Origin of the sequence: Streptomyces sp. NPDC001744 (assembly GCF_042892575.1) — a bacterium.
GTDB lineage: Bacteria > Actinomycetota > Actinomycetes > Streptomycetales > Streptomycetaceae > Streptomyces.
In genome coordinates, this window is sequence record NZ_JBIAUG010000004.1 from 152498 (window position 1) to 266771 (window position 114274).

Here is a 114274-nt window from a genome sequence, read left to right on the forward strand (position 1 = left end):
TGCAGGTCACGGGCGATGCGGTCGCGGTCCTCGTACACGGCGAGGCGTTCCCGGTCCCGCTGCGCCTCGGCCATCATCAGGGCGAGCGCCGCCTGCGAGGCGAACTGCTCGGCGAGCGTCCGTTCCCCCTCGGTGAACGGGCGGCCGCCCAGCAGCCGGGGCGTGGCGAGCGCGCCGAGCACCCGGCCCCCGCTCTGCAGCGGGAGGATCATGCTCGGTCCGTACTCGGAGGTCAGCGGGCCGATCACGCGCGGGTCCGTCGAGGCGTCCGTCAGGAAGACCGCCTCGCCCTTCAGGAGCCGCGCCACGGCGCTGCTCTCGGGCGGGATCACCACGCCCAGTGCCTTCGTGGGCCGCGTCGAGGAGACGGCGACGATCTCCAGGCCGCCCTCCTCCGCGGGGAGCAGCACGATGCCGACGTCCGCGCCGGCGAGACGGCGGGCCTGTTCGGCGACGACCGTGAGGGAGTCGTCGGCGTCGCCGCCGGAGAGCAGGGCTGTGGTGACGGCGACCGAACCGTCGATCCACCGTTCGCGCTGCCGCGCGGCCTCGTACAGACGGGCGTTGCCGATGGCGATGCCGGCCTCGGTGGCGAGCACCCGGACCATGTGCACGTCGTAGTCGTTGAACTCGCCCCCGTCGCGCTTCTCCGCGAGGTAGAGGTTGCCGAAGATCTCGCCCTGGACCCGGATGGGGACGCCGAGGAAGCTCCGCATCGGCGGGTGCCCGGGCGGGAAGCCCGCCGCGCGCGGATCCTTCGAGAGGTCGGCGAGCCGGATGGTGCCCGGGTCGCGGATCAGCGCTCCGAGCAGTCCCGCGTGCCCGTCGGGAAGATGTCCGATCCGGCGGGCCACGTCCTCGTCGACGCCGAAGGTGACGAAGTCGGAGAGGCCGTCGCCCGCGTCGTCGACGACGCCGATCGCCGCGTACCGGGCGTCGGCGAGTTCGGCGGCGGTCTCGCAGATGCGGTCGAGGGTGGTGTGGAGTTCGAGTCCGGCACCGACCGAGCGCATGGCCTCCAAGAGTTGCGGCACACGGGCGGTGAGCTCCGTGGACAGCCCCTGGAGGCCGCGGGCGGCAGCCTCCAGGGGGCCCGTGGACTCGTCGGCGGCTTCCGGGGGGTCCGGGGCGCCGGACTCGGTGGCGGTCATGTGCTTGAGCCTAATAAGCCCTATTTGCAGAGAAAAGTCGGCTGTCCCGCGCCGACCGCCCGGTCACCGTCGCGGTGACGGGCTCCGGCCGCCCCGTTCACCACGGCTGCGGCGAGCGAATCGGCCTCCCGTTCCCGCTCCAGCATCCGGCGCAGCGGGCCCTCCTCCGCCGCCAGCTCGGCGTACGGTCCGCGCTGGACGGCCCGCCCCCCGTCCAGGACGATCACCTCGTCGACGGCGTCGAGGCCGTACAGCCGGTGGGTGATGAGGACGGTGGTACGGCCCTCGGTGGCCCGCAGCAGGTCGTCGGTGAGCGCGTCGGCGGTGGTGAGGTCCAGGTGTTCGGCCGGCTCGTCCAGGAGGAGGACCGGGAAGTCCGCCAGGAGGGCCCGCGCGAGCGCGAGCCGCTGGCGCTGGCCGCCGGAGAGCCGGGCGCCGTGTTCGCCCACGAGGGTGTCCATCCCCCGCGGCAGTGCCTCCACCCAGTCGAGCAGCCGGGCCCGCCGCAGCGCCTCGCGCAACTCCCCGTCGTCCGCGCCGACCCCGGCGAGCCGCAGGTTCTCGCGGACGGAGCTGTCGAAGAGGTGCGCGTCCTGGGCACAGAGGCCGACGAGGCGCCGTACCGCGTCCCCCTCCAGCTCCCGGGCGGGCACACCGCCGATCCGGTACGTGCCCTCCTCCACGTCCAGGAACCGCAGCAGCACCTGGGCGAGCGTGGTCTTCCCGGAGCCGGATGCGCCGACGACGGCGACCCGGCGCCCGGCCTCCAGGGTGAGGCCGAAACCGGCGAGCGCCGGACGCTCCTGACCGGCGTACCGGGCGGAGACCCCGGTCAGCTCCAGCGGGAACGGCCCCTCGGGAGGCGCGACGGGCGTCCTCGGCTCGTGTACGGGCACGGGGGCGTCGAGCACGTCGAGGACCCGCTCGGCGCTGTGCTTGACGCGCTGCCGGTACTGAACGGCGAGCGGCAGCCCGGTCACGGCCTCGAAGGCGGCGAGGGGCGTCAGGACGACCACGGCGAGGGACACCCCGTCGAGCCGTCCGTCCCGTACGGCCTGGACGCCGACGACCGCGGCGGCCACGACCGTGAGGCCGCAGACCAGGGCGGAGAGCCCGGCGCCGAGCGCGGTGGCCGCGGCCTGCCGGGCGGCGATGCCGGTGAGCGTCCGGTCGACCGCCCGGGTCCGCTCGACACGGCTCCGCAGGGCGCCGGCCACCGTCAGCTCGGCGCAACCGCGGAGCAGGTCGGCCACGGCGGACGCCAGGGCGCCGCGCGCGGGGGCGAGCCGCCGTCCGGTCCGGCGGGCGAGGGCCCCGCCGACCGCGGGTACGGCGGTCCCCGCGACCAGCAGGCCCACGGCGAGGACGGCACCGGCCTCGGGCAGCAGCCAGGTGGTGAACCCGGTGGACACGACGCCCACGACGAGCGCGGTGCCCGCCGGGAGCAGCCACCGCAGCCAGTAGTCCTGGAGCGCGTCGACGTCCTGGACGAGCCGGGCGAGCAGGTCGCCGCGGCCGGTGCGCCGCAGTCCGGCGGGGGTGATCCGTTCCAGCCGCCGGTAGACGGAGACCCGCAGGTCGGCGAGCATCCGCAGGACGGCGTCGTGCGAGACGAGCCGTTCGGCGTACCGGAAGACGGCCCGGCCGATGCCGAAGGCGCGCGTGGCGGTGACCGCCATCATCAGGTGGAGCACGGGCGGCTGTTCGGAGGCCCGGGAGATGAGCCAGCCGGACACGGCCATGAGTCCGACGGCGGAACCGAGGGCGAGGCTTCCGAGCGACAGGGCGAGCGTCATGCGTCCCTTGAGCGCCCCCGCCATGTCCCGGACCCGCCGCAGCACACCGCGCGGGGCCGTGGCGCCGACCGGGCCGCGCGGTTCACCGTCGACGGTTCCGTCCACGCCGGTCCGGGCACCCGTACCGGCCGGGTCCGGCCCGGTCCCCTCGGCCGTGCCGTCCCCGTCGGCGGCCGTCGCCGCGCCGACGTCACCGGCCGCGTCCGGCGTCCCGTCCGGACCGGCACCGCCGGCGGTGACCGACCCGTCGGCCGCGGCCGTTGCGGCGGCAGCCGGGCCCGCCAGGCTCACCACCCGGTCCGCCACCGCGAGGAGCGCCGGACGGTGGACCACCAGCAGAACCGTCCGGCCGGCCGCGAGGCGCCGGACCGCGTCGACCACGCCCGCCTCCGTCTCGCCGTCCAGCGCGGCCGTGGGCTCGTCGAGCAGCAACAGGGGCCGGTCGGCCAGGAAGGCACGGGCGAGCGCGAGCCGCTGCCGCTGTCCCGCCGAGAGCCCGGCACCGTCCTCGCCGAGCAGGGTCTCGGTCCCGTCCGGGAGACCCGCGACGAACCCGTCCGCCCCCGCGTCGCGCAGGGCCTCCCGGACCGCTTCGTCGGTGGCGTCCGGGCGGGCAAGGCGTACGTTCTCGGCGATCGTCCCCGCGAAGAGGTACGGACGCTGCGGCACCCAGGCGATCCGCGAACGCCACTCCTCCGCGTCGAGCGCCGCGAGGTCCCGGCCGCCGACCCGCACGGAACCGCCCGGTTCCGGGGCTGTGAAGCCGAGGACCACGTCGAGCAGCGTCGACTTCCCGGCGCCGCTCGGTCCGACCAGGGCCACCGTCTCGCCCGGCTCGACGGTCAGCGTCACCGCGTCGAGCGACGGTTCGGTCCGTCCGGCGTGGCGCACCGTCACGGTGTCCAGTTCCAGGCGCACGGAGTCCGGCACCGCCCCCGTGCCGCCCTCCCGGACCGGCCGCTCCAGGACGGCGAAGATCTCCTCCGCGGCGGCGAGCCCCTCCGCGGCCGCGTGGTACTGCGCCCCCACCTGCCGCAGTGGGAGGTACGCCTCGGGGGCCAGGATCAGGATGACGAGTCCGGTGGAGAGGTCGAGACCGCCGTGGACCAGTCGCATGCCGATGGTCACGGCGACCAGGGCGACGGACAGCGTGGCGAGCAGTTCGAGGGCGAAGGAGGAGAGGAAGGCGATCCGCAGCGTGCGCATCGTCGCCTGCCGGTACGCGGAGGTGATCGCGCGGATCGACTCGGCCTGGGCCTTCGCCCGGCCGAAGATCTTGAGGGTGGGCAGACCTGCCACCACGTCCAGGAAGTGACCGGAGAGCCGCGAGAGCAGCTTCCACTGCCGGTCCGTCCGGGCCTGGGTGTACCAGCCGATGAGGACCATGAAGAGCGGGATGAGCGGCAGCGTGACGACGATGATCGCCGCCGACACCCAGTCCTCGGTGACGATCCGGGCCAGGACCGCCACCGGCACGACCACCGCGAGTCCCAGCTGGGGCAGGTAGCGGGCGAAGTAGTCGTCGAGCGCGTCCACGCCCCGCGTCGCGAGGGCGATCAGCGAACCGGTCCGCTGACCGCCGAGCCACCCGGGACCGAGGGCGGCGGCGCGGACGAGGAGCCGGCCGCGTAGTTCGGACTTGACCGCCGCGCTCGCCCGGTGGGCGGCGAGTTCGGTCAGCCAGGAGACCACCCCCCGCGCCACCGCCACTCCGGCGAGCAGCAGCAGGGGGGTGGCCAGGGCGGACACCGGCCGGCCCTCCTGGAAGGCCCCCACCACGATCTCGGCGATGAGCATCGCCTGGGCGACGACCAGCGCCGCTCCGAGGAGGCCGAGCACGACCACCGCGATCAGGAAGAGACGGGTGGCCCTGGCGTACCGGAGCAGACGCGGATCGATCGGTTTCACGTGAAACATGCCCCTCTGGTGAGCGTCGGCCTGGTTTCCACGGCGGTCCTCAGTGGGCGTCGGCGATGTGCTGCGTGCCGATCCGCTTGCGGAACACCCAGTAGGTCCAGCTCTGGTAGAGCAGCACCAGCGGGGTCGCGATCGCGGCGCACCACGTCATGATCTTGAGCGTGTACGGGCTCGACGAGGCGTTCGTCACGGTCAGGCTCCACGCCGAGTCGAGCGAGGACGGCATGACGTCCGGGAAGAGCGCGAGGAAGAGCATCGCCACCGAGGCGGCGATCGTGATCCCCGAGAGCGCGAACGACCAGCCCTCGCGCCCCGCTCCGATGGCGACGATCGCGCCGACGAGCGCCACCGCCGCGACCGCCGTCGCCATCAGGCTCCAGCCGTTCCCCGTGTGGACCTGGGTCCAGATCAGGAAGGCGAGCGCGAGCACCGCCGTGACCGGCCCCAGCCTGAGCGCGAGCGCGCGTGCCCGGACCCGGATGTCCCCGACCGTCTTGAGCGAGGCGAAGACCGCGCCGTGGAAGGTGAACAGGGTGAGCGTGACCAGGCCGCCGAGGAGCGCGTACGGGTTGAGCAGGTCCCCGAGGGTGCCGACGTATTCCATGTCCCCGTCGATCCGCACGCCCCGGACGATGTTGCCGAAGGCCACGCCCCAGAGGAACGCGGGCAGCAGTGAGGTCCAGAAGATGGCCTGCTCCCAGTTGCGCTGCCACTTCTCCCCGGACCGCTTGGCCCGGTACTCGAAGGCGACGCCCCGGATGATCAGGCAGACCAGAATGAGCAGCAACGGCAGGTAGAAGCCCGAGAACAGCGTCGCGTACCACTCGGGGAACGCGGCGAAGGTCGCGCCGCCGGCGGTGAGCAGCCACACCTCGTTGCCGTCCCAGACGGGGCCGATGGTGTTGATGAGGACCCGCTTCTCGACCCGGTCGCGGGCGAGCAGCTTGGTCAGGACACCGATCCCGAAGTCGAACCCTTCGAGGAAGAAGTAGCCGGTCCAGAGGACGGCGATGAGTACGAACCAGACGTCGTGGAGTTCCATGCCTCGATCTCCTGAGCCTCAGTACGAGAAGGCCATGGGCCGGTCGGGGTCACGGGTGTCCCCGCCGATCCTGGTGGGCGGGTTGAGGTCGTCGTCGGTCAGCTCGGGCGGCCCCGCCTTGACGTACTTGACGAGGAGCCTGACCTCGACGACCGCGAGGACGGCGTAGAGCAGGGTGAAGACGAGCATGGAGGTGAGGACCTCGCCCTGGGAGACACCGGGGGAGACGGCGTCACGGGTGCGCAGCACGCCGTAGACCACCCACGGCTGGCGGCCCATCTCGGTGAAGATCCAGCCCCAGGAGTTGGCGATCAGCGGGAAGAGCATCGTCCAGAGGGCGACGATCCAGTACCAGCGGCCGATCCGGTGGCTGAGGGCCTTGTTCTTGAAGAGGACCAGGTTCGGCACCTCGTCCTCGCCCGTCCGCAGCCCCGGCGCCAGCATGAACTTCTTCCGGGTCAGCCAGAGGCCGATCATGCCCAGGGTCAGGGAGGCCATGCCGAAGCCGATCATCCAGCGGAAGCCCCAGTAGGCGACGGGGATGTTGGGCCGGTAGTCGCCGGGGCCGTACTTCTCCTGCTCGGCCTTGTTGACGTCGTTGATGCCGGGCACGTACGAGCTGAAGTCGTCGTTCGCGAGGAAGGAGAGCAGCCCGGGGACCTCGACGGCGACCTTGTTGTGGCCCTTGTCGACGTCTCCGTAGGCGAAGATCGAGAAGGGCGCGGGGGCCTCCCCGTCCCAGAGCGCCTCGGCGGCGGCCATCTTCATCGGCTGCTGCTTGAACATGACCTTGCCGAGCAGGTCGCCGCTGACGGCGGTGCCGAGACCGGCGATGATCAGGGTGATCAGACCGAGCCGCAGGGAGGTCCGCATCACCGGGATGTGCTTCTTGCGCGCCAGGTGGAAGGCGGATATGCCGACCATGAACGCGCCGCCGACCAGGAAGGCCGCCGTGATGGTGTGGCAGAACTGGGCGACGGCGGTGTTCTGGGTGAGCACGTGCCAGAAGTCGGTGAGTTCCGCCCGGCCGCGCTCCTTGTTGATCCGGTAGCCCACGGGGTGCTGCATCCAGGAGTTGGCCGCCAGGATGAAGTACGCGGAGAGGACCGTGCCGATCGACACCATCCACATGCAGCCGAGGTGGATCTTCTTCGGCAGCTTGTCCCAGCCGAAGATCCACAGGCCGATGAAGGTCGACTCGAAGAAGAAGGCGATGAGCGCCTCGAAGGCGAGCGGGGCACCGAAGATGTCACCGACGAAACGCGAGTAGTCGGACCAGTTCATGCCGAACTGGAACTCCTGCACGATGCCGGTGACCACGCCCATGGCGATGTTGATCAGGAAGAGCTTGCCCCAGAACTTCGTCGCCCTGAGGTACTTCTCGTTCTCCGTCCGCACCCAGGCCGTCTGGAGCCCTGCGGTGAGGGCGGCCAGGGAGATCGTCAGGGGGACGAAGAGGAAGTGGTAGACGGTGGTGATGCCGAACTGCCAACGCGCCAGAGTCTCTGGCGCAAGAGCGAGGTCCACGTCGGTCTCTCCTTACATCGCCGTGGTCATATCGGCGGTTCGCCCTCCCATACCGGCCGTACCGGCATGAACAGGACATGCTTGTGAACGCGTTCACATTCACAAGCATTATGGCTCACATGAAATCCGTACTTGTCTTCGGGGTCCCCGCCGGGGACGTCTCTTTCCTCACATCCGGCCCCGCACGGAAGAGCCCCCGCGAGCGGGATCGCTCGCGGGGGCCGGGGCTCGGGGCCCGTACCGGGTCCCGGAAACCTGACGCGTCGGGTCGCCGGGGGGCCGGCCGGGCCGTTCCTCAGAGCTCCTTGCGGAAGCCCTCGGCCGCCTGGAGGAAGAGGTCGTTCGCCTCTCCCTCGCCGATCGTGACGCGCACGCCCTCGCCCGCGAAGGGCCGCACCACCACTCCGTGCCGCTCGCACGTCGCCGCGAAGTCCGCCGTCCGCTCGCCGAGCCGCAGCCAGACGAAGTTCGCCTGGGTGTCCGGCACGGTCCAGCCCTGGGCCACCAGCGCCGCGTGGACCCGCTCGCGCTCGGTCACCAGCGATCCGACCCGGCCCAGCAGCTCGTCCTCGGCCCGCAGCGAGGCCACCGCCGCGTCCTGCGCCAGCTGGCTCACGCCGAACGGCACGGCCGTTTTACGCAGCGCCGCCGCCACCGGCTCGTGGGCGATCGCGAAGCCGACCCGCAGTCCGGCCAGGCCGTACGCCTTGGAGAAGGTCCGCAGCACGGCGACGTTGGGGCGGTCTCGGTACAGCTCGACGCCGTCCGGGACCTCGGCGTCGCGCACGAACTCCCGGTACGCCTCGTCGAGCACGACCAGGACGTCGGAGGGCACCCGGTCGAGGAACCGCTCCAGCTCGGCCCGGCGCACGGCGGTTCCCGTGGGATTGTTCGGATTGCAGACGAAGATCAACCGGGTCCGGTCGGTGATCGCCTCCGCCATCGCGTCGAGGTCGTGCACCTCGCCGTCGGTCAGCGGCACCCGCACCGAGGTGGCCCCGCTGATCTGCGTGATGATCGGGTACGCCTCAAAAGAGCGCCAGGCGTAGATCACCTCGTCGCCCGGTCCCGAGGTGGCCTGGATCAGCGACTGCGCGATCCCGACCGAGCCGGTGCCCGTGGCCAGGTGGGAGACGGGCACGCCGAAGCGCTCGGCCAGCTCCGCCATCAGACCGGTGCAGGCCATGTCGGGGTACCTGTGGAAGGTGTCGGCGGCGGCCACCACGCTCTCCAGGACCCCCGGCAGCGGCGGATAGGGGTTCTCGTTGGAGGACAGCTTGAAGGCCACGGGGCCGCCCTGGGCGGCCGGCTTGCCCGGCTTGTAGGTGGGGATACCGTCCAGCTCGGCGCGCAGCCTGGGGCTGCCGGTGCTCGTCCCGCTGGTCTCGCTCACAGTGTGGCCTCCTCGACCGTACGTACCACCAATACTCCTCACCTTAAGAGGATTCGCCTCCGGTGCGAATGGGCTGTGGACAACGGGAAGGACACGCCGTGCGGTCGCGCCCGGAGCTTCCCCGACAGGGGGGAGCGCGCGCCCGGGTGGCGCGCGCCGGTGGCGAACGCCGTGGCGCGCGTCCCCCGTAGAGGTGAGTTGAGACCACTTCCCGACCGCGCCCCCTCACCAGGTCCATGCCGCTCGACGCCCGGGAAACATAGGGGCTTACCCGCAACTGCCTTTGCTTTTATGCATGTTGGATGCTTCGGATCATGCAGAAACGTGCCTGTCAACGCCCGCATATGCGGCCGTCCCGACCGTCCTCCCTCGCCCTACTATCAGCTCGCCATGACAGCAGCAGGGAAGCATCAGGTGAGCCGGGCACAGACCCGGGGAAACCGGCAGGGCCGGGCAGGCATCCGGGACGTGGCCGCCGCCGCCGGGGTCTCCATCACGACGGTCTCCGACGCGCTCAACGGGAAGGGCCGGCTCCCCGACGCCACCCGCCGCCACGTCCGCGAGGTCGCCGACCGGTTGGGTTACCGCCCGTCGGCGGCGGCCCGCACGCTCCGTACCGGCAAGTCGGGACTCATCGGCCTGACCGTGACCACGTACGGGGATGAACCTTTCACCTTCACCGAATTCGCGTACTTCGCGGAGATGGCCAGGGCGGCCACGTCGGCCGCGCTCGCGCGGGGCTACGCCCTGGTCATCCTCCCCGCCACCTCCCGCCACGACGTCTGGTCGAACGTCGCCCTCGACGGCACCGTCGTCATCGACCCCTCCGACCACGACCCGGTCGTCACCGAACTGGTCCGCCAGGGCCTCCCCGTCGTCTCCGACGGGCGCCCCGCCGGCACCCTTCCGGTCACCGCCTGGGTCGACAACGACCACGAAGCCGCCGTCCTCGACCTGCTCGACCACCTCGCCGACGCCGGTGCCCGCCGCATCGGCCTCCTGACCGGCACCACCACCGACACGTACACCCGCCTCTCCACCACCGCGTACCTCAACTGGTGCGCGCGCGTGGGGCAGGACCCCGTCTACGAGTCGTATCCGGCGCACGATCCGTGCGCGGGCGCCGTCGCGGCCGACCGGCTGCTCGCCCGCCCGGACCGTCCCGACGCCGTGTACGGCCTCTTCGACCCCAACGGAACCGACCTCCTCGCGGCCGCGCGCCGCTACGGGCTCCGCGTCCCGGACGACCTCCTGCTGGTCTGCTGCAGCGAGTCGGCCGGCTATGCCACGACCGAACCGCCCATCACCACGCTCTCGCTCAAGCCGCGCCGGATCGGCACGGCCGTCGTCCAGCTCCTCATCGACGCCATCGAAGGGGCCGAGAGCGACGGCCCGGTCGAACAGGTGATACCCACCGAGCTCATCGTCCGCACCTCCTCGCAGCGCCGTCCGCCCCGCACGACGGTCAGCCCGCCGCGCTCGCCCGCGAAGGACTGACCTCCCGCGAACGGCCCTTCGAACACGCCGTTCCCGCCCCTGCCCCGGGGCGGGAACGGCGAAACCGAACACCACACCGGTCACGACCCTGGATCACATCTCCCCAATCCGGGCGAAACGACCGGTGAACCCGGAGTGGACCCGGATTCACCACCCTGGTGCGTCCCACAGGAGGACCCTCATTCCTATGATGGGCGGACGACACCGCGGACCACCCCGACCAGGCCGGTCCGCGATGTGCAGGGCATCGCGACGGTGGTGGAGGGGTCGATGACTCAGGGGGCCGGTCAGGAGCCCGTGGTACGCACGGCGACACTGCGTGACTTCCGCGTACCGCCGTACGCGCGCGTACCCGTACAGGGCCATGCCGCCGAACCGTCGGCCCCGCGGCCTCCGTCGGCGGCCGGGCCGGTGGAACACCCGTACGCGGAGCATGCGCGCCCGGAGCCGTCGCACACGTCCCCTCACGCGGAGTCGTCACCGCCGGGCCCCTCGTACGCGGAGCCCCCGCACGGCGCGCACCCGGCACCGGGCCAGGCACCGCCCCCGCCCACCGTGCCCGCCGGGCACCCCGCCGCGGCGATCCGCCAGGACCCCGCCGGAACCCTTCCCCCCGTCGCGTCCTCCCCCGTCGAGGCCGTGCCGCTCCCGGCGCGCGAAGCCGCGCGGCAGCCGGCCGCGCCCCCGGCCACAACGCCGCGGGCCGTCGCGCCCCTGCCCGCCGATCCGACCCTGCGCCTGGGCCACCGCACCGCGCCCGCGCGCACCGACTCGGACGGCACGGACGCCGGCTCCTCCGCCGTTCCCACCGCCTCCGTGCCCGCCGAGCACTCCGGCCACCCCGGCAACGCCTTCCCCGAGGGCGAGGTCCCCGAGGGCTACACGCCGACCGAACGCGACCTGCCCGTCATCAACCGGGGCGACACCGTCCAGGTCCACGTCACCCCCGCGCCCGCCCCCGCCGGCGAGCCCGCGTCCGGCGAAGGCCCCGGCCCCCTCTTCGTCGTCGGCGACGTCCACGGCTACCTCGACGAACTCCTCGTGGCGCTCCGCGCCCAGGGCCTCGTCGACGAGAACGGCGGCTGGGCCGCGGGCAACGCCCGTCTCTGGTTCCTCGGCGACTTCACCGACCGCGGCCCCGACGGCATCGGCGTCATCGACCTGGTCATGCGTCTCTCCGCCGAGGCCGCCGCCGCCGGCGGCTACTGCAAGGCCCTCATGGGCAACCACGAGCTGCTGCTCCTCGGCGCCAAGCGTTTCGGCGACACCCCGGTCAACTCCGGAGCGGGCACCGCCACCTTCCAGGCCGCCTGGCTGCTCAACGGCGGCCAGAAGCAGGACATGGACCGGCTCCAGGACGTCCACCTCCAGTGGATGTCGCGGCTCGACGCCGTGGTGCTGGAGGACAACCACCTCCTCGTGCACTCGGACACCACCGCGTACCTCGAATACGGCGAGACCATCGAGGACGTCAACGAAACCGTCCACGAGATCCTCAACCGGAACGACGCCGACGAGGTCTGGGACGTCTTCCGGAAGTTCACCAAGCGCTTCGCGTTCCGTGACGACGGCGGCCCCCAGGCCGTCCAGGAGCTGCTCTCCACCTACGGCGGCCACCGGATCGTGCACGGCCACAGCCCGATCCCCTACCTCCTCGGCCAGGTCGGTACCGAGGACGGCGAGGAGAACGCGCGCCCGGCCGTCGTCGGACCGCACGTCTACGCCGACGGACTCGCGATCGCGATGGACGGCGGAGTGACCATGGCCGGAAAACTACTGGTGGTCCAACTCCCCCTGACCGACTGACCTATCACCCTGCGCATCCGAGAAGGGCGATTTCCGGAAACACCCTGTCAGCCCGTGGCACCGTCGCCCTACCATCGGGTCCATCCGTAGCAGGCTCTCCTCCGTTTCCGCCCGACCCACCGTATTCCCACGGCTGAACCGGGCCTACGGAGCATCGGGGGATGCACATGAACGTGGCTCCGCACCTGCTGACCGAGGACCGCGCCGAGTACGAGCGGGTCCTCGACGACGCACTGAGCACCGCCCACGCACGTCCGGAACTCGCCGGGGTGGGCACCCGGCTCACGACCGCGCAACTGCGGGCGATGACGCTGAACGCGACAGCTCTGGTCACCTCCGCCGCCGCGAACGAGTACGACCACTTCGTCAGGGTCCGAGAGCGGAGCCGCGCGTCCGCCGGGACCCGTACCCCGCCCCCGTACGACCTCCCCGGGCCCGGCGCGGGCGTCGTCGCGATCGTCACCGTCATGGTCCCCGTCCTCGCGGGCACCGCCGCCGCCGTCCTCCTCCTGGTCGGAGCGGTGCTGCGCGCCCTCGCCCCCACCGTGGCGTTCGGCGCGACGCTGCTGACGGCCGGGCTGGTCTTCGGCTCCCTCGCCGCCGCCGGCCTGCTCTGCGCCGGCGCCGGGCTCCTCGTGACGGCCCTGCGCAACAGTCCGGTCGCGGTGAACGCGGGCGGCCCGCCCACCGCTCCGGACGACGAGCTCTCCCGTGCCCGCGAGACCTGGCGCCTCGCACTGCTCGAACGCGGCATCCTCCCCTTCCTCCGGGACGCCCTCGCCGCCACCGATCCCGCCGAACCCTGAGGAGACGGCGGGCCGGCCGACGCACCCGAGGCCGCCGACCGGCCCGCCGGATCAGTCCGCCAGCGGCAGGTAGACGCGGCCGCCGCCCGCCGCGAACTCCCGGGACTTCTGCGCCATGCCGGCCTCGATCTCCTGTTCCGTACCGCCGTGCTCACGGCGGATGTCCTGGGAGATCTTCATCGAGCAGAACTTCGGGCCGCACATCGAGCAGAAGTGCGCGGTCTTCGCGGGCTCCGCCGGCAGCGTCTCGTCGTGGAACTCGCGTGCGGTGTCCGGGTCGAGCGCCAGGTTGAACTGGTCCTCCCAGCGGAACTCGAAGCGCGCGTCCGAGAGCGCGTCGTCCCACTCCTGCGCGCCCGGATGCCCCTTGGCGAGGTCCGCCGCGTGGGCCGCGATCTTGTACGTGATGACACCGGTCTTGACGTCGTCGCGGTTGGGCAGGCCCAGGTGTTCCTTGGGCGTCACGTAGCAGAGCATCGCCGTGCCCCACCAGGCGATCATCGCCGCGCCGATGCCGGAGGTGATGTGGTCGTACGCGGGCGCCACGTCCGTCGTCAGCGGGCCGAGGGTGTAGAACGGCGCCTCCTCGCAGATCTCCTGCTGGAGGTCGATGTTCTCCTTGATCTTGTGCATCGGGACGTGTCCCGGACCCTCGATCATCGTCTGCACGTGGTGCCGCTTGGCGATGGTGTTCAGCTCGCCGAGCGTGCGCAGCTCCGCGAACTGCGCCTCGTCGTTGGCGTCCGCGATCGAACCGGGGCGCAGGCCGTCGCCGAGCGAGTACGTGACGTCGTACGCCGCCAGGATCTCGCAGAGCTCCTCGAAGTGCGTGTAGAGGAAGTTCTCCTTGTGGTGCGCGAGGCACCAGGCGGCCATGATCGAGCCGCCGCGCGAGACGATGCCGGTCTTGCGGCGCGCGGTGAGCGGCACGTACGGCAGGAGTACGCCGGCGTGCACCGTCATGTAGTCCACGCCCTGCTCGGCCTGTTCGATCACCGTGTCCTTGTAGATCTCCCAGCTCAGCTCCTCGGCCCTGCCGTCCACCTTCTCCAGGGCCTGGTAGAGCGGCACGGTGCCGATCGGCACGGGAGAGTTGCGCAGCACCCACTCGCGGGTGGTGTGGATGTTGCGGCCGGTGGACAGGTCCATGACCGTGTCGGCGCCCCACTTGGTCGCCCAGGTCATCTTCTCCACCTCCTCCTCGATGGAGGAGGTGACGGCGGAGTTGCCGATGTTGGCGTTGACCTTCACCAGGAATCGCTTGCCGATGATCATCGGCTCGATCTCCGGGTGGTTGACGTTCGCCGGGAGCACGGCCCGGCCCGCGGCGATCTCCTCCCACACGACCTCGGGGGAGACGTTCTCCCGGATCGCGACGTACTCCATCTCTGGCGTGATCTCGCCACGGCGGGCGTACGCGAGCTGCGTCACCGCCCGGCCCTCGCGGCCCCGGCGGGGCAGGCGTGGGCGGCCGGGGAAGACGGCGTCGAGGTTCTTGAGGCCGCCGCCGCGCGGCGAGGTGTGCTTGATGCCGTCGTCCTCGGGGCGGGCCGGGCGGCCCGCGTACTCCTCGGTGTCACCGCGCGCGACGATCCAGTTCTCGCGCAGCGGCGGAAGGCCCCGCCGCACGTCGGTGTCGACGGCCGGGTCGGTGTACGGGCCGGACGTGTCGTACAGCGTGACGTCCCTGCCGTTGGTGAGGTGCACCTGACGGACCGGCACCCGCAGATCGGGGCGCGAGCCCTGGACGTACCCCTTGTGCCAGCCCGGCGTGCGCTGCTGTCCGTCGGCCCGGTTCTGGTCGGAGGCAGGCGTGCGTGCGTCCTGAATGGTCATGAGACCGAATCTCCCTACGCCGGCATTACCCGGTAACAGGTTCGGCGGTCGGCGCAGCCCTTCCCGTACGTACGTCGGTACGCGCGTACGGTGATCAGCGCCCTCTCAGCCCGGTGCTCCGAGCTCCCGCGTGTGCAAAGGTGCCACCACGCTAACGCCCTTCCGGGCGTGCTGAACAGTGGGCCTCCGGCGTTCTTGCGATGATCGGTCGGTGACTTTCCCCCAGCAGAGCCCCGAGCCGCACGACCACACCCACGGCCCGGCTCCCTCCCACGGCCCCGGGCACGGGAGCGGAACCGGGCACGACCGGGGATCCGGACACGGACACAGCCACAGTCACGGCCCCGCCGCTCCGGTCTCCCGGCACCTGCGCAAGGTCATCGCCGCCGTCCTGATCCCCTTCGCCACCGCCGTCGTGGTCGGGCTCGCGGTCCTGTGGCCCGGCGGCGCCCCCGCGCACGAACGCACGGGCGTCGGTTTCGACCGGCGGACCGAGCAGGGCCGGGTCGTCTCCGTCGAGTCCGTCGACTGCAAGGTCGTGAACGTCGGCCAGGTCCCGCCGACCGGGGACACCTCCACCCCGGAGGGGCGCGAGGCGGTCGACGCCCAGCGGGGGCAGTGCGGGAAGGCGACGATCGAGGTCACCACCGGTCCGGACAAGGGGCGCGAGTTCACCGAGATCGTCCAGCCCGGTGCGCCGCGCCAACTGCGCGAGGGCCAGGGCGTGGTGGTGGCGTACGCCCCCGACGCCCCGCACGACCTCCAGTACTCGGTGACGGACGTGAACCGCAAGCTGCCGATGGCGCTGCTCGCCGGCGTCTTCGCCCTCGCGGTCGTGGTGGTCGGCCGGCTGCGGGGGCTCATGGCCCTGATCGCGCTGGTCGTGAGTTTCCTGGTGCTGACGTTCTTCATCCTGCCGGCGATCCTGCAGGGGTCGAACCCGCTGGTCGTGGCGGTGGTCGGATCGAGCGCGATCATGCTGATCGCGCTCTACATGTGCCACGGGCTCTCGGCTCGCACCTCGGTCGCGGTGCTCGGCACGCTGATCTCACTGCTGCTGATCGGTCTGCTCGGCTCCCTCTTCATCGGCTGGGCGTCGCTCAGCGGCAACACAGACGACAACACCGGGCTGATCCACGGGCTCTACCCGGAGATCGACATGTCCGGCCTGCTCCTGGCCGGAGTCATCATCGGGTCGCTCGGCGTGCTCGACGACGTGACGGTCACGCAGACGTCGGCCGTCTGGGAACTCCACCAGGCCGACCCGACCATGGGGCCGCGCGGGCTCTACCGGGCGGGCATCCGGATCGGCCGCGACCACATCGCCTCGGTCGTGAACACGCTGGTGCTCGCCTACGCGGGCGCCGCCCTCCCGCTGCTGCTCCTCTTCTCCATCGCGCAGAGCAGCATGGGAACGGTGGCCAACAGCGAGCTGGTCGCCGAGGAGATCGTCCGGACGCTGATCGGTTCGATCGGCCTGGTGGCGTCCGTTCCGGTCACCACGGCGCTCGCGGCCCTGGTGGTCTCCGCCGACCGTACGGAGGGCTCCCGGCAGCCGGGGACGGGCAGCCGGAACTCCGCTCCGACACGGGGCGGACGCCGCCGCCGCGCCAAGTGAGGCACCCGGCCCGGCGGCCCGACGACGGGGCTGCCCGGCACCGGGATGTCCTGGTGTCAGGGCAGCGCGTCGGCACAACGGCTAGGTGACACGACCGCCCGATGACGCGACGACGTGACGACACGACGGCTCGGTACCGAGACAGACCGACACCACCACGGGCCGACGGCGTGACGGTCCGGTGGTTCGACGGCGCGCCGGCTCGGGGGGACGGCAACGCAGAAGGTCCGGATGTCGGTACGGGTCGGATCACGCGGTGACGGAAGGGGTACGGCTCAGGCGGGCCCTGCGTTCTCCTCGGCCAGAATCCTGCCCAGCGCGGCCTCCAGGTTCCCTTCGAAGTCACCCAGTGTCCGTTCCTGACCGAGCGGAACCAGCTTGTCCGTACGGTCGAGGAACGCGACGAGAGGAGGTGCGCTGGCCCGGAAGAGGGCGCGGTCGCTGCCGACCTGGAGCCGGATGGTGACGTCCGAGAGCCGCTCGGGCTCCGTCGGGGCGATGTGCACATCGCCGTCGCCGCTCGGCCGGTTGATTCCGTCGAGCAGCAACTCCCGGCCGAAGGCCCAGGTGACGGGCGCGTCCCCGGGAAGGTGGAACGTCATGCGCACCGCGTAGGGGTCCCGGGCCTCATACCGCAGTTCGACCGGGATCTTGAAAGAGAGCTCCTCGGAGACGAGGAAGCTCATCAGGACCTCGGCCTGAACCGACTCTCGCATCATGTACCCCGCAGTAGATGGAGCAGTTGTGTAAACACAGCTGCTGAAAGCTGTGACCGAAACGGCCAGGAATGATCCCCCGTGGCCCTCTTGACGCAATCGTGCTGTAAGCACTACCAGATCACAAGGAGTGATTTTTCAGATACTGATAGAGAGGACGACCGAACTGAAGAGCGCACCGATCTCTGTACGTAGTCGCTCGATCGCCGGGAGCAACCGATCTTCCTGGTGGAGGGGTACGGAAATCGCCATCGCGGCCACCGTGGAGCCCGCGGTGAGGGGGATCGCGGCACAGACCGTGCCAAGTGCATATTCCTGACGCTCCACCAGGGGTTCCATTCTCCCCAAAGCGCCCAAACGATCCAAAAGGGCCTGGCGGTTACGCACCGTGTACGGGGTGATGGATTCCACCGGGTACCGGTCAAGGTGGTCTTGACGAGTTTTCGAATCGAGTTGTCCCAGCAGACACTGCCCGATCGCATGGGCGTGCGCGGTCTCGCGGAAGTCGGCCCATTCCTCCACGGCGGGGGCGGAGGGGGTGTCGGCGACGGCGACGAGCTCCACCTCTCCCTCGCGGTAGAGGGCGAAGTAGATCGGGACCCCGATCTCGTCCCGCCAGCGGGCGAGAGAATTCTCGATCTTGATGCGACGATTCTGCACGGCTCCGCTGCCGGCCAGTCGGACGGCGGCGTCTCCCAGGAAGAACGCGCCCTTCTCGCGGAGCAGATAGCCCTCGTGCGTCAGAGTGCGGAGCAGGTGGTACGTGGTGGGCAGCGGAAGGCCCGTCTCGCGGGCGAGTTGCTTGGCCGGGGCGCCCTCCCGGTGGGAGGCCACCGCCTCCAGAAGTCTCAGCGCTCTCTGCACCGAGCCGATCAGAGTAGGCGCGGTCGTCTGCGTAGCTGTGGCCAAAGGTCACCCCCAGGCGTGACGACGGATGCACCGCACCCGCCCGCGGGGGCCGCCCCCGCGCCCGCCGGGCCTGGGAAACCGCTGGTCAGTAAGGATGCCTACGCCTGTAGTCCCCATCGCGGCGGAGAGATTCCACTGTAGTGGCAGCCCTTGGGCCCCCACCCCGTACAGCCCGGCCCGTTCCCCCGCCCGGGCTAACACTCCCCACCGCCGTCATACCGACGGGTAATCGTTGCTACCAGTCCTGACGCGACCGCTCCGAAGAGCTGAACTTCCGTACGACGTACATCAGTCCGGCAACGAGGGCCACGAAGAGCAGCACCTTGAAGAGGAGGCCGATCACGACGGTCAGGATGCTGGTGATCAGCCCGCCGAAGACGAGCAGCACAAGGGCGGGTATGGCCACCCACCTCACCCACCAGGGCATCCCCGCGAGAATCTCCCGTACGGCCATCGTCCTACCTCGCTTCCGCAGATCCGCTCCGCACACTCCGTGCCGAACACCTCAAGGCTAGGCGCCGGGAGGAACCCACGGGGGCCCCGCAGCCCCCGCTCTCCCCTGATCCACCCCCTAGGGGCCCGGCCTCCGCAGGCTCGGGAATCTCAGGGGTTCAGCCCTCCGGGGGCGAGAAGACCACCATGACCCGCAGGTCCTCGCTGATGTGGTGGAACTTGTGCTCCACCCCGGCCGGCACGTAGACCACGCTGCCGCGCGCCACCTGGGTCGTCTCGGTGCCGACCGTGATCGCCGCCCGGCCGCTCACCACGAAGTACACCTCGTCCTGACGGTGCGGCTGCTGCGGGTCGAGCTCCCCGGCGTCGAGCGCGTACAGGCCGACCGACATGTTCCGCTCCCGCAGGAACTGGAGGTACGCCCCCTTGTTCGCGGCACGCTCCGCTTCCAGCTCGTCCAGTCGGAATGCCTTCATCGTCCGTTCGCCCCTGCCCTCGGCCCGACCGTGTCTGCCACGATCGGGCTCATGATGAATTTCGTGGTCAAGACGCTCGCCAACGCGGGCGCCCTGGGAGTCGCCATCTGGCTGCTCCAGGACATCACCCTGACCGGTGAGAGCACCGGCAAGAAGGCCCTGACGCTCATTCTCGTCGCCCTGGTCTTCGGCGTGGTGAACTTCTTGGTGAAGCCTGTCGTCCAGTTGTTCACCCTTCCCCTCTTCATCCTGACACTCGGCCTGTTCACCCTGGTCGTCAACGCCCTGATGCTCCTCCTCACCTCCTGGTTGGCCGACAAGCTCGACCTCAGCTTCCACGTGGAGGGCTTCTGGACCGCCGTCCTGGGCGGCCTGATCATCTCCGTCGTCTCGTGGGCACTGAACGTCGTGCTCCCCGACAACGACTGAGCGCCCGCCGTGACGCACGAGGAACACCCTTCCGGCACGGACCGGGCGGGCGCCACGCTCGGAGACGGGACACGCGCGGTGCGCGCCGGGCTCCCCGACCCCGTGAAGTACGAGCCGACCCTTCCGGGCCCGGTCTTCGCCGCGCATTTCCACCTGCCGGGCGAACCGACCGGCCCGTACACCTACGGCCGTGACGAGAACCCCACCTGGACCCATCTGGAACGGGCGATCGGCGACCTGGAGGCGCCGGGGGAGGAAGGCGTCGAGACGCTGGTCTTCGCTTCCGGCATGGCCGCGATCTCCGCCGTCCTGCTCTCCCAGCTGAGGTCCGGCGACGTGGTGGTCATGCCCACCGACGGCTATCAGGCGCTGCCCCTTCTCCACGAGCAGCTGCGGGCGTACGGAGTCGAGGTCCGCACCGCGCCGACGGGTGACGACGGGCAGCTCGCCGTGCTCGAAGGGGCCCGGTTGCTGTGGATCGAGACCCCCTCCAACCCGGGTCTCGACGTCTGCGACATCCGCCGCCTGGTGCGCGAGGCGCATGCCGTGGGCGCGCTCGTCGCCGTCGACAACACCCTCGCCACCCCGCTCGGCCAGCGCCCCCTCGAACTGGGCGCGGACTTCTCCGTCGCCAGCGACACCAAGGGCATGACCGGGCACGGCGACGTCCTGCTCGGCCATGTGAGCTGCCGCGACCCCCGGCGGGCGGCGGAGGTACGGCGCTGGCGCAAGATCGTCGGTGCCATTCCCGGCCCCATGGAAGCCTGGCTCGCCCACCGCTCGCTCGCCACGCTCCAGCTGCGGCTCGACCGGCAGTGCTCCACCGCGCTGGAACTGGCGCGGACGCTCACCGGCCGGCCGGACGTCACCGGGCTGCGCTACCCGGGGCTGCCCGGCGACCCCTCGCACACGGTGGCCGCCCGGCAGATGCGGCGCTTCGGGCCGGTGGTCTCCTTCGAACTGGCGGACCGGAAGCGGGCCGAGCGGTTCCTGGAGGAGCTGCGGCTCGTGGACGACGCCACCAGCTTCGGCGGGGTGCGCTCCACGGCGGAACGGCGCGGGCGCTGGGGCGGGGACGCGGTCGCGGAGGGTTTCGTCCGCTTCTCGGTCGGCGCCGAGGACCCCGAAGACCTGATCGCCGACGTGCTGCGGGCCCTCGACGCGGCGGGGTCCGCCGGCTGAGCCCCGGCCCGGGTGCCCGTACGGAGCAGGGCGTTCCGGCCTCTCGTGGCTCGGAACGCCCCGACACCCCGAGCGGAAACCGCTCGTCCGGGGCCGGTCGGCCGGGCGCCCCCTGTCGCCGGGGCCCGGGGCCCCCGCGTTACGCGCGTCGCATGCCTTCACTCCGCTGCCCGGCGGTTCCTTTCCGAGCGGCCCGAAGCGTTTCAGTCAGCCCCGCCCGGGCCATTTTCTCCCCATGACCGAACGGCCTGTGATCAAGCGAACCGCGCGTGCCGTCCTGCTCGACGGAAACGACCTCATCCTCATCAAGCGGACGAAGCCGGGGATGGATCCCTACTGGGTCACGCCCGGGGGTGGTGTGGAGCCTTCCGACGCCACCGTCGTCGAGGCCCTGCACCGCGAAGTGTTCGAAGAACTGGGCGCCAAGATTACCGACGTGGTCCCCTGTTTCGTCGACACCGTCGAGCACATCGTCGACGGCGGGGTCTCCGGGGTGAAGGTGCAGCACTTCTTCGTGTGCCGGCTCGGTTCCATGGACCCCTCCCTGCGTCACGGTCCCGAGGTGGAGGAGCCCGTCGGCGAGTACGAGATCGTCCGGGTGCCCTTCACGCGGGTCGGGATCGCCGCCGTGCACCTTGTCCCGCTCTCCTTGCGCCACTACCTCGACGGCAACATCGAGGGAGTCCGTGCGATGCACGCACCGGATCTCGGCTGAGGCAGCGGCCCCGGGCACTGGGCGGCACTGAGGAGCTACAGCCGTTCCCGCTCGTACGCGGCGATGCCGGCGAGGTCGAAAAGGGGAAACCCTGATCTACAGGGTTTCACGTGAAACAACGCCCCCGCCCGCACCCCGGGCGGAAGCGGCGGAACCGGGATCCGCCCAATCCGGTAAAGCGGTGGACGGAAGATCGTCGCATCGGAGAGCCTGAAGTACATGCCGACTCCCCCCTCCGCCCTCGCACGGCTTCCCATCCGGCCGCTCACCCCTGCGGACCTGCTCGCCTGCTCCGACCTCTCCGAGGACAGGAGCTGGCCCCGCGAGGAGCACAAATGGGGACTCCTGCTCGCCGCCGGTACGGGATACGGCATCGACGCCCCCGACGGCAAGGGCCTGCTGGCCTGCTGTGTGGTCACCTCGTACGGTCCCGGGCTCGCCGCGATCGGCATGGTGCTCGTCGCCGAACGGTACGAGCGCCAAGGAGTGGGGCGCCGACTCATGCGCCACGTCCTGGAGGAGGCCGGTGACACGCCGCTCGCCCTGTACGCCACGGCGAACGGGCAGCCCCTCTACGAGCAGCTGGGCTTCACCCAGACGGCTCGTTCGGAGATGGTGCGCGGGCGTTTCACCTCCACCGTGCCGTCCCCGGACGTACCCGTCCGCCCGGCGACGGCGGAGGACCTCCAGGCGATCATCCGTCTGGACCTGGAAGTCTTCGGCCTCGACCGCACCCATGTGATCACCCGTCTTCCCGCCTTCGCGGACCACCTCAGGGTCGCGGAGCAGGACGGCGTGATCACGGGTTTCGCGGCGGCCTGGCCCAACATGGACACTCATGTCGTCGGGCCGCTGATCGCCCGGGACCCGGCCACGGCCCAGGCCCTGATCGCCTCCCTGGCCGCCGTCACCGACCGGCCCCTGCGTACGGACATCGACACACGCCACACGAGTCTTCTGCGCTGGTTGAAGGAGAACGGCGTCGACTCGCTCACCACGACGTCCGTGATGGTTCGCTCCCTCCCCGACCTGCCGGGTGACTGGCGTCGCCGTTTCGCTCCCCTGACGGTCGCGGCCGGATAGCTTCGTCGGTGCTCAGGACCGGGCGCCCCCGTCATGGGAGGCCCGGTGCCCTCGGCCCCGGGGGAAGAATTTACTTGCAAACGCCCATTATTGCGTCGCCTCCTCTACTCTGGTGTTCAAGCCGCTCCGGCGCCGAGGAGAGACCGAGGAGAGACCATGACCGCGACGGACCCCGCCCTCACCGCGCTCTCCCAGCGCTGGTGCGCCCTCTCCCTGCTCCACGGCAGGATCGAGTCCCACATCGAGCGCGCCCTGGAGTCCCGTCACGGCCTGAGCGTGCGGGAGTACTCGCTCCTCGATGTCCTCAGCCGCCAGCACAGCGGCCCCGGCGGGCACCTCCAGATGAAGCAGGTCGCCGACGCGGTCGTGCTCAGCCAGAGCGCCACCACCCGGCTCGTCACCCGGCTCGAAGACCGCGGGCTGCTCACCCGGTACCTCTGCGCCACCGACCGGCGCGGCATCTACACCGACGTGACCGAGTCGGGCCTGAAACTCCTCGAGGAGGCCCGCCCCACCAACGACGGCGCCCTGCGCGAAGCCCTTGACGAAGCCGCGAAGAACCCCGAGCTGGCCCCGCTGGTCCAGGTACTGGAAGGCGTGGGCGCTCCCGCGTGAGCACCGCGCGGAGCCGACCGGACGTACGCTGCGCCCCATGAACGATCTCGAGATACGTCCGGCCACCGTGGACGACCTCCCGGCCGTCGTCGCCATGCTCGCCGACGACCCCCTGGGCGCGCAGCGTGAATCCCCCGACGACCTCACCCCGTACCTGGCCGCGTTCGACCGCCTCGCGAACGACCCTCACCAGTACCTCATGGTGGCCGTCCGCGGCGGCAAGGTCGTGGGCACCCTCCAGCTGACGATCGTCCCGGGACTCTCCCGCAGGGGCAGCACCCGTTCGATCATCGAGGCCGTCCGTGTCCACGCCGACGAACGCGGCAGCGGCCTGGGGACGCGGTTCGTCGAGTGGGCCGTCGAGGAGTCCCGCCGCCAGGGTTGCCGACTTGTCCAGCTGACGTCCGACGCCACCCGCTCCGATGCCCACCGCTTCTACGAGCGCCTCGGTTTCGTGGGCTCCCACGTGGGCTTCAAGAAGGACCTCTGACCCGTCCCGACGCGTTCCCGGTGCGCCGGACGTCGGGTCCGGCGCACCGTTTCACGTGAAACGCCGGGGCGGCTCAGAGACCGCGCCAACCCGCCTCGTCCACGCCGCCCGGTACCGCGTCCCCCGGGTCGTACGGCTCCCGGGTGAAGACGAAGGAGCCGAGGTCGAGGTGGCTCACGCTGCCGTCGGCACGTCGTACGACACGGAGCCTCTCCCCTTCGTAGTAGCCGTTCAGCCCGACCCAGCCGCCTTCGGGAAGCTCCCGGAAACGGGCTCGCCGCCCGGTGCCTCGCAGGGGTTCGAGCAGCACACCGCGCCCGGGGCCGAGCCGCAGCACGTACGCGTACGTGCCCCAGTACCAGGGTCCGGTCAACGACAGCAGTTCCTTGTCGACCTCGGCCTCGGGAAGCGGGCGCCACGGCTCGGGGAACCTCGGCTCGGCATCCGCCACGATCCGTACGAGATCGGCGGCCACGGCCCCCACCGGCAACCCCGACGTGGTGTTGGAGAGGACGATGCCCGCGAGGTCGTCCTCCACGTCCACCCACAGGCAGGCGACGAAGCCGGGGAGGGAACCGGTGTGGCCGACCAGGGTCCGGCCGTCCCTGCGGAGGAGCTGGAGGCCGAGTCCGTAGCCTCCCTCCCAGTCGCCTTCCCCGGGGGCGGAGGCCGGAGCACGCATCTCCGCCACGGAGTCCGCGTCGAGCACCCGCTCGTCCCCCACCGAGAGGAACGCGGCGAACCGCGCGAGGTCGGCCGCCGTGGACCAGAGCTGCCCCGCAGGCGCCATCAGACCGAGGTGCTCGGACGGTTCGGGCAGCATCACGTCGGCCCAGGGGTGCACCGCCCAGCCGCCCGCGTGCGGGGCCACGGACTCGACCGTCGTACGGTCCATCCCCAGCGGCTCCAGGACCTCGTGCCGCAGCGACTCCTCCCAGGAGCGTTCCCGGAGCTCCTCGACCAGCGAACCGAGCAGGGTGTAGCCGGGGTTGGAGTAGTGGTGGCGGCGTCCCGGAGCCTGGAGGAAGGGGTGCTCCCCCAGGACGTCGGCCAGCTCCGGCCGCAGGCCGGCGGACGAACGCTCCCACCACTGGCCGGGGGTCTCGGCCGCGAGACCGCCGCTGTGGCCGAGCAGTTGGCCGATCGTCACCTCTCCGACGCGCGTCCCCTTGAGGTGCCGTTCCAGCGGATCGTCCAGCCGGAGCAGACCCTCGTCCCGCAACCGCATCACCAGGACGGCGGTGAACACCTTGGTGATCGAGCCGATCCTGAACTGGGTTTCGGCGTCGGGCGCGTGGCCGTCCACGCAACTGCGCGCCCCGTTCCACACCATCGTTCCGTCACGGACGACCGCCCCCACGAGGGAGGGCGCCCGTCCTTCGGCCTGGGCCACGGCGACCCGGTGCAACAGGGCCCGCTCGGTACCGGGCAGCAAAGCTTCGAAAGATGTCGTCATGGACCCCATCCAACGCGATACGCCGCACCCGTGGCCCGACGGTTCCCCGCGCCCCCGTGGGTCGCCGCTCTGCGTCCGCCCCCGATCCGTACGCACGTCCTCACCGCTCGCCGCCCTCGGCGTTCGTCACCGGCACAACGCCGTGGGAGGAAACGAGGACGCGTTCGCGTCCCTCAGTCGAGACAGAACTCGTTGCCCTCGACGTCCTGCATCAGGAGGCACGACTCGTTGACCCCATCGGCGAGCAGGAGCTTCCCGCGTACCGCGCCGAGCGCGACCAACCGCGCGCATTCGGCCTCGATCACGGCCAGGCGCTCCTCACCCACGAGCCCGGTGGCGACCCGTACATCGAGGTGAAGACGGTTCTTGGCGATCTTCCCTTCGGGAACGCGCTGGAAGTACAGCCGGGGCCCCACACCTGACGGATCGGCGCAGGCGAACCAGGCATCACGCTGCTCGGGCGGCAGGGAATCGTTGTAGTCGGCCCACGTGGCGAACCCCTCCGGCGGGGACGGAGCGACGTACCCCAGCACCTCGCACCAGAAACGAGCGACGCGCTCGGGCTCCGCGCAGTCGAAGGTGACCTGGAACTTCTTGATCGACGTCATCGGGCCACCCTAGTGGCGCCCCGCGCGACGGCAATCCGAATTTTTTCTCGTAAGCAGGAGAAGCGCAGGGACCTCCGGAAACCCGTGACGCGTACAGGAACTCGCGCTCGTCCTTCTACGACGCCCCTGTGATCTGCCGCTCCTTCCGCTGCCCCCTCCGACCGTGGACCGTCTCGGCGCCACCGCATTCCCCCGGTGCCTCCGCGCCCGAGTACCCCTCACAGTGGCCGGACCGGCACCCCGGCAGGGAGGAGACCGGTCTTCATGGACGCCCACCGCCGCCACGGCTCGGGAACGGGCCTTTTCCCACGGCCCGGTGGTGCACGGCGAGGAGCTCTCGAAGTCGGCCGACCGGAAGACGCTGGCTGGAACTGTGCATGAGGACTCCCGGGCCAGGCCCAGGAGCTGAGCGTTGTCGACGCCCGAACGGTGCGGGGAAGAGGAGAGGTCATGCCGCGAGGAAGCCAGGAAGTCTCCGAAGGACCCAGAGATCAACTGGACCGGGATGCGATCCGGCGGCGGGCAGCTCCCCAGACTTCTTCGAACTCCTCGAAGGTGAGCTGTTCGGGGCCGTGCCCTTCCCATTCCGGAACGGGCAGCTCGGCTGTGCTCCCGAACCTGCTGTCGTACTCGTCGAGGCGGTCTGCTTCACGGGCCTCCTGCCACTCGGCGAGGGAGGCAGCTGCGATCGGAACAAGCTCAGGCCCTTCGAGTTCGACCTGGCGGACCACCCAGCCTTCGGCGTCGACCTCGAAGTAGAACCAGACGTCTTCCTCGTCCCAGTAGCAGCGCATCCATGTGGTCACCAGACCATGATGCAGGGTCAGGTGCGCCGCGCTGCTCCGTCTTTTCTCACGGTCGAGCGATGAATCCTGCGGAACGGTCGGGCTGGAAAGGAGAACGGCCCCGGGTCGGCTCCCCGCCTTGGTCCCGTGCCTCTCGAATGCTGTCGGCAACGCGAACGGGACGAAGGGGCTTCACCCCGACGCCCACCCGGTTACCGGGATGGACCTGGCCGCTGGTGACGATCAGAGTCGTGTCCGTCCCGCCGGCACCGACCGCTTCGACCGCGTAGGTCATGGGAGTCCAGCAGAGTCCCTGGCTGAAGGAGGGCTTCCTGCGGGTCCGCCGGCGACACTCGCTCCCGCCAACGGTTACGCGCCGAGAACCCTCCTTGGTCAGCGCCCTCTTTCCTCCTGCGCCTGTAGGATCTCGCCGCTCGTGTCATAGAGCACGTCCCTGACCAGGGGGTTTCTAGGCTGTCTCAGCCCATGTCCAAGTGCTCGTGTCTCAGCCCCGTGGCATTTCCTCAGGGTCTGCGTCAGCAACTATCCGCTCCGCCCATTCGCGCACGGTCACTGCTCGCCCGATGCGGCTGACGATGTCCTTCTTGGACGCGGCGTCCAAGGTCTCCGGAAGTTTGTCGAAGGTGCCGGGGAGAACATCGAGCAGGCCCCAGATCTGCTCACCGGTCCTGACTGTCAGCAGTTGCTGGCACCTCCACTGGAACGGCATCTCGGGTCGGTGCGTGAGCCGCTGCACGAGCGTAGGGAACAGGTAGTGCGTCGCCTCTGCGGCGAGGTGCTCTTGGAGCCAGTCGACCGAGAGCCGCTGACTGAAGCCATGCGTGGCAGCCTCTTGGGTCAGGTCCAGGAGCTGAGCGGTGTCGACGGCTCGGACGGTGTGGGGAAGGGTCGGGGTCATGTCGCGATGATGCCAAGAAGTCCCCGCAGGTCCGAGAGGTCAGCGGGGCCGGGATGCGATCTGCCGACGGGCAGGGCCCCAGACTTCCTCGAACTGCTCGGAGGTCAGGGTCTCGGGGTCGTGGCCTTCCCACTCAGAGACGGGCAGTTCAGCGGTGATCCCGAACCTGTGGTCGTACTCATCGAGGCGGCCCGCATCCTGGGCCTGCTGCCATTCGTCGAGGGAGGCTGCTGCGATGGGGGCCAGTTCAGGGCCCTGAAGCTCGACCTGCCGGGTCACCCAGCCCTCCACGTCGACCTCGAAGTAGAACCAGACGTCTTCCTCGTCCCAGTGGCAGCGCATCCATGTCGTCACCGGACCATGATGGCGGGGATTCCATCCCGGGCAGATCTCAGTTGTGACAGGTCCGACCTGCTGGGATGCTCCCGAAGTGGCAGAAAGAGAAGGCAACGCCCCGCTCAGTGCCGGTTGCGACGGCGCCTATTACCGAGTTCGCGCCGGAGCCCTGGAGATGCTCTTCCTTCCAGATCCGAACGAGGCACTGGACGAAGTGTGCAATGTCGATGCGGAGGTCCGTCTGCCGGACGGTTCACGCTGGAGCACAACGATCTTCACGGTCGCTGAGGTAGAACGGCTGATGGCCCGATGGGCCGACACCGGTGAGGCACTGAGCGGCCGGTATTTCTGGTGTTCGGACGGCTTGATCGTCAAAGAGCCCGGGGTCCTGCCGATGGCCAAAGTCATCATGGGCTTGCTCGACAACGGCGAGTTTCACCAGGTCCTTCAGCGGCTCGACGACTCCGTGTGACCCGTTCTTCAGTAAGCGGTGAACTTTCAGTTGCGCGGCCTCGAAGGCTTCTCGCGGCCTGTCTCAGGCTCATGGCATGGGGGTGAATCCCGCTGATTGGTCAAGCATGAAGGGTGCCCCAGAGTTCGTCGGGTTCCAGCCCTGCGCTCGTGCCTCGCGGATGCTCGCGGTGACGTCAGCCGGCCGGATGGGCTCTGCCTTGATGTCGAACCAGTTGCTGGGATGCGGCTGACCACTGGTAACGACCAAAGTCGTGCCGGGCTGGTCGGCATCGGCGATCTCCACCGCGAAAGTCAGCGGTGTCCAGCACAGTCCTTGCATGTAGGAAGGCTTCCTGCGGATTCGCCATCGGTACTCGGTCTCGTCGACGGTGATCCGTCGGGACCCCTTCTTGTTCAACGCCATCACGCCCCCTCTCCCGTCACGGACTGTAGTGCCCCGTCCTTGACCCGTCCCCTGATATTCCTGGCGGCAGCTGCGACCTCTTCCCCGAAGGCGGTCAGTCTCATGGCCCGGCCGCGCTCGGCTCGCTCGAAGAGGGGCTGTCCGAGGTCCGCTTCGAGGCGGTTGATCTGGGTCACCAAAGCCGACGGATGGATGCCGAGGTCTCGGGATGCTTCGGTGAAGGTGGGATAGGACCGAGCTGCCAGGAAGCGCGAGAGCCGCTGCCGCGCGGACGGGCTGGTGAGAGCTTTGCGGAGGATGGCGGGGAGAGCCTCGGCTTCATCAGCGGCGCGGAGGGCGGAGTGGTGACTGGCTCCGCCGCGTGGCCGGAGAGGGATGTTGTGGATGTGGGCCCAGCGGGCCATGTTCGCGGTGCTCATGCCGGTCTCGCGGGCGAGATCGGGAAGGGTCCGCCGGCGTTTGACGTATTGCTCGATGAGCCATGCCCGTTCGATGGTTCCTCGGCGCTTGTAGTCCTGGGACCCGTCGCGGATCGGGATGTCGTACTCGCGGGCGAGAGCTGCCAGCAGTTGTCTGGAGAAGCCGGTGTGTTCGGCGATCTGCTGAAGCGAGCGGTGTTCGTCCAGGTAGAGGCGGGCGAAGGTCTCTTTCGGCACTTCCTGACGAGCTTTGAGGCGGAAGAGGCCGGTCGCCTTGGCGGTGGTCTCGGTCGGTGGGAGAGCAGGGGCGGGCTGTTCATCCAGAACGAAGCGGATGACCTCAATGCTGGTGCCGAAGGTCTCGGCCGCGTGCTGGACCGGGCTCTTGCGCTGCTGGACGAGCTGGTGCAACTGGGCAACATCGATGCGGTCCGGATCAGGTCCGGGCAGGTCGAGTCCGGTCAGCAGGGTGACGGGCGGTTGCCAGGTCACCGGCTCGTCGTGAATGCGTTGGGCGGCGAGGAAGGTGCGGGACTCCTCGGCCAATGCGTGGGCCAGCTCCGGGGTTTGGATGGTGGCGAAGCGGGCGGCCTCGGCCCGGAACCGTGCTTCGTTGATGCTGGAGTGGTCGGGGGCGGCTTCGGCGGGAAGGCCGCTGATGCGTTGGAACAGCTGGCAGCGGACGACGCGCTCGCGGAGTCCGCTGCCAGGCGGTGCGCCGGTGCGGCGGCAGATGTCCCGCCAGTGCTCGTGCGGCAGCAGCTGGGTGTAGTCCATGCGGCGCCGCCGCTGGTAGTCGATGGGCACCTCGGTCGCATCGAGGTGATCGGAGAGTCGGACCAGTGCGGTGACCGTGTCCGGCCAGTGCGGCTGGTCGTCCAGCTTCTGCAGGATGCGGGAGATGTTGATGCCGTCGGTGACCGATCCGAGGTGTTCAGCGGCGTCCTCAAGGCGGACTTTGCTGTCGATGACCAGCAGGGACGCGGCCAGGGCCGGAGCGAGGGTGCGGGGATAGAAGCCGTCGGGAGGGGTGAGCCGGATCGTCCAGGACAGCCAGAGCATGCTGGGGATCTTCCGCGCCCGTCGGGCGATCTCCCGGACCGTTCTTTTCGGGAGCCGGGGCATGGCGGTGGGAGTGCGGTAGCGGAGGTGTTCGCTGGGCCGGAGAGATGGGGCAAGCGCGGCCAGATTCACCGCGCTCAGCACGGGACTCTGGCCGCGTCCCCAGCTGTCGATGCTGGTGGCGCTGATCTGCCAGAGCTCCTCACGCATCGCCTCCAGCAGGCCACGCAACTCGGTCCCTGCCCGGTCAACGTCGGGCTGTCCGAGAACGTGCAGGGCGATACTCACCGCGACGGCCGTACTCACCGCTCGCGGTGGGGCCATAAAGCCGGGCCGTTCCACTGCTTTCAGGGCGAGTTGGGAGCCGGGATCGACGGTGAAGTGGTCCTCGGCGATGTCCGCCGGCACCAGGTTCCTGATGTCGTGTTCGGGCAGGTCTGCCAGCACCCGTCCACCGATCGCCCGGATGTCGGCCAGTACTGTCCGGGCCGGCTGCGGGCTGAGCGCGTAGGGGCCGAAGTCTGCGATGTCCGTCTCGATGACGTTCATCAACCGCTCCTGGGCCCTGAGCGCGCGATGCGCCGCGGGCAGCCGGAGCGTACGGGTCTGTGAAAGATCGAAGCCGCAGCCGCCGGAAAGCGGTCCGCCTTGGTAGGCGGCAGGATTGCCGCAGTGTCCCGGTCGGGGAACGACTCGCCCGGAGCGGGGCCGCTGGCGGGGAATGCGCCCGCATTCCGGGCAACAGTCCGCCAGCAGCCGTCCATGACGAGAGCAGACGAAAGCCCAGCCCAGACGCCAGAACAACTGCCAGCGGCCGCCGGTTTCCCGCAGGCAGTCCGGGCAGAACCGTGAGCCCCGGCCGCGTCCCCAGAGGACCCGCCGGTTCACATAGCGTCGCTCGAAATCGATACTCACGGCCCGTGCATCGAAATGGGCGAGCGTCATGCCCGTCACGGCCTGCTCCTCCAGGCCGCTCGCGTGCGTGATGGCCGCGATCTGCTGCTTGTTCAGCAGGATCGTCCAGTCCGAGGGAATGCCCTGAAGTTGGTTCCCGGACCGGCCTCTGACCGGGAGTCCCAGATGCCGCAGCACCTCGCCGAGTTGGGCATCCAGCCTCCCGGCCAGTGCCTCCAGCCAAGAATCCAGTGCTTCACCCGCGAGGGGCGGCATCCGGATCGGCAAGGTTCTGATGGCGTTGTTCATGCTGCCGGTCGGCGCCGACGCGGACGGCTGGTCAGCCGCCGCTTCTCCAGGGCCGCTTCGAGCTCTTTGCGGGCCGCCTCGGAAGCCTCATCATTCTTGACCCGGTCGAGCAGGTCGCGGCTGAGGCACTCTGCGCCGCTGCGGACCGCCCGCTGGCAGCCCCGGTTGATCAGTGTCATCAGGGATCCGATGTGGCCGGTGCTGCGGGCGAAGAGGTAGTCGGAGAGGTCATCCGCGAGCATCCCGGGATGCTTGTCGGCCAGGACGACGCGCTGTTCGAGGGCCAGCAGCATCTGCCGCCATTCCCGCCGGCCGGCCTCAGACTCGATCGTGAAGGGCCGCATGCCCAGCCGGGTGGTGCGGCGCCCGGTCTGAGCCAATGCCGTATTCCGTCTGCTGTCGCCCTCGCTGAACAGGCCCTTGCCGGCGAGGCCCACGCCGATCATCACTAGCGTCACGGGGAACTCGTTGGCGATCCACTTGAGGTGGTTGCTGACCTCGATGCCGTTCTTCTGGTTCCACTTCAGGAAGTGCAGATCATCAAGTGCGAGCAGGCGGACCTCGCAGGACACCACGCAGTCCAGGGCCCGCTGACCGAACTGGGCGGTGGTCCCGCGGTTGCGCCCTGGGTGGCCGAAGAACTCCAGCAGGGACCGGTTGAGATCCTTCATCCCGGTATTGCCAGTCAGCCCGACCCGGCAAACCGGGAGGCGCTCATTCCCGTCCCTGGTGAACGCGCCCCGCTCTGCGATCTCCCTGCGATGGAACTCACCGAGGAAGGCCAGCACCGAGGTGGTCTTCCCGAGACCGGGGAACGCATCGACGGCCACGGCGCCCTTCGCCTTGTCGCCGTCCTGCACGTTGCTGTCGACGATGTCCCACAAGTCCTCGTGCAGTTCCGCCAGCTGCGGCGTCTTGATCGGCCCCAGATTGGCATGCCACTCTCGCAACAGTCGATCACGCTCGCCCCTCGCCTCCTCGCCCAGAGCCTTCACCTGGCGGCCGGTCAACTGTTCGGGCTGAATCCGGCGCGGGGTCTCGGCGAACGCCTTCCAGTCCTCCTTCCGCGACAGAGCCAGATTCCCCAGCCCCTGCGGGGCGACCGTACTCACACGTCCTCCAGAGCGTCCGCGTAGAAGTCGTCCGCGGCGGCGAGATCTTCCAGATCGGCCTCGTCGTCATCGCCCATCTCGACGCTCTCCGGCAGCGGTTCTTCCGCAGGACCCTCCGGTTCCGCGGCCTCCCCCAGGGCTGTGCGTACGGAGGGAAGGGAGACGACCGTCTCCTCCTCGGTCGAGGGCAATTCGATGGCGGCCTGCTCGCGCGAGAGCCGCAGGACCATGCGCCGTTCCGCCAAGGTGGTGCCCAGCCCGAGGTTCCAGCGCTCCAGCAGATCGGCGACGGCCAGCCGATCGTCGGGGTAGCGGTACTTCTCCGCAGCCAACTGGCGGGCGAAAACCAGCGCGTCCTCGCTCAGCGGCATCCGCGCCGACGGCGCGTGTTCCCAGGTCAGGGTGTGCCACTCGCGGGTCGTGGGGTTGCGGAAGTAGATCCGGGTGATGTCGTCGGGGTCCATCTGGAACGGCCAGCCGTTCTTGACCGGGCCGTTGTAGGGGCTCCGGATTCCCACCTCGGGCAGGCCCTCCCCGCAGTAGCGGCGGCGGTCGATCTCGACCCCGTAGTGCTGGACCGTGCGCCACTTCGTCCGCAGGAACTCAAAACCAAGATCCCGATCCCGGGGCACCTCGATGTAACCGGCCCTCGCCATGCCGTGCTCGAACATCTTCGCCGGGGACATCCGCAGCCCCGGCAGCCCCGGATCGACCAGACTCGCGTGCGGCCGGCAGTGGTAGACCGTCGCGGTCCACTCCCTGACGATCGCCTCCAACTCATCGAGGAAGAAGAACGCATCATCCTCCGGGCTCTCGCCCCGGGAATGGGCATCGGGGCCCTTGTAGCCAGGCAGTACCTGCAACAGCCCCTCACGCAGGGTGCGGAAATAGCGCTCAACAGGACCTTTGTCCCGGCCCGTTCGCAGCCGGGCAGGCTGGATCGAGATGCCCATCCGGCGGCAGACGCTGGTCAGATGTTCCGAGACGTAGACCTTGCCATGATCGACGACCAGCGTCTCGGGAACCAGCGGAGGAGACGCGAGCCCCGGGCCTTCGGCCCCCTCGACGTCGACCAGGACGGTGCGGGGAATACCGTGCTCGGGCCAGACCGCGTGCCGCGGCCAGTCCCGCACCGCCGGTCGCGGGCGGAACGACTGGAAGAGCACCGCACTGACGTCCACCGCCTTCGTGGAGACCGGCGTGACCCGGATCCCGGTGATGCAGCGGGTGTACCAGTCCATCGCGACCGTCAGCTCGGCCTGGACCCACTTGAGTGTGAACGGGTCGAACGCGAACACATCCAGCCGAGTGGAGTCCATCAGCAGATACTCACCTGGCCGCGTCGGCCGCAGCTTCCCGTAGACGCCCTCCGGCCGACCAGCGATGTCCCGGTTGCGTTTCGTACTCAGCCGGAACAGTGGATGTCGCCGTTCCAGCTCCTCCAGCAGTCGAAACGCCGTCGCCCGGCTCGGCATCTTCACCGCATCTGGTCCGAACCGCGCGATCACCCGTGCCCGGGTCCGCTCGATCACCAACGTGCGCGACGGCTTCGACTGATCTGTGTGCTCGACCATCACTTCCAACGCAGTCTCCACCCACCGCTCATCGGCCGCGATCTCCGACCTCCGAGCTGGTCCCTTCTTGGGGGCAAGCCCAGCCTCTCCGTGCTCCCGGAATTCGGCGATCCAGCGCTTCAAGGTGCGTAGGCCCATTCCGAGTTCGGCGATCTTCGACGCGTATCTGGCCTCCAACGGCCTCTCCGGCGAGTACTCGGGGCGAGGTTCGTCAGCACGCGCGAGTTCTGGGCTGCCGGACCGGTAACCCGTCAGCACCTCGCGGACATGCTCAGCCCGATCAAGGACCTTCCTCTTCTCCGCCTCGTCAAGCTGCCCGAGGACTACGGAGGCGATCTCACCCTCGTCGTCTGCCGACGGTCCCGGACCGTCGGGACTGATGGCGGCGCGGTCTGAGAACAGCAGCTCCTTGAGCGATAGCCGCAGAAGTCGCCCGCGGGCGTCCTTCAGGACCACTTCGTTGCCCGCAGTGGTCGCGGCCATCTCCACCACCTCGACGGTCTCTCCGTCGTAGCAGAAGCGCGTACCGACCCCGACCCGAGCCCCCGCCCTGCTCATGCCACCCACCTCAGAACATGGGAAGGGCTGAGCGGTCGATCGAGATCGGTAGCGAGAGACTGTGTCCAGAGCAAATGATGGACGGCAGAACGCACTTGAGGCTCCGGGCGATCCGGCAGACAGCACGTAGCCTGCCCCAAAAAGACACCATCGAGGTCAGCTCCCCGCAGCTCATCCAGAACCTTGGGGCTGAACAACCAGTCCCTTCGATAGCCCGCCAGGAACCGGATGTTTTCCAGCTCCACGGTCGGACGCTCGCTCCAGACTTCGTACTTCCATCCCCGCGATTCCACCGCCCGCCGAGTCCAGCCAAAGGTGAACTCCACCTCCGGCTTGGACAACCGGTGCAGCGGCTTGACGTCGACGACCACCGGGACCTGCCCGGTGAGCAGGAGATAGTCCGGGATGTGCTTCCGGACCTTCCCCTCCAGCACCGTCTTCAGCAAGAAGGGCTGGGCCACGATGCCGCGTACGGACCGATCGAAATCAGCGAAGAGCAACCGCGACAGCTCCAGTCGCGACTCGTAGATCACGTGATCGCGCATAGTCGCCGACCAGTACGTGCCCAAGTAGTGCTTCTGGCCCTTGTACCAGCGGAACGTCCGCCAGGGCTGAGCCGACTGCAGGAGGCCGATGGGCGCCAAGTCCCACTCTTCGTCCTCTGCGGGAGGGCCATCTAACCGACGAACGCTCACCGTCACAGCCGCACTGTCCACCCCACACCCCCAGCCCACGGGCAATAGCCCATGTAGCCAAGGGTGTCAGCGCCGCATCGTCGGGCGGAATGCTCCAGAGCCTCCGTCACTCGAAAAGGTGACGGCCTCGACCAGCAAGTCTCACGGAGACGGCATAAGTGCCGCCGATATGCCATCGGAGCTGAGATTGTGCCGCGAAATTTGAGACCCTACAGCCGATCCTCAGGTCTGCGCCATGTCCACGAAGCGGGAGTAGTGGCCCTGGAAGGCGACGGTGATCGTGGCCGTCGGGCCGTTTCGGTGCTTGCCCACGATGATGTCCGCCTCGCCCGCGCGCGGGGACTCCTTCTCGTAGGCGTCCTCGCGGTGCAGCAGGATCACCATGTCGGCGTCCTGCTCGATCGAGCCGGACTCGCGGAGGTCGGAGACCATGGGCTTCTTGTCGGTGCGCTGTTCGGGGCCACGGTTCAGCTGGGAGAGTGCGATCACCGGCAGCTCCAGCTCCTTGGCGAGGAGCTTCAGGTTTCGCGACATGTCGGAGACCTCCTGCTGACGGCTCTCCTGGCGCTTCGAGCCGCCCGACTGCATGAGCTGGAGGTAGTCGATGATGACGAGCTTGAGGCCGTTGCGCTGCTTGAGCCGCCGGCACTTCGCCCGGATCTCCATCATCGACAGGTTCGGGGAGTCGTCGATGTAGAGCGGGGCCTGGGAGACGTCCGGCATCCGGCGGGCCAGCCGCGTCCAGTCCTCGTCGGTCATCGTGCCGGAGCGCATGTGGTGGAGCGCGACCCGTGCCTCGGCCGAGAGCAGGCGCATCGCGATCTCGTTGCGGCCCATTTCGAGGGAGAAGATGACGCTGGGCAGGTTGTGCTTGATGGAGGCCGCGCGGGCGAAGTCCAGGGCGAGGGTCGACTTACCCATGGCGGGACGGGCCGCGATGATGATCATCTGACCGGGGTGCAGGCCGTTGGTCAGCGAGTCGAGGTCCGTGAAGCCGGTCGGCACACCGGTCATCTCGCCGCTGCGGGAGCCGATCGCCTCGATCTCGTCGAGCGCCCCCTCCATGATGTCGCCGAGCGGCAGGTAGTCCTCGGTGGTGCGCTGTTCGGTGACCGCGTAGATCTCGGCCTGGGCCGAGTTCACGATCTCGTCGACGTCCCCGTCGGCCGCGTACCCCATCTGGGTGATCTTGGTACCCGCCTCGACCAGGCGGCGCAGGACGGCGCGCTCGTGGACGATCTCGGCGTAGTACGAGGCGTTGGCCGCGGTCGGTACCGACTGGACCAGGGTGTGGAGGTAGGAGGCTCCGCCGACCCGGGTGATCTCGCCGCGCTTGGTGAGCTCGGCACCGACCGTGATCGGGTCGGCCGGCTCACCCTTCGCGTAGAGGTCGAGGATCGCCGCGTACACGGTCTCGTGCGCGGGCTTGTAGAAGTCGTTGCCCTTGAGGATCTCCACGACGTCCGCGATGGCGTCCTTGGAGAGCAGCATGCCGCCGAGGACGGACTGCTCGGCGTCGAGATCCTGCGGGGGGACGCGCTCGAACCCGGAGAGTCCCCCGTCCCAGGGGCCGTCGCCGCCCCGTTCGTGCTGGTCGTCGCGCCCACGCCCGCGCCCGCGTTCGCCCCGGGTACGGGTGGGCAGCCGGTCGCTCGGTCCGCTGTCGGCCCAGGGGTCGTCCATGGGCTCGGAAACAACGCTCACCAAGCCACCTCCTCCGTCCGCTCCGCGGACCTCGCCGTGCCACTCTTTCACGCCACGGCCTTGGTCAGAGAGTGGCTTCGCGACCGCTTCCGGGGCGTCGGGCGCCGGTCCACGGTAGGCCCGTGGAGGGCTCCAGCCAATCCAGTTATCCACAGACCCTGTGGGTGAATGACCAGATGCTGTGGAGAACTTGCCGGTTCCTGTGCACGGACCGGGGGACAGCCATGTGGACAAACTCATAGCAGCTTCTCCATTACCGCCCTGACCTGCGGCTTCACCATCCACCGGCTGTGGGGGAGAAAAAGTTGCCCCCTCTGGCCAAGATCAGAACAAACGGCCCACGCCTCCGACTCCCCGTTCTCCACAAGTAAGGATCAGTAGCACCTTGTATCTCTTACCTGTGGAAGATTAGATTGACCGCATGAGCCAGGCCCCCGCGACCCCCAAGGCCGTCCGCCGTCAGCACGACCGCGAGATCGTCTCCCTCGCCCTCCCGGCCTTCGGCGCCCTCGTGGCCGAGCCGCTCTTCCTCATGGTCGACAGCGCCATCGTCGGCCACCTCGGCACCCCGCAGCTCGCCGGCCTCGCGATCGCCGCGGCACTTCTGTCCACCGCCGTCAGCGTCTTCGTCTTCCTCGCCTACGCCACCACGGCGGCCGTCGCCCGGCGCGTGGGCGCGGACGACCTCCCGGCCGCCATCCGGCAGGGCATGGACGGCATCTGGCTCGCGCTCCTCCTCGGGGCCGCCGTCGTCGCGCTGACCCTGCCCTCCGCTCCCTGGCTCGTCGGCCTCTTCGGAGCCTCCGACACCGCCGCTCCGTACGCCGTCACCTACCTCCGGATCTCCAGCCTCGGCATCCCCGCCATGCTGGTCGTCCTGGCCGCCACCGGCGTCCTGCGCGGCCTCCAGGACACCCGTACACCCCTCTACGTGGCCATCGGCGGCTTCGCGGCCAACGGCGCGCTCAACCTCGGACTGGTCTACGGGGCCGGGCTCGGCATCGCCGGCTCCGCCTGGGGCACCGTCGTCGCCCAGTGCGGCATGGCCGCCGCGTACCTCACCGTCGTCGTGCGGGGCGCCCGCCGCCACGGAGCGTCCCTGCGGCCCGACGCGGCCGGCATCCGGGCGTCCGCCCAGGCCGGAGTACCACTTCTCGTCCGTACGCTCTCGCTCCGCGCGGTCCTGATGATCGCCACGGCCGTCGCCGCGCGGCTGGGTGACACCGACGTAGCCGCCCACCAGATCATCCTGTCCCTGTGGAGCCTGATGGCCTTCGCCCTCGACGCGATCGCCATCGCGGGCCAGGCCATCATCGGCCGTCACCTCGGCGCGAACGACCCGGAGGGGGCCCGGCGGGTCTGCCGTCGCATGGTCCAGTGGGGCGTCGTCTCCGGTGTGGTCCTGGGCGCGCTCCTGGTCCTCGCCCGACCTCTGTTCGTCCCGTTCTTCACCGGTGACGCCGCGGTCCGGGACACCCTGCTCCCCGCCCTGCTCGTGGTCGCCGTCTCCCAACCGGTCGCCGGGGTGGTCTTCGTCCTCGACGGTGTCCTGATGGGTGCGGGAGACGGCCCCTACCTGGCCCGCGCCATGCTGCTGACCCTCGTCGTCTTCGCTCCGGCCGCTCTTCTGGTCCCGGTCCTCGGCGGCGGGCTCACCGCGCTGTGGTGGGCGATGGCACTGATGATGACGGTCCGGTTGCTGACCCTCTGGTTCCGTTCCCGCTCCGGCCGTTGGATCGTCACGGGTGCCGTCCGCTGACCCGACGGGGCTCCGCGGAAATCGCCGTTTCACGTGAAACGGAAAGAACGGCAGGAACGACGGGGCCGACGGGAACAGCAGGAACGGCGAAAGGGCCGTACCCCAGCGGGTACGGCCCTTCCTCATGCACAAGCACTGCTGGAAGCAGCGTTACGCGGCGACGACCTCGACGCCGAGCTTCGCGGCGACCTCGGGGTGCAGACGCACGGACACCTGGTGCGAGCCCAGGGTCTTGATCGGCGAACCGAGCTCGACGCGACGCTTGTCGACGTCCGGGCCACCCGCGGTCTTGATCGCCGAGGCGATGTCGGCCGGGGTCACGGAACCGAAGAGACGGCCGGCGTCGCCGGAGCGAACGGCCAGGCGCACCTTGGTGCCTTCGAGGCGGGCCTTGATCTCGTTGGCCTGCTCGATGGTCGCGATCTCGTGGATCTTGCGGGCGCGGCGGATCTGCGCCACGTCCTTCTCGCCGCCCTTGGTCCAGCGGATCGCGAAACCGCGCGGGACCAGGTAGTTGCGAGCGTAGCCGTCCTTGACGTCGACGACATCGCCGGCGGCACCGAGGCCAGAGACCTCGTGGGTGAGGATGATCTTCATTTTTCGGTCACCCTTCCCTTATCGCGCGGTGGACGTGTAGGGCAGCAGCGCCATCTCACGGCTGTTCTTGACGGCCGTGGCGACGTCACGCTGGTGCTGCGTGCAGTTGCCGGTCACGCGGCGGGCACGGATCTTGCCGCGGTCGGAAATGAACTTCCGCAGCATGTTCGTGTCCTTGTAGTCCACGTACGCGGTCTTGTCCTTGCAGAACGCGCAGACCTTCTTCTTAGGCTTGCGCACAGGCGGCTTCGCCATGGTGTTTCTCCTGTGTGATCAAGAAGTGTGGGGTACGAGCTGCTTCCGGGGCGTGCCCTAGAAGGGGGGCTCGTCCGAGTAGCCGCCGCCGGAGTTCCCACCCCAGCTGCCACCGCCGCCACCGGCCGGCTGGCCGCCGCCGGAGGGAGCGCCGGTCGCCCACGGGTCGTCGGCGGGAGCACCGCCACCGCCCTGCTGGGTACCGCCGGAGTTTCCGCCCCAGCCGCCACCGCCGCCGGCCTGCTGGCCGCCGCCGTATCCACCCTGGCCGCCGCGACCGGTGGTCTTGGTGACCTTGGCCGTGGCGTTCTTGAGACTGGGGCCGACTTCCTCGACGTCCAGCTCGTAGACCGTGCGCTTGACGCCCTCACGGTCCTCGTAGGACCGCTGCTTCAGCCGGCCCTGCACGACGACGCGCATGCCTCGCTGAAGCGACTCGGCGACGTTCTCCGCCGCCTGACGCCAGACCGAGCAGGTGAGGAAGAGGCTCTCGCCGTCCTTCCACTCGTTGGTCTGGCGGTCGAAGGTGCGGGGGGTGGACGCGATACGGAACTTCGCGACCGCCGCACCGGACGGGGTGAAGCGCAGCTCGGGGTCGTCGACAAGATTGCCGACGACCGTGATGACGGTCTCGCCTGCCATGGGGGAACCTCTCGGCGGGATTGCTTCTGGCTGCTGTGCTGCTACTCGGACCCGATGACCTCTGAGCTAGGGGCTCAGTGGGTCTCGGGGCGGAGGACCTTGGTCCGGAGGACCGACTCGTTCAGGTTGAGCTGTCGGTCGAGCTCCTTGACGACCGCAGGCTCGGCCTGCAGGTCGATGACCGAGTAGATGCCCTCGGGCTTCTTCTTGATCTCGTAGGCGAGACGACGACGGCCCCAGGTGTCGACCTTCTCGACCTTTCCGTTGCCCTCACGGACGACGGAGAGGAAGTTCTCGATCAGCGGGGAGACAGCGCGCTCCTCGAGATCGGGGTCGAGGATGACCATCACCTCGTAGTGACGCATGTGGAACCCACCTCCTTTGGACTCAGCGGCCACGGTCGTTCCGTGGCAGGAGGGTCGTGATGCGTGAGCAACGGTATCGGCCACCACTGACAGCGCTCCCGCCGAACGTGTCGGACGAGGAACACCGCAGGAATCCCGGAGGGACATGGGCAGACACCGGTGCAGACCGTACAGCGTACCTGCATCACCGCTTCCGGTTGAAATTCCCTGGTGAAAGGCCGCAATCTGGACACAGTGAACGTCGGCGGCGCTAGGATGCGCCGCCGTCCGGCAAGCACGCCAGGAGGTGCCCCATGGCACACGCAATGCGACGCGACCCCGGCCACTCCCTCTTCGCCACCGACGGCAAGCCCCACCCGCTCCAGGACACCCTGGTCGGCGTGACGCTGGTACTGGGCGTCCTCGCCTTCGTGACCGCGCAGTTCCACAGCCTGCACCTGCTCAGTTCCTGGACGGGCCTCATCGGCATCCTGACCGGCGGTTACGGCCAGTTCGTCTCGGTGACGACCCGCGAACGCTTCTTCCTGATCGTCGGCCTGGGCGCGGCGGGAGTGGGCTTCTTCCTCGGCATGGCCCACGGCGGCCTCTTCAACGGCGTGATCAACTGAGCCGACCGGACGACACGGCCTCCCCCGGCCCCGCGCCGGGCGCCTCCGGTCCTCCCGGCCCCCGTCCGCCCCTCCCGGACCGGGCCGGACGCCGTCGGTCCGCCGGGCACCGGAAGCCCGACCGGGTCCCGTCCGGAACCCGACCGGAGGAACGCGACCGGACACCGACGGCCCACCCCGGACCCTCCCGGGCGAAGCCGCCCGGAGCGGTGGCCCGTCGGCCGGACCAGGGCTCCGGCGGCGCGGCCGGGCCCGCACAGACATACGGGGTGCTCCCCGGTCACAGTAGGCTTCGGCGCGAGAGCCGGAGCCCCTGACCGATGGGGACACACCTGCCGAGGAGCGCCCCGCATGAGCCTGACCCTGAGGACCATCAGCCGTGAGCAGCATCTGGCGTACATCCAGAGCCAGCCCGCCGCGAGCCACTGCCAGGTCCCGGCGTGGGCCGATGTGAAGACCGAGTGGCGTTCGGAGAACCTCGGCTGGTTCGACAGGAACGGCGAACTCGTCGGCGCCGGTCTCGTGCTCTACCGCCAGCTCCCGAAGATCAAGCGCTACCTGGCCTACCTGCCCGAGGGCCCGGTCATCAACTGGTACGCGCCCAACCTGGACGAGTGGCTGCAGCCGATGCTGGCGCACCTCAAGCAGCAGGGTGCCTTCTCGGTCAAGATGGGCCCGCCGGTCGTCATCCGCCGCTGGGACTCGGCCGCCATCAAGGCCGGCATCCAGAACCCCGACGTCAAGCGCCTCAAGGACGTCGAGGCCACCCACATCGAGCCGCGCGCCTTCGAGGTCGCGGACCGGCTGCGGAAGATGGGCTGGCAGCAGGGCGAGGACGGCGGCGCCGGCTTCGGCGACGTGCAGCCCCGCTACGTCTTCCAGGTCCCGCTCGCGAACCGCTCGCTCGACGACGTCCTCAAGGGCTTCAACCAGCTGTGGCGCCGCAACATCAAGAAGGCCGAGAAGGCGGGCGTCGAGGTCGTCCAGGGCGGTTACGAGGACCTGGCCGAGTGGCAGCGGCTGTACGAGATCACGGCCGTCCGCGACCACTTCCGGCCGCGACCGCTCTCGTACTTCCAGCGCATGTGGACCGTCCTCAACAGCGAGGACCCCAACCGCATGCGCCTGTACTTCGCCCGGCACAACGGGGTGAACCTCTCGGCCGCGACCATGCTCGTCGTCGGTGGGCACGTCTGGTACTCCTACGGCGCCTCCGACAACATCGGCCGCGAGGTCCGGCCCTCGAACGCGATGCAGTGGCGGATGCTGCGCGACGCCTACGCGATGGGCGCGACCGTCTACGACCTGCGGGGCATCTCGGACTCCCTGGACGAGACCGACCACCTCTTCGGGCTCATCCAGTTCAAGGTGGGCACGGGCGGCGAGGCCGTCGAGTACGTCGGCGAGTGGGACTTCCCGCTGAACAAGCTGCTGCACAAGGCGCTCGACATGTACATGTCGCGCCGCTGATCCGACGTCCGCGTCACGGCCCGCGCCGTGACGCGGACGGTTCCGTACTCTCGTACATACCTTTGACTCACCGCTGCCGTCAGAAAGGTTCCGGGCCGGCCATGGCGCTCTCCCTCTACGTCGACACCGCTCGCTGGCGGGCGCACCAGAAGTCGGTCATCGACCAGTTCCCCGGGATCATCCCGGTCTGCAAGGGCAACGGCTACGGCTTCGGGCACGAGCGGCTCGCGGACGAGGCGGCCCGGTTCGGCGCCGACATGCTCGCCGTGGGCACCACCTACGAGGCCGCGAGGATCAAGGACTGGTTCAGCGGCGACCTGCTGGTCCTCACCCCCTTCCGCCGGGGCGAGGAGCCGGTTCCGCTGCCCGACCGGGTCGTGCGCTCCGTGTCCTCGGTGGACGGCGTCCACGCCCTGGTGGGCGCCCGGGTCGTGATCGAGTGCATGAGCTCGATGAAGCGGCACGGCGTGCGCGAGGAGGAGCTGCACCAGCTCCACGCCGCCATAGAGGACGTGCGCCTGGAGGGTTTCGCCCTCCACCTCCCGCTGGACCGCCCGGACGGCACCGACGCCGTCGAGGAGGTCATCTCCTGGATGGACCGGCTGCGCAACGCCCGGCTGCCGCTGCACACCATGTTCGTGAGCCACCTGCGGGCCGAGGAGCAGGCACGGCTCCAGCAGCAGTTCCCGCAGACCCGTTTCCGGGCCCGGATCGGCACCCGTCTCTGGCTGGGCGACCACGAGGCCACGGAGTACCGGGGCGCGGTCCTCGACGTGACCCGGGTGGCCAAGGGGGACCGGTTCGGCTACCGCCAGCAGAAGGCGGCGTCCGACGGCTGGCTGGTCGTCGTCGCCGGCGGCACCTCGCACGGCGTGGGCCTGGAGGCCCCCAAGGCGATGCACGGCGTCATGCCGCGGGCCAAGGGCGTCGCCCGGGCCGGCCTCGCCACCGTCAACCGGAACCTGTCGCCGTTCGTCTGGGCGGGGAAGCAGCGCTGGTTCGCCGAGCCGCCGCACATGCAGGTGTCGATCCTGTTCGTGCCCGCCGACGCCCAGGAGCCCCGGGTCGGTGACGAGCTGGTGGCGCACCTGCGCCACACCACGACGCAGTTCGACCGCCTCGTCGAGCGCTGAGCACGGTCCGGCCGGACGCGTCGCCGCTCCGGCCGGATCCGCTCACTCCTGGGAGTCCCGCTCCCGGGGGACGCCCCACTCCACCCGTGTCCCCCGTGCGGGGGCCGGGCCGGCGTGCCGGGCCGCGCCGCCCGCGACGAAGACGTCCCGGGCACCCTCCAGGACGCCGCCGGACGGATCGTCCGAGCCGTCCTGACGGACCGGGTCCTTCTCGGGTGCGAGGACGTCGCGCACCACCATCACGCACAGGTACAGGGTGCCGAGCAGGTGCAGGACGATCGCGAACTGGTAGCCGTCCTCCGGCAGCCCCTGCTTGTTGCCGCTGCCCGTGAACGCCAGGTACATCCAGGTGCCCAGGAAGTACGCGATCTCGCACGCCTGCCAGATCAGGAGGTCCCGCCAGCGCGGCCGGGCGAGGGCGGCCAACGGGACGAGCCACAGGACGTACTGCGGCGAGTAGACCTTGTTGGTCAGGACGAACGCGGCGACGACCAGGAAGGCCAGCTGGACGAAGCGGGGCCTGCGGGGCGCCGTGAACGTGAGGTGGGCGAGACCGGCCACCGCCACGCCCATCAGCAGCGTCGCGTACAGATTGGCCCGGTCCGGCGGGACGGGGTCGCCCGTGCGCTGGCCGATGAGCAGCCAGACCGAACCGAAGTCGACGTTCCGGCGCATGCTGAAGAGGTAGAACTGCTTCCAGCCCTCCGGCGCGAGCAGCATCACCGGCAGGTTCACGACCAGCCAGGCCCCCGCGAAGCCGAGCAGCGCGGTCCCGTACGCCCGCCACTTCCCGGCGCGCCAGCAGAGCAGCAGCAGCGGGCAGAGGATCAGGACCGGATAGAGCTTGGCCGCGGTGGCCAGACCCAGCAGGACCCCGAAGGCCGCCGGCCGGCTCCGCGACCACATCAGGACGGCGGCGGCGGCCAGCGCCACGGCCAGCAGGTCCCAGTTGATCGTGGCGCTGAGTGCCACCGAGGGCGAGAGCGCGACCAGGAGGCCGTCCCAGGGGCGGCGGCGGTGCGTCCGCGCCACGCAGACCGCGAGGACGGCCGCGCAGACCATCAGCAGGCCGGCGTTGGCCAGCCAGTACGCCTGTTCCCGCTGCGTCTCGTCACCGCCGCCCGGCGTCAGCCAGGCCGCGACCTCCATGAGGAGCCCGGTCAGGACCGGGTACTCCAGGAACGGTATGTCGCCGCCCAGCCGGTCGAAGTACGGCACCAGGCCGTCCGCGAAGCCCCGCCCGACGAAGAGGTGCGGGATGTCCGAGTAGCAGGCGTGGGTGTACTGGGAGGTCGCGCCCCGGAACCAGGCCCAGTTGTAGCAGGGCAGCTTCTGCACCATGCCCAGGGCGAACATGCCGATGGCCACGAGGGCGACCACCCGCACGGGCGTCGGACGGCCGGTGCCGGGCAGCGCCCGGCGGCCGTAGGGGCCGCCGATCAGTTCGCTGCCCGCGGCGGCCACCTCGTCCCGGTGGGTGGGGACGACCGTCTGCGAGCGGCCCGGCGCGCTCGTCTTCTGGAGGCTCGGCATGGGGGACATCCTGCCGTACGGCCTCCGGGAAAACGGCGAGGGCCGTGGGGGGGGGGGCGGGGCGGGGCCGGGGGGGGGGGCGGGGCGGGGCGGGGGGGGGGGGGGGGGGGGGGGGGGGGGGGGGGGGGGGGGGGGGGGGGGCGGGGCCCCCCCCCCCCCCCCCCCCCCCCCCCCCCCCCCCCCCGCCCCCGTTCGCACGGGAAGAGCCCCCGGGAAGCCCCTAAGGTGGACGCATGAACGACCGCATGGTGTGGATCGACTGCGAGATGACCGGGCTCTCGCTGACGGACGACGCACTCATCGAGGTGGCCGCGCTGGTCACCGACTCGGAACTGAACGTGCTCGGCGACGGGGTGGACATCGTGATCCGTCCGCCGGACGCGGCCCTGGAGACCATGCCGGAGATCGTGCGCCAGATGCACACGGCCTCGGGGCTGCTCGACGAGCTGCCCGGCGGCACCACGCTCGCCGACGCGGAGGCCCAGGTCCTCGCGTACGTCCGCGAGCACGTCAAGGAGCCCGGCAAGGCGCCGCTGTGCGGGAACTCGGTCTCCACGGACCGGGGCTTCCTCGCCCGCGACATGCCCGCCCTGGAAGGCCACCTGCACTACCGGATCGTCGATGTCTCCTCGGTCAAGGAGCTGGCCCGCCGCTGGTACCCGAGGGCGTACTTCAACAGTCCGGAGAAGAGCGGCAACCACCGGGCGCTCGCCGACATCCGCGAGTCCATCGCGGAGCTGCGCTACTACCGCGAGGCGGTCTTCGTGCCGCAGCCCGGCCCCGACTCGGACACCGCCAAGCGGATCGCCGCCCGTCACGTCCTGTCCGCCGAATGACCGCCCGCTCGCGCCCGCGCGGACCCCTCCGGGAAACGTGGGCGCGAGCACCCTCCGGAACCTTGTAGACTTCTTCTCGGCCGGTCGGGGAAACCTTCGGGAAAACCGCCGGGCGTGGTGGGTATAGCTCAGATGGTAGAGCACCTGGTTGTGGTCCAGGATGTCGCGGGTTCGAGTCCCGTTACTCACCCTTTCAGGGGAAGGCCCTGATCCTTGGAGACATGGATCAGGGCCTTCTTCGCGTTCCGGCGCGGACCGCCGGGCGGCGGGAGTCGCCGCACCCCCGGAACACCCTCCCCCATGATCACAAAAGGTGACACACCGTACCGCTCGCGCACCCAGTGTGACCGAGCACACGCCTTCCCGGCTGTCCCTTCACATGATGATCATGAAAAGCTCGCGCGGCCTGCACCGCAGGCGAACCACATCGAACGAACGAGTTAAGGGGGGTGGATGCGAAGAGGAACACGGATCGCGTCCGTCTCGACCGCGGTGGCCCTGACGCTGTCCCTGCAGCTGCCGGCCCTGGCGGAAGAGCGAACGGCGATACCCACGGAGACGACGGACGCCGTCCCGGACCGCACCGAGGCGCCCGACCTCGCGTCGGCGCGCCTGGCCGCCGTGCTCGGCGGCAAGCGGGTCGAGGCCCTGTCCGAGCGGACGGAGGCCTCCAGCACCTGGGTCAACCCGAACGGGACGGTCACCACGGAGACCGCGTCCGGGCCGGTCCGGATCAGGGAGGGGGGTGAGTGGAAGCAGCTCGACACCACCCTCGTCGACACCGGGACGCGGCTCGAACCCGAGGCCGCCGTCGCCGACGTGAAACTGTCCGACGGCGGGGCCGAGGACTTCGCCGCGGTGACCCGCAGCGGACGGACCTTCGGCCTGGACTGGTCCGCCACGAAGGCCCTCCCGGCCCCGGAGGTCGAGGGGGACACGGCGGTCTATCCGGAGGTCGTGCCCGACGGCGACCTGCACGTCACCGCGCTCCCCCAGGGCTTCACCGAATCGCTCATCCTGCGCGAGCGCCCCACCGAGCCGGTCGAGCTGCGGCTCCCGGTCACGCTGGAGGGCCTGAGCCTGGAGAAGGAGCGGTCGGGACACCTGCGCCTGGAGGACGCCACCGGGAAGCTGGTCGCCAGCGCCCCGGCGCCCCGGATGTGGGGCACGGGAACGGACCCGAAGTCCGGTGACCCCACCCACTCCATGGAGATCGAGACCCGCATCGAGCAGAGCGCGGGCCGGCCGGTCCTGGTCCTCAAGCCCAGCATGGCCTTCCTCACCGACCCCGACGTCACCTACCCGGTGAACATCGACCCCACGACGACCCTCGCGGCGTCCACGGACACCTGGGTCGCCACCAACTACCCGGACTCCCAGCGCGGTTCGACCGAGCTGAAGGCCGGCACCTACGACGGCGGCACCACGAAGGCCCGTTCGTACGTGAAGTTCGACGTGTCGAAGTACGCCGGCAAGCAGATCCTGGACACCGAGTTCAGGCTGCACTCCTACTGGTCGTCGAGCTGCTCCGCGACCGGTTCCGGCGTGGCCGTCCGGCGCATCACCGCGAACTGGGACCCCAGCGCGGTGACCTGGGGCGCGCAGCCCGCGACGACGGCCGACGACGCGGTCGTCTCCAAGGCCGCGTACGGGTACAGCTCGGCCTGCCCGGCGAACTTCATGCGCTGGGACGTGGACGGGATCGTCCAGGCGTGGGCCGACGGCCAGCCGAATTACGGCCTCCAGGTGCGCGCCGTGGACGAGGCGGACTCGATGAGCTGGCGGCGCTTCCGCTCGGCGAACTACGTGGACGGGGCCCAGGGACCGACCGAGCCGACGCTCGTCGTGACCTACAACACCAAGCCGAACGCCGGCAGCGCCGTGAGCCCCGCCGAGGGCACGGTCACCGCGGACACGACCCCGACCCTCACCGCCCAGGCCACCGACCCCGACGCCGACTCCGTGCGGCTCACCTTCGAGGTGTGGAACAAGGACGCCACCGCGAAGGTGACGAGCGGGACCTCCGCGTTCGTCGCCTCCGGCAAGCCCGCCGCCTGGACGTCCGGGGCGCTCGCGCCGGGAACGTACAAGTGGCGCGTCTCGGTGTACGACGGCAAGCTCTGGAACGGGGGATGGTCCGCCTGGCGCACCCTGACCGTCGACACCTCCGTGCCGGTGGCGCCCTCGGTCACCTCCTCCGTCTACCCGGCCGACGGCCTGTGGCACGGCGGTGCGGGGACCCCCGGCTCCTTCACCGTCGCCGACCCCCAGGGCAAGGCCGTCGCGGCCGAGTACTCCCTGGACGGCGGCCCGGCGGGCACGGTGGCCCTCTCGGCCGGCCGGGGAACGGTGACGCTGACCCCCTCGGCCGACGGCACCCACGTCCTCTCCGTCCGCGTGAAGAACGCGGCGGGAACGTGGTCGGACCCGGCGGAGCACGCGTTCCGCGTGGGCCGGATCACCGGCGTCCTCTCCCCCTCCTTCGTCAACGAGGTCGCCGAGACGCACTTCTCCGACCTGCTGCACCCCGAGGAGGAGCAGACGGAGCCCGAGGACCGGCCCGTCGACACCGAGTACCCGGAGATCGACGACACGCCCGTGGACTACCAGGAGCAGGAGGACCCCGAGGTCGTCGAGACCGAGGAGTCCGTCCTGGCCTCCGGCGTCGTGGAACTCCCCGGCACGGCCGGTCAGGAGATCGTCGGCACCAGCGCTGACGGCTCCGTCCAGACGTCGGTGGCCATGCCCTCGGGCGCCGCGGCGGCCGCCACGCTCAGCGAGACCGGCGTCGTCGTCTACCCGAACACGCAGACGGACGCGGACACGCTCGCCATCCGGACCGGGCAGAACGCCGTCGAGACGTTCCACCTGCTCCGGAGCGCCTCCGCGGCGACGAGCTACACGTACACCCTGCGCCTGCTGCCCGGTCAGACGGCGACGCAGGGCGCGGACAACGTCATCATCGTCTCGGACGAGCTGGGCAACCTGACCTTCATCACCGCCCCCGTCGCCCGTGACGCCAAGGGCGCCGGCATCCCCGTGAAGCTCACGCTCTCCGGGAACGAGGTCACCGCCTCGCTGGCCCCCGCCGCCGGCCAGACCCTGGCCTACCCGGTCCTGATGGACCCCGGCTTCGGTTACGGCAGCGCCACGCCCTCCGAGCGGTCGTACTGCTTCTGGAACCCGATCGACTGCACCACCGCGTACGACGCCGCGAACAAGGCGTTCAAGCAGGCGCAGGACTGGTACCCGGACAGGACCCTCTTCCAGGGCACCGGCGACTCCTTCCGGCACTGCTACTGGAACGCGCGCATGGAGATCCGTCTGTCCACCAAGGACGCCTACGAGTTCGCGACCCGGCACGAGTCGACGTCCAAGGGCGTCGACAAGCAGATGGACCTGAAGAACAACGCGATCGGCCGGGAGATCGGCCGCAAGCGGACCGGCCAGACCAGCGCCGGGATCAGGGCGCGGGACGATTGCCGCAGTGCCCAGCGGAACGGCAAGCTGTGGATCATCAAGAGCGGACGACTCGTGAGGAGCAACAGTTGAGCCCTCTCTTCGTGAAGCGGGCGGGAGCGGCGGTCCTCGTCCTGGAGGTCTGCTACGTGCTGCTCATGGAGCTGGCCTTCGCGCTCCTCGTGGTGGACACGTCCGGGATCGACCACCCGGGGTCGGAGGGCGCCGGGGGTCTCCTCCTGGTGGCCGAGGCGACGGCGGCGCTGGTCCTGCTCTGGGCCGCGGCCGTGCTCGTGCTCCCCGCCCTCGCGGAGAAGGGCCCCCGGTGGGCCCGTGCCGCCGGGCTCGTCGCCGCGGCGGTCCTCCAGGTCCTCGGCATCCGGTCGGCGACGTCCAACGCGCTGGCCCAGGACGCCGGGCCCGACGTCGTGGTCAACGCGCTGATGGTGCTGTGCGCCCTGGTCGCCGTCGCCGCGTGCGTCCTGGGGCTCCGCGACGCGTCGCGGAGAACGGCGGTCCGGGGCTGAGCCCGGCCCCCGGCGCCCGTGCGGGTGCCGGGGGCCGCGCCCGCCCCGGGGAGGCCCCGGTCCTCACGGACCGGGGCCTCCGTCGTGTCCGCGGCCGGGAAAGGCGCGCCCCGGCCGGGGGGTGGGTGGGGGAGGCCGGGGCGCGCTGCTCGGGGGTGGGTGGAGAGGAAGAGGAGGCCGGGTGCGGCCGGTGGGAACCTTCGTGCTCGGGGTGTGGCAACACGCTAGCGGCCGGGAAGGGCGAAAACCGGCCTCCGGGGGCGGGGGCGGGGTTTCTTACGGGTCGCTTAAGGAGGCCATCGGGAGGGGGAAAGGTTCGCCTCCCGGGAGAGGAAGGGGCGGGGGGAAGGCGGAGGGAGCGGGGAGACGGGACCGGGCGGGGCCCCGGGACCGTACCGGCGGGGCCGGGACCGGGACCGGCGGGGCCGGGACCGGGACCGTACCGGTGGGGCCGGGACCGTACCGCCGGAGCCGAAGCCGTACCGGCGGGGCCGGAACCGTGCCAGCGCGCCCGAGGCCGTACCGGCGGAACCGGGACCGTACCGCCGGAGCCGAGGCCGTACCGGCGAGCCCGGGCCCGGGACCGTACCGCCGGGCCCGGGACCGTACCGCCGGGCCCGGGACCGTACCGGCGGAGCCGGAAGGCGTCAGCGCTCCCCCGCCCGCCGCGTTCCCGTCCCCCCGCGCCTGCGGCGGGACGGGCGGTGGGCGCGGCGGGTGGTCGTACGGGCGGGGCCGGACGTCCCGGCGCGACCGGCCAGGCCGAGCCAGACGCGGACCTCGGTGCCGCCGAGCACCGAGCGGCCGATCCGGACGTCGCCGCCGGTGCCCTCCGCCATCCGCCGCACGATGTCGAGGCCGAGTCCCGTGGAGCCGTCCCGGTCGCCGCCGTTGCCCCGGGCCAGGGCGGCGGCGGGGTCGTCGATGCCGGGGCCCGCGTCCGAGACCAGGACGATGACGGCGTCGTCGCCGTTGTGGACGTCGACGGAGAAGGCGGTGCCCTCGGGGGTGTGGCGGAAGACGTTGCCGAGCAGGGCGTCGAGGGCCGCGACCAGTTCGGGACGGGCGACCGGGATGCGGACCGGACGCTCGACGCCCGCGACCCGCACCCGCCGCCCCTCGTCCTCCGCGAGCGCCGACCAGAAGTCCATCCGCTCGCGGACCACTTCGGCGGCGTCGCAGCCCGCGCCGGGGCCGGTCGCCCGGGTCTGCGGCTTCGCCTCCCGGGCCGTACGGATGATGATGTCGACCTCGCGTTCCAGCTGTTCCACGGCCGTACGGGTCTGTTCGGCGGCCGGACCCGCGCCGAGCGAGGCCGCGTTGAGCCGGAGGACGGTCAGCGGGGTGCGCAGCCGGTGGGAGAGGTCGGCGGCCAGCTCGCGTTCGTTGGCGAGGAGCTGGACGACCTGGTCGGCCATCGAGTTGAAGGCGACGGCGGCCGACTTGAGCTCCGGCGGCCCCTCCTCGGGGACGCGCACGCCGAGCTGCCCCTCCCCCAGCTCGTGGGCGGCGCCCGCGAGCCGCTGGGCGGGCTGGACCATGCGGACGCCGAGGCGGTCCGCGACGGCGACGGAGCCGACGACGAGGGCGATGCCGACCCCCGCGAGGATCAGCCAGGCGGTGGCGACGCCGTTGGACACCTCGCCCTCGGGGACGAAGAGTTCGACGATCGCGACCTCGCCGCTGCTGATCGCGGTGGGCTGGAGCAGGGCGAAACCGCCCGGGACCTCCGCGATGGAGGCCCGGCCCAGTCCGCGGGTGGCCCGCAGCTCCTCCTCGCCGGCCCGCCGGGTGCCGATCTCCAGCGGCGGCGCGCCCGGGATGTCGGAGGGCACGTGGACGGCGAGCCGGCCGGCGGGCCCGTCCTCGGTGGCGGCGACGGCCCTCTCCAGCTCGTCGCGGTCGGTGGTGATCGCGAGGACGGGGGCCAGACCGGAGGCCCGCCGTTCGGCGTTGGAGAACGCCCGGTCGCGGGCCATCTCCTTGACGACGAGTCCGAGGGGGACGGCGAAGGCGACCACGACCATGACGGTGACGGCCAGGGAGACCTTGACCAGCGCCCATCTCACGGCCGCGGCTCCCGGGGAGGCTCCAGCTTCACGCCGACGCCGCGCAGGGTGTGCAGGTAGCGGGGCCGGGCGGCCGTCTCGCCCAGCTTCCGCCGCAGCCACGACAGGTGGACGTCGATGGTCTGGTCGTCGCCGTAGGACTGCTGCCACACCTCGGCGAGCAGCTCCTTGCGCGGGACGACCACGCCGGGCCGGCCGGCGAGGAAGGCCAGCAGGTCGAACTCGCGCCGGGTCAGGTCCAGGGGCGCGCCGTCCAGTTCCGCCCGGCGGCGCAGCGGATCGACGGTGAGCCCGCCGACGCGGAGGACCGCGGAGGGCGGCGCCTCGCCGGCGGCGGACCGGGCGCGGCGCAGGACGGCGGCCATCCGGGCCGAGAGGTGGTCGACCGAGAAGGGCTTCACCAGGTAGTCGTCGGCCCCGGCGTGGAGGAGCCGTACGATCTCGGCCTCGTCGTCCCGGGCGGTCGCGATGATCACCGGCACGTCGGTGATGCCGCGCAGCATCTTGAGCGCCTCGGACCCGTCCAGGTCGGGTAGTCCGAGGTCGAGGACGACCACGTCGAAACGGAAATGGGCGACCTCGCGCAACGCCTCCAGGGCAGTACCGACGCTGCGTACCGTGTGGGACGCCGCGGTGAGCTGCCGGATGAGGGCGGAGCGCACGAACGGGTCGTCCTCGACCACGAGCACACTTGCCATGGGCGGCACCGTACGCCATGTGGGCGAATCGTCGGACAACGTCCACCCGCGGAGACGGTGCACCGGACCATGGTGCACCATGGTCCGGTGCGAAGAGGACTGGTACACGCCCTGGCCTGGTCACTCGCCACCGGCGCGGCGGTCACCCTGTCCTGGTGGGGGGTGCACAGCGTGCTGACCGGCACCGTGTACGACCCGCCGCGCGCCCTCCCCCTGCCGGCCGGCGCCGTCGACGGGGTGTACGGCTCGGGCGGCGGCCCGCCGGTCTCCACGCCGTCGCCCCCCGGGACGGCCCCGTCCACCGCGCCGCCCGCGGCGAAACCGGGCGGACCCCCGTCCGCGACGGCCCCGCCGTCCCCCTCCTCCACCCCCTCCGCGCGCCCCTCGCTCCGGCCGAAGCCCACGACGGCGGCCCCCTCCACCCCTCCGGCGGACCGGGACCCCGGGTCGGGCGCGAACGTGAAGAGCTACCCCGTGGACGGCGGCCGGGCCACCTTCGACATCGGGGAGACCTCGGCCGAACTCGTCTCGGCGACGCCCGCCCCGGGCTGGCGGATGCAGGTGTGGAAGCAGACCAACTGGATCCGCGTCACCTTCACCCGGGGCGACCGCGAACTGTCGGTCTTCTGCGTGTGGCACGACACCGCGCCCCGGGTGGAGATCGAGGACCGGACGGTCTGAGGACCCGGACCGGCCCTCAGCGGAAGACCGAGGCCGGCGGCGCGGGCGAGGGTTTCGCGGTCGCGTCGGTGACCGGGGCCGCTCCCCCGGCGAAGTCGGCGAGGGCCCGGCCGTGTTCGACCCGGCCCGGGTGCGGGTCGGTGGCGACCCGGCGGGTCAGGTCGGCCACCGGCAGCTCCCGGTCCGAGGCGAGCAGCACCGCGTTGCCGAAGCGGCGCCCGCGCAGCACGGTCGGGTCGGCGGTCAGCGCCAGTTCGGGGAAGACGGCGGCGGCCGTGGCGATCTGGCCGCGCAGGTGGGCCAGCGGCGGGCCGTCGGCGAGGTTCGCCGCGTAGAGGCCGCCGGGCCGCAGCGCCCGCCGCACCTCGGCGAGGAACTCGGCGCTGGTCAGGTGGGCGGGGGTACGGGCTCCGCCGAAGACGTCCGCGACGATCAGGTCCGCCCAGCCGTCCTGGACCCTGGCGAGCCCGGCGCGCGCGTCGGCGGAGCGGACCCGTACGCGGGCGTTCGGATCGAGCGGCAGTTCCCGCCGGACGAACCGGACCAGGGGTTCGTCCAGCTCCACGACCTGCTGCGTGGAGCGGGGGCGGGTCGCGGCGACGTACCGGGCGAGGGTGAGGGCGCCGCCGCCGAGGTGGACGACCTTGAGCGGCCGGTTCGGCGGGGCGGCGAGGTCCACGACGTGGCCGAGGCGCCGCTGGTACTCGAAGGCGAGGTGGGACGGGTCGTCGAGATCGACGTGCGACTGCGGGGCGCCGTCGAGGAGCAGGGTCCAGCCGCGCGGGCGTTCCCGGTCGGGTACGAGTTCGGCGAGGCCGCCGTCGACGGTCTCGGCGACGGGTGCGGCGGCCACCGCCCGGTCACGCTGCTTGTTCCTGGCCATCGGCCCATTATCCGCCCGTCCGTACGCGTGTGCGCCCGTACGTCCGTGCGCGTGCGGTGCGCGGCCGGCCCTCCGAGTCCGGGCGCGCGGCGGGCTCAGCGGCGGCCGTCGGCGGCCTCGATGAGCCGGGCCGCCTCGCCCAGCGCCTCGCGCAGGACGGCGGGGTCGGTGACCGGGTCGGTGTCGCCGGGGGGCAGCAGCCAGCCGGCGGGCCGGGGCGCGTCACCGGCGGGCTCGGGCAGCTCCGGCAGTTCGGGGAGGCGGAGGCCGCGTCCCGACGTGCGCGTACAGGCGCTGCCCGGCATGTCCCAGGCGGCGGCGGTGCCGGGCGGCACCAGGAACCCCAGGGTGTCGCAGGTCCCGTCGTGCACCACCGGCCCGACGGCGGGGGCCCCGGCCCGGCGCAGGATGTCGACGGCCTCCAGCCCCTGGCGGACCGGCACGGTGACCAGATCCCAGGAGTCGGCGGGCGGGGGCCCGTCCGCTCCCGGGGCGGACGCGTGCCGGGTGGCCGACTGGGAACCGATCTCCGACATGGGACCCCTCCTCGCTCCATGGGGAGACACGTTCGCCTCCCTTACGGTTCAACGCCCGCGCGCGTCAACGGCTACGGCGTTTTCCCGCCGCAAAGGGTGGCGGTTCATGGCGGATCACGGGTCGGACGTCCGATTTGTTGCAAAACTCTGCGTAGGCATTCGGTCACAGCGGGTACGTTCGTGCCGCCGGACACCCGGCAGCACCAGGAGAGGGCTCGGCCATGGCGATGTCACGGGCAGTTCCCAACCTCGCCTTCCGCAGGCTCCGGGGACAGCGGTCGGCGGCGGAGTTCGCCGCCGCCGTCCGCCGGGCGGCGCGGGAGATCGGCGAACAGGTCGCGTGCGACGCCCGTTACATCGGACGCGTGGAGGCGGGCGAGATCCGCTGCCCGAACTACGCGTACGAGCGGGTGTTCCTGCACATGTTCCCCGGCCTCGGCCTCTCCGACCTGGGCTTCTCCGCGCGGGAGGCGGTGCGCGGCCGACGGCGGGCCGTCCCGGCCGACGCGGCGTCCCCCGCCGGCTTCACGACCTGGAACGATGAGGAGAGCGACGTGCTGCGTCGCGCATTCATGACGAGCGGTTCCGCCGCCCTGGCGGCCGCTTCGCTGACACTCGGCGGCCCCGCCGTCGCGATCCCGGCCCCCCGGGGCGCCCACCGGATCGGCGAGACCGAGGTGCGGGCCGTCGAGGACGTCGTACGGCGCATCAGGCTGCTCGACGACCGGCACGGCGCCGACGGGCTCCACAAGGCGGCCGTCCGGCCGCTCCGGGCCGCGTACGCGCTGCTCGACGCGGGCACGGCGGCCCGCCGCTCCACCGAGGAGCGGCTGCACGCGGGCGCGGGCGAACTCGCCCTCTCCGTCGGCTGGCTGGCCCACGACTCGGGCCGGCACGAGGACGCGCGCTCGCACTACGCCGAGGCCCTCGCCACCGCGCGCGTGACGGGCAGCGCGGGGAACGCGGCCCTGGAGGCGCACGCCTTCTGCAACACGTCGTTCCTGGCCCGGGACACCGGCCGGTACCGGGAGGCGCTCAGGGCCGCGCAGGCCGGTCTGCGGGTCGCCCGGCCGCTGGGGTCGGCCCGGCTGCTCTGTCTGCTGTCGCTGCGGGAGGCGGGCGCGTGGGCGGGACTCGGCGACCGCTCCGCCTGCGAACGGGCCCTCGGCCGCGCCCACTCCTTCTTCGACCGGGGCCCGGTCGACGACGACCCGGAGTGGATGTCCTTCTTCGGGGAGCCCGAGCGGGAGGCGCACGAGGCGCAGTGCTGGTCGCTCCTCGGCGACTGGGGCCGGGCCGTCCGGCACGCCCGCCGGGCCACGGTCCTGCAGAACCCGCACTTCGCCCGGAACCTCGCGCTCTACCGCGCCCAGCTCGCCGAGGACCTGGCGCGGGCGGGCCGCCGGGACGAGGCGGAGGCGGAGGCGGGGCTGGTGCGGGAATCGCTCGACGGCGTCGCCTCGGCCCGCGTCCGCGCCCTCCTCACGGAGACGGGCCGGGTCCTGTCCGCGACGCGCTGACACCGGGCGCCGGGGCCCGCCCGCGCGGTCGCCGCGTTCCCCCGCACGACCGACGGCGCCGCGCCCGCCGCCGGCCCGCGCGGTCGCCGCGGCGCGTCCTCCCCGGAGGTCCGCGCGCGGGCGGTCACCCCTCCAGGTGCCCCGTGTCGTTCCAGCGCTCGAGCGCCGGGGCGCCGTACGCCCATCCCAGGGCCGACAGGCTCGTCGGGTCGAGGCGGATGCGGGCGGCGAAGGAGACGTCCTCGCCGAGCCAGCGGGCGGCGATCGAGCGCAGGATGTGCCCGTGGGCGAAGACCAGCACGTCCCGGTCCTCGGAGCGGGCCCACTCCACGATCCCGTCGGCGCGGTCCGACAGCTGTGCCAGGGTCTCCCCCTCCGGGACGCCGTCGCGCCAGATGAACCAGTCCGGCCGGATCTCCTTGATCTGCGCCGGGGTCAGCCCCTCGTACGCCCCGTAGTCCCACTCCATCAGCGCGTCCCAGGGCTCGGCCCGGTCGCCGAAGCCCGCGAGGGCGCAGGTCTCGCTCGCCCGGACCAGGGGGCTGGTGCGCACCTCCACGCCGGGCAGGCCCTGCCAGGGCCCCCGGTGGAGGCGTTCGCCGAGCAGCTTCGCGCCGCGCCGGCCCTCTTCGAGCAGCGGGATGTCGGTCCTGCCGGTGTGCCGGCCGAGAAGTGACCACTCGGTCTGGCCGTGCCGGGCGAGCAGGATGCGCGGTGCCATGGGAAGGCTCTCCAGAGGTTCGCGGTGCGGACGGGCTCCTTCCATCATCGCCCACCCGGATCCGGGGCGGCACGCGGGCGGCCACCGGGTGCCGTCCGGCGCCCCGCCCCGGGCCGGCGGCGTCCGCGCGGCCCGCGCCGGGGGCCGCCCGCCCGCGCGGAACGGGCGGCCGGACGCCCGGAAAGGGGGGAAGCCGCCCCGGTTGTCGGTGGCGGATGCAAGACTTCCGCGCGTGAGCGCATCCCTGGACAGCGGCCCGACACCACCGCCGCAGACGACCCGCCGGCCCGGGGCCTCCCCCGCCCCGGCGAAGCCGAGGACCCCGGGAAGGCTCGCCGAGCTGCGCGGTCCGGGCAACCCGCCGCGCCCGCTGGACGCGCGGGCGCTCGCGGCGCTCGCGGCCAACCCCGGCTGCCGGCGCCGGGCCCTGCTCGACGGCGCCGGGATCGACAAGTCCGCGCTGGCCGCGAAGCTCGGCTCCCCGGCCCCCTTCGGCCAGTCGCAGTTCGCGATCGTGCGGGGCAACTCCTTCGAGGCGAAGGTCAAGGCGGACGGCGGCCGTGAACTGCTGCGCCTGTTCGGGGTGGAGGAGCCGGGCGAGGTGTCCGTGCCCGACCTGACGGCGGCCGGGCCCTCGGGGCGGGTGGCGCGCACCGCGCTCGCGCTGCGGGAGGCGACCGGGGCCGGGACGTGGACGCTGCTCGACCACCCGCTGCTCGCCCTGGAGGTGGCGGGCTCGCCGGTCTACCTGGAGCCGGACGCGGTGGTGGTCCGTCCGGACGGGGTCTGGACGGTGGTGGAGATCAAGTCCTTCCCGACGGTCGACGGTTCGGCCGACGCGGCGAAGGTGGGCGCGGCGGCCCGCCAGGCCGCCGTGTACGTGCTCGCGCTCGAACGGGTCGCGGCGGCGGCGGAGGGCGCGCGGGTGGCGCACTCCGTGCTGCTCGTCTGCCCGAAGGACTTCTCGAACGTGCCGACGGCCTCGGTGGTCGACGTGCGCAAGCAGCGCTCGGTGACCCGGCGTCAACTGGCCCGCCTCACCCGGATCGACGAGATCGCGGACGCCCTTCCGGAGGGCGTGGGCTTCGACGTGACGGAGCGTTCGGCGGAGGAGCTGACGGCGGCCGTGGAGTCGGTGCCCCACCAGTACGCGCCGGAGTGCCTGGCCTCCTGCGAACTGGCCTTCCACTGCCGGTCGCGGTCGCGGGAGGCGGACGCGGTGGAGACCCTGGGCCGTTCGGTACGGGGCGAGCTGGGCGGCCTGACGACGGTCGGCGCGGTCCTGGCGGCGGCGCGCGGCGAGGCCGGCGACCCGGAGGACCCGGCGGTGGCGGCGCTGCGCCGGGCGCGGGCCCTGCGCGCGGAGGCGCTGGCGTCGGCGTCCGCGCGCGCCTCCCGGGAGGACCCGGAATGCCCCCGCTGACCGGCGCCCCGGGCCGGACGGGGCCGCCCCGCCGCCCGGGAGGGCGCCGTACCCCCCGCTCGACCGCGTGCTCCCGCCGCGCGCTCCGAAAGGCCCCGGCATGTCACTGATCTCCACACTGGCCCGGATGGAGGCCGTCGAATCGGGCCGGGCGCAGCCGCTCGCCACCGTCCGGCACCGGCACCTCTCCGCACGCCCGCTGGTCCTGGTGCCGCTGACCACCGCCGGTGAGGCGGGCGCCCCGCTGGGCGCGCTCGTCGGCACCGACCCGGAGGAGCCGACGCTCCTGGTGGTGCCCCAGCCCCGCGACCGCGACCTGCGGTTCTCGTTCCTCGCGGACCTGGCCGAGGCGGTCCTGCCGTACATCGACGGGTTCACGGACGCCGTGGAGCTGGTGGAGCGCAACGAGACGGACCCCGAGACCGGGAAGAAGGTGCGGGTCGAGGTCGAGCTGTGCGCGGACGCGCCGCAGCTGATCGTGCCGAGCCGGGCGGGCGTCGAGTACGTGCGGCTGCTCGGGCGCTCCACCCGGTTCCGGCGGACGGCCGAACAGGACCCGGAGACGCCGTTCCCGGCGCCGCCCCGGGTGCCGCTGCTCGGGCGCTGGCTGACGCACTACGGCGAGCGGGCCCGGGTGCCCGGTTCGTCGCTGCTGCTCGCGGCGACCGACCTGCTCAACCGGCACTGGGCGACCGGCCAGTCCTCCCTGGAGGACCAGCACCTGGGCGCGCTGCTGGCCTGGATCGACCCGGAGGACGGGGTGCCGGGGCCGGTGGGGGCGCTGCGGGCCGAGGCGGGCCGGGACGAGCGGGGCCAGCTCCTCTGCCCGCCCGCCGGGCCCGCCACCGACCCGGCCTTCGACAACCGGCTCCTGGCGCCCGCGATCGAGCGGTACGACCGGGCCCGGCAGGCGACCGGCGCGGCCGAGGACGGCGAGGCGGCCGACCGGGCCCTCGGCGAACTGGTCGCGTCCGAGCGGGAGGTGCGGCGGCTCGTCGCCTCGCAGCTGAAGCCGACGTGGGAGGCGGTGTGGCGGGCGCTCGGGCTGCTGCGGGAGCTGCCGGAGGGGGCCGGGGCCGGGGACCGCTGGACCCGGGACCGCTGGTCGTTCACCGCCCACCGGGACCGGGTCGCGGCCGGCGAGCCGCCGCAGCCGCGCCGGGACGACGCGGTGACGGCGGCGCGGAAGCTGGCGGCCCGCGAGCAGGCGCAGGGGCAGCTGGAGGCACAGGAGGCGCTGGACGACCCGCTGGTCATGGCGGGGCGGCGGCTCGCGGGCGAGGCGTTCGCGGCGGAGGTGGTGGAGGTGACGATGGCGTGGACGGAGTCGAAGCGGCCCGCGCCCCGGCCGCTCCTGACGCTCCGCACGGAGGACCGGCCGCACCTGGCCGAGCGGGTGAGGGCGTACCGCTCGCTGGACGGCAGGCCGCAGACGGCGGAGTTCGTGCGGTACGAGGAGGACGGCTCGCCGGTGTTCCGGGTCCTGGACCGGATGGGCCGGTCCAGGGAGCCCGCCGAGGGTTCGGTGCCGGAGAAGGGCGAGCGGATCGTCTGGACGCTCTTCGAGCACGACCGGCGGACCGGGCCGCAGCTGCCGGACCCGGAGGAGACGCCCTGGACCCACGGCGGTCCGCCCCGGACCGACGCCGTGGAACCGCCCGACCCCGTGACCCCCGAGGACCTGCTGTGACCCGCGAACCCTTCGATCCTTCCGCCGAGGCCGGGCGGGCGACGGACGCCATCCTGGCGGACACCCTGCACGGGACCGCGCGGGGCGTGGTCGTCGACTCCCCGCCGGGCGCCGGCAAGTCCACGCTCGTCGTGCGGGCGGCCCTCGAACTGGCCTCCGCCGGGCGCCCCCTGATGGTGGTCGCGCAGACGAACGCGCAGGTGGACGATCTGGTGCTGCGGCTCGCGGAGAAGGAGCCGGAGCTCGTGGTGGGCCGGCTGCACTCCAGCGACAGCGACCCGTACGACAAGGCGCTCGACGACCTGGAGAACGTACGGAAGTCCGCGAAGGCGGGCGACCTGGCGGGGCTTCCGGTGGTGATCTCCACGGCCGCCAAGTGGGGGCACGTGAAGAACGCCGAGCCGTGGGCGCACGCGATCGTGGACGAGGCGTACCAGATGCGTTCGGACGCGCTGCTCGCGGTGGCCGGCCTCTTCGAGCGGGCGCTGTTCGTGGGCGACCCGGGGCAGCTGGACCCGTTCTCCGTGGTGGGCGCGGACCAGTGGGCGGGGCTGACGTACGACCCGTCCGCGAGCGCGGTCTCGACCCTGCTCGCGCACAATCCGGAGCTGCCGCAGCACCGGCTGCCGGTGTCGTGGCGGCTGCCCGCGTCGGCGGCGCCGCTGGTGTCGGACGCCTTCTACCCGTACACGCCGTTCCGCAGCGGCACCGGGCACGGGGACCGGAGGCTCTCCTTCGGGGTGCCGTCGGACGGGTCGGGCCCGGACCGGGTCCTGGACGAGGCGGCCGAGTCGGGCTGGGGACTGCTGGAACTCCCGGCCCGGCACACCCCGCGCACCGATCCCGAGGCCGTCGGGGCGGTCGCCCTGGTGGTGCGGCGCCTCCTGGACCGGGGCGGCGCGGCGGTCTCGGAGCGCTCGGAACACCCCGTGCCCCTGACCCCCGCCAGGATCGCGGTCGGCACCGCCCACCGCGACCAGGCGGCGGCGGTGCGGGCGGCCCTGGCGGAGCTGGGCGTGACGGGGGTGACGGTGGACACCGCGAACCGGCTCCAGGGGCGCGAGTACGACGTGACGGTCGTCCTCCACCCGCTGTCCGGCCGCCCGGACGCGACCGCCTTCCACCTGGAGACGGGCCGGCTGTGCGTGCTCGCCTCCCGGCACCGGCACGCGTGCGTGGTGGTGTGCCGGGCGGGCGTGGCGGAGCTCCTGGACGAGCACCCGTCGACGGAGCCGGTGCGGCTGGGGGCGGTGGTGTCGTTCCCCGACGGCTGGGAGGCGAACCACGCGGTCCTCTCCCACCTGGAGGAACACCGGGTGGCCTGGACGCCGTGAGCCCGGGGCGCGCCGCTCCGGATTCGCGCCCTTGCGGGACGCGGGACAATGGAGGACGGCCCGGGATTCCGGGCCGTACCCGTGCGAGGAGGAGAAGGACGATGGCGGAACCCGCGGAGCGGAGCGGACAGCGGCGGCTCCGGCCGGCGCCGCTGGTCTTCGAGCCTGCCGAGGCGACCGCCGATCCGGAGCACTTCTTCGACCTGGAGTCGCTGGAGGATCCCCGGGAGCTGCTGGACCGCGCGACGGAGCTGACGCTCGCGTTCCGGGCGGCGACGGACCGGGCGACCGAGTTCCAGGCGATCGCGGCGGCCCAGCTCGCGGACCCGCGCCGCTTCGACCGCCTGTCGGTGGCGGACGTCGCCGAGCGGGCCCGGTGGACCGAGGACTACGCCCGGAAGATGATCGAGTTCGGCCGCGACCTCATCCGGGCGGAGGGGCGCCCGCCGGAGGACTGAGCGGGCCCGGGCGGGACGACGGTCGCACCCGGGCGGCGCGGCGCGCGGCCCCGGGCGGCGTACGGGCCCGATCGGGGCGGGGACGCGCTGTACGGGCCGGGGCGGGGGGACGCGCGTACGGGCCGGGGCGGGGGGGAGGCGCGTACGGCTCGAAGTGGCGCCCCGTGACCAAAAACCGCCCCTGGCATATGCCGAGTGCGCACGATACCCCTCCCCCACCCCTCCTGTCCGGGATTTCGCGAACTCTCGGAAACCGCTCCGTCACTCCGGGTACATCTGGAGGCATGACGACGTGGCTGCGCGAAGAGACCCCGCACGACGTGTTCCGGTTCCTCCGGGACGACGACGAGGGGCGGCACCAGACCGCCCGGGTGACCGCCGACGGCGCCGCCTGGCTGGCCTCGGCCGCCGCCGGCCGGGAGGCCGCGCTCACTCACTGGGAGTCCCGGCCCGCCTCGCCCGCCACGCTGCCCTGCGGGACGGTCTTCGACGTCGTCAGCGTGGACCAGGTCTTCGGGCGCCGGATGCTGGACCGGCTGTGGGCGGAGGGCCCGGGTTCGGGGCCCGTCGCGGTCCACCGGGGCCGGATGATGCTCTTCACCGTGCCGGGCGCGGCCCAGCGGCTGCCCGCCCTGCTCGACTGGGAGGCGGACGCCGCCTCCGGGCGGGACGGCCGGGGAAGGGCCGGAGCGGTGCCCCGGCCGCTCTGCCACGGGCGCGGGGACGCGGTGACCGTGCCGCCGCTCGTGCCGTCCGGCACCGCCGGCCCCCGCTGGCTGGTGGCCCCCGACACGCGGCACCCGTGGCTGCCCGGCCCCGAGGTCGTCCTCTGGGCCTGCGTGCGGGCCGCGCGGGCGGCCGCCGCCGCCGACGTGCGGGTATCGATTTTTCCTCCCGCCGATCCGGGTGCTAATGTCTACGACGTCAGCAGGCGCCGCTAGCTCAGTTGGTTAGAGCAGCTGACTCTTAATCAGCGGGTCCGGGGTTCGAGTCCCTGGCGGCGCACCGACGGAAGAAGCCCCTCGCGGAAGCGGGGGGCTTCTTCGTGTTCCGGCGGGGTGCGGTCAGTCCGCCTTCCCCGGGGTGATCCTGACCGTCCAGACGTCCGACGCCGTGCGGCCCGTGACCTCGATCCGGACGCCCGTGTCGGGCACGGTGAAGGTCTCGCCCTCCTCCAGCGGGGCGTCCGCGAGCGGCGGGTAGACCGAGCGGTCCCCGCACGCCTCGGTGCCGGGGTGCGCGTCCACGACCTCGACCGGCCCGTCGCCGGAGGCCGTACCGCTGCGGACCCGGTAGACGAGCACGCCCTCCGTGCAGGTCCCGGCGTCGTTCCCGGCGTCGCTGCGGGCCTCGATCGCGAGCGCGCTGTCGCGGCCGGTGCGGACGACGGCCAGCCGGGTGCCGAGCGTGCCCCCCGGCCCCCGCGGGGCGTCGGCCGGCTCCAGGCTGACCACCTCGGGGCCGGCCCCCCGGACGCAGGTCACCTGCGCGCGGGAGAGCCAGCCGAGCTTCCACTTGTGCCAGCCGAGGAGGTCTGGGGCGAGCCCGAACTGGCTGCCCATGACGTCCCAGTCGCCCACGTGGGTGTCCCAGTCGCCCCTGCCGTCCTCGGGCCGGTGGTAGAGGTCCGGCAGGTCGAAGACGTGGCCGGTCTCGTGGGCGAGGACGTTCCGGTCGGGCGGGTGCCGCTCGAAGACCGTGACGACCCGCTTGATCTCGGTGCCGTCGGCCTCCAGCGGGCGCTCCAGGTTGACGACCTTGGTCGCGTCGGAGTCCACGCCCGGCGCGTCCGGGTCCGCGACCAGGTAGACGATGTCGTACCGGGAGAAGTCCACGCTCGCGTCGGCGGCGGCGACGGCGTCCCGGAGGTACATGGCCCGCTTCCCGGTGTCCCAGTCCCGCCGTATGCCGTACGCGCCGGATTCGCGCGGCATCGGGGTCCAGACGTCCCGCGGGTGCGGGCGCAGGGTGAAGCGCCCGTAGGAGGCGCGCTCGAAGTACTCGCTGGTGCCGGGGAAGTGGTCGGCGGCGAGTTCGGCCGGTCCGGTGAGCGGCTCGGCGTCCGGGAAGGACAGGAAGATCATGACCGCGTCGAGGGCGCCCCCCGGGCGGGGGTACGAGCCGTTCCAGGTGTCGAGGCCGAGCGAGTGGTGGGCCGAGGTGCGGGACAGGGCGCACGGGACCGCGGAGGGCACGCCGACGGCGGGGCCCGTGACGAGGGTGGTGGCGGCCAGCGCGGTGAGCGAGGTGAAGGCGGCCGCCCCGGCGCGCAGGCGAGGACGCCCCGCCCTTCCGGACGCTCCCGCACGCCCGGACGCTCCCGCGCCTCCCGGCGGCTCCGCTCCCCCGGGCGGCCCCCCTCCCCCGGGTGGCTGCTGACGCCTCACGTGGACCTCCGGATCACGAATGCGGGACACCTCACCCACCTTGTGATGATTTGCATCATTTCGCACATTTCCGCTGACCCGGTCGGGTGAGGACACGCCAGAAGGTCGACGCGACACGAACACGAACAGGTTTACGGAAAGTCACAATCGATCACCCCGTTATCGACCCGCGTCAGAGCTGGACAGAAGCGGTCGGGCGGGTGGTCCGGCGGAGCGCGTCGCGGGGCCGGGCGGACCCGGGCGGCCCCGCGCGGCTGGAAGGGCCGCCCGGCCTGGCCCTATGATCGGCTCACTCTTCCTCGGCCGACCGTCCCGTCCCCTGCGACCGGCCCGACTGCACCACGGGAGCGAGCGGTGAGCGGAACCCCCGAAGGACCGGCGCGCCAGGAGCGGCCGGTGCCGCCCGGGACCGACCCCACCCTCACGGAGCGTCACGAAGAGCGCGGCGCGGCCGAACTCCACGACTACCGGGCCGCCTTCCGGATCGCCCGGCTCGCCATGGCCGTCGTCGACCAGGACGGCGTGGTCGTCGCCGCCAACGACTCCCTCGGCGCCCTCCTCGGCACCGGGGCCGCGGCGCTCCGGGAGCGGGCCGCCGCCGACCTCGTGGACCTCGCCTCGGACGGGCGCACGTGGCACGCGTACCGCGAGGTGCTGCGCGGCCGCCGCTCCCGCCTCCGCTGCACCCGGCGCCTCGTGCGGCCCGGCGGGCGCCCGCTGTGGGCCGAGGTCACCGTCGCCCCCGTGCCCGGCAGCCGGCGGGTCCTGCTCTCGGTCGCGGACATCAGCGACCGGCGCGAGCTCCGGGCCCGGCTGCGCCACCTCCAGGCGCACGACCCGGTGACCCGGCTGCCCAACCGCGCGCTCTTCTTCGAGCGCCTCTCGGCGGCCCTGGACGCCACCGCCCGGCAGGGCGCCGGACCGCCGCGCGAACCGTACGGGTCCCACGGGTCCCACGAGCCGTACGACCCCCGCGAACCGCGCGAGTCCCACGAGCCGTACGAACCCCACGAGCCGTACGAATCCCACGAGCCTCACGGGCACGGCAGGACGGGCCGGATCGGTCTCTGCTACATCGACCTCGACGGCTTCAAGGCGGTCAACGACACCCTCGGCCACCGGGTCGGCGACCGGCTCCTGGCCGCCGTCGCCGAACGGCTGACGGAGTGCGCGGACGGCGACGGCCGCCCCCGGGGCGGCGGTCACCTCGTGGCGCGGCTCGGCGGGGACGAGTTCGCGATCGTGGTCGAGGACTCCACCGGCACGGAGCAGCTCGCGGACCTGGCGCGCTCGGTGCTCGAAGCGCTCCGGGCCCCCTTCGACCTGGCCGGACAGCGGCTCTCGGTGTCCGCCTCGATCGGCGTGGTCGAGCGCTCCGGGCAGGAGACGACGGCGACCGCCCTGATGCAGGCCGCGGAGACCACGCTGTACTGGGCGAAGGCCGACGGCAAGGCCCGCTGGACCCTCTTCGACCCCGAACGCAACGCCCACCGGATGACCCGGCAGGCGCTCTCCTCCACCCTGCGGCCGGCCGTGGAGCGCGGGGAGTTCGCCCTGGAGTACCAGCCCCTCGTGGACCTGTCCGACGGGGCGGTGCGCGGGGTGGAGGCGCTGGTGCGCTGGCACCACCCGCGCTTCGGCCCGCTCGCGCCGAACCGGTTCATCGGGATCGCCGAGGAGGACGGCTCCATCGTGGAGCTGGGGCGGTGGGTCCTGCGCACCGCCTGCCACCAGGCCCGGCAGTGGCAGAAGGACCATCCGCGCGAGCGCCCGCTCTTCGTGAGCGTCAACGTGGCGGTCCGGCAGGTCTGGGACTCCGACCTGGTCGCGGACGTGGCCGGCATCCTCGCGGAGACCGGCCTGGCCCCGCACCTGCTCCAGCTCGAACTGACCGAGTCCGCCGTGATGGGCTCGGCGGGCCGGCCGCTCCAGGCGCTCCGGGCGCTGAGCGACATGGGGGTGCGGATCGCGATCGACGACTTCGGCACCGGGTACTCCAACCTCGCCTACCTGAGCAGGCTGCCGGTCTCCGTGCTCAAGCTGGACGGTTCCTTCGTCCGCGGCTTCCAGGACGAGGAGCACTCCAATCCGGCGGACGAGCTGATCGTCGAGGCGCTCGTCCAGCTCGCGCACCGGCTCGGGCTCACGGTCACCGCCGAGTGCGTCGAGACCGCCGGGCAGGCCGGCCGGCTGCGGCGGATCGGCTGCGACACGGGGCAGGGCTGGCTGTACTCGCGGGCGGTGACCCCGGAGCGGATCGCGGAGCTGATCGGCGCGGAGCCGCTGCCGGTCTGAGCCGCCGTACGGGCGCCGGTCCGGGACGTGGAACCGCCCCCGGCCGGAGGGACAGTCCGGGCGGGGGCGGCGTTCGTGGGGGGACGCGGCGGCCGTGGGGAGCGGCCGGCCGGGGACGGCGGTCGTGGGGGCCGGGCCGTCAGCAGGCGCCGAGGTCCTGCCAGACGCCCCATGCGCCGGTGGTGCCGGGGGTCTCGTTCTGGGTCCACCACTTGGCCTTGTACCTGCGGCCGTTGTGGGAGACCTCGTTGCCCGCGTTGTAGACCGTGCCGGCCGCGTACGCCGGGACCGAGCCGCAGCCGGTGGCCGGCGGCGTCGTCGGGGGCGTGGTGGGCGGGGTGGTCGGGGGCGTCGTCGGCGGCGTCGTGGGAGGCGTCGTCGGCGGGGTGGTGGGCGGCGTGGTGGCGGTGCCGAGCGCGGTGTTGATCTGCTTCAGGAGGGTGGCGTTCTCGTCCAGGCCGAGCAGGGAGTACATCATCGCGCCGGCCAGGCCGCGCTGCTTGCCGTAGTCGACCCGGGCCTGGACGGACTTCTGGTTCAGGCCGGTGAAGAACTCGCCGTCCTTGTAGAAGTACGAGGACTTCGACCGGTCGTCCCAGAAGGTGGTCGCCGGGTTGTCGACGATGCCGCCCAGCTCCTTGTAGTGCGCGATGCCGGCCTGCTGGCTGAGCGGGCGGGGGTTGGAGCCGCCGGTCGCGGCCTGCGCGAGGCCGTTGGTGGTCCCGGCCGGGACGCCCTTCCAGCCGCGGTAGTAGAACTCGTAGCCCAGCGTCAGCTTGCCGGCCGGGAAGCCGCCCGCGATGCCGTAGGCCGGGTTGCCGTCGATCCAGGAGTCGAGGGCGGAGTCGATCGTGTACTTCTCGGTGCCCGGCGCGATGGGGTCGGTCGGGTCGTCCGGGGAGGGGTACAGCGGGGACTGGTGGTACGTCGGCCCGTCGCCGTCCCAGGCGCCGTGCATGTCGTACGTCATGATGTTCGCGTAGTCGAGGTACGCGCCGATCTTGTCCGTCTCGATGTACTTGATCTTGTCCTGGCCGGCCGGGAGGGCCGCGGTCAGCAGGTACTTCTTGCCGCCGTTGGCCTTGCCGTGCTCGTCGAGCTGCTTGCGGAACTCGGCGAGGAGGAGCGTGAGGTTCTGCTTGTCCTCGGGGCCGTAGTGGTTGCCCAGGTGGCCGCCGGAGGAGCCGGGGTACTCCCAGTCGATGTCGATGCCGTCGAAGATGCCGGCCGCCGAGCCCGGACCGCCGAAGCCGCCTTCGACCGGCAGGTTGCCCTTGATGTACTGGTCGACGCAGGAGGAGACGAGCTTCTTGCGGCTCGCGTCCGTCTTCGCGGCGTCGTGGAAGTACTTGGAGTAGGTCCAGCCGCCGAGCGAGATGTTGATCTTCAGGTGGGGGTACTTCGCCTTCAGCTCCTTGAACTGGTTGAAGACGCCCACGATCGGCTGGTTCCACGTGTCGGCGACGCCGTCGACGCTGTCCGCCGCGCCGAAGGACTTCTGGTAGTCGGCGAACGAGCCGCCCGCGCCGTCACCCGCGTTGGGGTTGTTGTCGTCCCCCGCGGCCTTGTTGGCCTCGAAACAGGTGAGGTCGGTGGGGTGGATGTTGCCGAACGAGTAGTTGATGACGTCCAGCCGGCTCGCGATGCCCCGGGTGTCGAGGTGCTTGGGATAGAACGCGTTGCCGTAGACGCTCCACTGGTCGTAGTACGCGATGCGCACGTCGCCCGTGGAGGCGGCGGTCGGCGTACCGGCCGCCCGGGCGGGGCCGGTGCCGGCGGTGGCGGTGAGGGCGCCTGCGGCGAGGGCCGAGCCCAGGAGCGCGGCGATCAGTGACTTGCGGGGGTGCACGTGCGGCCTCCGGTGGGGGGTACTGGGTGGTGCCGTACAGGAGTGGAAGCAGTGATAGCCGCCGCGCGAACGGGGAGTCAATGGTCTGAACCAAATTGAGGACTAGACCAATCGCCGGAGGAAAGCCCTCGTCAGGGGGGTGCAGCACATGACGAAACCGCCCGCCACCATCGGTGACGAGCGGTTTAAGGTTCCCTTAGGGAAGATCCGGGATTCGTTCGACGGTGAACCACCCGTTCCGGAAATCCGCGGTCCGCCCGGCGGGCGCCGGGCCGTCCGGTCTACTCGGAAAGCTCCGGCATGCCGTAGGCGTCGGCGATGAGTTCGTAGCTCCGCAGCCGCGCCTCCCCGCCGTGCGCGTTGGCCGTGATCATCAGCTCGTCGGCGCCCGTCCGCTTCCGCAGGTCGTCCAGGCCCGTGCGGACCTCGTCCGGGGTGCCGTACACGATGTTCGCCAGCCAGCCGTCCACGAACTCCCGCTCGGCGGGGCTGAAGGAGTACGCCTCCGCCTCCTCCGGCGTCGGCACCAGGCCGGGCCGGCCCGTGCGCAGCCGCAGCATCGAGAGGGCGCCGGTGAGGACCTGGCGGCGCGCCCGCTCCGCCTCGTCGGCGGCGAGCGCCGCGACGCCGATCAGCGCGTACGGGGCGTCGAGCACCGCCGAGGGGCGGAAGGACTCCCGGTAGAGGTCGAGCGCCGGGATCGTGTTCCTGGCCGAGAAGTGGTGGGCGAAGGCGAAGGGCAGCCCGAGCAGGCCGGCGAGCCGGGCGCTGAAGCCGGAGGAGCCGAGCAGCCAGACCGGCGGACGCCCCTGCGGACCCTGCACCGGTCCGGGCACGGCGTGGACGCGGGCGTACGGATGCCCGTCCGGGAAGTCGTCGTCCAGGAAACGGGTCAGCTCCGCGAGCTGCTCCGGGAAGTCGTCGGCGCCCTCGTTCAGCCGGTCGGTGCGGCGCAGGGCGGCGGCCGTGGCACCGTCGGTGCCGGGCGCGCGGCCGAGGCCGAGGTCGATCCGGCCGGGGGCGAGGGCCTCCAGGGTGCCGAACTGCTCGGCGACGACGAGCGGGGCGTGGTTGGGCAGCATGACGCCGCCCGAGCCCAGCCGGACGCGCCGGGTGTGGGCGGCGAGGTGGGCCAGGATGACGGCCGGGGAGGAGGAGGCGACCCCGGGCATGGAGTGGTGCTCGGCCACCCAGTGGCGGTGGTAGCCGCGCCGCTCGGCGAGCCGGGACAGCTCGACGCTGGTGGCGAGGGCCTGGCTCGCGGTCCGCCCGCTGCCGACGGTCACCAGGTCCAGTACGGACAGCGGTACGGGCGCGGTGCCCCGCACCTCTCCTCGAATGGTGTCGGTCACCGTCGGAACCCTCCTCGGCACGCTCGTGAATGCATGAGGGGAAGAACAGGAGGGAGGCTCCGCTTATTCCGCCCCTTGCTCCCGCCCGCCCCGTCCCGTCCCGCTTCCCCCCGCCCCACTCCCGTCCCCCGCCCCGCTCCCGCCCCTCCCGCTCCGCTTCCCTCCCTCGCGGGGCGCCGTCCCCGGCACGAGAGGGGACACGTGTGTTCCCGGCCACCGGGGAGAGGGGGCGCCGGAACCGTTTCTCCGCGAAAAATCTCTTCCTCTCCCCCGGTCGAACGCACGGACGAGGGCTTCCGCGCAGGTCCCTGACCTGAGGTTCTGCCTGAAACCCATGACACCGGCATATGCCAGCGTGGCGCGGCCCGGCGTACGGGCCGGACCGCCCGCATCATTCTCGCCAACAGCCCCCCTCCGAAGGGCCCTTGGCGGCTATCTTGGGACGAAAGCTAGCGGTCACAACCTGGTAGGGGGAAACCGTGGCGCTGAAGCCCGAGCCCACCGCGCCGTTCCACTCGGTGCAGTACGCCCTGCGCGTACTCGAAACGATCTCCCGGCACGGCGGCGGAGTGACGGACGTCCAGATCGCGCGCGAGACCGGCCTCCCCGTGGCCCACCTGTCCTCGCTCCTCCTCATGCTCCGCCGCGAGGGGTACGTCGAGCAGGTCGCCGACGGGGCGTACGTGGTCGGGGACTCCCTCGTCCTCCTCGGCTCCGGCACGACCCGCCGCGAAGCCCTGGAGGCCAAGCTCCAGGAGACCCTGACCGAGCTGCGCGACTCCGTCGGCGCGGCCGTCTACATCAGCCGGTACATCGACGGCGAGGTGAAGATCACCCAGTTCGCGGACGGTCCGCGCACGCCCAAGGTCAACGAGTGGGTCGACTTCCGCTCGGCGGCGCACGCCAGCGCGGTCGGCAAGTGCCTGCTCACCCAGCTCGACCAGAACGGGCGGCGGGACCACCTCTCCCGGCACCGGATCGCCCGGCTCACCTCCCGGACCATCACCAGCGAGCGCGTCCTCTTCTCCAAGCTGGACAGCCAGCCGGCCACCGTCCCCGTGCTCGACCTCCAGGAGTACGCGGTGGGCACGGTCTGCGCCGCCGTGCCGCTGACGGCGGGCGCGGCCGTGGGCTGCCTGGCGCTCTCGCTGCCGATCGAGCACGCCCACCGGCTGCGCGCGGCGGCGGACACGCTCAACCGCAGGGCCGCCCCGGTGGTGCTCTCGCTGGCGATCTGACGGCCGTCCCGCGAGGTGGTCCGGAGCACTCCGCGGGACCGGGTAGTATTTTCTCTGTCAGCCGGCGCCGCTAGCTCAGTTGGTTAGAGCAGCTGACTCTTAATCAGCGGGTCCGGGGTTCGAGTCCCTGGCGGCGCACCGACGGAGAAGGCCCCTCGCGAAAGCGGGGGGCCTTTTTTTCGTCGCGTCCCGCGCACCGGACGCCACCGTCACCCCGGCCGGGGCGCGGCTCGCGCCCCGGCCGGGGTGACGGTGTTCCGTCAGAACTTGACGTCCGAGCAGGCGTAGAAGGCGTTCGCGGTGTCCGCGACCGTCCACACCGCCAGGATGAGGTGGCGGCCCGTCTTGCCCGCCGGGACGGTACCGGAGTGCGAGAGGGTCGCCGGCGGCTGCTGGTTGTTGTAGGGGACGGTCAGGAACGGCTGGGGATCCAGGGCGGCCCGGGTGAGCTTCTGGGTCGGGTCCCAGCCGTTCTTGGTGATGTAGTACTTGAAGTCGGTGGTGCGGTGGCGGGCCGTGAACTGCCAGCGGAAGGTGTAGCTCTGCCCCGCCGTGAGGCTCGTCGCGGGCCAGGTGCCGCCGCGCGGGTCGTCGAGTTCGGCGAACGGGGCGTTCCCGCCGGAACAGATCCTGCCGTCCGCGGGTCCGGCGGCCGGGAAGCCCTTGAGCCCCTCGACCGACTGCGGCTCCCACTGGATGTTGCCGCAGTTGGACACCGTGCCGTTGGCACAGAGCTTCTGGCGGCTGATCGGCGAGTCGGTGTAGCCGTGGCTGCCGGCGGTGCCGGTGCCGAGGAGGGTGACGCCGGCGACGCCGAGCGCCACCACCGTCGCTCCGACTGACTTTTTGCGCATGCTGTCGCTCCAGAGAACGTGGGGGGGATCCGTCGGGCCTTGGCGCACGCGTGCGGGCAGGGCCGGCCGTGGTGCGTCACCGTCGCTGTCGCGGGTGGTGGCGCACCACGGATGGCTCACTTTGGTCTGGACCAAGTACCAAGGTAGGGAGAGAAGTTGACCCTGTCCATCCCCTCACGCCCCCTCGGCGGGAGCGGTCCGGCCCGTGTAGAACGCCACCGTCAGGTCCTTGACCAGCACCTTGCGCTCGTAGTCGTCCAGCTCCACCAGACCACGACTGGTCAGCCGGTGGACCACGTCGTCCACCGCGTCCACGACCGACGTGAGGATGCTGTCCCGGTGCTTAGCGTCGAGCGCCGCGATCCGCCGCCGCCGCATCGCCGCCGCGAGCTCGGGGGCGTACTCGATCCGCGTCGGCTGCGCCGAGAAGACGTCGAGCCCGACCGGGGCGCACTCGGCCGATAGCATCCGCGTCAGGGCCTCGCCGACCGCCTCCGCGTCCCGGAGCGTCGGCGCGTCCTCGTGGAACGCGTCCGCCGGGAGCTGCGAGAGCACCCGGGCCACCGCCGCCTCCACCTGCTCCCGCAGGTACTGCTCGTGCCCCTCCACCCCGAGGGCCGCCCGGGCCGTGTCCCGCACCCGCCAGACCACCAGGACCACCACGTCGAGCGCGGTGCCCTTGGCGTCCACGGCCGGCAGCGGCTCGCTGCGCCAGTGCCGGAGCCGTACGTCCACCCGGCGGCGCAGCAGCAGCGGGCCGACCCAGACCAGGCCGGTGCGGCGGACCGTGCCGCGGTAGTCGCCGAACAGGGTCAGCACCCAGGCGTGCCCGACCCGGCCCCGGCCGAGGCCGCCGAACGCGAGGAGCGCGGCCGCCAGCCCCATGCCGAGGAAGAACCAGTGGCCGAGGCGGACGCCGAGGTACGGGCGGTCCGGCAGCCCCAGCGCCCGCGCCGCCCCGGTGGGCACCGCGCCCGTCCACCACACGACCGCCGCGCACCAGAACAGCGCCAGGGCCCCGGCGGTCACCCCGACCCAGCCGGGCAGCGCCGTCGCGGGGCGCTCGACGAGGGAGGGGTCGGCGGTGGGGGCCGGGCGGGTGGAGAGGAGCGGGGCCGCGTGCCGGGCCTTGGACCTGGCCTTCGTACGGGGCGGGGGTTCGGGCGTCCGTTCGGCCCGCCCCGGGACCCGGGGTCCCGACGGGCCCGGGGCGACGGGCGCGCGGTCCTTCCGCACGGGGGTGGGCGCGGCCATGGCGACGGTGTCGGGGCCCCCGTCGCCGTCCGTCGCGGTACGGGCGGCGGCCCTCGGCTCGTCCCGGAAGAGCAGGTGGACCGGGATGGAGCCGGTGGTGTCGGTCCCGATCACGTTCCTCCGCCGCGCCACCCGCACCACACCGGCCACGGGCACGGCGACGGTGGCGACCTTCGCCCCCTTGATCCGGGCGAAGTCGGGGGCGACGGGGGGCCGGGGGGTCGGGGAGACAGAAGGGGCAGGAGGGGCAGGGGAGGCCGGGGAAGCGGGGGGAGCTGGAGGGGGGGCCGCCTCGGAGGCGGGGGGTCCGGGGGTGGCGGGGGCCCCTGAGGCCGGGATCTCGGGGGCCGGGGTCTCGGGGGCCGGGGTCTCGGGAGTGGTGAGGCCCTTGGGGGCGGAGGACTCGGGGACGGAGGACTCGGGAGTGGCGGCAGGGGCCTCGGGGACGGAGGACTCGGGAGTGGTGGCGGGGGCCTCGGGGACGGGGGCGCGCTCGTGCGCCGGGGATACCGGAACGCCTGGCTTCCCGGTCGGCGCGGGGCGGTCCTCGACGGCGGGGGCGGAGGCCACGGCCGGGGGCGGGGACTCCTCGGGGCCCTGAGCAGCCGGGGCCTCTTCCGTCGCCGGGGCCTCTTCCGCCACAGGGGTTTCCTCCGCCACCGGAACTTCTTCCGGCGCCGGGGCTTCCCCCACCACCGGGACCTCTTCCGCCGCCGGGGCCGTCGTCTCCTTCGCCGCCTCCGGCGAGGGGGCCGGGGCGGTTTCGGTACGGGGGGGCTCCGGTACGACGGACACCGCGTCCGGTCCGGGAGCGGCCGCCGTAGCGGAGACGGGGTTCGATGCCGTACCGGAGACAGGGGTGGGCCCCGTACCGGAAACGGGTGCCGGTGCCGGGCGCTCCTCCGGCGGCGTCCGGAGCGGAGCCGCCGGGGCCAGGTCCGACGGGGTCAGGTCCGCCAGGACCCGGTCCGCCGGGGACGGGGTCACCGGAGCCTCGACCGTCGTCAGGGCCCCGGCCTCCACGGACCGGATCGTCACGGGTCCGGCCTCCACGGGCCCGGCCGTCATGGGTCCGGCCTCCATGGGTCCGGCCGTCACAGGCCCGGTCGCCACGGGTCCGGTCGTCATGGGCCCGGCCGTCACAGGCCCGGCCGTCATGAGTCCGGCCCCCTCGGGCCGGTTCGTCACGGGTCCGCCCTCCATGGTCCCGGCCGTCGCGGACCGGCCGGCCGGGGGCGGGGACGTGCGCGGGAGGGTGCCGTCCGTCAGGCGTCTGGCCGTGCGGGCCGCGTCGCGCGAGGCCGCCGCTCCGGAGTCCGCGGGGTTCGGGGTCGGTGCCGTCATTCGGGGTCCACCTCATGGTCTCGGTTCATCGGAACAAGCGCCGCCAGGTCTCCGGGCCCGGATAGCCGTCGGCCGCTCCGCCGCGCCAGCCCTGTGCCCGCTGGAACGCCTCGACGTTGCGGCGGTCCGCCTCCGTCCAGCGCGGACCGGGTCCCGACAGGTAGTGCTTGCCGAAGCCCCGCCTCACCAGTTGTTCGCCCAGCTTCTTCACATATGCGTTGGACTGTCCCGGACGGAAGGAGCCACGCCCGGGGAACGCCGGCGCATGCGCGTCCGGACCGCCCGAACCACTCGAACCGCCGATGTCCCTGCCGCCGCCGGTCACGAGGAGCCGCCACGTGTCGGGGCCGGGCAGGCCGTCCGCCTCCTTGCCCCGCCAGCCCTGCGCGAGCTGGAACGCCTCGGTGGCCCGCCGGTCCGCCTCTCCCCACTTCGGGCCGGGCCCCCGGCTGTAGAACCTCTTGCCGCCGCGTGCGACGAGCAGGTTCCCGAGCTGGGTGACGTACGCGTTGTCCGCGCCCGGCCCGAACGCCGCCGCACCGGGGAAGGGCGTCGCCACGGGCTCCGCCCCGCTCCCGGTGCCGCCGGCGGTCCCCAGGCCCTTGTACCGGTAGGCCACGTACCGGTCGCCGTTCTCCCAGTACGCCATCGGCGTGGCCTGTTTTCGCGTGTGCGGCCTGGTCTGCTCGTACGCGAGGTAGGAGGTGTGCGTGTAGTCGGTCCAGCCGCCGAAGATCGTGACGTGGGAGCCCCGGGACGGGTCGGCCGGGTTGTGGAAGAGCAGGATGTCGCCGGGCTGGAGGTCGGCACGGTCGATCCGCTCGCCGAAGGCGCCGAGGCTGCCGGTCCACTCGTTGCGGCCCAGGTCCCAGGCCATGGAGACGTAGCCGGAACAGTCCCGGCGGTACCCGTCCGCCCCGTACGCGGTCATGGAGTACGGGACCTGCGCGGCAACCCATCCCTTGGCGCGGTTGATGATCTCGGTGCGGGTCGTCGTGCGCACCGCGCCGGTCGCGGCCTCCCCCGTCACGGCCTGTCCCGTCACGGCCTCCCCCGTCGCGACCTGCCCCGCCGTCGGGGTGGCGCCGGGGGCCGGGCGGGGACCGGAACCCGGCGCGCCGTACAGCGGCTCCGGCCCGCCCTGCGGCGTGTCCGGCACCGTCCCGGCCGGCGCGGGGGCCGTCGCCGCGCCCGCCGGGGCGTCCGCCGGGTCCGTCCCGTCGCCCGGCGCCGGGTCCGCCGGGACGAACGGGCCCGGCGCGCAGGGAAAGGCGGTGGCAGCCCCGGCCCCGCCCAGGACCACGCCCGCCGCCGTCATCAGGACCAGGGCGCGGCGGGCGCCGTGCGCGGCCGGGTGGCCGCCCGACCGGACCGGCAGGCCGAGGGCGAGGTCGCGCCGCTGCCGGGCACAGCCGGGGCAGCCGCAGTCGGCCGCCGGTTCGAACTCCTCGAAGACCAGCACGCTCATGCGCTTCCCCTCCACACTCGTCAAGATCTCTTCGGCCGCCCGGGGACGGCCATGTCTTAACTGTCCGGACAAGTCGCATTTTGACCGATCGGAGGACTGATAAGACCATCCGACAGGCCGGAGGGGCGGTTATTGGTCAGGAGCACGTCTCCACGTCGGGTAGAGTTCTCTCTGTCAGCAGGCGCCGCTAGCTCAGTTGGTTAGAGCAGCTGACTCTTAATCAGCGGGTCCGGGGTTCGAGTCCCTGGCGGCGCACGCAGAGCGAAGGCCCCTCACCGGTGGTGAGGGGCCTTCGTCGTTTCCGTCCTCAGTCCGCCGTTCCCGTACCGGGGCCGTCGTCGCGACGGCGGGAGCTGCGGAAGGCGACCGCCACGGCGGCGACGGCGGCCAGGCCGAGGCCGATCACGGTGTACGGGGTGCCGAGGCCGTTCTCGCCGGCGGCCTGCGCGACGCCGGGGGCGGCCGGGGCGGCGAAGACGGCGGCGCCCCCGCCCGCGCGGACCGGGGCGACCCGGGCCGGCTCGCGGCTCCCGATCCGCACGACACCGGCGTCCCGGTGCCGGTGGCCGTCGCAGACCACGTCGACCGGGTACGTACCGCTCTCCAGTCCGGCCTTCACGCCGGTGTCGCCGTACAGCGGGGAGTGCCCGCCGTCCCGGCCGGCGAGTTCGGCCGCGGCGGCGAACGCGGGGGACGTGGCGACGCCGGTCGCCCCCGCGCAGCCCAGGACGCGCACGTCCAGGTCGTCGCCGGGCGAGGCCGCGGACGGGGTGACGGTGACCCCCACCCCGTCGTGGGCGTGCGCGCCGCCCGCCGACGGCGCCAGCACGAACACCAAGGCCGCCCCTGCGGCGCGGAGAGCAATGGAGCCTGAACGCATCGTGACCTCCTGGTACTGGCAGGGTCACCCGTTCCGGCGCTCCTCGCATCCCGGGGGACCCGGCCGGGTGTCCGGGCCGGGCCCCCACGGGGGTCAGACGCGGTCGACGAGGTCCGCGATCGAGTCGACGGTCTTGGACGGGCGGAACGGGTAGCGGTCCACCTCGGCCCGGGTCGTCAGGCCGGTCAGGACGAGGAAGGTCTGCATGCCCGCCTCCAGACCGGCCAGGATGTCGGTGTCCATCCGGTCGCCGATCATGGCGCTGGTCTCGGAGTGGGCGCCGATCGCGTTGAGGCCGGTGCGCATCATGAGCGGGTTGGGCTTGCCCGCGAAGTACGGCTCCTTGCCGGTGGCCTTGGTGATCAGCGCGGCGACCGAGCCGGTGGCGGGGAGCGGGCCCTCCAGGGAGGGGCCGGTCTCGTCGGGGTTGGTGCAGATGAAGCGCGCGCCCGCGTTGATGAGCCGGACGGCCTTGGTCATCGCCTCGAAGGAGTACGTACGGGTCTCGCCGAGGACCACGTAGTCCGGGTCGTGGTCGGTGAGGACGTAGCCGATGTCGTGCAGCGCGGTGGTGAGACCGGCCTCGCCGATGACGTACGCGGTGCCGCCGGGGCGCTGGTCGTCGAGGAACTTGGCGGTGGCGAGGGCGGAGGTCCAGATGTTCTCGACGGGCACGTCGAGACCCATCCGGGCGAGACGGGCGTGCAGGTCGCGGGCGGTGTAGATCGAGTTGTTGGTGAGGACCAGGAAGGGCTTCCCGGTCTCCCGCAGCTTCTTGATGAACGCGTCGGCGCCGGGGATCGGCACGCCCTCGTGGATGAGGACGCCGTCCATGTCGGTGAGCCAGGATTCGATCGGCTTGCGCTCTGCCATGGGTGCGGGACTCCTGCCGTACATGTGTGCGGGGTGCTGGGCGCGCCGCGACTGCGCTGTGGCGACGCCCCCAGGGTAGGCCCTGGGGGCCGCGCCGGGCGGACCGGAAGCGGGACCCCGGCGCGCGGCCGCGCGGTCCGGGGCGGCACCGGCCCGGGGGCGCCGCGCCCGCGCCGCGGCGGCGCCCCCGGGAGGGTCAGGACGCGGTGATCCGCACCCCGTCGACCGTCCAGTACCAGTTGTTGCCGCCGGTGTAGCGGAAGCGGAAGTTCACGGTGGAGGCGCCGGGCGGGACCGGGACCGTGAGGGACTGCGGCTGGGAGAGGACGTCGGCGGTGTAGCTCTTGACCACGGTCGGGGTGCCGCCGTTGAAGCTCGCCAGGACCTGGGCGGTCTGCGCGCCCTCCTGCCGGTAGAGGGTGGTGAAGCCGAGGGTGACCGAGGACGCGCCGGACACGGGGTGCGCGGGCGTGACCAGGGTGGAGTCGAAGGTGCCGGAGAAGCCCTTGTCGGCCCACTCGTCGGAGTCGGCGACGGCGAAGACGCCCCGGGCGCGGACGTTCAGCTCGCGGGACTGGTCGCGCTGGGCGCGGGTCCAGAACTCGTCGGTGGTGAAGGACCAGCCGCGCCACTCGGTCACGCCGCCGGTGCCCATGGCGTTGTTGACGACCGACCAGCCGCTGGGCGCGGTGTGGGTGAAGCCGAGGATCCCGGCGGGGATGCCGGTCTCGTCCACGCGGCCGCCCAGCGACCCGTACAGGGTGTCGAAGGGGTCGGCGGAGCGCTCCTGGACCGGCTTGCCGTCCAGGCCCCAGGACGGGTCGGGGACGATGCCGAGCTGGTGGAAGACGGTGGCGGCGACGTCGACCAGGCGCGTGTCGATCGGGCGGGCGCCGGCGGCGATGCCGGGGCCCTGGGCGAGGACGAAGGTGCGCCGCTCCTCGATGCCGGAGCCGCCGTGGCCGCCGGCGTCGGTGTGGCCGTGGTCGGTGGCGACGATGACGGTCCAGCGCTCCGTGGCGTACGACGGGCGGGCCTCGATCGCGGCGAGGAGCCGGCCGAGGTAGGCGTCCTGGACGTCGATGGCTTCGAGGTACTTGGCGTGCGCGGCGCCGTAGTTGTGGCCGATCTCGTCGGTCTCGCCGAAGTAGACGAAGAGGACGTCGGGGTTCTGGTCGCGCAGGACGGACTCGGTGATGTCGGTGATCACCTTGTCGTTGACGACGTAGTTGTTGTCGTAGACCAGCTTGGCGTCGGCGCCGGGGGTGACGGTGCCGTGGGTGTCGAGTTCGGGCCAGTCGACGGCGGCGAAGAGGGAGAGGCCGGGGCGGACCTGGTTCAGGCGGGCGAGGAAGCCGGGGTAGCGGCCGTAGTTCTTGCCGGTGAAGGTGTTGTCCCTGACGCCGTGCTTGTCGGGCCAGACGCCGGTGGAGATCGTGGACCAGCCGGGGCCGGAGGAGGTGGCGGCCATCGGGTTGGCGTAGAGGAGGGAGCGGCCGTAGGTGCCCTTCGCCATCAGGGCCTTGAGGTTCGGTGCCTTGGCGGCGTCGATCCGGTCGTACCGCAGGCCGTCCATGCCGACGACGAGCACCTTGTCCTTGCTGGTGCCGTCGGGGAGCACCGGGACGGCGGCGGTGGCCGCCCGGGCCGCGGGGCCGGTGGCGAGTCCGGTGGCGGCGACGGCGGCGGTGACGCCTGCGGCGGTGAGCACGGTGCGGCGGGAGATGCCGGTGAGCGGCATGTCGGAGTCCTCCGTGAAGGGGGGCGGAAAGGTTCCGGACACGGGCCAACGCCCCTGATTGCGCAGGGGCGTTGGGTCCGTACCCGTTATCCTTCCGCGATCCGCACGGGTGTTCCAGAGCCGTACGGTGAACTCTCAGCTTCCGGTGGCGGTCTTCCACGCGTCGACGTACGCCGTCAGGTTCTTGTCGATGTCGGCCCAGTCCGGCTCGAAGACCTCGACGCCCTCCATGATCCTGGCGAGCGCGAGGGCGTTGGCGTCGGCGGGCTTGACGTCCTTGCGGGCGGGGAAGCCGCCGCCGACGGCGCTGACCTCGCGCTGGGCCTTCTCGCTCAGCAGGAAGTCGAGGAGCTTCCTGCCGTTCTCGGCGTGCGGGGCCTTGTTCACCAGGCCGGCGGCGTACGGCAGGGCGAAGGTGGTGGGCTTTCCGTTCTCCCGGGCGGGGAACCAGATGCCGAGGTTCGGCATGGACGCGGACTGGGCGAAGTTCATCTGGACGTCGCCGTTGGCGACGAGGAGTTCGCCCTTGTCCACCTTGGGGGCGAGCTTGGAGGTGGAGGAGGACGGGCCGACGTTGTTGGCCTGGAGCCTCTTCAGGTACTCCATGGCCGGTTCGCGGCCGCCGAAGTCGTGCACGGCCTTGATGAGGACGGCGGTGCCGTCGCCCGCGACGCCGGGGGTGGAGTACTGGAGCCGGTTCTTGAACTTCGCGTCGAGCAGCTCCTCCCAGGTCTTCGGGGCCGTCGGCAGCTCCTTCTTGTTGTGGACGAAGCCGAAGTAGTTGTTGACGACGGAGGTCCAGGTGCCGTCGGCGGCCTTGTCGGCGCCGTCCACCCGGTCGGCGTCCCGCGGCGCGTACGCCTGGAGCAGCCCCTTGGAGCCGGCCTGCTGGATGAAGGGCGGCAGGGTGACGAGGACGTCGGCCTGGGTGTTGCTCTTCTCGCGGAGGGCGCGCTGCACCATCTCGCCGGAGCCCCCCTCGACGTACTTGACCTTGATGCCGGTCTGCTTCTCGAAGTCCGCGAAGACCTTGTCGTACCAGCCGTCGCCCGCCTCGCCCTTGAGGCCGTCGGCGCTGTAGACGGTGACGACCTTCTCGTCGGAGGCGGCGGACGAGCCGCCGCAGGCGGTGAGGGAGGCGGCGAGGACGAGGGCGCCGGTGACGGCGGCGGCCGTGGGCAGGGTGCGCATGACGTTGTTCTCTCCTAGCGGTACGAGGCTTTGGTACGGATGCGGGAGACGGCGAGCAGGACGAGCAGGGTCGTGGTCATGAGGACCACGGCGAGGGCCGAGCCGGTGAAGAGCGAGCCCCGGTCCGTGGCGGTGAAGACGAGCACCGGGAGCGGCATCCAGTCCGGCGGGTAGAGCATCGTCGTGGCGCTCAGCTCGCCCATGGAGAGGGCGAAGCAGAGCCCGGCCGCCGCGTTCAGGGACGGCAGCAGGAGCGGGAGCCTCACCCGGAACAGCACGTACGCGGGGCGGGCCCCGAGACCGGCCGCGGCCTGCTCGTACACCGGGTCCAGGCGCCGGATCGCGGCCGTGACCGACTGGTACGCGAAGGCGGTGACGAGCACGGTGTGGGCGAGGATCACGATCCAGCGGGTGCCGTTGAGGAGCACCGGCGGCCGGGAGAAGGCGACGAGGACGGCGAGGCCGACCACCACCGACGGGACGGCGACCGGCAGCACGAACAGCGCGCCCATGATCCGCCCGCCGCGCCTGCCGAGGGCCGCCGCGGCGAGCGCGGCCCAGGTGCCGGCGGTCAGCGCGACCAGGCTCGCGGCGACGGCCGTGGCCAGGCTGGTGGTGAGGGCCTGGAGGGATTCGCCGCGCACGGCCGCCGCGTAGTGGGCGGTGGTGGGCCCGGAGGGGAGGGCGCCGGACCAGTGGGTGGAGAAGGAGGCGGCGAGGACGACGAGGAGCGGCAGGGCGAAGAGCGGCACGAAGAGGACCGCGAACAGGGCCCAGGCCGTCCAGCGGCCCGTACGGCTATGCACCAGCACGGCGGCTCACCCCCCGGTAGAGGGTGTAGAGGCCCACGGAGAGGGCGACGTTGACGACGGCGACGACGCAGGCGGCGGCGTAGTCGGATTCGAGGATCGCCTTGCCGTAGACGAGCGTCGGGAGGGTCGTGACGCCCTTGGCGCCGGTGAAGAGGACGATCCCGAACTCGTTCAGGCACAGGACGAGGACGAGGCTGCCGCCGGCCGCGAGCGCGGGCAGCGCCTCGGGCAGGATCACCTGCCGGACGATCCGCGCCGGCCGGGCGCCGAGCGAGGACGCCACCTCCAGCTGGGCCGTGTCGAGCTGCGAGAAGGCGGCGAGCAGGGGCCGCATCACGAAGGGGGTGAAGTACGTGATCTCGGCGAGCAGGACGCCCCACGGAGTGGTCAGGAACTGGAAGGGCCCGGTGGCGGCGCCGGTGACGCCGGTCCAGAGCCCGTTGGCCATGCCGACCGTGCCGTAGAGGAAGAGCAGGGCGAGCGTGACGAGGAAGGACGGGAAGGAGAGGAAGACGTCGATGAACTTCGCCACCGCCTTCGCGCCGGGGAAGGGCACGAACGCGATGACGAGCGCGAGGACGAAGCCGAGCACCAGGCAGCCGGCGGTGGAGGCGACGGCGAGCCAGACGGTGGTGACGAGGGCGTCGCGGAAGGACGCCGAGGCGAAGACCCGGGCGTACGCGCCGGGCTCCAGGGACTCCTGGACGACGAGGGCGAGCGGGTAGAGGAAGACGAGGCCGAGGACGGCGACGGGCGGCAGGGCCCACACCCAGGCGGGGGCGGTACGGGGGGCCCGCGTCCCGGGCGCGGCCGGGACGCCCGCCGGGGCGGTGGGGGCGGCGGGGGTGAGGGTGCTAGTCACCGGTCACCCCCGCCGCCAGGAGGACCGCGTCGTCGGGGGCGAAGTGCAGGGTGACCTCGGTGCCGAGCGCCGGGGTCTCCCGCAGCTCCCGCACGTCCGCCTTCACCCGGTGGCCGTCCACCTCCACGTACAGCCGGTGGGTGGAGCCGCGCCACTGGACCTCGGCGATCCGGCCCCGCAGGGCGTTCGGCCCCTCCCCGAGGCCGACGAGGTGGGGGCGGACGCAGAGGGTGGCGCCCGCGCCGGGGGCGGCTCCCCCGGTGGCGACCTTCAGCTCCGTGCCCGCGAAGGCCACCCCGTCCGCGCCCACCGTCACCGGCAGCAGGTTGGCGTTGCCGACGAAGGAGGCGGTGAACCCGGTGCGGGGCCTGCGGTACAGGTCCTGCGGGGTGCCGCAGTCCCGGAGCCGGGCCCGGTCCATGACGGCGATCCGGTCCGCGAGGGTCAGCGCCTCGACCTGGTCGTGGGTGACGTACAGGATCGACACGTCCGGCAGCTCGCGGTGGAGCCGGGCGAGTTCGGCCAGCATCCCGGAACGCAGCTGGGCGTCGAGCGCCGAGAGCGGTTCGTCCAGGAGGAGGACGTCGGGGCGGATGGCGAGGGCGCGGGCGATGGCGACGCGCTGCTGCTGGCCGCCGGAGAGCTCCCGGGGGTGGCGGCGGGCGTAGGCCGCCATGCCGGTCATCTCCAGGGCCTCGGCGACCCGGCCGGGGATCTCGGCCTTCGGCACCTTCCGCGCCTTGAGCCCGAAGGCCACGTTGGCGTCCACCCTGAGGTGGGGGAAGAGGGCGTACTGCTGGACGACCATGCCGATCCCCCGCCGGTACGGCGGCAGGTCGGTGACGTCCCGCTCCCCGATGAACACGCGTCCGGAGACCGGCCGGACGAACCCGGCGACGGCGCGCAGCGCGGTCGTCTTGCCGGAGCCGGAGGGGCCGAGGAGGGCCATGACCTCGCCGGGCTCCACCGTCAGGTCGAGGGAGTCGAGGACGGTGGTGGAGCCGTAGGCGACGGAGACGGCGTCGAACCGGATGCCGCTGGTCATGCCTCGTACTCCCGTATCAGCTCCGGCAGTTCCGCGACGGAGGCGAGGACGCGGGTGGCGCCGTGCTCCGTGAGCGCGGCCTCGCCGTGGGCGCCGGTCAGGACGCCCGCGACGATCCCGGCGCCGGAGCGGACCCCGGAGAGCATGTCGTACGAGGTGTCGCCGGCGACCACGATCCGCCGCACGTCGTCCACCGCGCCGGTGCGGAGGAAGGCGCCGAGGACCATGTCGGGGTACGGGCGGCCCCGGCCGCCGGTGTCCGCCGGGCAGAGGGTGAGGCCGACGAGGTCGCGCCAGCCGAGGGCGTCGAGGATGGCGTCCTGGGTGACCCGGGCGAAGCCGGTGGTGAGGACGACGGTCCTGCCCTGCTCCCGGAGGGCGGCGATCGTCTCGGCGGCGCCGGGGACCGGGGCGATCCTGCCGTCGGCGACGAGTTCCCCGTACGCCTCCTCGAAGGCGAGGTTGGCCCGTCGCGCGCGCTGCTCGTCGCCGCCGAGGAGGTGGCGGAAGACGGAGATCTTGGACTCGCCCATGGTGGCGCGGACGTGGCCGATCATGGCGGCCGGGTCCTCGCCGAGGCGTTCGGCGGCGACGGTGAACGCCTGCTCGACCAGGCCGTCGTCGGCGACGGTGGTGCCGGCCATGTCGAGGACGACGAGGTTCAGGGGGGCCTTCGGGTTCTGCGTGGTCATGGGGTTCACCAGCCCAGTTCGTTCGCGGTCGTCTCGGCGACGGCGGGCGAGCAGGTCATGCCCCGGCCGCCGGGCCCGGTCACCAGCCACACGCCCTCGCCGACCTTCTGGCGGTGCACGACCCGGGTGGTGTCGGCGCACTGCGCGTACACCCCGGCCCAGCGGCGCCGGATCCTCGGCAGCGGGCGGCCGAGGAAGGACTCCACGACCCGGGTCAGGTGCTCGTAGGGGTCTTCGAGGGTGTCGAAGGCGAAGGGGTGCTCGTACTCGTGGGTGTCGCCGATGGTCAGCCCGCCGTCGAGGCGCTGCACCATGAGCAGCTGCATCCGGTGGGCGGCGGCGACGGGGTCCTGCGCCTGGCCCGCTTCGAGGGCGTCCAGGGCCCCGGAGGCGTAGGCCGGGTAGTAGCGGAAGGAGTCCGCGTCGGCGACGGAGGTGGTCAGCGGCTCCCCGAGGGGGTCGGTCTGCATCATCTGGAGCCGGACCCGGCGGACCGGGACCTCCCCGGCGACCTCGCGGACGAGGCCGGAGAGCCAGGCGCCGGTGCACAGGACGACGGCGTCGCCGGTGTGGGTCTCACCCCGGTCGTCGCGGACGCCGCTGGACCCGGTCCCGTCGGCGGTGACGACGTCCCGGACCTCGCGGTTCGGGAGGAAGGTGTAGCGGCCGGTGGCGAGGAGGGCCTCGCGGAGGGCGAGCTGTGCGGTGCGGGGCTCGACGGCGGCGTCCCGCTCGCACCGGAGCGCGGCGTCGAACGTTCCGCGCAGGGCGGGGTTGACCGCGCGGGCCTCGTCGGCCGTGAGCAGCTCGTAGCCGCGGGCGGCGGCGTCGGGGCGGGCCACGGCGGCCTCGGCGACGGCCCGTTCGAGGTCGTTCCGCACGGGGGTGAGGGAGCCGTTGGCCCGGAAGCCGATCCCGGGGACGCGGGCGCCGATGCCCTCCCAGAGCTCCCGGGCGCGCAGGGCGGTCTCCAGCTCCTCCCCGCCGGCCCGGCCGCTCACCCAGATCTGGCCGAAGTTGCGGAGGGAGGCCCCGCGCGCCTCGGCCTCGCGCTCGATGTGTACGACCTCGTGGCCGCGTTCCACTGCGTGCCAGGCGTGCATGGTTCCCACCACGCCGGCTCCTACGACGATCACCTTCATGACGACGACGGTCGCGGGGGCGGATGACCCGGGCGGGGCCGGTGGACGACGGGACGGTGAACGGCCCGACAAGGTTGGACCAGACCCGTTATCTTTCCGTTATTCGACCGGGGCTTCCGGGTCGCGGTCCGGTCAGTCCTGGCGTCCCAGGCGGGCCGTGAAGCTGAAGCGGTCGCCCCGGTAGAGGGTGCGGACCCGTTCCAGGGGGCGGCCGGTGGTGTCCCGGGAGACGCGGTGGAGCAGCAGCATCGGCAGGGCGGGCGGCGTGCCGATCAGAAGCGCCTCGCGCGGGGTCGCGAGGACGGTCTCGATCCGTTCGTCGGCGTCCCCGAAGGAGATGCCGAGCCGGTCGTGGAGGTAGGAGTAGAAGGAGGAGTCCGGGTCGAAGTCGGTGTCCAGACGGGGGGCGCGGGCCTCGGAGACGTACGTGCTCTCCAGGCCGACCCGCTCGTCGTCGGCGAGCAGCACCCGCTCCATGTGCCAGACGGGTTCGCCCCGTTCGGCGCCGACCTCGGGGGCCAGCGCCTCCGGGCAGGGGAAGCGGTCGAGCGAGATCAGGCCGCGGCCGGGGCGGCGCCCCTGACGGCGCACGCCCTCCGTGTAGCTGGCGAGCGAGAGGGGCTGTTCCAGCTTGGGGCCCGCCACGACCGTGCCCCGGCCCCGGCGGCGCAGGCGCCCTTCCAGGAGGAGTTCCCGGAGCGCCTGCCGGACGGTCTCGCGGGACACCTCGTACCGGACGGCGAGGTCGCGTTCGGTGGGGAGCCGCCCGCCCTCCCCCAACTCGTCCACCATCACGGCGATCCTGGCCTTGACGGCGTAGTACTTGGGGACGCGGCCGTGCTCGGGGATGCCGGAACGGACGGGGGCGCCGGGCGTGGTCTGGTAGTTCACCGGGGGATGGTCGCAGACGGGGGTGAACGGGGAGGTGTACGGAGGGTGACCCGGCGGTGCGGGGATTCGGGGCGGGTGGAGTTCGGGGCGGGCGGGGTTCGGGCCGGTCGGGCTTCGGGCCGGTCGGGCTTCGGAGCGGTGGGGCTTCAGCCCGGGCGGGCCTCTTCGGCTCGGACGGGCTTCGGCTCCGCGGGGCTTCGGGGCGGCCGGGTCTCAGCTCTCCGGGCGGCCGTTCCGGCGGCGGCCCGCGCGGAAGAGGACGGCGCCGAGCAGGACCAGGGCGACGGCGATCGGCGCGAGGGCCCGGCCCCGTTCCTCCGACCTGCTTCCGGTGTGGGCGAGTTCGGGGAGAGGGGCGGCCGGCCGGTCGGGCGGCGCGGGAGCGGTCGTCCTCCCGGGCGGGGACGGGGTGGCGGGCGGGGAGGACGGGGACGGTTCGGCCGGCCTGACGGGGGACGTGGCGGGTGCGGCCGGGGCGGCGGATCCGGTGGTTCCGGCGGACTCGGACGGCGCGGCGGGGGAGGCAGGAACGGCGGGGACGGACGGGGCGGCCGGTACGGAGGGGTCGCCGGGGGCGGTCGTCCCGGCGGGGGCGGTCCGCGTGCCCGGGGCGGGAGGGCCGATGGTCAGGCGGTAGTCGCCGGACTCGCCGATCCAGTCCCCGTCCGCGCCCTGGCGCTGGACGATCGCCGCGTTGACCACGACCTCGCCGGGGGCCGTCTCCGCTCCGAAGGCCAGCCGCACGGGGACGGCGAGGGTCCGGCCGGCGGGCACCGAGAAACCGCCGAAGTCGGTGAACACGCCCACGTTCTCCGCCTCGTCGGTCGCCTCGAAGGCCACCGGCTGCCAGCGCGCGGCCCCGGCGTCGTAGAACTCGAAACGGATCCGCTCCGGGTGCAGGACCCGGTCCCGGTCGGTGAGCACGAGCACCGGGTGGATGCCCGAGCAGGGGGCCTCGGTGGTGTTCGTGAGCTCGAGTTCCCACTCCTGGAAGGGGCCGCCCGCGGCGTAGGAGGCCGGACCGCCGTGCATCCGGGTGTCCAGCGGGAAGCCGGTGTCGCCCGGAGTGCCGCAGGCGGGGGTGGACGGGTCGGGGGCGGGGACGGCGGGAGCGGCCGGCGCCTCCGGGGCGAGCGCGGGGGCCGTCGCCCCCGGGCCCGGAGCCGTACCGCCCGGAGCCGTACCGCCCGGGGCCGGAGCCGCCGTCGCGGGAGTGGGGACCGCTGTCGCCGCGGCGGTGGCCGCCGTCGCGGGAGCGGGAACCGCCGTCGCCGGGACGGGAGCCGTGAGGGTCAGGGGGGCCGTCGCCACGGCGGCCGCCACGGTCACGGCACGGACGCTGCGCAGTCGCAGGGGGGCGGATGCCATGGGGCCGGTGCCTTTGCTGCTCGCGGGCAGGGGTCGTCGGCCGTGACACTGCCAGCCGACGACGGGCGGGGCGAGCGGCGGCGGCGGGGACTCCTCCGGAAGGACCGAAAGATCCACCCGATCAGCCTATTGTCCGACCGTCGGACCCACTCGGCCGACGAGCCCGCCCGCCGGCCGGCATCACCCGTCCGCCCGCTCCCCGCCCGTCCGCCCCTCGCCCACCCGTCCACCCGCCCGCTCGTCCGCCGGGTCCGGGCCCCGCCCCGACCCCACGGCGGCACCGGGCCCGGAACCGGCACCCGACCCGCCCTCCTTCCCGAAGACCGGCGCCAGGATCAGCCACGCCGCCCCCTCCGCCACCGCGTCCCGCCCCGGCGTGACGTCCACCCGGGTCGTCAGGCCGAGCCCGGAGAGGACCCCCCGGACCCCGTCCGCGAACGTCTCCGGCGCGGCGCGCACCACCCGGCCGCCCAGGAGGACCTGGTCGATGTCGAGGAGCCGTACGAGATTGGCGGCGCCCGCGCCCAGGATCCGCGCGGCCCCGGCCGGTTCGCCGCGCGCGACCGCCGCCAGGCACAGGACCTCCAGGCAGCCGCGCCCGCCGCAGGCGCAGGGCGGTCCGTCGAGCTGCACGGTCTGGTGGCCCAGTTCACCCGCTCCCGTCCTGTCCCCGCGCAGCGGCGCGCCGCCGAGGACGAGGCCGGCGCCGAGCCCCGTACCGAGGTGCACGTAGGCGAACGAGTCCGGGGCGCCGGGCCGCACGGCGAGGCCGAGGGCGGCGGCGTTGGTGTCCTTGTCGAGGACGACGGGCAGCCCGAGGCGCCGGGCCAGCTCCTCGCGGACCGGGTGCCCGGCCCACCGGGGGAAGCCCGTGACCCGGCCGGGCACCCCGGCCCGGTGGTCCAGCGGTCCGGGCATGGCGACCCCGACCCCCAGCACGGCCCCGGCGCCCGGAACGGCCCCCGCGCCCCTCCCGGCCGCCCCCGGGTCCGTCCCCCCACCGCCCCCGGCACCGTGAAAGGCCCCCGCACCGCCCACGGGACCGCCGCCCGCCCCGTCCTCAAGGAGCGCCCGCACCTCCCCCGTCACCGCGTCCAGAACCGGCCCCGCCCCCGCCCCCAGGTCCAGCGGGCGGCGGCGCAGGGCCACGACCGTGCCCGCGAGGTCGGTCAGGAGGGTGGTCAGCTCGTCGCGGTCGAGGTGGACGCCGACGGCGTACGCGGCGGAGGGCACCAGGCGCAGGACCGTGGCGGGTTTGCCGCCGGTCGAGGCGCGCCGGCCCGCCTCCGCCGCCAGGCCCCCGGCCCGGAGGCGCCCGGTGATCTTGCTGACGGCCTGCGGGGTGAGCCCGGTCCGCCCGGCCAGCTCCAGACGGCTGATCCCCGCCTCCCCCGCCGTGCGCAGCAGGTCGAGCACGAGCGCGGCGTTGTGGCTGCGCAGCGCCGGTACGTTCACTCCGCCCAGGTCCTTCTTCACGCCCCCATTGTCGCCGTCGCTTGCACTTCGGCAACAGCGTTGCTTAAGTGAGGAACATGACTGGCACCGACAAGACGATCGTCACCGGGGGCCGTACGGACACCGCCCCCCGCACCCCCCTCCGCGTCGGGCTCGTCGGCTACGGCCTCGCGGGCTCCGTCTTCCACGCCCCGCTGATCGCCGCCTCCGGGGACCTCGTCCTCTCCGCCGTGACCACCGGCAACCCGGAACGGGCCGCCGAGGCCCGCGCCGCCCACCCGGGCGTACGGGTGGCCGCCGCGCCCGAGGAGCTGTGGGCGCCCGGCGCGGAGGAGCTGGACCTGGTCGTCGTCGCCTCCCCCAACAAGACGCACGTCGAGGTCGCCACGGCCGCCCTGGAGGCGGGCCTCCCCGTCGTCGTGGACAAGCCGCTCGCGGGGACCGCGGCCGAGGCGCGCGGGCTCGCCGCCCTCGCCGAGGAGCGGGGGCTGCTGCTCTCCGTCTTCCAGAACCGCCGCTGGGACAACGACTTCCGCACCCTGCGCCGCCTCCTCGACGAGGACGCCCTCGGCGAGGTCCAGCGCTTCGAGTCCCGCTTCGAGCGCTGGCGCCCGAAGCCCAAGGGCGGCTGGCGCGAGTCCGGCGCGCCGGAGGAGATCGGCGGGCTCCTGTACGACCTGGGCAGCCACGTGGTCGACCAGGCCCTCGTCCTCTTCGGGCCGGCGGTCTCGGTGTACGCCGAGTCGGACGTGCGCCGGCCGGGGGCCGAGGCCGACGACGACACCTTCCTCGCGCTCACCCACGCGAACGGCGTCCGCTCCCACCTGTACATGAGCGCCACCGCCGCCCAGCTCGGCCCCCGCTTCCGGGTGCTCGGGCAGCGCGCGGGCTTCGTGAAGTACGGACTCGACCCCCAGGAGGCCGCCCTGCGCGAGGGGGAGCGGCCCGTCCCCGGCACGCCCTGGGGCGTGGAGCCGGAGGAGCTGTGGGGCCGGATCGGCGCCGGGGAGTCCCCGGTGACCGGCGGCGGCACCCCGGTCGAGTCGCTGCCCGGCGACTACCCGGCGTACTACGCGGCCGTCGCCGCCGCCCTGCGCGGCACCGGCGGGAACCCGGTCACCGCACGGGAGGCGGCCGCCGCCCTCGACGTCCTGGAGGCGGCGCGGCGGTCGGCCCGCGAGGGGATCACGGTGACCCTCTGAGGTCCCGCCGGCCGGGTGGCCCCGCGGGGACCCGGCCGGCCTCGCGGGGTCCCGCCGGCCGGTCCCCCGCCGTCCGGTCAGGCGCCCTTGAGTTCCTGGCGCTGCCGCCCGAGCCCGTCGATCTCCAGCTCGACCACGTCACCGGGGCGCAGGTACGGCTTGGGCTCCGGCTGCCCCAGGGCGACACCGGCGGGCGTACCGGTGTTGATGACGTCCCCCGGGTACAGGGTCATGAACCGGCTGACGTACCGCACGACCTCCGCGACCGGGAAGATCTGGTCCGAGGTGTGGCCGTCCTGCCGCAGCTCGCCGTTGACCCAGAGCCGGAGGGAGAGCGCCTGCGGGTCGGGCACCTCGTCGGCGGTGACCAGCCAGGGGCCGAGCGGGTTGAAGGTCTCGCAGTTCTTGCCCTTGTCCCAGGTGCCGCCGCGCTCGATCTGGAACTCGCGCTCGGAGACGTCGTGGGCGACGGCGTACCCGGCGACGTGCGCGAGCGCCTGCTCGTCGGTCTCCAGGTAACGGGCGGTGCGGCCGATGACGACGGCCAGCTCCACCTCCCAGTCGGTCTTCACCGAGCCGCGCGGTACGAGCACGGTGTCGTCGGGCCCGACGACGGTGTCGGCGGCCTTGAGGAAGACGACGGGCTCGGCGGGGGCGGCCGCGCCGGTCTCCGCCGCGTGGCCGTGGTAGTTGAGCCCGATGCACACGACTTTGCCGATCCGGCCGACGGGCGGGCCGACGCGCAGCCCGGTGGCGTCGAGCGGCGGCAGCACCCCGGCGCCGGCCGCGGCGCGGATCCGGTCGAGGGCCGGGGCGTCGGAGAGCAGACCGCCGTCGACGTCGTCGACGAGGGCGGACAGGTCGCGGAGCGTTCCGCCCTGGTCGAGGAGGGCGGGACGCTCGGCTCCGGGCGGTCCGACACGCAGCAGTTTCATGGTCTTCTCCCTGTGGTCGAGGTGGGGCCGCGAAGGGCCCCGGGGTACCCCGGCCGATGGAGTGCGGCCATCGGAGGATTGGCCGATCCTCCAAGAGAACGGAGCCCGCTGCAAGACCCCGTTCACGCTGTGGACCCTTACGCGCGAGTAGCAAGGGCGCCGGAGGGCTCCTCCGCGCGGAAGAGGAAGGCGCGTTCGACGACGGTCCAGGCGGTGCTGGTGACGACGTAGAGGGCGGCGGCGAACGGGACGACGGCGACCGTGATCAGGGTGGCGAAGGAGAGCAGCGGCATCACCTTGGTGATCGCGCCCGCGCCGGGGGTGGGCTGCCCGAGGTCGAGGGGCTGGGCGGCGAGCTGCCGCTTGCTGTGGCGGTAGCCGAAGGCCGCGACGGCGGCGACGAGCGCGAACAGGACGAGGTAGACCTGTCCGGCCGGACCGAACGCGCCGCCGTGGGAGAGGGCGTCGGTCCAGCGGTCGCCGAGCGGGGCGGCGAAGAGGGCGTGCCCGGCCATCCGGTCGCCGGAGAACAGGTGGTACATGAGGAGGAAGGCGGGTGCCTGGAGCAGGGCGGGCAGGATGCCGGCGAAGGGCGAGACCTCCTCCTCCGCGTGCAGCTCCAGGATCGCCCTCCTGAGCCGCTCGGGGTCCTCGGCGTGCTTCTCGCGGAGCGCGGCGAGCCGCGGGGCGATGCGGGTGCGGGCCTTCTGGCCGCGCGCGGCGGCCCGGGAGAGCGGGTGGACGGCGAGCCGTACGAGCGCGGTGAAGAGGACGATCGCGGCGGCGGTGGCGGTGGTGGCGAAGAGCGGCTGGAGCAGCTCGGCGAGCCGCTCGACCAGGGTGGCGAACAGGGACATGAGCGCGGACATGGGGGAGCCCTCCGTGGGGTCTCGTCGTGCCGGGGAGAGGTGTGTCTCGGCATGACGGATCCGCGCGAGGGGTTCCTGTGGGGGTCCCCGGAAGCTCCCTACGCGGCCGTCGGGAGGGGACGGCCGGGAGCCCGGGGTCTGCGGCGCCCTGACGCGTCGGGGTCGCGCTGCGGCAGGAAGGCGGTGCGCCGCTCGCGGTCGCGGATGGCGGTGCGCACGGCGGCGGACGGCACGGCCGGGGCCGTACGGGCGCCGGACAGGGCGCGGACGAGGGTGGCCGCGGCGAGGGCGACGGCGGCGGAGACACCGGCTCCGGCGGCGGCGCCCAGGCCGTCGGAGAGGAGCAGCCCGGCGAGGGCGAGCAGGAAGAACAGGGGCGCGGCGGTCCGCAGGACCAGACTCCCGGCCGTCATCCCGTCACCCCCTCCGTGTCCCGGTGCCGCCGTACCGGCATGTCGCGGTGTGGCGGCCGTGTCCCCGTGGCCGGGGTCGCTCACCGGGAAGACGCGCGGCCGGGGACGGAAGTTCCCGCTCCCGGGGCCGTTTTCCCCTGGCCGGCCAGGGGCAGGGCTGCGTCGGTGAACTCCTCCAGGGCGAGGACGTCCTCGTCCGGCCGGTCGTCGTCCGCGTCCCCGCCGCCCGGCCGTCCGAACAGGCTGACGGGAACGGCGACGGCGAGGTTGGCGACGAGGGCGAGGAGCCCCGCGTTGACGCCCAGGAAGGGATCGTTCCCCGAGAAGACGAGGACACAGACGATCACGACCCCGACCACGAGCCCACACACCCCGCCCACCAGGGACATCCGGCGCCACACGAGCCCCAGCAACAGCAGCGGCAGGAGCTGCGCCATCCCTTCGTACGAAATGAGGGAAAGGCGGACGAGGGTGTTCGGCGCGGTGTAGGTGAGGACGAGGGCCAGGGTCCCGGCGGCGACCACGACGAGCTGGGACAGCCCCTTCTCGCGGGCGCGCAGCCGGGGCACGAGACCGAACACGCTCCGCCCCCACATGGTGCCGATGACCAGCATGAAGACGGCCATCGGCACGATCGAGGAGAGCGCGGCGGCGACCCCGACGATGCCGACGGCCCAGCCGGGCAGGGAGTCGGTGACCAGCTTGAGGAGGGCGAGGTTCGACTCGGCGCCGGTGAGGCCGGGGACGACGAAGAGGGCGGCCGCGCCGAGCAGCATGGGGACGAAGAGGAGGACGTTGTAGGCGGGCAGCCAGACGGCGTTGCGGCGGAGGGCGTCGGCGTCGCGGGCGCCGAGGTAGCCGGCGACGGTGGTCGGGAAGATGACGACGGTGAGGGAGTTGAGGACGGTGGTGGAGGCGAACCAGCCGACGCCGTACCCGCTCCGCTCGCCGCCGTGTCCGGGCAGGCTCAGCCACTCCCCCTTCTCCCCGACGAGCCGCCCGAAGAACTCTCCGAACCCTCCGAAGTAGTGGAAGGGCACGTACACCGCGAGGAACCCGAGGGTGAGGATGACGAGGGAGTCCTTGAGGACGGAGACCCAGGCGCTGCCGCGCAGCCCGCTGACCACGACGAAGCCGGTGGTGACGGCGAAGGCGAGGAAGTAGGCGGGGCCGAGGCCGATCCTCCCGTACGAGACCGTGGACACGACCACCCCCATGCCGGTGATCTGGAGCTGGATGTACGGCAGGAGGAAGACGGTCGCCAGGACCGCGACGGCCGCGCCGAGCCAGGGCCGGCGGTAGCGGTGGGCGGCCGTGTCGCTGAGGGCGACGAGCCCGTGCTTGCGGGCGTACCCCCAGAGCATGGGGCCGACGACGTAACCGACGGCGTAGCCGCAGGACATGTAGGCGACGACGTACAGGACGGGGGCGCCGTGGTCGTACCCCCACCCGGCGGCGCCGAGGTAGCTGAAGCTGGTGTACCCCTCCCCCGCCATCAGGACCCAGATGAAGACCGGCCCGAGGGACCGGCCGCCGACCGACCACCCGGCGAGGCCGCCGCCCTCCTGGCGGCGGGCGGCGAGGAGTCCGAGGGCGACGGTGAGGACCAGGGAGACGCCGAGGACGACGAGGGAGACGCTCACGGCCGGCGGTCCCCCCGCCGGGCGAGGGCGACGGCGCAGGGAGTGAGGACGGTCGCGCCGAGCAGCCAGAGGACGAGCAGGGGGACGCGGTTCACCAGCGGCAGGGCGACGACGAACAGCACGTACGGGAGGAGGAGCCAGAGGAGCTGGGGCCTGCGTCTGATCACCGGACGAGCCTAGTCCCGCGCGCCGGCGCGGGAGGGGGCCGTCGTCCGGTCCGGCGCGTCCGTGCGCGGGCCCGGGTCCGTGCCCGGGTCCGGGTCCGGGTTCGCCCCCGGACCGTGGGAGGGCGTCCCCGGCGGACGGACGGACGGCGGCGGGCAGACGGCGGTGGGCGGTGGGCGGACGGCGGTGGGCGCCCCGCGGGGGCCGGTGCGAACGCTCCCGCCTCCCGCCCCGTTCCGTCCTGTCCCGCCGTCGGGACACGAGAAGCGCCGACACGCCAACTCTCCGGGCCCGTACAGCAGTACGGTGGGACACATGCGCCCCGACACGCCTGCCGCCCACACCGCCGAAGCCGAGCGCCTGCTGCGCACCGCCGCGCAGTACCCGGGTGACCGGGAGCCCCTGTCCCTCCGGGCCGCCGCCCACCTGGAACTGGCGGGCGACCGCCCGGGCGCGACGGCCCTCTACGACGAACTCCTGTCGTCCGAGCCCGCCGACCCGCACCTGATCAGGGCGCTGAAGGCGGCGAACCTGTGGGAGTACGGGCACGAGGCCGAGGCCCGCGCCATCATCGACGGGCTCCGGGAGGCCCGGCCCGCGGACGCGGCGCCGTGGGAGATCGCGGCGGAGACGCTGGAGGCCCACGACGAGCTGGAGGCGGCGGAGGCGACCCTGACGGAGGCGGCGAGGCTCCTGGCCGCCTCCCCGGAGGAGCTTCCCCACGCGACCCGGTCCCTGATCACGACCCGGCACCGGGTGCGCAGGATGCTGGCGCTGCCGCACGACGACTGGGACGACCGGGCGGACCGGCTCCACACGGCGGCGGTCCCCCTGGACGAACTCCACGACCCGAAGCGCCTCTGGTCCCTCGGCTCGGAGGACCCGGCGGAGCTCCGGGCCGAGATCGCCCGCCTCCGCTCCGAACTGGGCACCTACCGCACGGCCCTCTCCCGTCCCTTCCCGGTCGCGGTCCTCCACTGGCCGGAGCCGGAACTGGACGAGCTGCTCGCGGCGTACCCGGAGCTGGAGGCCGAGTACCCCACGTACACCGCCCACCTCACCGACCTGGAGGCGTCCCTCCGCGAACTCGCCCAGGCCGGCACCCCGAACCTGGGCGTCGTCCGCGCGACGGTCCCCTCCTACGAGGCGTTCGCCGCCTCGGAGTCCACCCACCCCTCGAACGCGGACCTCCTCCCCCAGTACGCCACCACCCTCGCGGCCCGCGGCCGCGCGACGGCCTGGCCGCCGGCCCGCGGCGAGGCGTGCTGGTGCGACTCGGGGGAGACGTACGGGAAGTGCCACGGGGCGGGGTGACCTCCGGCCGGTCCGGCAGAATGCAAGGGTGACCGAAGCCGTGCCCTCCTCCCCCGCCGTCTCCGCCCGCATGAGTCGGCAGGGCTCCCGCGACACCGCGCAGGAACTGGCGGTGCGCCGTCTCCTGCACGCCTCCGGTCTCCGCTACCGCGTGAACGTCCCGGTCCCGGGCATGCCCCGCCGCACGATCGACATCGTCTTCGGCCCGGCCAGGATCGCCGTCTTCCTGGACGGCTGCTTCTGGCACGGTTGCCCCCAGCACGCGACACAGCCGAAGTCCAACGCGGAGTGGTGGCGCGCGAAGCTCGACAAGAACATGGCACGGGACCGCGAAACGACGGAGCACCTCGAAGCCCTGGGGTGGACGGTGCTGCGGTTCTGGGAGCACGCGTCGACGGAAGAGATTTCGGAGACGGTGCGAGGGGTCGTGGACCGGAAGAAGGGCGATCGGGCCCGAACGGGGCGGGCGCTCGTGCGAGGACCCCGAAAAGGTGGGGCCGAGAAGGGGACGGATGACTGATCGACTCCGCTTCGTGGACGTCTGTTCCGGCGCCGGCGGACTGGCGTCGGGGTTGGAGGCAGCGGGTTTCTCCCCCGTTCTCCTTCTTGACGTCAAGCCTCAGGCGTGCGAGACGCTCCTGACCAACAGGCCGCACTGGAACGTGGTTTGCGAGGACCTCGTCGGATTCCTTCCGGACGAGTACCCGGAAACTTTCGACGTCGATCTCTTGTCGGCCGGTCTGCCACGAGTGCGTGCCTCGGCCGCGGTGGGGCGAGCGCACAGCGATCAGGAACTACGCCTTCTCACCGCCACGATCTGTCTGCTCCACTCGATCCAACCGCGTGCCCTCCTGCTGGAGAACCTGCCCGCCCTCGTGGACTCCCCGAGATACGCGGACATCCGGGAATTCATCGAAGCCGAACTGATCCACCTCGGCTACCGCTTCCGCTGGTTCGTGCTGAACGCGGTGGACTTCGGCGTACCCCAGGACCGCAAGCAGGGCATCCTCGTGGCACTCAAGGACGAGTGGTTCCACGCGTTCACCCCGCCGGACCCAACGGTGGACGAGCATGTTCCGGTCGGTCGAGTACTCCTCCCCTCCATGAGGTCCCGGGGCTGGCGCGATGCCGATGCCTGGGCGTCCCAGGCATCGGCCGTGGCACCCACCCTGGTCGGAGGTTCGGAAAATCGTGGTGGTGCCGATCTCGGTCCGTCCGGCACGAAGCGCGCCTGGGCCCGCATGGGGGTGAACGCCGGAGCGCTGGCGGACGAGGTACCGGGAGCGGAGTACGAATGGTCACGTTCGAACGACCCGGCACAGATGGTGAAAATCACGGTGTCCCAAGCGGCCCTCCTGCAGTCCTTCCCCCCGGACTGGCGCATCACGGGCCGGAAGACGGCGCAGTACCGGCAGATCGGCCACGCCACTCCCCCGCCGGTGGGACAGGCGCTCGGCGCGTCCATAGCGACCGCTCTGCGCTCTGTCCACAGCCCGTAGACCGGTCGTCCTGTTTACCCCTGCCGGCCGGCTAGACTTCAGGCCCATGAGCCACATCGAAACGGAAGACTCCCCACCTGCGGATTTCCACATCCTGGACCTCTTCGCGGGCCCCGGGGGGCTGGATGTGGCGGCAGACGCGCTGGGGTATCGGGTGACCGGTATCGAATGGGACGCGGGAGCGTGCGCCACTCGTGGTGCGGCGGGGATGGACACCTTCCACGGGGACGTCCGCAAGTACCGGGCGGCCTTCTTTCCACGCGCCCAGGTGCTGACCGGCGGGCCTCCCTGCCAGACCTTCACCGTCGCCGGGCACGGCGCGGGGCGCAGGGCGCTGGACCAGGTGATGGGATACATCGAACGGTTGCACGAGGCCGTGCGTGACACGGAAGGGCACTCGGGCGAGCACCGGGCCTGGTTGCGGGTCTTCCGGACCTGGCGGGAGATCCACGAGGAACTCAGGCGCAAGGAACTCGAGGCCGAGGCGATCAAGCGCAGGAAACGTGCCGTGGAGCGGCGCAGGGCCGAGACGCGCAAGGCCATGCGAAGCCGTTTGAAGCAGCGGGGAAACTCGGCGCACGAGATCAAGAATTTCCTGAAGAAGCTCAAGAATCCGCAGTCCGTCGAACTCGCGGACGACGAGCTGAAAGGTCTGCTCGAGGTCTTCGGCGACCTTCACGACCAGCTCGACGGGCTGAAGGACGAACTGGAGAAGCTGGGCGACGAGCGGACGGGACTCGTCCTGCAGCCTCTGTGGTGGGTGATCGAGCGAAGCAGGCGCCCCGGTTCGGAACCGTACGAGGCCGTCGTCCTCGAACAGGTGCCGGCGGTGATGCCGGTGTGGGACCGCTATGCAGAAGTCCTCGCTTCCCTCGGTTACCGGACCACTACGCAGCTCATGCACACCGAGGCTTTCGGTGTCCCCCAGACCCGGCGTCGTGCGGTCCTGATGGCGCGTCTCGACCGGTCGGGCCTCCCCCTCGGTCCCGACACCGACGCCCTTCCGCAGGTGCCCGAGACCCACGTGCTCTACCACCGGAGGGGTTCCTTCGTCCGTCTGCCGAAAACGGAAGGGGCGGACACCCTGTTTCCGCAGGATCCGACCTCCGGTGACGGGAAGCCGCAGAAGAAGCCGGAACCCTGGGTCTCCATGGAGACCGCCCTGGAGAAAGCGGAGAAGCACTCGGTCAAGGTGCGCCGTCGTCCCCCTTTCAGCGTCGTTTCCAACTACGGGACCGGAGGCGTACCGGAGGCTCGCGGCCGGCGTGACCACGACGCCCCTTCTGCCACGATCACGGGGAAGGTGTCGCGGAACCGCGTGGTCCACAAGGGGACCGACAAGGATCTCGATGACGACCTCGGTCGTTTCAACAGTGCCGAGGCGGGGGTGCTCCAAACGTTTCCGGCGGCGTATCCCTGGAGCGGCAACGACATCTCGCAGCAGATCGGCAACGCGGTGCCTCCTCGGCTCGCCCTGCATGTGCTGCTGCACGTGCTGGAACCCGAACCGGACGAGGAGAAGGCCGCCGCCAGACTGGAACAGGGGGTCGAGAAACTGGAGCTCTGGGAGCCCAAGGAGCCGGCGGAACTCCTGGAGCACCGGGGCTTGAGGGGCCACCCGCTCACCGGCAGGTGACCCTTCACCCCCTTCAGTCCTTGGGTGTCCGGCCCCGGACCGGGGCCGTCTCGAAGAGGTCGACGAAGTAGTCGGTGAGCTTCCGCACCGTCTCCTCCGGGACGGGCTCCTCGTCGGGCCCCTCGGGCAGAGTGTGCCGCGGAACCGGAGGAGCCGTCCCGGCCCCTGCGATCCACTGGCGCAACACTTCGGGATCACGCGGCTCGTCCTCGGCCAAGGCGTCGTAGACGAGGGTCGCGCCGGCGGCGCTGATCGCCGTCATGAGGCCCTCGATCTCACGGCCGGTGGTAATTCCCCGGCCCAGGACACGCACCAGGGCCTGGGCGGTGGGCCGGTGGTCGACGAGGGCCCGCCGCAGTGCCGAGTGGATCAGGTCCTGGTTGCCACAGGCCGCTTCGACCGGAGAGTAGTCGCCTCCGTTGCGGAACATCTCCGCCGCCCACCACAGGCGCGAGAAGCACTGTCGGTCGGGCGCACCCTTGAAGCGTTCCGGGTTGATCCTCGACGTGGTCGAGGATTCGTGCCGCCAAGCCACGTAGTCCGGGGCGACGGCGAGTGCAAGGTGGGTCCACAGCCTGCGGTCCGCCGCCTCCCGCCGGGTGAGACGGAGCGTCGCGTGCAGCCGGGGCGCCAGCCAGCCGTCGGCCCGGGTCCGGTTTCCCTCGAACTTGTACTTCGCGTCCTCCACGAGTTCCCTGAGCGGTTCGACCTCCCAGCGGGTGTCGTCCTCCGCCAGCGGTTCGACGACCTTGGCGAGGTCCACGCCCTCATGCCCCCGGGCCCCCGTGAGCAGGTCCTCCGTCAGGAAGGAGTCGGCCGCCGCTGCGGACAGCAGACCGAGCCGCCGGGGGATGTGGTGCGGTTTCTCGATCGTCATGCCTTGTCCCCTCGGTTCAGCTGCTGAAGTCCGCGCAGGGCGTTGGCGAGCGCCTTGCTCGCACCCGCACGTCGCACGGCCGCGTAGTGGATGCGGGTCTGGAGTTCCACCCACCCCGCGTCACCGGTGCGCCGGCGGTGGACCCGACGAAGTGCCTCTTCCGGGGAGACCCCCGGAATCACGTCGGGGAGCATCTCGCGGAGCACCTCGCCCTGCCAGTCGGTCGGGAAGACCGGTGATCCGTCGGGCTCCACCTCCAAGTCGCCCACGGAACTGTGGAACACCGCGGTCCACACGTCGGTGGCCATCTGGGAGACGAGCATCTCGTGGACCTTGCTCTCGATGCCTCCGCTCTCAGCGCCCAGGAGATCGGAGAAACCCTCGATGTCGGTGTTGACCAGAACCGCCGGCAGTCGGCCCGAGGCATCCACGATCCAGGGGGCGTCGGAGTACGCGTGCAGCCACTCCCGTGAGGTCTTCGAGAAACTCACCTGCTTCACGTCGAGGCTCAGGCCACCGAGCGGTTCCTCCGCGGCCACGTCGACGGTCCAGTCGTCGTCGGTCTCCGCCAGCGACCGGCCCGGCACGCCGTCGATCGTGGCGACGGCCTGGACGGCGAGCGTGGCGCGGCCGACGTGGTCGTCACGGAACACCTCGACGGTCCCGGACCACTCCTTGCCCTCCGGGGTGTCCTGTTTGAGGTCGAAGGCGGTGCGCACATTGGTCTCGCCGTCGGTGAGCACCGCCAGGACACGCACCTCGCTCCACGGGGCGTCGGGGACGTTGGCACCGGGAGGCATGGTGGCGGAGAGGCCGATCCTGGCCGACACCCAGTCCTCGTGCTGCGCCACACCGAGGGCGACGGTCCGCTGCTGGGTGGAGTACGCCGACGTGTCCAGGTGGTCGCGGGTGCCGTCGGGCAGTCGGAGCGAGGCCGAGGTCACCCGGAGGGTGACCGGACGGTTGAGACGCTTGTACGGGTAGAACTTCACGGCTCATTCCCCCTTTCCGGTGCGCAGTTCGAGGACGAGCCGGGTGAGCGCGGTACGGACCGGATGGCTGGTGACGTCGGTGGCACCGCTGAAGACGGCTCGCCGGACGCCGGGCGAGAAACGGAGCACGCCGCCCTCCACCTCACAGCCCTCCACGGCGACGAGTTCCGCCCAGTCGAGTCGGGGGCGACCGCCCGACCTCACGTCGAGCAGGACAACCGGCGTCATGGCCGGCAGTTCGTCCGCGCGGGGCAGCTTCACTTCCGCGGTGATCCGCCATTCCCCCGCCTCACCGATCGAGGCGTCCAGCCCGTCCAACTCGGGCAGGGCCGTCCCGGTGCCACGCCTGGGCGTGGTCTTGCGGGGGACGGTGAGCGCCTTCCGCAGCTTCGTGCTCCCCTCTCCGCCGGACCTCCTCGGTTTGGCGACCAGTTCCTTCACGGCCGAGTTGACCTCGGTGGTCAGCCGGGCGATGCGGTGGTGTGCGGTGTGCGACCAACGCAGGGTGAGTTCCTCCGTCTGACCCCAGCGGTCGTGCTCGGGCGGCTCGGCCGCCCGGAGGAATTCCTCGGCCTCCTCCGCGAAGGGTGCCGTCTCTCCGGCCGCGTGCCCCGTCAGGAGAACGGCCTGGAAGGAATTGACGCCCAGGGGAAGACCGGCGACACCGGTCTTCTTGATGGTCATCCGGTTGCCGCGCAACGCGTGGACCTGGTTCGGGACACCGTCCTTGTCCTCGGCCTCCGTGACGAGGAGTACGGCGTGGTGCGTGCCGAACGTGCCTCGGCGCCCGCCCATGAGCGGAAGCCTGAACGGAACCTGGCGAAGGGCGACCTGGCCGGCCTCGGTGAGCCGGTCCACGGTCGTCCCTTCGTAGAAGGAACGCAGCGCCCTGGTGCGGGAGGGCTGGGACCGGGCGGGGTCGACCTTCTCCTCCTCCAGGACCACCTGCCCGTTGCGCAATGTGCGGACCGAGGTCTCCAGGAGCGGGAGCCGGCTCCCGCCTCCGGTCATGGCCGCCCAGAAGTCGCGCTCGAGCGCTTCCACCAGCCGTCGGTGCATGGACCGGATGTCGCGGGTCCCGTCGTCGTCGACGCCTTCCCCGTCCTCGTCGTCGCGGTCGGGAGCGCTCTGGTCGAGGCTCGCCACGTCGTGGGCGCCGACGATGAGGAAGGAAGTGCCCGGTTCGTCGTTGTCCCGGGTCAGGTGGAGGCGTTCGACCGTCTCCTCGTCCGCCCACCACGAGCGAGCCACCTGCGCCCCCGGGCTGTCCGGATCGGGGCGCCCCAACCAGGCGGGTCCCGCGTACGACTCGCCGCCGACGGAGCGCCAAGGCAGTTCGAGTCGTCCGATGAGGCGGCGTTCGGTCCGTCCCTCGTGGGGGACGGAGAGCGTGGAGTTGATCAGGACCATGCCGAGTGCGCTGGTCGCCCAGAGCGTCGCCTTGCCCAGGCCGAACGAGCCTCCCGCCCCGCGACCCGACTTGAGGCTCTCCAGCTGGCGACGGACGACGGCCGCGAACTTGCCGTCGTCGTAGTCGTCCCCGGTGAGGCCGGAGGCGTTGTAGTCGTCGACCCGGAGCAGGACCAGCCGGCCCTTCTCGAACATGTCGCGGACCCCCGCGTCCACGACCCGACCGACCTTCTGGTGCGAGGCCGACTGCGACACCGCGGCGTAATGGGGGTGGAGGTCGTCCCAGAGGACGGCCTTGCGGAAGGCCTCCAGCGCCTCGCCGGTCAGCTCGTGGATGGTGTAGCGCACCCGGACCGGGCGGCCGTTCTCCGTGAGTCGTTCGTCGAGACTGTTCTGGCAGGTCTCCCGGGCGAGAACCTGGACGTCGGCGTCGAAGGCGAAGGCGGCGGCGTTGCCACCGTCGCGGCCGCCATCGGGGTAGCCGGGCCGGTGGTACCAGGTGACAGGAAGGCCCGCCTGCGTGTCGGTGGTGCGCGTGTGCACCGTGCCGACGTCCGTACCGAGTGCCTTGGCGATCTCCTCCATCACGGTCGGGCGCGGGATCGACCGTTTGGTGATCCAGGCCGAGACCGCGGCGCGAGTCAGCCCCAGCTCTTCCGCCAGCTCCGCCTGTGTCTTCCCCGCGAGCCTGAGCTGACGGGCCAGCCAGGGCCCGAACTCCTCACCGTCGGCCTCCATGCGACCACTCCGTTCCTGTGCCGTGCCCCGTGTCCCTGGACACAAGGAGGCTAATTTGACGGAGTCGATCATGTCAACTTTTACTTGACGTCACCCCACCACCCATGGAGGGATGCCGGTCGGAACAAAAATACCTTTCGCCCACCAAGGGTGGAGAATGCCCGATTTGCCCATCGAAACCGGCCGGATCTTGTCGGCTGATTTTCGCCTCCACAACCGGCCTCTCATCGACTATGATCAAGGGTGACGGAAAAGCTGTCTCGCCCGGGAGAACCCCGCAGCGGCCTGGCGGAGCCCTACCCTTTTGCTCCTTTCCCTCCGTCGCGTTCGCGTGTCTCCGAAAAACGCACGACGAATTTCCGGAACCGCCTGGTACGACAGAGCCACGTCCTCTAGCGTTCTCGAAGATCCGCTTGGCCCTACTCGTCGGCGCCAACGCGGCATTCAAGCGCGCTTCGGTGTATTACCTGTCCCGGAAAATTCCGCGACAGGACGTCCAGGGAGGGGAAAAATAGTGTTGGAAAATTCGGAGGACTCGGATTCGTACTGTGCCGCCCATACCGTGCCCCACGAACCGCCTTCGTCCGCACGGGAGTGGAGCGCGTATCACCTGAGCTTGAGCATGGCACCGGACGAACAGGCGCGGAAGCACATCGCCGAGACGTCCGGGGTGACGGACGCCCACTTGGCCCACTTCGGCGAGTGCCACGACATCGGCTTCTCCGACGACGACGGCTGACGGCTCGCCCGGCAGTTCGCGGCGGGCCGGCCAGGCGCACGGGACCGAGTAGCGTCCGGCGTCCTTGCGGCGGGCCGGCCCGCCGCGGTCCCCTTCCCCTTCTTGTTCGACTCCAGGAGCCGCAGAGGCATGGCAACCATCGACCCTTCCGTCATCCGTACCGTCGTCGAGCAGTCGGCTCGCGTGCTGCAGACCTACGAGGTCGATCCCGGCCTCATTCCGGAACACGCCAACAGTGAGCGTCGCATCACCCAGGGCGGATACGGCGACCGCCAGCTGTTCGAATTGGTGCAGAACGCGGCGGACGAAATCGCGGCCGATCCCGGTGGAACCGTCCATGTGGTTCTCACCGCCACGCATCTCTACTGCGCCAATGAGGGAACTCCGGTTACCCCAGAAGGCGCGGAAACTATTCTGCGCATGAGCATGTCGCGCAAGCGCGGTGGCCAGATCGGGCGCTTCGGCGTGGGCGTGAAATCCGTTCTGGTCGTGACCGACACCCCTCAGTTCTTCAGCGCCACCGGTTCTTTCGGTTTCGACCGCGAATGGGCGTACGAACGCATTCGTTCGGTGCCGGGCGTCGAGAAACTCCTGGGTACGGAATTCGAAGCCCCGGTGCTGCGCATGGCACGCCCCCTCGACATGGCCGTCGAACGCTCCGAGGATCCCGTCCTTGACGAGTTGCTCGGCTGGGCCACCACCGTCGTACGACTGCCCTTGCTCGCCGGCGCCGCCGACAGGCTGGCCCAGGACATGCACGGCGGACGGACGGGGGCCGGCTCCTCCCGCGAGGAGTTCCCGGTCGGCTTCCAGCTCCTCTCGCCCCACGTGGCGAAGGTCGTCCTCGAGGACCGCAGGCCGCGCCCCGTCGTCCGCCGGGTGCTGACCACCGAGCAGCGGGGCGACCTGCACACGGTGGTCGAGGAGCGGACGGGGAAGCCCACGGCCACCGGCCGGTGGCGGGTCTTCTCCGTCACCCACGAGCCGGGGCCGGCCGCCCGCGCCGACGCCGGTGAGCTGCACGACCGTCTCACGCTCGACCTCGCCTGGGCCGTTCCCGCACTGGAGAAGGACGAAGAGAGTGGGCTGTACCTCTCGAAGTCACGGGGAAGGGGCCGCTTCTGGTCCTTCTTCCCGACCAAGTACGAGATGTCCCTGAGCGGCATTCTCAACGGTGCCTGGAAGACCAACGAGGACCGGCAGAACCTGCTCGACTCCTCGGCCTTCAACGAAGAGATGATCAAGGTTTCTTCGGCCCTGGTCGTCGATTCGCTCACCCGGCTGGCTCCTGCCGAGGATCCCGCCGCCTACCTCCCTCTGCTCCCCGGTCGTGTGAAGGAGTCGATCAGCTGGGCGGACGAGTTCCTGACCCGGGAGATCTGGGCGCGGGCCGCCGTGCGTCCGTCGCTGCCCGACCAGGACGGAACCCTTCGCGCTCCGAACGACCTGCGTGTCCACCCGCGTCTCGACAAGGATCCCAAGCGCCTCGTGGGCTGGCTGCGCATGTGGCACGAGTGCCCCGGCCGCCCCGTCGACTGGCTGCACCCCAGCGCCGAGGTCGACACCCTGCGCTCCGGAAAGGTGGAGCACATCCTCGTCGCGGCCAGGCACGAACGCGCCGGTGTCCGGGAGTGGCTGGAGGCACTGGTCGAGTGCGCCACCGCGGAGGCGTCCGCGGTGGCGATCCGCATCCTCGCGGACATGGTGGAGATCCACTCCCCGTACGCCGAGGAAGCCCGGAAGGCACGGATCGTCCTCACCGAGGAACACGGTTTCGTCGCCCCCGTCCACGGACGGGTCTTCCGTCGTGCCGACGAGGGCGGGTTGCGCGAAGCCCTCGTGTACGTGGTCGACGAGATCGCCCAGAACCCCTCGCTGGCCCACGCCCTCGGCGTTCTCGGCATCCGGGAGGCGGATGTCGAAGGTCGGTTCATCAGCGTCCTCGACCGAGGTTTCGGCGGGTACGGGGACACCGAGTGGAAGCATTTCTGGGAACTGTTCCGCCAGGCGGGAGGGCGCCGTCTGGCCCACAAGCTGCTGGAGCGCGTCCCGAACCCGCGCGAGACGCTGTACGTGCGGACCGCGGACGGAAGATTCCGGCCGGTGCGCGACTGCATGCTGCCCGGTGCGGTCGTCGACCCGCAGCGCGACCCGAGCATCGCCGTCGACAAGGAGTTCCACTCCGACGACCTGGCCTTCTTCCCCGAGATCGGACTGCGGGAGCGCCCCTCGGCAGCGGTGCGACCGGAGGGAGAGGCATGGTTCGAGGAGTACCGGGAGGCGGTCCACTCCGCCTATCTGCGTACCTTGGACGACCGCGCCCCGCGCCCCGCTCTCGCCCGGATGAAGGTGGAGGGCTCCGCCGTCGGCGGCCCCCTGCACCTTTTCCGCGCCCTGTCGGACGAGTCCCGTGCCGCTTTCCTGAAGGCGCTGCCCGACGACGCCGTCGTGGACCACTGGACCCGCCAGATCGGTGCGCAGACCAGCACGCGCCAGGCTGTCGCCTCACCCATCCGCTGGTTGCTCAGGAAGTACGGGACCGTGGCCACCTCCCAGGGGATCAAGCCCCTGAAGGAAGCCGTGGGGCCACAGCTGGCCGCCTACCGCGACGTACTGCCGGTGGCCGACATCTCCCCGGAGAAGGCCCGCAAACTCCGTCTGCCGACCACGGTCGACGAGGTTCCGGCCGACCGCTGGGAGAACCTCCTCGTCGAGGTGTCCCGCAGTGAGGACGACGTCTTCGTCGGCAGTACCTACGTGATGCTGACCCGGTTCGGTGCGGAGTTCCCCGAGGACACGCTGACCCGATGCAGGATCGGCGACACCTGGGGCGCCCGTCCGGACGACGAGATCACCGTCGCGGTCGGTGCCGCCGAGTACCGGGCGCTGCGTGCCGAACAGCTCCCCGCCCTGCTCGTGACGAGGGCCGAGGACGCCGAGCTGATGGTCGAGAAGTGGGGCATGCTCCGCTACGCCGACGTCATCAGCCGGGAGACCCGCGAGGTCCCGGACGGTGACCCGGTGCCCCTCGTCGAGCTGTACCCCGGCCTTCGTCAGCGGTTGAACAGCGCCACCCGGAACAGCATGGTGCAGCGGTGCGTCGAGCTGGAGGAGGTGACCCGTACCCCCAACGGCGCGAAGCCCCGCCCCCTGGACGCGGTGCGCCAGGGCGGCACGGTGAAGGTCCGCGTTCCGCTCGGTCCGGAGCCGATGCTGCGGTTGATCGACCGCGAGCTGGAGCTCGGTCTCGGGGCAGCCGGTTGCAGGGCGGTCATGGATCACCAGGAGCGCATGGCCCGGGACAGCGAGACGAGGGCCGCGATCAAGGCCGTACATGACGCGGAGGACGTGGTCACGAAGATCGAGCTGCTGATCGGGGCGGAGGCCCTGCGGTCCGGGCTGCCCGAAGGCCTGATGGACGCCGAACTGCAGGAGACGGGCGGCGCGGAGCCGACCGGACACCGGATCGCGCAGATGGCCTTCAACGCGCACGGTGACGGAGTCCTCCAGCAGCACGCCCGGGACATCCAGGCCAGGTTCCCGAACGCTCCGGTCGGCTACGGAGGCTCGTCGGCCGCCATCGCCTTCGTCTCGGACCTGAGGCTGCCGGTGGCGTTCGCCGGCTCCCGGACCCCGTCGCCTCCCGCCTTCGAGACGGTGGACGGCCCCCGGGACTTCCCTCGTCTCCACGGCTACCAGGAGGACCTGGTCCGGAACATCAGCTCCCTGCTCGATCGGCTGGCCCCGCAGCGCGCCATGCTGTCGCTGCCCACGGGTGCCGGCAAGACCCGAGTCACCGCGGAGGCCGTGATCCGCTGGGTGAAGCAGGTGGGTGATCTGCAGGGGCCGCTGCTGTGGATCGCGCAGACCGAGGAGCTGTGCGAGCAGGCCGTACAGAGCTGGAAGTTCGTCTGGAACAAGGTGGGCGCGGAACGCCCCCTCACGATCAGTCGGCTCTGGAGCACCAACGAGGTGGGAAACGTCGTCGACCATCCGCACCTCGTCGTCGCGACGGACGCCAAGCTGGAACGTTGCCTGGGTACCGAGGCGTACGACTGGCTGCGCCGCGCCTCCCTGGTGATCGTGGACGAGGCCCACACCGCGGTCTCCAAGCGCTACACGGAGATTTTGGGACACCTGGGCCTGACGCAGTTCGATACCAAACGGCACCTGCTGGGCCTGACGGCCACCCCGTTCCGGAACACCAACGAGGAGGAGACCCGCCGGCTGGTCAACCGCTTCGGCAACAAACGTCTCGACGAAGGCGTCTTCCCCTCCGGGGACCCGTACCGGGACCTTCAGGAGTGGGGCATGCTCGCGCAGGTGGAGCACCGCACGCTGGAAGGCGGTCGGATCGAGCTGACCCGGGAGGAAAAGGCGCAGGCCGACCGGATGGCGACGCTCGCGAGGGCGGCCGAACAACGGCTCGCCGACGACCACGCGCGCAGTCGCCGCATCGTCGACGAGGTGGTCGGTCTGCCGGAGGACTGGCCGACCCTGCTCTTCGCCACCTCCGTCGACCACGCCAAGTACCTGGCGGCCAGGCTGAACGACCGCGGTGTGCCCTCTGCCGCCGTGGACTCGACGACGAGCGCCCAGGACCGGCGCCGACGCATCGAGGACTTTCGGGAGGGACGCATCCGGGTCCTCGCCAACTACGGCGTCCTGACCCAGGGGTTCGACGCGCCCGCCACCCGTGTCGTGGTGGTGGCTCGTCCGGTCTACAGCACCAACGTCTACCAGCAGATGATCGGTCGCGGTCTGCGCGGTCCCAGGAACGGTGGCAAGGACACCTGCCTGATCCTCAACGTCAGCGACAACATCGCGAACTTCGACACCCGGCTCGCGTTCACCCAGTTCGAGCACCTCTGGAGCCCCAAGTGACCGGTCCCTACCTCGACAGTCCCTCGCTCACCGACGAGCAGCGGGCCGTGGTCGAGCAGCCCTGGGACGCCCGGGTCCTGGTCACCGCAGGCGCCGGAGCGGGCAAGACGCACACCTTGGTGCGCCGGCTCGACGCCCTGTGCGGACACGCGGATCCGGAAGAGTCTCTGGAGGCCGCCGAGATCCTGGTGCTCACCTTCTCGCGCGCCGCGGCGCGTGAGCTGCGGGAACGAATCGCCCGCCACGGCGACCGGGCACGCCGGGTCCGGGCACAGACTTTCGACGCGTGGGCGTACGGGGTGCTCCTGCAGGCGTATCCGGACGGCGAATGGGGTGGGGTCGGCTTCGACGAGCGGATCACGGCCGCGGCTCGGGCGATCGAGAAGGGGGCTCTGGAGGCAGGTGACGCCGTTCCACCCGCCCATGTCGTGATCGACGAGGTGCAGGACCTGCTGGGAGCCCGCCGTGAACTGGTGGAGACGCTTCTCGACCGGTACCAGGACACCTGCGGCCTCACGGTGGTCGGTGATGCCGCCCAGACCGTTTACGGTTTCCAGATCGAGGACCTGGCCGAACGCGCCGACGAGACCGGCCGATTCTTCGACTGGCTGCGTTCTTCGTACGCCGACGACCTGGTGGAACTGCACCTCACGCGGAACTTCAGGGCCGACACCCCCGAAGCCGGGGTGGCATTGGCCCACGGCCCGCTGCTGCAGCGGATCACCGATGCGGACCGGGCGGCGACGCTGTACGAGGAGCTGCGCGACCTGCTCCTGGAGCCCACCAACGGGTTGGGCGAACTCGTCGATCCGCTCGTCCTGGACGGTTTGCGGGACTTCCCCGACACCTGCGCGATCCTCACCCGGGACAACCGTCAGGCCCTGGTGGTCTCCGAGCTTCTCCACGAGCACGGAATCGCACACCGGCTGCGACGCCCCCTCGAGGAACGGCCGGTCCCGTACTGGGTGGCCGCATTGCTGCGCCGTACCGAGGCGAACAGTCTCACCGAGGAACGGTTCCGCGCACTGCTCGCGGAGATCCCCCTGCCCTACGAACCGCACGTACCCACCCTGTGGGCGGTGCTGCGCCGCGCCGCACGCGGAGCCGGACGCGCCACGCTGGACATGGAGCGACTGCGCCGCTCGGTCGCCGAGGGCAGGTTTCCCGATGAGGCGGCCGATCCGGAGGCCTCCCGGCTCGTCGTCTCCACCGTGCACCGCGCCAAGGGGCTCGAGTTCGATCGGGTGATCGTCCTGACGCCGCCGAGCGTCGCCGAGCTCCGCAGGCAGTACAAGAAGGGCGAGTTGGACCTCCCGGCCGAGGCCCGAGCGCTCTACGTGGCGATGACACGCGCCCGCCAGGACCTCTACCACGTGCGCTGCCCCGAACTGCCGATTCTGCGGCGCGCGGGAGGCAGGAAGAACGGCCGCAGATACGTGGGGGGATGGCGGTCGCACGACAGGTACGGAATCGTCGCCGAGGCGGGCGACGTGTCCAGGGACCACCCGCCCGGCCACGACACCGATGCCGTGGCGACCCAGGCCTACCTTCTGGAGCAAGTCGTTCCGGGTCACGAAGTGACGCTGCGCAAACGCCACGATCTACCGATGGGCGAACACCAGAGCCCACCGTACGTCCTCCTGCACGACGGACGGGAGATCGGTGAGGCCTCGGCACGCTTCCGTGAGGAACTCTTCCAGGTGCAGAAGGTGAATCGGGCCTGGGACCCCTGGTGGCCCGATGAAATCCGCGGTTCGAGGATCGACACCCTGGAGACCGTGACGGGCAGCACGGCCGCCGGCGCCAACGCCGGGCTCGGAGAGCGGGGCGTGTGGATCATTCCCCGGATCACCGGCATCGGTCGGTATCGACGGGCCGACGACAACGAGGAGACGAGCGCATGACAGACGTGGAAGGTCGGCACGCCGAGCACTACCGGGTCCGGGACGAGGAGATCCTGGTGGGGTTGCGCCGCGAGCTCCTCGGCCCTCCCTCCGACGCCGCACCGGAGGACCGGGACGAGGTCCTCACCCAGGACGCCCCGATCGACCGTTACCTCGCGGGCATCCTCTACCCGAGGCCCGCGAACCCGGCCGCGCGGGAGCGCAGGAGCGAGGACGAGCAGGAACAGGAGGGCCTGGACCGGGTCGCGGTGGGTTCCCGTGACACCGGCGAGGAGCCGGCCGCGACGGACGAGACCGGCGCGGGGTCCCGGCGCCCCTCGTCGATGGGGCTCACCTTCGCGGTGAACCCGCACGAGGACGACATGATCGTGATCCGGGCCCGGGCCGCCGTCTACGAGGCGACCGATGCGGACGGCAACCCCGTCCCGGCCCGCCGTGCCGAGGCCCGCACCACCTCCGACCAGCAGGAACGGTGGCGGCGCAAGGTGCTCGAACTGCGGGAGGTCTCGGTCGACGTGACCGTTCCCGACCCCAACAAGGTCGAGAAGCTCGGCCATGACGTGGAACTGCGCGTCAACGTCCGACGCCGTGACCCGGTGGCCGGCACCGTCACGGTCACCGTCACCCTGGTCAACGCCCGGCAGATCGGTGAGCACGACCTCCAGGACGCCGCCTCCCTCTTCCAGTGCGGGCTCACCGTTCGCGCGGCCAACGGCTCCAGCGCCTTCGTCGAACGCTCGGCCCCGACCGCCGCGTACGACCCCGAGGTCGCCGTCGGCCGACTGCTCCATCGTCATGCCCCGACCTTCGCCGTCGGACACGGCTGCGCCGCGGAATGGGACTGGACGCCACCGCCGATCGGCATGACCGAATCCGTACCGGCCGCGGTGACCGAGGTGCGCAGCGAGTTCGTGCCCACCGTGGAGGTGCTGCTCACCGACTCCAACCCGGAGATCGACAGCTCAGCCCTGTCCATGCTGGGTCTCGCCGAAGGCTCGGACACCGAGGTCCTGGACGCTCTGGGGGCGCTGGTCACGGGCTACGCGCACTGGATCGACCGGAAGGAGGCGGAGGCAGCAGCCCTGATCGACACGGTGCACGAGAAACCGGCCCGCGAGCAGGTCGATGCCTGTCGCGAAGCCCTCGGGAGAATCCGCGAAGGCATCGAGCTCCTCGGTGACAAGCCCGACCTGATGCGGGCGTTTCGACTCGCGAACCGGGCCATGGCGGATCAGCGTGCCCGCAGTGCCTGGGTCAAGGGCGGACGGGTCGGCACTCCGCATGCGGCGGCCGGCCGCTGGCGCCCCTTCCAGATCGCGTTCCTGTTGCTCTGCCTGGCCGGTATCGACGATCCCGAGCACGACGACCGTGACGTCGTGGACCTGCTCTGGTTCCCGACCGGTGGTGGCAAGACCGAGGCCTACCTGGGCCTGATCGCGTTCACCTCGTTCCTGCGTCGCATCCGGCGCGGTGCCGAAGGCGGTGGTGTCACCGTGCTCATGCGCTACACGCTGCGTCTCCTCACGCTCCAGCAGTTCGAACGTGCGGCGATCCTGCTCTGCGCCATGGAGCTGATGCGACGCGACCTGCCCGCGGAGTTGGGCACCGAGGAGTTCTCCATCGGCATGTGGGTCGGCCGGTCGGCCACGCCCAACACCCTTCAGGAGGCCGAGGAGAGGCTCACGGAGCTCCACAGGGATCCGGACAGGCGCCTGGCCACCAAGAACCCCGTGCAACTGCACGCCTGTCCCTGGTGCGGCACCCGCCTGGACGCCCGCAACTACGAGGTCGACCGCGACGAGAAGCGGATGCACGTCCGCTGTCCCGGCGAGAGCTGCGACTTCGACCACGGTCTGCCGGTCCACCTGATCGACGAGGCCGTCTACGACGCCCGCCCGACCCTGGTGATCGCCACTGTCGACAAGTTCGCCTCGATGCCGTGGCGTCCCGCCACCTCGGCCCTCTTCAACCTCGACGAGCCCACCGACGCCACACCGCCCCCCGAGCTGATCGTCCAGGACGAGCTCCACCTCATCTCGGGCCCGCTGGGAACGCTCACCGGCCTCTACGAGACCGCTGTGGACGCGCTCGCCGGCCACCCCAAGGTGATCGCCTCCACGGCCACCATCCGTCGCGCCGCCGATCAGGGAAGGAAGCTGTTCGACCGTGGCGTGCGGCAGTTCCCGCCGGCCGGACTGGACTCCCGCGACTCGTGGTTCGCCGTGGAGACGCCCCGGGAGGAGAAGGCGAGCAGGCGCTACGTCGGGCTGTTCGCTCCCGGTACCAGTCAGTCCACGCTCCTCATCCGTACCTACGCCACCCTGATGCACCGCGCCAAGCAGGCCCGGACCGGGGACGAAGTACGTGACGCGTACTGGAGTCTCGTGGGCTACTTCAACAGCCTCCGCCTGTTGTCGGCCGCCGAACTCCAGGTCCACGACGACGTCGTGGCCTACCTGGAGCTGCTCGCCGAGCGGGAGGGGGCGGAGGTCCGGTCCGCCGCCAACTATTCGGAGCTGACGAGCCGGATCGACGCCAGCGAGATCCCCACCCGCCTCAAGGGGATCGAGAAGAGGTTCCCGGACGAGGACGCCGTGGACGTCCTCCTCGCCACCAACATGATCGCGGTCGGCGTCGACGTGGACCGCCTCGGTCTGATGGCCGTGATGGGTCAGCCCCAGACCACCGCCGAGTACATCCAGGCCACCAGCCGTGTCGGCCGTGCCCACCCCGGCCTGGTCGCCGTCTTGCTCAACGCGACCCGCTCGCGCGACCGTTCGCACTACGAGAACTTCCTGCACTTCCACTCCGCCCTGTACCGCGAGGTGGAGTCCACGTCCGTCACCCCCTTCTCCGCCCGCGCCCGCGAGCGGGGCCTGCATGCCGTGGTCGTCGCCCTGACCCGCATCCTGGTTCCCGAAGCCCGCCCCAACGACGCCGCCGGTCGGATCGATTCCTACGAGTCCCGGATCCGTGGGGAAATCAAGGTCATCCTCCTCGAACGTGTGGGAAAGGTGGCACCGGAGGAGACCGAGGCCGTCTCCCGTGCCTTCGACGAGTTCGTCGACTGGTGGTGCGAGGAGGCCGACATCCACGGCGGTCTCCTCTTCGAACCGAAGAAGGGCGACCGCAGACCGTCGCTCCTGAAGCCGTACGACGACGAGTCCGAGGACGCGGAAGCGTGGCCGACCCTGTGGAGCCTGCGCGACGTCGACGCCGAGTCCGCCCTGTTCATGGAGGCATCCCGATGACCCCGCCCCCCGCACGTCGCCGCCGCACCGGCACGGACGGCCGCGCCCCCGCCCACAACCTGCCCCGCCGGGGCGCGGTCCGCCGCTCCCAGGCGATCACCACCTACGGTGTCGGGTCCCTGATCGCCGTCGACCACGAGTCCTTCGTGGTATCCGGCCTGGACGGAGCCGACACCCACTGGAGCACCGACGAGTCCCCCAGGATCTACGAGCATCGGCTCGCCCGTCTCCTGGGCGTCCAGTACTTCCGGCTGCCTCCCGCATCCGACGAGGCCAGCAAGGACGGAGTCCGGGTCCGTCGCTTTCCCGTCATGCACTCCTGCCCCGAATGCAACGAACTGCGTCGGCACCGCGACTTCAACCCGCCTCCCGGCAAGAGCGTCTGCGGCACCTGTGAGGTCGATCTGGTCCCCTCCCGCTTCGTGATCGCCTGCGAGGCGGGACACCTCGACGAGTTCCCCTACTGGCACTGGATCCACAGGGCGGCCGGTACCGGCACGACCACCGCGGGCCAGTGCGGGGGAACCCTCGAGCTGCGCTCCTCCGGGCGCAGCTCGTCCCTCCGTTCCATCGTGGTCTCGTGCACCTGCGGAGTGCCGGAGGTTTCGATGGAGGGCTCCTTCCGCAAGAAGGCCCTGAAGGACCTCGGGCTCCGCTGCCGCGGCACCCGTCCGTGGCTCGGTACATCGGTCCCTGCCGATCCGTCCTGCGGTTTCGCCCCCCGTACTCTTCAGCGTGGTTCCTCCGCGGTGTGGCAGCCGGTGCTGAAGTCGGCGCTCTCCATCCCGCCGTGGAGCAACGGGCGTGCCGACCCGCTCGCCGAGCACTGGGAGAAGCTTCGTGCGTTG

At 71.8% G+C, this 114274-nt stretch carries 94 protein-coding genes, 4 tRNA genes and 1 riboswitch (2 of these 99 cut by a window edge); of the genes, 41 read left to right on the forward strand and 57 right to left on the reverse strand.

The window, feature by feature from the left end; translation table 11 throughout:
* The 5 genes from ACFYZY_RS06880 to hisC form a co-directional block, all read right to left on the reverse strand.
* Positions 1–1151, reverse strand: the 5' portion of a protein-coding gene (locus ACFYZY_RS06880; RefSeq protein ID WP_388690182.1) for a GAF domain-containing sensor histidine kinase. The gene continues 583 nt to the left of window position 1, outside the view; 1151 of the gene's 1734 nt are visible here — the first part of the coding sequence; the start codon lies at positions 1149–1151; the stop codon falls past the left edge of the window.
* A gap of 20 nt (positions 1152–1171) precedes the next feature.
* On the reverse strand, positions 1172–4864 hold the full coding sequence (gene cydD / locus ACFYZY_RS06885; RefSeq protein ID WP_388690183.1) for a thiol reductant ABC exporter subunit CydD: 3693 nt from the start codon (positions 4862–4864) through the stop codon (positions 1172–1174).
* 40 nt (positions 4865–4904) lie between these two features.
* Positions 4905–5906, reverse strand: coding sequence for a cytochrome d ubiquinol oxidase subunit II (gene cydB / locus ACFYZY_RS06890; RefSeq protein ID WP_388690184.1), 1002 nt, complete (start codon positions 5904–5906; stop codon positions 4905–4907).
* Positions 5907–5924: 18 nt separating this feature from the next.
* The gene (locus ACFYZY_RS06895) at positions 5925–7433 is read right to left on the reverse strand and encodes a cytochrome ubiquinol oxidase subunit I (RefSeq protein WP_388690185.1); all 1509 of its coding nucleotides are present in this window, start codon (positions 7431–7433) and stop codon (positions 5925–5927) included.
* Between the two features lie 295 nt (positions 7434–7728).
* Positions 7729–8826: a histidinol-phosphate transaminase gene (gene hisC / locus ACFYZY_RS06900; RefSeq protein WP_388690186.1), complete on the reverse strand. Its 1098-nt coding sequence runs from the start codon at positions 8824–8826 to the stop codon at positions 7729–7731.
* A gap of 390 nt (positions 8827–9216) precedes the next feature.
* On the opposite strand from hisC, the gene ACFYZY_RS06905 reads away from it, so the two are divergent.
* The 3 genes from ACFYZY_RS06905 to ACFYZY_RS06915 all read left to right on the forward strand — a co-directional run bounded on the left by ACFYZY_RS06905 (position 9217) and on the right by ACFYZY_RS06915 (position 12935).
* A complete protein-coding gene (locus ACFYZY_RS06905; protein ID WP_388690188.1) occupies positions 9217–10323 on the forward strand; it encodes a LacI family DNA-binding transcriptional regulator in 1107 nt (368 codons plus the stop codon).
* 270 nt (positions 10324–10593) lie between these two features.
* Positions 10594–12129, forward strand: a complete 1536-nt coding sequence (locus tag ACFYZY_RS06910; protein WP_388690189.1) for a metallophosphoesterase — start codon at positions 10594–10596, stop codon at positions 12127–12129.
* Between the two features lie 161 nt (positions 12130–12290).
* Positions 12291–12935, forward strand: coding sequence for a hypothetical protein (locus ACFYZY_RS06915; protein WP_388690190.1), 645 nt, complete (start codon positions 12291–12293; stop codon positions 12933–12935).
* A gap of 51 nt (positions 12936–12986) precedes the next feature.
* Here the strand turns inward: ACFYZY_RS06915 and thiC are convergent, their stop codons facing one another.
* Positions 12987–14771 (reverse strand): phosphomethylpyrimidine synthase ThiC, encoded by a 1785-nt coding sequence (thiC, locus tag ACFYZY_RS06920; RefSeq protein WP_388690192.1) that lies wholly within the window; start codon positions 14769–14771, stop codon positions 12987–12989.
* Positions 14766–14911: riboswitch (TPP riboswitch) on the reverse strand. Its footprint overlaps the gene before it by 6 nt.
* A 71-nt stretch (positions 14912–14982) precedes the next feature.
* On the opposite strand from thiC, the gene ACFYZY_RS06925 reads away from it, so the two are divergent.
* Entirely contained in the window at positions 14983–16389 is a 1407-nt protein-coding gene (locus tag ACFYZY_RS06925; RefSeq protein ID WP_388690193.1) for a YibE/F family protein, read from the forward strand.
* A 275-nt stretch (positions 16390–16664) separates the two neighbouring features.
* Here the strand turns inward: ACFYZY_RS06925 and ACFYZY_RS06930 are convergent, their stop codons facing one another.
* From ACFYZY_RS06930 to ACFYZY_RS06945, 4 genes are all read right to left on the reverse strand, one after another.
* Positions 16665–17105 (reverse strand): SsgA family sporulation/cell division regulator, encoded by a 441-nt coding sequence (locus tag ACFYZY_RS06930; RefSeq protein WP_388690613.1) that lies wholly within the window; start codon positions 17103–17105, stop codon positions 16665–16667.
* Between the two features lie 138 nt (positions 17106–17243).
* Entirely contained in the window at positions 17244–17969 is a 726-nt protein-coding gene (locus ACFYZY_RS06935; protein WP_388690194.1) for an IclR family transcriptional regulator, read from the reverse strand.
* 280 nt (positions 17970–18249) lie between these two features.
* Positions 18250–18468 carry a DUF5326 family protein gene (locus ACFYZY_RS06940; protein ID WP_388690196.1) on the reverse strand — a complete coding sequence of 73 codons (219 nt, stop codon included), beginning with the start codon at positions 18466–18468 and terminating at the stop codon, positions 18250–18252.
* Positions 18469–18625: 157 nt separating this feature from the next.
* Positions 18626–18943, reverse strand: coding sequence for a cupin domain-containing protein (locus tag ACFYZY_RS06945; protein WP_030206848.1), 318 nt, complete (start codon positions 18941–18943; stop codon positions 18626–18628).
* A 51-nt stretch (positions 18944–18994) separates the two neighbouring features.
* On the opposite strand from ACFYZY_RS06945, the gene ACFYZY_RS06950 reads away from it, so the two are divergent.
* The 6 genes from ACFYZY_RS06950 to ACFYZY_RS06975 all read left to right on the forward strand — a co-directional run bounded on the left by ACFYZY_RS06950 (position 18995) and on the right by ACFYZY_RS06975 (position 23457).
* Positions 18995–19372 carry a phage holin family protein gene (locus ACFYZY_RS06950; RefSeq protein ID WP_388690198.1) on the forward strand — a complete coding sequence of 126 codons (378 nt, stop codon included), beginning with the start codon at positions 18995–18997 and terminating at the stop codon, positions 19370–19372.
* Positions 19373–19381: 9 nt separating this feature from the next.
* A complete protein-coding gene (locus ACFYZY_RS06955; RefSeq protein ID WP_388690200.1) occupies positions 19382–20554 on the forward strand; it encodes a cystathionine gamma-lyase in 1173 nt (390 codons plus the stop codon).
* Between the two features lie 235 nt (positions 20555–20789).
* Positions 20790–21269: an NUDIX domain-containing protein gene (locus ACFYZY_RS06960; protein ID WP_388690201.1), complete on the forward strand. Its 480-nt coding sequence runs from the start codon at positions 20790–20792 to the stop codon at positions 21267–21269.
* A gap of 219 nt (positions 21270–21488) precedes the next feature.
* Positions 21489–22352, forward strand: coding sequence for a GNAT family N-acetyltransferase (locus ACFYZY_RS06965; RefSeq protein ID WP_388690203.1), 864 nt, complete (start codon positions 21489–21491; stop codon positions 22350–22352).
* A gap of 156 nt (positions 22353–22508) precedes the next feature.
* Positions 22509–22967: a MarR family winged helix-turn-helix transcriptional regulator gene (locus ACFYZY_RS06970; protein WP_388690205.1), complete on the forward strand. Its 459-nt coding sequence runs from the start codon at positions 22509–22511 to the stop codon at positions 22965–22967.
* A 37-nt stretch (positions 22968–23004) separates the two neighbouring features.
* A complete protein-coding gene (locus ACFYZY_RS06975; protein WP_388690207.1) occupies positions 23005–23457 on the forward strand; it encodes a GNAT family N-acetyltransferase in 453 nt (150 codons plus the stop codon).
* Positions 23458–23530: 73 nt separating this feature from the next.
* Here the strand turns inward: ACFYZY_RS06975 and ACFYZY_RS06980 are convergent, their stop codons facing one another.
* From ACFYZY_RS06980 to ACFYZY_RS07000, 5 genes are all read right to left on the reverse strand, one after another.
* On the reverse strand, positions 23531–24913 hold the full coding sequence (locus ACFYZY_RS06980; protein ID WP_388690209.1) for a serine hydrolase domain-containing protein: 1383 nt from the start codon (positions 24911–24913) through the stop codon (positions 23531–23533).
* 173 nt (positions 24914–25086) lie between these two features.
* Positions 25087–25521, reverse strand: a complete 435-nt coding sequence (locus ACFYZY_RS06985; RefSeq protein WP_388690210.1) for a VOC family protein — start codon at positions 25519–25521, stop codon at positions 25087–25089.
* 491 nt (positions 25522–26012) lie between these two features.
* Positions 26013–26315 carry a hypothetical protein gene (locus tag ACFYZY_RS06990; RefSeq protein WP_388690616.1) on the reverse strand — a complete coding sequence of 101 codons (303 nt, stop codon included), beginning with the start codon at positions 26313–26315 and terminating at the stop codon, positions 26013–26015.
* A 496-nt stretch (positions 26316–26811) separates the two neighbouring features.
* Positions 26812–27225, reverse strand: coding sequence for a hypothetical protein (locus tag ACFYZY_RS06995; protein ID WP_388690212.1), 414 nt, complete (start codon positions 27223–27225; stop codon positions 26812–26814).
* A 39-nt stretch (positions 27226–27264) separates the two neighbouring features.
* On the reverse strand, positions 27265–27567 hold the full coding sequence (locus ACFYZY_RS07000) for a hypothetical protein (RefSeq protein ID WP_388690619.1): 303 nt from the start codon (positions 27565–27567) through the stop codon (positions 27265–27267).
* A gap of 88 nt (positions 27568–27655) precedes the next feature.
* Here ACFYZY_RS07000 and ACFYZY_RS07005 point away from each other — a divergent pair, with 88 nt between their 5' ends.
* A complete protein-coding gene (locus tag ACFYZY_RS07005) occupies positions 27656–28033 on the forward strand; it encodes a hypothetical protein (RefSeq protein WP_388690213.1) in 378 nt (125 codons plus the stop codon).
* 69 nt (positions 28034–28102) lie between these two features.
* On the opposite strand, the gene ACFYZY_RS07010 is transcribed toward ACFYZY_RS07005, so the two are convergent.
* The 6 genes from ACFYZY_RS07010 to dnaB form a co-directional block, all read right to left on the reverse strand.
* Entirely contained in the window at positions 28103–28438 is a 336-nt protein-coding gene (locus ACFYZY_RS07010) for a hypothetical protein (RefSeq protein ID WP_388690214.1), read from the reverse strand.
* On the reverse strand, positions 28438–31122 hold the full coding sequence (locus tag ACFYZY_RS07015; protein WP_388690215.1) for a TniQ family protein: 2685 nt from the start codon (positions 31120–31122) through the stop codon (positions 28438–28440). Before ACFYZY_RS07015 ends, ACFYZY_RS07010 begins: the two co-directional genes overlap by 1 nt.
* On the reverse strand, positions 31119–32234 hold the full coding sequence (locus ACFYZY_RS07020; RefSeq protein ID WP_388690217.1) for an ATP-binding protein: 1116 nt from the start codon (positions 32232–32234) through the stop codon (positions 31119–31121). The genes ACFYZY_RS07015 and ACFYZY_RS07020 overlap by 4 nt, the downstream gene beginning before the upstream one ends.
* On the reverse strand, positions 32231–34366 hold the full coding sequence (locus ACFYZY_RS07025) for a helix-turn-helix domain-containing protein (RefSeq protein ID WP_388690219.1): 2136 nt from the start codon (positions 34364–34366) through the stop codon (positions 32231–32233). Before ACFYZY_RS07025 ends, ACFYZY_RS07020 begins: the two co-directional genes overlap by 4 nt.
* Complete coding sequence (locus ACFYZY_RS07030; RefSeq protein ID WP_388690221.1) at positions 34363–35010, reverse strand: TnsA-like heteromeric transposase endonuclease subunit; 648 nt, start codon at positions 35008–35010, stop codon at positions 34363–34365. Before ACFYZY_RS07030 ends, ACFYZY_RS07025 begins: the two co-directional genes overlap by 4 nt.
* Before the next feature lie 273 nt (positions 35011–35283).
* A complete protein-coding gene (gene dnaB, locus ACFYZY_RS07035; protein WP_388690621.1) occupies positions 35284–36744 on the reverse strand; it encodes a replicative DNA helicase in 1461 nt (486 codons plus the stop codon).
* 442 nt (positions 36745–37186) lie between these two features.
* Here dnaB and ACFYZY_RS07040 point away from each other — a divergent pair, with 442 nt between their 5' ends.
* Positions 37187–38524, forward strand: a complete 1338-nt coding sequence (locus ACFYZY_RS07040) for an MATE family efflux transporter (protein WP_388690223.1) — start codon at positions 37187–37189, stop codon at positions 38522–38524.
* Positions 38525–38674: 150 nt separating this feature from the next.
* Here ACFYZY_RS07040 and rplI read toward each other — a convergent pair whose 3' ends face one another.
* The 4 genes from rplI to rpsF all read right to left on the reverse strand — a co-directional run bounded on the left by rplI (position 38675) and on the right by rpsF (position 40383).
* Positions 38675–39121, reverse strand: coding sequence for a 50S ribosomal protein L9 (gene rplI, locus ACFYZY_RS07045; RefSeq protein ID WP_121830685.1), 447 nt, complete (start codon positions 39119–39121; stop codon positions 38675–38677).
* 18 nt (positions 39122–39139) lie between these two features.
* A complete protein-coding gene (gene rpsR / locus ACFYZY_RS07050) occupies positions 39140–39376 on the reverse strand; it encodes a 30S ribosomal protein S18 (protein ID WP_005315025.1) in 237 nt (78 codons plus the stop codon).
* A gap of 57 nt (positions 39377–39433) precedes the next feature.
* Complete coding sequence (locus ACFYZY_RS07055) at positions 39434–40018, reverse strand: single-stranded DNA-binding protein (protein WP_388690225.1); 585 nt, start codon at positions 40016–40018, stop codon at positions 39434–39436.
* 74 nt (positions 40019–40092) lie between these two features.
* Positions 40093–40383 (reverse strand): 30S ribosomal protein S6, encoded by a 291-nt coding sequence (gene rpsF / locus ACFYZY_RS07060; protein ID WP_015034882.1) that lies wholly within the window; start codon positions 40381–40383, stop codon positions 40093–40095.
* 293 nt (positions 40384–40676) lie between these two features.
* Between rpsF and ACFYZY_RS07065 the strand changes: the two genes are divergently transcribed.
* The 3 genes from ACFYZY_RS07065 to ACFYZY_RS07075 all read left to right on the forward strand — a co-directional run bounded on the left by ACFYZY_RS07065 (position 40677) and on the right by ACFYZY_RS07075 (position 43594).
* Positions 40677–40991 carry a hypothetical protein gene (locus ACFYZY_RS07065; protein ID WP_388690227.1) on the forward strand — a complete coding sequence of 105 codons (315 nt, stop codon included), beginning with the start codon at positions 40677–40679 and terminating at the stop codon, positions 40989–40991.
* Between the two features lie 351 nt (positions 40992–41342).
* The gene (locus ACFYZY_RS07070; protein WP_388690229.1) at positions 41343–42461 is read left to right on the forward strand and encodes a lipid II:glycine glycyltransferase FemX; all 1119 of its coding nucleotides are present in this window, start codon (positions 41343–41345) and stop codon (positions 42459–42461) included.
* 101 nt (positions 42462–42562) lie between these two features.
* A complete protein-coding gene (locus ACFYZY_RS07075; protein ID WP_388690231.1) occupies positions 42563–43594 on the forward strand; it encodes an alanine racemase in 1032 nt (343 codons plus the stop codon).
* A 42-nt stretch (positions 43595–43636) separates the two neighbouring features.
* Here ACFYZY_RS07075 and ACFYZY_RS07080 read toward each other — a convergent pair whose 3' ends face one another.
* Positions 43637–45127 (reverse strand): glycosyltransferase family 87 protein, encoded by a 1491-nt coding sequence (locus ACFYZY_RS07080; RefSeq protein WP_388690232.1) that lies wholly within the window; start codon positions 45125–45127, stop codon positions 43637–43639.
* Positions 45128–45360: 233 nt separating this feature from the next.
* On the opposite strand from ACFYZY_RS07080, the gene orn reads away from it, so the two are divergent.
* The 4 genes from orn (at position 45361) to ACFYZY_RS07100 (ending at position 49949) form a co-directional block, all read left to right on the forward strand.
* A complete protein-coding gene (orn, locus tag ACFYZY_RS07085; protein ID WP_388690233.1) occupies positions 45361–45963 on the forward strand; it encodes an oligoribonuclease in 603 nt (200 codons plus the stop codon).
* Positions 45964–46080: 117 nt separating this feature from the next.
* A tRNA-His gene (locus ACFYZY_RS07090) sits at positions 46081–46153 on the forward strand.
* A gap of 263 nt (positions 46154–46416) precedes the next feature.
* Complete coding sequence (locus ACFYZY_RS07095; RefSeq protein WP_388690235.1) at positions 46417–49515, forward strand: DNRLRE domain-containing protein; 3099 nt, start codon at positions 46417–46419, stop codon at positions 49513–49515.
* On the forward strand, positions 49512–49949 hold the full coding sequence (locus ACFYZY_RS07100; RefSeq protein ID WP_388690236.1) for a hypothetical protein: 438 nt from the start codon (positions 49512–49514) through the stop codon (positions 49947–49949). Before ACFYZY_RS07095 ends, ACFYZY_RS07100 begins: the two co-directional genes overlap by 4 nt.
* 647 nt (positions 49950–50596) lie before the next feature.
* On the opposite strand, the gene ACFYZY_RS07105 is transcribed toward ACFYZY_RS07100, so the two are convergent.
* Entirely contained in the window at positions 50597–52018 is a 1422-nt protein-coding gene (locus tag ACFYZY_RS07105; protein ID WP_388690238.1) for an ATP-binding protein, read from the reverse strand.
* Complete coding sequence (locus tag ACFYZY_RS07110; protein WP_388690239.1) at positions 52015–52716, reverse strand: response regulator transcription factor; 702 nt, start codon at positions 52714–52716, stop codon at positions 52015–52017. The genes ACFYZY_RS07105 and ACFYZY_RS07110 overlap by 4 nt, the downstream gene beginning before the upstream one ends.
* Before the next feature lie 87 nt (positions 52717–52803).
* Here ACFYZY_RS07110 and ACFYZY_RS07115 point away from each other — a divergent pair, with 87 nt between their 5' ends.
* On the forward strand, positions 52804–53397 hold the full coding sequence (locus ACFYZY_RS07115; RefSeq protein ID WP_388690241.1) for a hypothetical protein: 594 nt from the start codon (positions 52804–52806) through the stop codon (positions 53395–53397).
* A gap of 16 nt (positions 53398–53413) precedes the next feature.
* Here the strand turns inward: ACFYZY_RS07115 and ACFYZY_RS07120 are convergent, their stop codons facing one another.
* Both ACFYZY_RS07120 and ACFYZY_RS07125 read right to left on the reverse strand, forming a co-directional pair.
* The gene (locus ACFYZY_RS07120; protein WP_388690242.1) at positions 53414–54280 is read right to left on the reverse strand and encodes a spermidine synthase; all 867 of its coding nucleotides are present in this window, start codon (positions 54278–54280) and stop codon (positions 53414–53416) included.
* 95 nt (positions 54281–54375) lie between these two features.
* Complete coding sequence (locus tag ACFYZY_RS07125) at positions 54376–54816, reverse strand: hypothetical protein (protein ID WP_388690244.1); 441 nt, start codon at positions 54814–54816, stop codon at positions 54376–54378.
* Positions 54817–55037: 221 nt separating this feature from the next.
* Between ACFYZY_RS07125 and ACFYZY_RS07130 the strand changes: the two genes are divergently transcribed.
* The gene (locus ACFYZY_RS07130) at positions 55038–56336 is read left to right on the forward strand and encodes a tetratricopeptide repeat protein (protein ID WP_388690246.1); all 1299 of its coding nucleotides are present in this window, start codon (positions 55038–55040) and stop codon (positions 56334–56336) included.
* 124 nt (positions 56337–56460) lie between these two features.
* Here ACFYZY_RS07130 and ACFYZY_RS07135 read toward each other — a convergent pair whose 3' ends face one another.
* Positions 56461–57057, reverse strand: a complete 597-nt coding sequence (locus ACFYZY_RS07135) for a histidine phosphatase family protein (protein ID WP_388690248.1) — start codon at positions 57055–57057, stop codon at positions 56461–56463.
* Between the two features lie 232 nt (positions 57058–57289).
* Between ACFYZY_RS07135 and ACFYZY_RS07140 the strand changes: the two genes are divergently transcribed.
* The 6 genes from ACFYZY_RS07140 to ACFYZY_RS07165 all read left to right on the forward strand — a co-directional run bounded on the left by ACFYZY_RS07140 (position 57290) and on the right by ACFYZY_RS07165 (position 62967).
* Entirely contained in the window at positions 57290–58480 is a 1191-nt protein-coding gene (locus ACFYZY_RS07140; protein ID WP_388690249.1) for a hypothetical protein, read from the forward strand.
* A 100-nt stretch (positions 58481–58580) separates the two neighbouring features.
* Positions 58581–60170 carry a hypothetical protein gene (locus tag ACFYZY_RS07145; protein ID WP_388690251.1) on the forward strand — a complete coding sequence of 530 codons (1590 nt, stop codon included), beginning with the start codon at positions 58581–58583 and terminating at the stop codon, positions 60168–60170.
* Complete coding sequence (locus ACFYZY_RS07150; protein WP_388690252.1) at positions 60167–61504, forward strand: AAA domain-containing protein; 1338 nt, start codon at positions 60167–60169, stop codon at positions 61502–61504. The genes ACFYZY_RS07145 and ACFYZY_RS07150 overlap by 4 nt, the downstream gene beginning before the upstream one ends.
* Before the next feature lie 101 nt (positions 61505–61605).
* Positions 61606–61962 (forward strand): hypothetical protein, encoded by a 357-nt coding sequence (locus ACFYZY_RS07155; protein WP_388690254.1) that lies wholly within the window; start codon positions 61606–61608, stop codon positions 61960–61962.
* A 284-nt stretch (positions 61963–62246) separates the two neighbouring features.
* Complete coding sequence (locus tag ACFYZY_RS07160; RefSeq protein WP_388690256.1) at positions 62247–62903, forward strand: hypothetical protein; 657 nt, start codon at positions 62247–62249, stop codon at positions 62901–62903.
* Positions 62894–62967, forward strand: a tRNA-Lys gene (locus tag ACFYZY_RS07165). Before ACFYZY_RS07160 ends, ACFYZY_RS07165 begins: the two co-directional genes overlap by 10 nt.
* A 59-nt stretch (positions 62968–63026) precedes the next feature.
* Here the strand turns inward: ACFYZY_RS07165 and ACFYZY_RS07170 are convergent.
* Positions 63027–64379 (reverse strand): M6 family metalloprotease domain-containing protein, encoded by a 1353-nt coding sequence (locus ACFYZY_RS07170; protein WP_388690257.1) that lies wholly within the window; start codon positions 64377–64379, stop codon positions 63027–63029.
* 324 nt (positions 64380–64703) lie between these two features.
* Between ACFYZY_RS07170 and ACFYZY_RS07175 the strand changes: the two genes are divergently transcribed.
* On the forward strand, positions 64704–66644 hold the full coding sequence (locus ACFYZY_RS07175; protein ID WP_388690258.1) for a putative bifunctional diguanylate cyclase/phosphodiesterase: 1941 nt from the start codon (positions 64704–64706) through the stop codon (positions 66642–66644).
* A 139-nt stretch (positions 66645–66783) separates the two neighbouring features.
* On the opposite strand, the gene ACFYZY_RS07180 is transcribed toward ACFYZY_RS07175, so the two are convergent.
* Complete coding sequence (locus ACFYZY_RS07180) at positions 66784–68493, reverse strand: glycosyl hydrolase family 18 protein (RefSeq protein WP_388690260.1); 1710 nt, start codon at positions 68491–68493, stop codon at positions 66784–66786.
* Between the two features lie 281 nt (positions 68494–68774).
* Positions 68775–69845, reverse strand: a complete 1071-nt coding sequence (locus ACFYZY_RS07185; protein ID WP_388690261.1) for an LLM class flavin-dependent oxidoreductase — start codon at positions 69843–69845, stop codon at positions 68775–68777.
* A gap of 479 nt (positions 69846–70324) precedes the next feature.
* Here ACFYZY_RS07185 and ACFYZY_RS07190 point away from each other — a divergent pair, with 479 nt between their 5' ends.
* Both ACFYZY_RS07190 and ACFYZY_RS07195 read left to right on the forward strand, forming a co-directional pair.
* The gene (locus ACFYZY_RS07190; RefSeq protein WP_388690263.1) at positions 70325–71083 is read left to right on the forward strand and encodes an IclR family transcriptional regulator; all 759 of its coding nucleotides are present in this window, start codon (positions 70325–70327) and stop codon (positions 71081–71083) included.
* Between the two features lie 64 nt (positions 71084–71147).
* A tRNA-Lys gene (locus ACFYZY_RS07195) sits at positions 71148–71221 on the forward strand.
* A gap of 122 nt (positions 71222–71343) precedes the next feature.
* Here the strand turns inward: ACFYZY_RS07195 and ACFYZY_RS07200 are convergent.
* The 3 genes from ACFYZY_RS07200 to ACFYZY_RS07210 form a co-directional block, all read right to left on the reverse strand.
* Positions 71344–71937, reverse strand: coding sequence for a lytic polysaccharide monooxygenase (locus ACFYZY_RS07200; RefSeq protein WP_388690264.1), 594 nt, complete (start codon positions 71935–71937; stop codon positions 71344–71346).
* Positions 71938–72111: 174 nt separating this feature from the next.
* Positions 72112–73833: an SPFH domain-containing protein gene (locus ACFYZY_RS07205; protein ID WP_388690266.1), complete on the reverse strand. Its 1722-nt coding sequence runs from the start codon at positions 73831–73833 to the stop codon at positions 72112–72114.
* Positions 73834–74560: 727 nt separating this feature from the next.
* Positions 74561–76003 (reverse strand): peptidoglycan-binding protein, encoded by a 1443-nt coding sequence (locus ACFYZY_RS07210; RefSeq protein WP_388690268.1) that lies wholly within the window; start codon positions 76001–76003, stop codon positions 74561–74563.
* 181 nt (positions 76004–76184) lie between these two features.
* Here ACFYZY_RS07210 and ACFYZY_RS07215 point away from each other — a divergent pair.
* Positions 76185–76258 (forward strand) — tRNA-Lys (locus ACFYZY_RS07215).
* 52 nt (positions 76259–76310) lie between these two features.
* Here the strand turns inward: ACFYZY_RS07215 and ACFYZY_RS07220 are convergent.
* The 12 genes from ACFYZY_RS07220 to ACFYZY_RS07275 all read right to left on the reverse strand — a co-directional run bounded on the left by ACFYZY_RS07220 (position 76311) and on the right by ACFYZY_RS07275 (position 88976).
* On the reverse strand, positions 76311–76883 hold the full coding sequence (locus ACFYZY_RS07220; RefSeq protein WP_388690270.1) for a hypothetical protein: 573 nt from the start codon (positions 76881–76883) through the stop codon (positions 76311–76313).
* 93 nt (positions 76884–76976) lie between these two features.
* Positions 76977–77756 carry an HAD-IIA family hydrolase gene (locus ACFYZY_RS07225; protein ID WP_388690272.1) on the reverse strand — a complete coding sequence of 260 codons (780 nt, stop codon included), beginning with the start codon at positions 77754–77756 and terminating at the stop codon, positions 76977–76979.
* A gap of 196 nt (positions 77757–77952) precedes the next feature.
* Positions 77953–79497 (reverse strand): alkaline phosphatase family protein, encoded by a 1545-nt coding sequence (locus tag ACFYZY_RS07230; protein WP_388690273.1) that lies wholly within the window; start codon positions 79495–79497, stop codon positions 77953–77955.
* 135 nt (positions 79498–79632) lie between these two features.
* Positions 79633–80688, reverse strand: a complete 1056-nt coding sequence (locus tag ACFYZY_RS07235) for a 2-aminoethylphosphonate ABC transporter substrate-binding protein (protein WP_388690274.1) — start codon at positions 80686–80688, stop codon at positions 79633–79635.
* 14 nt (positions 80689–80702) lie between these two features.
* Complete coding sequence (locus ACFYZY_RS07240; protein ID WP_388690275.1) at positions 80703–81500, reverse strand: ABC transporter permease; 798 nt, start codon at positions 81498–81500, stop codon at positions 80703–80705.
* Positions 81487–82362 carry a 2-aminoethylphosphonate ABC transporter permease subunit gene (locus tag ACFYZY_RS07245; protein WP_388690277.1) on the reverse strand — a complete coding sequence of 292 codons (876 nt, stop codon included), beginning with the start codon at positions 82360–82362 and terminating at the stop codon, positions 81487–81489. Before ACFYZY_RS07245 ends, ACFYZY_RS07240 begins: the two co-directional genes overlap by 14 nt.
* Complete coding sequence (locus tag ACFYZY_RS07250; RefSeq protein WP_388690278.1) at positions 82355–83407, reverse strand: ABC transporter ATP-binding protein; 1053 nt, start codon at positions 83405–83407, stop codon at positions 82355–82357. Before ACFYZY_RS07250 ends, ACFYZY_RS07245 begins: the two co-directional genes overlap by 8 nt.
* Positions 83404–84099 carry a phosphonatase-like hydrolase gene (locus ACFYZY_RS07255; RefSeq protein WP_388690280.1) on the reverse strand — a complete coding sequence of 232 codons (696 nt, stop codon included), beginning with the start codon at positions 84097–84099 and terminating at the stop codon, positions 83404–83406. Before ACFYZY_RS07255 ends, ACFYZY_RS07250 begins: the two co-directional genes overlap by 4 nt.
* 5 nt (positions 84100–84104) lie before the next feature.
* Complete coding sequence (locus ACFYZY_RS07260) at positions 84105–85241, reverse strand: TIGR03364 family FAD-dependent oxidoreductase (RefSeq protein ID WP_388690281.1); 1137 nt, start codon at positions 85239–85241, stop codon at positions 84105–84107.
* A 132-nt stretch (positions 85242–85373) separates the two neighbouring features.
* Positions 85374–86132: a GntR family transcriptional regulator gene (locus ACFYZY_RS07265; protein ID WP_388690283.1), complete on the reverse strand. Its 759-nt coding sequence runs from the start codon at positions 86130–86132 to the stop codon at positions 85374–85376.
* 213 nt (positions 86133–86345) lie between these two features.
* Positions 86346–87500: a hypothetical protein gene (locus ACFYZY_RS07270; protein ID WP_388690284.1), complete on the reverse strand. Its 1155-nt coding sequence runs from the start codon at positions 87498–87500 to the stop codon at positions 86346–86348.
* 180 nt (positions 87501–87680) lie between these two features.
* The gene (locus ACFYZY_RS07275) at positions 87681–88976 is read right to left on the reverse strand and encodes an ROK family protein (RefSeq protein ID WP_388690286.1); all 1296 of its coding nucleotides are present in this window, start codon (positions 88974–88976) and stop codon (positions 87681–87683) included.
* 56 nt (positions 88977–89032) lie between these two features.
* Between ACFYZY_RS07275 and ACFYZY_RS07280 the strand changes: the two genes are divergently transcribed.
* A complete protein-coding gene (locus ACFYZY_RS07280; protein ID WP_388690288.1) occupies positions 89033–90157 on the forward strand; it encodes a Gfo/Idh/MocA family oxidoreductase in 1125 nt (374 codons plus the stop codon).
* A gap of 77 nt (positions 90158–90234) precedes the next feature.
* On the opposite strand, the gene ACFYZY_RS07285 is transcribed toward ACFYZY_RS07280, so the two are convergent.
* From ACFYZY_RS07285 to ACFYZY_RS07305, 5 genes are all read right to left on the reverse strand, one after another.
* Entirely contained in the window at positions 90235–91092 is an 858-nt protein-coding gene (locus ACFYZY_RS07285; RefSeq protein ID WP_388690289.1) for a fumarylacetoacetate hydrolase family protein, read from the reverse strand.
* A 137-nt stretch (positions 91093–91229) separates the two neighbouring features.
* On the reverse strand, positions 91230–91961 hold the full coding sequence (locus ACFYZY_RS07290; RefSeq protein ID WP_388690290.1) for a YidC/Oxa1 family membrane protein insertase: 732 nt from the start codon (positions 91959–91961) through the stop codon (positions 91230–91232).
* Positions 91962–92059: 98 nt separating this feature from the next.
* Positions 92060–92374 (reverse strand): DUF6412 domain-containing protein, encoded by a 315-nt coding sequence (locus ACFYZY_RS07295; RefSeq protein WP_388690291.1) that lies wholly within the window; start codon positions 92372–92374, stop codon positions 92060–92062.
* 80 nt (positions 92375–92454) lie between these two features.
* The gene (locus ACFYZY_RS07300; RefSeq protein WP_388690293.1) at positions 92455–94017 is read right to left on the reverse strand and encodes a sodium:solute symporter; all 1563 of its coding nucleotides are present in this window, start codon (positions 94015–94017) and stop codon (positions 92455–92457) included.
* Entirely contained in the window at positions 94014–94184 is a 171-nt protein-coding gene (locus ACFYZY_RS07305; protein ID WP_388690295.1) for a hypothetical protein, read from the reverse strand. The genes ACFYZY_RS07300 and ACFYZY_RS07305 overlap by 4 nt, the downstream gene beginning before the upstream one ends.
* 313 nt (positions 94185–94497) lie before the next feature.
* Between ACFYZY_RS07305 and ACFYZY_RS07310 the strand changes: the two genes are divergently transcribed.
* From ACFYZY_RS07310 to ACFYZY_RS07325, 4 genes are all read left to right on the forward strand, one after another.
* A complete protein-coding gene (locus ACFYZY_RS07310; protein ID WP_388690297.1) occupies positions 94498–95496 on the forward strand; it encodes an SEC-C metal-binding domain-containing protein in 999 nt (332 codons plus the stop codon).
* 70 nt (positions 95497–95566) lie between these two features.
* Entirely contained in the window at positions 95567–96016 is a 450-nt protein-coding gene (locus ACFYZY_RS07315) for a very short patch repair endonuclease (RefSeq protein WP_388690623.1), read from the forward strand.
* Positions 96009–96995, forward strand: coding sequence for a DNA cytosine methyltransferase (locus tag ACFYZY_RS07320; protein WP_388690299.1), 987 nt, complete (start codon positions 96009–96011; stop codon positions 96993–96995). The genes ACFYZY_RS07315 and ACFYZY_RS07320 overlap by 8 nt, the downstream gene beginning before the upstream one ends.
* Positions 96996–97041: 46 nt before the next feature.
* Positions 97042–98631 (forward strand): DNA cytosine methyltransferase, encoded by a 1590-nt coding sequence (locus tag ACFYZY_RS07325; RefSeq protein WP_388690301.1) that lies wholly within the window; start codon positions 97042–97044, stop codon positions 98629–98631.
* 13 nt (positions 98632–98644) lie between these two features.
* On the opposite strand, the gene ACFYZY_RS07330 is transcribed toward ACFYZY_RS07325, so the two are convergent.
* From ACFYZY_RS07330 to ACFYZY_RS07340, 3 genes are read right to left on the reverse strand one after another with little or no spacing between them, the layout of a single operon-like run.
* A complete protein-coding gene (locus ACFYZY_RS07330; RefSeq protein WP_388690303.1) occupies positions 98645–99508 on the reverse strand; it encodes a DUF6339 family protein in 864 nt (287 codons plus the stop codon).
* On the reverse strand, positions 99505–100500 hold the full coding sequence (locus ACFYZY_RS07335) for a hypothetical protein (protein WP_388690305.1): 996 nt from the start codon (positions 100498–100500) through the stop codon (positions 99505–99507). The genes ACFYZY_RS07330 and ACFYZY_RS07335 overlap by 4 nt, the downstream gene beginning before the upstream one ends.
* A gap of 3 nt (positions 100501–100503) precedes the next feature.
* A complete protein-coding gene (locus ACFYZY_RS07340; protein ID WP_388690307.1) occupies positions 100504–102648 on the reverse strand; it encodes a helix-turn-helix domain-containing protein in 2145 nt (714 codons plus the stop codon).
* 616 nt (positions 102649–103264) lie between these two features.
* Between ACFYZY_RS07340 and ACFYZY_RS07345 the strand changes: the two genes are divergently transcribed.
* The 5 genes from ACFYZY_RS07345 to drmB form a co-directional block, all read left to right on the forward strand.
* Positions 103265–103387, forward strand: a complete 123-nt coding sequence (locus ACFYZY_RS07345) for a hypothetical protein (protein ID WP_388690309.1) — start codon at positions 103265–103267, stop codon at positions 103385–103387.
* Between the two features lie 129 nt (positions 103388–103516).
* Complete coding sequence (locus tag ACFYZY_RS07350; RefSeq protein WP_388690311.1) at positions 103517–108271, forward strand: DEAD/DEAH box helicase; 4755 nt, start codon at positions 103517–103519, stop codon at positions 108269–108271.
* Positions 108268–110175 carry a UvrD-helicase domain-containing protein gene (locus ACFYZY_RS07355; protein WP_388690313.1) on the forward strand — a complete coding sequence of 636 codons (1908 nt, stop codon included), beginning with the start codon at positions 108268–108270 and terminating at the stop codon, positions 110173–110175. The genes ACFYZY_RS07350 and ACFYZY_RS07355 overlap by 4 nt, the downstream gene beginning before the upstream one ends.
* Positions 110172–113426, forward strand: coding sequence for a helicase-related protein (locus tag ACFYZY_RS07360; protein ID WP_388690315.1), 3255 nt, complete (start codon positions 110172–110174; stop codon positions 113424–113426). Before ACFYZY_RS07355 ends, ACFYZY_RS07360 begins: the two co-directional genes overlap by 4 nt.
* On the forward strand, positions 113423–114274 hold the 5' portion of the coding sequence (gene drmB, locus ACFYZY_RS07365) for a DrmB family protein (protein WP_388690317.1). Its footprint extends 1011 nt past the window's final position; only the first 852 of its 1863 coding nucleotides appear in the window; its start codon is at positions 113423–113425; the stop codon falls past the right edge of the window. Before ACFYZY_RS07360 ends, drmB begins: the two co-directional genes overlap by 4 nt.

What these genes read in the sequence shown, in the direction of transcription:
- ACFYZY_RS07135 (WP_388690248.1), bottom strand. Translation starts at nt 57,057, where the DNA reads ATGGCACCGCGCATCCTGCTCGCCCGGCACGGCCAGACCGAGTGGTCA.
- ACFYZY_RS07080 (WP_388690232.1), bottom strand. Translation starts at nt 45,127, where the DNA reads ATGCCGAGCCTCCAGAAGACGAGCGCGCCGGGCCGCTCGCAGACGGTC.
- ACFYZY_RS07010 (WP_388690214.1), bottom strand. Translation starts at nt 28,438, where the DNA reads ATGGCGTTGAACAAGAAGGGGTCCCGACGGATCACCGTCGACGAGACC.
- ACFYZY_RS07070 (WP_388690229.1), top strand. Translation starts at nt 41,343, where the DNA reads ATGAGCCTGACCCTGAGGACCATCAGCCGTGAGCAGCATCTGGCGTAC.
- ACFYZY_RS06975 (WP_388690207.1), top strand. Translation starts at nt 23,005, where the DNA reads ATGAACGATCTCGAGATACGTCCGGCCACCGTGGACGACCTCCCGGCC.
- cydD (WP_388690183.1), bottom strand. Translation starts at nt 4,864, where the DNA reads ATGTTTCACGTGAAACCGATCGATCCGCGTCTGCTCCGGTACGCCAGG.
- ACFYZY_RS07120 (WP_388690242.1), bottom strand. Translation starts at nt 54,280, where the DNA reads ATGGCCAGGAACAAGCAGCGTGACCGGGCGGTGGCCGCCGCACCCGTC.
- ACFYZY_RS07255 (WP_388690280.1), bottom strand. Translation starts at nt 84,099, where the DNA reads ATGACCACGCAGAACCCGAAGGCCCCCCTGAACCTCGTCGTCCTCGAC.
- ACFYZY_RS07230 (WP_388690273.1), bottom strand. Translation starts at nt 79,497, where the DNA reads ATGCCGCTCACCGGCATCTCCCGCCGCACCGTGCTCACCGCCGCAGGC.
- ACFYZY_RS07310 (WP_388690297.1), top strand. Translation starts at nt 94,498, where the DNA reads ATGCGCCCCGACACGCCTGCCGCCCACACCGCCGAAGCCGAGCGCCTG.
- dnaB (WP_388690621.1), bottom strand. Translation starts at nt 36,744, where the DNA reads ATGGACGACCCCTGGGCCGACAGCGGACCGAGCGACCGGCTGCCCACC.
- ACFYZY_RS06965 (WP_388690203.1), top strand. Translation starts at nt 21,489, where the DNA reads ATGCCGACTCCCCCCTCCGCCCTCGCACGGCTTCCCATCCGGCCGCTC.
- rpsR (WP_005315025.1), bottom strand. Translation starts at nt 39,376, where the DNA reads ATGGCGAAGCCGCCTGTGCGCAAGCCTAAGAAGAAGGTCTGCGCGTTC.
- ACFYZY_RS07340 (WP_388690307.1), bottom strand. Translation starts at nt 102,648, where the DNA reads ATGGAGGCCGACGGTGAGGAGTTCGGGCCCTGGCTGGCCCGTCAGCTC.
- ACFYZY_RS06980 (WP_388690209.1), bottom strand. Translation starts at nt 24,913, where the DNA reads ATGACGACATCTTTCGAAGCTTTGCTGCCCGGTACCGAGCGGGCCCTG.
- ACFYZY_RS07330 (WP_388690303.1), bottom strand. Translation starts at nt 99,508, where the DNA reads ATGACGATCGAGAAACCGCACCACATCCCCCGGCGGCTCGGTCTGCTG.
- ACFYZY_RS06985 (WP_388690210.1), bottom strand. Translation starts at nt 25,521, where the DNA reads ATGACGTCGATCAAGAAGTTCCAGGTCACCTTCGACTGCGCGGAGCCC.
- ACFYZY_RS07260 (WP_388690281.1), bottom strand. Translation starts at nt 85,241, where the DNA reads ATGAAGGTGATCGTCGTAGGAGCCGGCGTGGTGGGAACCATGCACGCC.
- ACFYZY_RS07325 (WP_388690301.1), top strand. Translation starts at nt 97,042, where the DNA reads ATGAGCCACATCGAAACGGAAGACTCCCCACCTGCGGATTTCCACATC.
- ACFYZY_RS06945 (WP_030206848.1), bottom strand. Translation starts at nt 18,943, where the DNA reads ATGAAGGCATTCCGACTGGACGAGCTGGAAGCGGAGCGTGCCGCGAAC.
- ACFYZY_RS07015 (WP_388690215.1), bottom strand. Translation starts at nt 31,122, where the DNA reads ATGAACAACGCCATCAGAACCTTGCCGATCCGGATGCCGCCCCTCGCG.
- ACFYZY_RS07225 (WP_388690272.1), bottom strand. Translation starts at nt 77,756, where the DNA reads ATGGCAGAGCGCAAGCCGATCGAATCCTGGCTCACCGACATGGACGGC.
- ACFYZY_RS07295 (WP_388690291.1), bottom strand. Translation starts at nt 92,374, where the DNA reads ATGACGGCCGGGAGTCTGGTCCTGCGGACCGCCGCGCCCCTGTTCTTC.
- ACFYZY_RS07360 (WP_388690315.1), top strand. Translation starts at nt 110,172, where the DNA reads ATGACAGACGTGGAAGGTCGGCACGCCGAGCACTACCGGGTCCGGGAC.
- ACFYZY_RS07145 (WP_388690251.1), top strand. Translation starts at nt 58,581, where the DNA reads ATGTCACTGATCTCCACACTGGCCCGGATGGAGGCCGTCGAATCGGGC.
- ACFYZY_RS07270 (WP_388690284.1), bottom strand. Translation starts at nt 87,500, where the DNA reads ATGGCATCCGCCCCCCTGCGACTGCGCAGCGTCCGTGCCGTGACCGTG.
- ACFYZY_RS07065 (WP_388690227.1), top strand. Translation starts at nt 40,677, where the DNA reads ATGGCACACGCAATGCGACGCGACCCCGGCCACTCCCTCTTCGCCACC.
- orn (WP_388690233.1), top strand. Translation starts at nt 45,361, where the DNA reads ATGAACGACCGCATGGTGTGGATCGACTGCGAGATGACCGGGCTCTCG.
- ACFYZY_RS07125 (WP_388690244.1), bottom strand. Translation starts at nt 54,816, where the DNA reads ATGTCGGAGATCGGTTCCCAGTCGGCCACCCGGCACGCGTCCGCCCCG.
- ACFYZY_RS06940 (WP_388690196.1), bottom strand. Translation starts at nt 18,468, where the DNA reads ATGGCCGTACGGGAGATTCTCGCGGGGATGCCCTGGTGGGTGAGGTGG.
- ACFYZY_RS07210 (WP_388690268.1), bottom strand. Translation starts at nt 76,003, where the DNA reads ATGAGCGTGCTGGTCTTCGAGGAGTTCGAACCGGCGGCCGACTGCGGC.
- ACFYZY_RS07200 (WP_388690264.1), bottom strand. Translation starts at nt 71,937, where the DNA reads ATGCGCAAAAAGTCAGTCGGAGCGACGGTGGTGGCGCTCGGCGTCGCC.
- ACFYZY_RS07110 (WP_388690239.1), bottom strand. Translation starts at nt 52,716, where the DNA reads ATGGCAAGTGTGCTCGTGGTCGAGGACGACCCGTTCGTGCGCTCCGCC.
- ACFYZY_RS06930 (WP_388690613.1), bottom strand. Translation starts at nt 17,105, where the DNA reads ATGCGAGAGTCGGTTCAGGCCGAGGTCCTGATGAGCTTCCTCGTCTCC.
- cydB (WP_388690184.1), bottom strand. Translation starts at nt 5,906, where the DNA reads ATGGAACTCCACGACGTCTGGTTCGTACTCATCGCCGTCCTCTGGACC.
- ACFYZY_RS07040 (WP_388690223.1), top strand. Translation starts at nt 37,187, where the DNA reads ATGAGCCAGGCCCCCGCGACCCCCAAGGCCGTCCGCCGTCAGCACGAC.
- rplI (WP_121830685.1), bottom strand. Translation starts at nt 39,121, where the DNA reads ATGAAGATCATCCTCACCCACGAGGTCTCTGGCCTCGGTGCCGCCGGC.
- ACFYZY_RS07025 (WP_388690219.1), bottom strand. Translation starts at nt 34,366, where the DNA reads ATGAGCAGGGCGGGGGCTCGGGTCGGGGTCGGTACGCGCTTCTGCTAC.
- thiC (WP_388690192.1), bottom strand. Translation starts at nt 14,771, where the DNA reads ATGACCATTCAGGACGCACGCACGCCTGCCTCCGACCAGAACCGGGCC.
- ACFYZY_RS07160 (WP_388690256.1), top strand. Translation starts at nt 62,247, where the DNA reads ATGACGACGTGGCTGCGCGAAGAGACCCCGCACGACGTGTTCCGGTTC.
- ACFYZY_RS06910 (WP_388690189.1), top strand. Translation starts at nt 10,594, where the DNA reads ATGACTCAGGGGGCCGGTCAGGAGCCCGTGGTACGCACGGCGACACTG.
- ACFYZY_RS07075 (WP_388690231.1), top strand. Translation starts at nt 42,563, where the DNA reads ATGGCGCTCTCCCTCTACGTCGACACCGCTCGCTGGCGGGCGCACCAG.
- rpsF (WP_015034882.1), bottom strand. Translation starts at nt 40,383, where the DNA reads ATGCGTCACTACGAGGTGATGGTCATCCTCGACCCCGATCTCGAGGAG.
- ACFYZY_RS07155 (WP_388690254.1), top strand. Translation starts at nt 61,606, where the DNA reads ATGGCGGAACCCGCGGAGCGGAGCGGACAGCGGCGGCTCCGGCCGGCG.
- ACFYZY_RS06970 (WP_388690205.1), top strand. Translation starts at nt 22,509, where the DNA reads ATGACCGCGACGGACCCCGCCCTCACCGCGCTCTCCCAGCGCTGGTGC.
- ACFYZY_RS07220 (WP_388690270.1), bottom strand. Translation starts at nt 76,883, where the DNA reads ATGCGTTCAGGCTCCATTGCTCTCCGCGCCGCAGGGGCGGCCTTGGTG.
- ACFYZY_RS07285 (WP_388690289.1), bottom strand. Translation starts at nt 91,092, where the DNA reads ATGAAACTGCTGCGTGTCGGACCGCCCGGAGCCGAGCGTCCCGCCCTC.
- ACFYZY_RS06915 (WP_388690190.1), top strand. Translation starts at nt 12,291, where the DNA reads ATGCACATGAACGTGGCTCCGCACCTGCTGACCGAGGACCGCGCCGAG.
- ACFYZY_RS06995 (WP_388690212.1), bottom strand. Translation starts at nt 27,225, where the DNA reads ATGACCCCGACCCTTCCCCACACCGTCCGAGCCGTCGACACCGCTCAG.
- ACFYZY_RS06990 (WP_388690616.1), bottom strand. Translation starts at nt 26,315, where the DNA reads ATGCGCTGCTACTGGGACGAGGAAGACGTCTGGTTCTACTTCGAGGTC.
- ACFYZY_RS07130 (WP_388690246.1), top strand. Translation starts at nt 55,038, where the DNA reads ATGGCGATGTCACGGGCAGTTCCCAACCTCGCCTTCCGCAGGCTCCGG.
- ACFYZY_RS07095 (WP_388690235.1), top strand. Translation starts at nt 46,417, where the DNA reads ATGCGAAGAGGAACACGGATCGCGTCCGTCTCGACCGCGGTGGCCCTG.
- ACFYZY_RS07290 (WP_388690290.1), bottom strand. Translation starts at nt 91,961, where the DNA reads ATGTCCGCGCTCATGTCCCTGTTCGCCACCCTGGTCGAGCGGCTCGCC.
- ACFYZY_RS07000 (WP_388690619.1), bottom strand. Translation starts at nt 27,567, where the DNA reads ATGCGCTGCCACTGGGACGAGGAAGACGTCTGGTTCTACTTCGAGGTC.
- ACFYZY_RS06960 (WP_388690201.1), top strand. Translation starts at nt 20,790, where the DNA reads ATGACCGAACGGCCTGTGATCAAGCGAACCGCGCGTGCCGTCCTGCTC.
- ACFYZY_RS06905 (WP_388690188.1), top strand. Translation starts at nt 9,217, where the DNA reads ATGACAGCAGCAGGGAAGCATCAGGTGAGCCGGGCACAGACCCGGGGA.
- ACFYZY_RS07250 (WP_388690278.1), bottom strand. Translation starts at nt 83,407, where the DNA reads ATGACCAGCGGCATCCGGTTCGACGCCGTCTCCGTCGCCTACGGCTCC.
- ACFYZY_RS06950 (WP_388690198.1), top strand. Translation starts at nt 18,995, where the DNA reads ATGATGAATTTCGTGGTCAAGACGCTCGCCAACGCGGGCGCCCTGGGA.
- ACFYZY_RS07235 (WP_388690274.1), bottom strand. Translation starts at nt 80,688, where the DNA reads ATGCGCACCCTGCCCACGGCCGCCGCCGTCACCGGCGCCCTCGTCCTC.
- ACFYZY_RS07055 (WP_388690225.1), bottom strand. Translation starts at nt 40,018, where the DNA reads ATGGCAGGCGAGACCGTCATCACGGTCGTCGGCAATCTTGTCGACGAC.
- ACFYZY_RS07315 (WP_388690623.1), top strand. Translation starts at nt 95,567, where the DNA reads ATGAGTCGGCAGGGCTCCCGCGACACCGCGCAGGAACTGGCGGTGCGC.
- ACFYZY_RS07280 (WP_388690288.1), top strand. Translation starts at nt 89,033, where the DNA reads ATGACTGGCACCGACAAGACGATCGTCACCGGGGGCCGTACGGACACC.
- ACFYZY_RS07350 (WP_388690311.1), top strand. Translation starts at nt 103,517, where the DNA reads ATGGCAACCATCGACCCTTCCGTCATCCGTACCGTCGTCGAGCAGTCG.
- ACFYZY_RS07320 (WP_388690299.1), top strand. Translation starts at nt 96,009, where the DNA reads ATGACTGATCGACTCCGCTTCGTGGACGTCTGTTCCGGCGCCGGCGGA.